The sequence below is a fragment of the Microvirga sp. BSC39 genome, from assembly GCF_000739015.1.
Lineage (GTDB): Bacteria > Pseudomonadota > Alphaproteobacteria > Rhizobiales > Beijerinckiaceae > Microvirga.
On record NZ_JPUG01000076.1, the window covers coordinates 1 to 112575 of the forward strand.

The 112575-nt window shown below is 65.6% G+C and carries 105 protein-coding genes, 1 tRNA gene, 1 other RNA gene and 2 pseudogenes (1 of these 109 only partly in view); 49 read left to right on the plus strand and 60 right to left on the minus strand.

Annotated features, from left to right (window positions below; translation table 11 throughout):
* Positions 1-96, minus strand: a pseudogene (locus MA07_RS29180) (glutathione synthase); the annotation flags it as partial.
* 162 nt (positions 97-258) lie between these two features.
* On the opposite strand from MA07_RS29180, the gene MA07_RS21075 reads away from it, so the two are divergent.
* Positions 259-1140, plus strand: a complete 882-nt coding sequence (locus MA07_RS21075) for a lipid kinase (RefSeq protein WP_036356412.1) — start codon at positions 259-261, stop codon at positions 1138-1140.
* A gap of 74 nt (positions 1141-1214) precedes the next feature.
* Here the strand turns inward: MA07_RS21075 and MA07_RS21080 are convergent, their stop codons facing one another.
* Both MA07_RS21080 and rsmI read right to left on the minus strand, forming a co-directional pair.
* Entirely contained in the window at positions 1215-1592 is a 378-nt protein-coding gene (locus MA07_RS21080; RefSeq protein ID WP_036356415.1) for a YraN family protein, read from the minus strand.
* Positions 1589-2527, minus strand: coding sequence for a 16S rRNA (cytidine(1402)-2'-O)-methyltransferase (gene rsmI / locus MA07_RS21085; protein WP_036356418.1), 939 nt, complete (start codon positions 2525-2527; stop codon positions 1589-1591). Before rsmI ends, MA07_RS21080 begins: the two co-directional genes overlap by 4 nt.
* Before the next feature lie 140 nt (positions 2528-2667).
* Between rsmI and MA07_RS21090 the strand changes: the two genes are divergently transcribed.
* Both MA07_RS21090 and MA07_RS21095 read left to right on the plus strand, forming a co-directional pair.
* On the plus strand, positions 2668-3948 hold the full coding sequence (locus MA07_RS21090; protein WP_036356421.1) for a penicillin-binding protein activator: 1281 nt from the start codon (positions 2668-2670) through the stop codon (positions 3946-3948).
* A 72-nt stretch (positions 3949-4020) separates the two neighbouring features.
* Positions 4021-5310, plus strand: coding sequence for a DUF2254 domain-containing protein (locus MA07_RS21095; RefSeq protein ID WP_081929101.1), 1290 nt, complete (start codon positions 4021-4023; stop codon positions 5308-5310).
* 1 nt (position 5311) lies between these two features.
* On the opposite strand, the gene MA07_RS21100 is transcribed toward MA07_RS21095, so the two are convergent.
* The 4 genes from MA07_RS21100 to MA07_RS21115 all read right to left on the minus strand — a co-directional run bounded on the left by MA07_RS21100 (position 5312) and on the right by MA07_RS21115 (position 8675).
* The gene (locus MA07_RS21100; RefSeq protein WP_036356424.1) at positions 5312-5821 is read right to left on the minus strand and encodes an OsmC family protein; all 510 of its coding nucleotides are present in this window, start codon (positions 5819-5821) and stop codon (positions 5312-5314) included.
* A gap of 19 nt (positions 5822-5840) precedes the next feature.
* A complete protein-coding gene (locus tag MA07_RS21105; RefSeq protein ID WP_036356427.1) occupies positions 5841-6629 on the minus strand; it encodes an ABC transporter ATP-binding protein in 789 nt (262 codons plus the stop codon).
* A gap of 199 nt (positions 6630-6828) precedes the next feature.
* Positions 6829-7581, minus strand: a complete 753-nt coding sequence (locus MA07_RS21110) for an ABC transporter permease (protein WP_244445329.1) — start codon at positions 7579-7581, stop codon at positions 6829-6831.
* Between the two features lie 125 nt (positions 7582-7706).
* A complete protein-coding gene (locus MA07_RS21115) occupies positions 7707-8675 on the minus strand; it encodes an aliphatic sulfonate ABC transporter substrate-binding protein (RefSeq protein ID WP_036356433.1) in 969 nt (322 codons plus the stop codon).
* Between the two features lie 254 nt (positions 8676-8929).
* Here MA07_RS21115 and MA07_RS21120 point away from each other — a divergent pair, with 254 nt between their 5' ends.
* The 3 genes from MA07_RS21120 to MA07_RS21130 all read left to right on the plus strand — a co-directional run bounded on the left by MA07_RS21120 (position 8930) and on the right by MA07_RS21130 (position 13205).
* Positions 8930-11677: a [protein-PII] uridylyltransferase gene (locus tag MA07_RS21120; RefSeq protein ID WP_036356436.1), complete on the plus strand. Its 2748-nt coding sequence runs from the start codon at positions 8930-8932 to the stop codon at positions 11675-11677.
* A 66-nt stretch (positions 11678-11743) separates the two neighbouring features.
* Positions 11744-12364, plus strand: coding sequence for a nucleotide exchange factor GrpE (gene grpE, locus MA07_RS21125; RefSeq protein ID WP_036356437.1), 621 nt, complete (start codon positions 11744-11746; stop codon positions 12362-12364).
* A gap of 205 nt (positions 12365-12569) precedes the next feature.
* Complete coding sequence (locus MA07_RS21130) at positions 12570-13205, plus strand: trimeric intracellular cation channel family protein (protein ID WP_244445325.1); 636 nt, start codon at positions 12570-12572, stop codon at positions 13203-13205.
* Here MA07_RS21130 and MA07_RS21135 read toward each other — a convergent pair.
* The 12 genes from MA07_RS21135 to MA07_RS21190 all read right to left on the minus strand — a co-directional run bounded on the left by MA07_RS21135 (position 13202) and on the right by MA07_RS21190 (position 23324).
* Complete coding sequence (locus tag MA07_RS21135) at positions 13202-14140, minus strand: hypothetical protein (protein WP_036356441.1); 939 nt, start codon at positions 14138-14140, stop codon at positions 13202-13204. The two genes, MA07_RS21130 and MA07_RS21135, sit on opposite strands and share 4 nt — an antisense overlap.
* Before the next feature lie 43 nt (positions 14141-14183).
* Entirely contained in the window at positions 14184-14804 is a 621-nt protein-coding gene (locus MA07_RS21140) for an alpha-ketoglutarate-dependent dioxygenase AlkB (RefSeq protein WP_036356443.1), read from the minus strand.
* 148 nt (positions 14805-14952) lie between these two features.
* Entirely contained in the window at positions 14953-15573 is a 621-nt protein-coding gene (locus MA07_RS21145) for a 2,3-bisphosphoglycerate-dependent phosphoglycerate mutase (RefSeq protein ID WP_036356445.1), read from the minus strand.
* Positions 15574-15612: 39 nt separating this feature from the next.
* Positions 15613-16419 carry a 4-hydroxy-tetrahydrodipicolinate reductase gene (dapB, locus tag MA07_RS21150; protein ID WP_036356966.1) on the minus strand — a complete coding sequence of 269 codons (807 nt, stop codon included), beginning with the start codon at positions 16417-16419 and terminating at the stop codon, positions 15613-15615.
* A 209-nt stretch (positions 16420-16628) separates the two neighbouring features.
* Positions 16629-16931 (minus strand): DUF1330 domain-containing protein, encoded by a 303-nt coding sequence (locus MA07_RS21155; RefSeq protein WP_036356446.1) that lies wholly within the window; start codon positions 16929-16931, stop codon positions 16629-16631.
* 2 nt (positions 16932-16933) lie between these two features.
* A complete protein-coding gene (locus MA07_RS21160) occupies positions 16934-17221 on the minus strand; it encodes a DUF1330 domain-containing protein (RefSeq protein ID WP_036356449.1) in 288 nt (95 codons plus the stop codon).
* An 85-nt stretch (positions 17222-17306) separates the two neighbouring features.
* The gene (gene blaOXA, locus MA07_RS21165) at positions 17307-18101 is read right to left on the minus strand and encodes a class D beta-lactamase (RefSeq protein ID WP_052003405.1); all 795 of its coding nucleotides are present in this window, start codon (positions 18099-18101) and stop codon (positions 17307-17309) included.
* A 10-nt stretch (positions 18102-18111) separates the two neighbouring features.
* The gene (pyrF, locus tag MA07_RS21170) at positions 18112-18834 is read right to left on the minus strand and encodes an orotidine-5'-phosphate decarboxylase (RefSeq protein ID WP_036356451.1); all 723 of its coding nucleotides are present in this window, start codon (positions 18832-18834) and stop codon (positions 18112-18114) included.
* Positions 18835-18842: 8 nt separating this feature from the next.
* On the minus strand, positions 18843-19466 hold the full coding sequence (locus tag MA07_RS21175) for an rRNA adenine N-6-methyltransferase family protein (protein ID WP_036356453.1): 624 nt from the start codon (positions 19464-19466) through the stop codon (positions 18843-18845).
* A 66-nt stretch (positions 19467-19532) separates the two neighbouring features.
* Positions 19533-20681: a molecular chaperone DnaJ gene (dnaJ, locus tag MA07_RS21180; protein WP_036356455.1), complete on the minus strand. Its 1149-nt coding sequence runs from the start codon at positions 20679-20681 to the stop codon at positions 19533-19535.
* A 205-nt stretch (positions 20682-20886) separates the two neighbouring features.
* Positions 20887-22806, minus strand: coding sequence for a molecular chaperone DnaK (gene dnaK / locus MA07_RS21185; RefSeq protein ID WP_036356458.1), 1920 nt, complete (start codon positions 22804-22806; stop codon positions 20887-20889).
* Between the two features lie 266 nt (positions 22807-23072).
* A complete protein-coding gene (locus MA07_RS21190; RefSeq protein ID WP_036356971.1) occupies positions 23073-23324 on the minus strand; it encodes a hypothetical protein in 252 nt (83 codons plus the stop codon).
* Positions 23325-23540: 216 nt separating this feature from the next.
* Here MA07_RS21190 and MA07_RS21195 point away from each other — a divergent pair, with 216 nt between their 5' ends.
* Positions 23541-24278 carry a Crp/Fnr family transcriptional regulator gene (locus MA07_RS21195; protein WP_036356461.1) on the plus strand — a complete coding sequence of 246 codons (738 nt, stop codon included), beginning with the start codon at positions 23541-23543 and terminating at the stop codon, positions 24276-24278.
* Here MA07_RS21195 and MA07_RS21200 read toward each other — a convergent pair.
* The 3 genes from MA07_RS21200 to MA07_RS21210 all read right to left on the minus strand — a co-directional run bounded on the left by MA07_RS21200 (position 24275) and on the right by MA07_RS21210 (position 27291).
* Positions 24275-25138 (minus strand): bifunctional helix-turn-helix domain-containing protein/methylated-DNA--[protein]-cysteine S-methyltransferase, encoded by an 864-nt coding sequence (locus MA07_RS21200; protein ID WP_036356974.1) that lies wholly within the window; start codon positions 25136-25138, stop codon positions 24275-24277. The two genes, MA07_RS21195 and MA07_RS21200, sit on opposite strands and share 4 nt — an antisense overlap.
* Before the next feature lie 216 nt (positions 25139-25354).
* Positions 25355-26239 (minus strand): hypothetical protein, encoded by an 885-nt coding sequence (locus MA07_RS30260; protein ID WP_052003406.1) that lies wholly within the window; start codon positions 26237-26239, stop codon positions 25355-25357.
* A gap of 542 nt (positions 26240-26781) precedes the next feature.
* Positions 26782-27291: a DUF2244 domain-containing protein gene (locus MA07_RS21210; protein ID WP_036356464.1), complete on the minus strand. Its 510-nt coding sequence runs from the start codon at positions 27289-27291 to the stop codon at positions 26782-26784.
* Between the two features lie 20 nt (positions 27292-27311).
* Here MA07_RS21210 and nth point away from each other — a divergent pair, with 20 nt between their 5' ends.
* The gene (gene nth / locus MA07_RS21215; RefSeq protein ID WP_036356466.1) at positions 27312-28055 is read left to right on the plus strand and encodes an endonuclease III; all 744 of its coding nucleotides are present in this window, start codon (positions 27312-27314) and stop codon (positions 28053-28055) included.
* 263 nt (positions 28056-28318) lie between these two features.
* Here the strand turns inward: nth and MA07_RS21220 are convergent, their stop codons facing one another.
* Entirely contained in the window at positions 28319-29116 is a 798-nt protein-coding gene (locus tag MA07_RS21220) for an undecaprenyl-diphosphate phosphatase (RefSeq protein WP_036356469.1), read from the minus strand.
* A gap of 177 nt (positions 29117-29293) precedes the next feature.
* On the opposite strand from MA07_RS21220, the gene MA07_RS21225 reads away from it, so the two are divergent.
* Positions 29294-29986 (plus strand): glutathione S-transferase family protein, encoded by a 693-nt coding sequence (locus MA07_RS21225; RefSeq protein ID WP_036356471.1) that lies wholly within the window; start codon positions 29294-29296, stop codon positions 29984-29986.
* Positions 29884-31128, plus strand: coding sequence for a tRNA epoxyqueuosine(34) reductase QueG (gene queG, locus MA07_RS21230; protein WP_200879416.1), 1245 nt, complete (start codon positions 29884-29886; stop codon positions 31126-31128). Before MA07_RS21225 ends, queG begins: the two co-directional genes overlap by 103 nt.
* Positions 31129-31133: 5 nt before the next feature.
* Here the strand turns inward: queG and MA07_RS21235 are convergent, their stop codons facing one another.
* Together MA07_RS21235 and MA07_RS21240 are read right to left on the minus strand one after the other, a co-directional pair.
* A complete protein-coding gene (locus tag MA07_RS21235) occupies positions 31134-31988 on the minus strand; it encodes a GNAT family N-acyltransferase (RefSeq protein ID WP_244445330.1) in 855 nt (284 codons plus the stop codon).
* A gap of 254 nt (positions 31989-32242) precedes the next feature.
* Positions 32243-33772: pseudogene (locus MA07_RS21240) on the minus strand (YifB family Mg chelatase-like AAA ATPase).
* A 369-nt stretch (positions 33773-34141) separates the two neighbouring features.
* Between MA07_RS21240 and MA07_RS21245 the strand changes: the two are divergent.
* Complete coding sequence (locus MA07_RS21245; protein ID WP_036356476.1) at positions 34142-34594, plus strand: response regulator; 453 nt, start codon at positions 34142-34144, stop codon at positions 34592-34594.
* Positions 34595-34659: 65 nt separating this feature from the next.
* On the opposite strand, the gene mutS is transcribed toward MA07_RS21245, so the two are convergent.
* The gene (mutS, locus tag MA07_RS21250; RefSeq protein ID WP_036356478.1) at positions 34660-37374 is read right to left on the minus strand and encodes a DNA mismatch repair protein MutS; all 2715 of its coding nucleotides are present in this window, start codon (positions 37372-37374) and stop codon (positions 34660-34662) included.
* Positions 37375-37522: 148 nt separating this feature from the next.
* Here mutS and MA07_RS21255 point away from each other — a divergent pair, with 148 nt between their 5' ends.
* The 3 genes from MA07_RS21255 (at position 37523) to hrpB (ending at position 43192) form a co-directional block, all read left to right on the plus strand.
* On the plus strand, positions 37523-39814 hold the full coding sequence (locus MA07_RS21255) for an NADP-dependent malic enzyme (RefSeq protein WP_036356481.1): 2292 nt from the start codon (positions 37523-37525) through the stop codon (positions 39812-39814).
* Between the two features lie 138 nt (positions 39815-39952).
* Positions 39953-40564, plus strand: a complete 612-nt coding sequence (locus tag MA07_RS21260; protein ID WP_036356484.1) for an HAD family phosphatase — start codon at positions 39953-39955, stop codon at positions 40562-40564.
* 162 nt (positions 40565-40726) lie between these two features.
* Complete coding sequence (gene hrpB, locus MA07_RS21265) at positions 40727-43192, plus strand: ATP-dependent helicase HrpB (RefSeq protein WP_036356487.1); 2466 nt, start codon at positions 40727-40729, stop codon at positions 43190-43192.
* A gap of 63 nt (positions 43193-43255) precedes the next feature.
* On the opposite strand, the gene MA07_RS21270 is transcribed toward hrpB, so the two are convergent.
* The 5 genes from MA07_RS21270 to aroA form a co-directional block, all read right to left on the minus strand.
* Positions 43256-43546, minus strand: a complete 291-nt coding sequence (locus MA07_RS21270; RefSeq protein WP_036356490.1) for a hypothetical protein — start codon at positions 43544-43546, stop codon at positions 43256-43258.
* A gap of 150 nt (positions 43547-43696) precedes the next feature.
* Positions 43697-44074, minus strand: coding sequence for a methylglyoxal synthase (locus tag MA07_RS21275; protein WP_036356493.1), 378 nt, complete (start codon positions 44072-44074; stop codon positions 43697-43699).
* 12 nt (positions 44075-44086) lie between these two features.
* On the minus strand, positions 44087-44890 hold the full coding sequence (locus tag MA07_RS21280; RefSeq protein ID WP_036356496.1) for a DUF1194 domain-containing protein: 804 nt from the start codon (positions 44888-44890) through the stop codon (positions 44087-44089).
* A gap of 89 nt (positions 44891-44979) precedes the next feature.
* Positions 44980-45606, minus strand: a complete 627-nt coding sequence (gene cmk, locus MA07_RS21285) for a (d)CMP kinase (RefSeq protein WP_036356499.1) — start codon at positions 45604-45606, stop codon at positions 44980-44982.
* 7 nt (positions 45607-45613) lie between these two features.
* Complete coding sequence (gene aroA, locus MA07_RS21290; protein WP_036356501.1) at positions 45614-46963, minus strand: 3-phosphoshikimate 1-carboxyvinyltransferase; 1350 nt, start codon at positions 46961-46963, stop codon at positions 45614-45616.
* A 181-nt stretch (positions 46964-47144) separates the two neighbouring features.
* Between aroA and MA07_RS21295 the strand changes: the two genes are divergently transcribed.
* From MA07_RS21295 to MA07_RS21305, 3 genes are all read left to right on the plus strand, one after another.
* A complete protein-coding gene (locus MA07_RS21295) occupies positions 47145-47534 on the plus strand; it encodes a TIGR02300 family protein (protein WP_036356504.1) in 390 nt (129 codons plus the stop codon).
* Positions 47535-47615: 81 nt separating this feature from the next.
* Positions 47616-47691 (plus strand) — tRNA-Ala (locus tag MA07_RS21300).
* 154 nt (positions 47692-47845) lie between these two features.
* The gene (locus MA07_RS21305; RefSeq protein WP_036356506.1) at positions 47846-50047 is read left to right on the plus strand and encodes a malate synthase G; all 2202 of its coding nucleotides are present in this window, start codon (positions 47846-47848) and stop codon (positions 50045-50047) included.
* A gap of 29 nt (positions 50048-50076) precedes the next feature.
* Here the strand turns inward: MA07_RS21305 and MA07_RS21310 are convergent, their stop codons facing one another.
* Positions 50077-51102, minus strand: a complete 1026-nt coding sequence (locus MA07_RS21310) for a biotin-dependent carboxyltransferase family protein (protein WP_036356509.1) — start codon at positions 51100-51102, stop codon at positions 50077-50079.
* Positions 51099-51821 (minus strand): 5-oxoprolinase subunit PxpB, encoded by a 723-nt coding sequence (pxpB, locus tag MA07_RS21315; RefSeq protein ID WP_036356513.1) that lies wholly within the window; start codon positions 51819-51821, stop codon positions 51099-51101. The genes MA07_RS21310 and pxpB overlap by 4 nt, the downstream gene beginning before the upstream one ends.
* A 218-nt stretch (positions 51822-52039) precedes the next feature.
* On the opposite strand from pxpB, the gene MA07_RS21320 reads away from it, so the two are divergent.
* Positions 52040-52825 (plus strand): 3-hydroxybutyrate dehydrogenase, encoded by a 786-nt coding sequence (locus tag MA07_RS21320; RefSeq protein WP_036356516.1) that lies wholly within the window; start codon positions 52040-52042, stop codon positions 52823-52825.
* Positions 52826-53098: 273 nt separating this feature from the next.
* On the opposite strand, the gene pip is transcribed toward MA07_RS21320, so the two are convergent.
* Positions 53099-54043: a prolyl aminopeptidase gene (gene pip, locus MA07_RS21325; protein WP_036356520.1), complete on the minus strand. Its 945-nt coding sequence runs from the start codon at positions 54041-54043 to the stop codon at positions 53099-53101.
* A 170-nt stretch (positions 54044-54213) separates the two neighbouring features.
* Between pip and MA07_RS21330 the strand changes: the two genes are divergently transcribed.
* The 4 genes from MA07_RS21330 to MA07_RS21345 all read left to right on the plus strand — a co-directional run bounded on the left by MA07_RS21330 (position 54214) and on the right by MA07_RS21345 (position 58148).
* On the plus strand, positions 54214-55287 hold the full coding sequence (locus MA07_RS21330) for an extracellular solute-binding protein (RefSeq protein WP_036356523.1): 1074 nt from the start codon (positions 54214-54216) through the stop codon (positions 55285-55287).
* A 68-nt stretch (positions 55288-55355) separates the two neighbouring features.
* The gene (locus MA07_RS21335) at positions 55356-56438 is read left to right on the plus strand and encodes an ABC transporter ATP-binding protein (RefSeq protein WP_036356526.1); all 1083 of its coding nucleotides are present in this window, start codon (positions 55356-55358) and stop codon (positions 56436-56438) included.
* Positions 56435-57304 carry an ABC transporter permease gene (locus MA07_RS21340; RefSeq protein ID WP_036356529.1) on the plus strand — a complete coding sequence of 290 codons (870 nt, stop codon included), beginning with the start codon at positions 56435-56437 and terminating at the stop codon, positions 57302-57304. The genes MA07_RS21335 and MA07_RS21340 overlap by 4 nt, the downstream gene beginning before the upstream one ends.
* 4 nt (positions 57305-57308) lie before the next feature.
* Positions 57309-58148 (plus strand): ABC transporter permease, encoded by an 840-nt coding sequence (locus MA07_RS21345; RefSeq protein ID WP_036356531.1) that lies wholly within the window; start codon positions 57309-57311, stop codon positions 58146-58148.
* Between the two features lie 277 nt (positions 58149-58425).
* On the opposite strand, the gene MA07_RS21350 is transcribed toward MA07_RS21345, so the two are convergent.
* The 6 genes from MA07_RS21350 to MA07_RS21375 are packed head-to-tail and all read right to left on the minus strand — an operon-like array spanning position 58426 to position 64745.
* The gene (locus tag MA07_RS21350; protein ID WP_036356534.1) at positions 58426-59493 is read right to left on the minus strand and encodes a dipeptidase; all 1068 of its coding nucleotides are present in this window, start codon (positions 59491-59493) and stop codon (positions 58426-58428) included.
* Between the two features lie 37 nt (positions 59494-59530).
* Positions 59531-60310: an ABC transporter ATP-binding protein gene (locus MA07_RS21355; RefSeq protein ID WP_081929105.1), complete on the minus strand. Its 780-nt coding sequence runs from the start codon at positions 60308-60310 to the stop codon at positions 59531-59533.
* 2 nt (positions 60311-60312) lie between these two features.
* Complete coding sequence (locus tag MA07_RS21360; RefSeq protein WP_036356540.1) at positions 60313-61149, minus strand: ABC transporter ATP-binding protein; 837 nt, start codon at positions 61147-61149, stop codon at positions 60313-60315.
* The gene (locus tag MA07_RS21365; RefSeq protein WP_081929106.1) at positions 61146-62084 is read right to left on the minus strand and encodes an ABC transporter permease; all 939 of its coding nucleotides are present in this window, start codon (positions 62082-62084) and stop codon (positions 61146-61148) included. The genes MA07_RS21360 and MA07_RS21365 overlap by 4 nt, the downstream gene beginning before the upstream one ends.
* Positions 62084-63127, minus strand: a complete 1044-nt coding sequence (locus MA07_RS21370) for an ABC transporter permease (protein WP_081929107.1) — start codon at positions 63125-63127, stop codon at positions 62084-62086. Before MA07_RS21370 ends, MA07_RS21365 begins: the two co-directional genes overlap by 1 nt.
* A gap of 22 nt (positions 63128-63149) precedes the next feature.
* Positions 63150-64745 carry an ABC transporter substrate-binding protein gene (locus MA07_RS21375; protein ID WP_036356546.1) on the minus strand — a complete coding sequence of 532 codons (1596 nt, stop codon included), beginning with the start codon at positions 64743-64745 and terminating at the stop codon, positions 63150-63152.
* Between the two features lie 241 nt (positions 64746-64986).
* Between MA07_RS21375 and argH the strand changes: the two genes are divergently transcribed.
* From argH to MA07_RS21390, 3 genes are all read left to right on the plus strand, one after another.
* Positions 64987-66351, plus strand: coding sequence for an argininosuccinate lyase (gene argH, locus MA07_RS21380; protein ID WP_152568979.1), 1365 nt, complete (start codon positions 64987-64989; stop codon positions 66349-66351).
* A gap of 174 nt (positions 66352-66525) precedes the next feature.
* The gene (locus MA07_RS21385) at positions 66526-66960 is read left to right on the plus strand and encodes an Hsp20 family protein (RefSeq protein ID WP_036356552.1); all 435 of its coding nucleotides are present in this window, start codon (positions 66526-66528) and stop codon (positions 66958-66960) included.
* A 24-nt stretch (positions 66961-66984) separates the two neighbouring features.
* The gene (locus MA07_RS21390; protein ID WP_036356555.1) at positions 66985-67251 is read left to right on the plus strand and encodes a DUF1150 domain-containing protein; all 267 of its coding nucleotides are present in this window, start codon (positions 66985-66987) and stop codon (positions 67249-67251) included.
* A 19-nt stretch (positions 67252-67270) separates the two neighbouring features.
* Here MA07_RS21390 and MA07_RS21395 read toward each other — a convergent pair whose 3' ends face one another.
* Positions 67271-68026 (minus strand): alpha/beta hydrolase, encoded by a 756-nt coding sequence (locus MA07_RS21395; RefSeq protein ID WP_036356558.1) that lies wholly within the window; start codon positions 68024-68026, stop codon positions 67271-67273.
* 112 nt (positions 68027-68138) lie between these two features.
* Here MA07_RS21395 and MA07_RS21400 point away from each other — a divergent pair, with 112 nt between their 5' ends.
* The 6 genes from MA07_RS21400 (at position 68139) to pheT (ending at position 74532) form a co-directional block, all read left to right on the plus strand.
* Positions 68139-69353, plus strand: a complete 1215-nt coding sequence (locus MA07_RS21400) for a glycosyltransferase family 4 protein (RefSeq protein ID WP_036356562.1) — start codon at positions 68139-68141, stop codon at positions 69351-69353.
* Positions 69354-69490: 137 nt separating this feature from the next.
* Positions 69491-70012, plus strand: coding sequence for a translation initiation factor IF-3 (gene infC / locus MA07_RS21405; RefSeq protein ID WP_244445326.1), 522 nt, complete (start codon positions 69491-69493; stop codon positions 70010-70012).
* A 198-nt stretch (positions 70013-70210) separates the two neighbouring features.
* Positions 70211-70411: a 50S ribosomal protein L35 gene (gene rpmI, locus MA07_RS21410; RefSeq protein WP_036356568.1), complete on the plus strand. Its 201-nt coding sequence runs from the start codon at positions 70211-70213 to the stop codon at positions 70409-70411.
* 41 nt (positions 70412-70452) lie between these two features.
* Positions 70453-70821 (plus strand): 50S ribosomal protein L20, encoded by a 369-nt coding sequence (rplT, locus tag MA07_RS21415; RefSeq protein ID WP_036356571.1) that lies wholly within the window; start codon positions 70453-70455, stop codon positions 70819-70821.
* Positions 70822-71012: 191 nt separating this feature from the next.
* On the plus strand, positions 71013-72095 hold the full coding sequence (gene pheS, locus MA07_RS21420) for a phenylalanine--tRNA ligase subunit alpha (RefSeq protein WP_036356984.1): 1083 nt from the start codon (positions 71013-71015) through the stop codon (positions 72093-72095).
* A gap of 13 nt (positions 72096-72108) precedes the next feature.
* Entirely contained in the window at positions 72109-74532 is a 2424-nt protein-coding gene (pheT, locus tag MA07_RS21425; RefSeq protein ID WP_036356574.1) for a phenylalanine--tRNA ligase subunit beta, read from the plus strand.
* Between the two features lie 132 nt (positions 74533-74664).
* On the opposite strand, the gene moeB is transcribed toward pheT, so the two are convergent.
* Positions 74665-75444, minus strand: a complete 780-nt coding sequence (gene moeB / locus MA07_RS21430) for a molybdopterin-synthase adenylyltransferase MoeB (protein WP_036356577.1) — start codon at positions 75442-75444, stop codon at positions 74665-74667.
* A gap of 153 nt (positions 75445-75597) precedes the next feature.
* On the opposite strand from moeB, the gene MA07_RS21435 reads away from it, so the two are divergent.
* From MA07_RS21435 to MA07_RS21485, 11 genes are all read left to right on the plus strand, one after another.
* Entirely contained in the window at positions 75598-76602 is a 1005-nt protein-coding gene (locus MA07_RS21435; RefSeq protein WP_036356580.1) for a BMP family ABC transporter substrate-binding protein, read from the plus strand.
* Between the two features lie 128 nt (positions 76603-76730).
* Positions 76731-78254: an ABC transporter ATP-binding protein gene (locus MA07_RS21440; RefSeq protein WP_036356583.1), complete on the plus strand. Its 1524-nt coding sequence runs from the start codon at positions 76731-76733 to the stop codon at positions 78252-78254.
* Positions 78254-78682 carry a VOC family protein gene (locus MA07_RS21445; RefSeq protein WP_036356586.1) on the plus strand — a complete coding sequence of 143 codons (429 nt, stop codon included), beginning with the start codon at positions 78254-78256 and terminating at the stop codon, positions 78680-78682. The genes MA07_RS21440 and MA07_RS21445 overlap by 1 nt, the downstream gene beginning before the upstream one ends.
* A gap of 3 nt (positions 78683-78685) precedes the next feature.
* Positions 78686-79789 (plus strand): ABC transporter permease, encoded by a 1104-nt coding sequence (locus MA07_RS21450; protein WP_036356588.1) that lies wholly within the window; start codon positions 78686-78688, stop codon positions 79787-79789.
* Positions 79790-79792: 3 nt separating this feature from the next.
* The gene (locus MA07_RS21455; RefSeq protein ID WP_036356591.1) at positions 79793-80698 is read left to right on the plus strand and encodes an ABC transporter permease; all 906 of its coding nucleotides are present in this window, start codon (positions 79793-79795) and stop codon (positions 80696-80698) included.
* Positions 80699-80700: 2 nt separating this feature from the next.
* Positions 80701-81105 (plus strand): cytidine deaminase, encoded by a 405-nt coding sequence (gene cdd, locus MA07_RS21460; RefSeq protein ID WP_036356594.1) that lies wholly within the window; start codon positions 80701-80703, stop codon positions 81103-81105.
* Positions 81106-81150: 45 nt separating this feature from the next.
* Positions 81151-81972 (plus strand): purine-nucleoside phosphorylase, encoded by an 822-nt coding sequence (locus MA07_RS21465; protein ID WP_280114253.1) that lies wholly within the window; start codon positions 81151-81153, stop codon positions 81970-81972.
* On the plus strand, positions 81965-82726 hold the full coding sequence (deoC, locus tag MA07_RS21470; protein WP_036356597.1) for a deoxyribose-phosphate aldolase: 762 nt from the start codon (positions 81965-81967) through the stop codon (positions 82724-82726). Before MA07_RS21465 ends, deoC begins: the two co-directional genes overlap by 8 nt.
* A 1-nt stretch (position 82727) precedes the next feature.
* Positions 82728-84050: a thymidine phosphorylase gene (gene deoA, locus MA07_RS21475; RefSeq protein WP_036356601.1), complete on the plus strand. Its 1323-nt coding sequence runs from the start codon at positions 82728-82730 to the stop codon at positions 84048-84050.
* Positions 84047-84988: a glyoxylate/hydroxypyruvate reductase A gene (locus MA07_RS21480; protein ID WP_036356604.1), complete on the plus strand. Its 942-nt coding sequence runs from the start codon at positions 84047-84049 to the stop codon at positions 84986-84988. Before deoA ends, MA07_RS21480 begins: the two co-directional genes overlap by 4 nt.
* 27 nt (positions 84989-85015) lie before the next feature.
* Entirely contained in the window at positions 85016-85432 is a 417-nt protein-coding gene (locus MA07_RS21485) for a GFA family protein (protein WP_036356990.1), read from the plus strand.
* Positions 85433-85450: 18 nt separating this feature from the next.
* Here MA07_RS21485 and MA07_RS21490 read toward each other — a convergent pair whose 3' ends face one another.
* From MA07_RS21490 to MA07_RS21560, 15 genes are all read right to left on the minus strand, one after another.
* The gene (locus tag MA07_RS21490; RefSeq protein WP_036356607.1) at positions 85451-86299 is read right to left on the minus strand and encodes an NlpC/P60 family protein; all 849 of its coding nucleotides are present in this window, start codon (positions 86297-86299) and stop codon (positions 85451-85453) included.
* A gap of 63 nt (positions 86300-86362) precedes the next feature.
* Complete coding sequence (locus MA07_RS21495; RefSeq protein ID WP_036356610.1) at positions 86363-87745, minus strand: leucyl aminopeptidase family protein; 1383 nt, start codon at positions 87743-87745, stop codon at positions 86363-86365.
* Positions 87746-88040: 295 nt separating this feature from the next.
* Positions 88041-88943: a 2-dehydro-3-deoxygalactonokinase gene (locus tag MA07_RS21500; RefSeq protein ID WP_052003409.1), complete on the minus strand. Its 903-nt coding sequence runs from the start codon at positions 88941-88943 to the stop codon at positions 88041-88043.
* A 46-nt stretch (positions 88944-88989) separates the two neighbouring features.
* Positions 88990-89619, minus strand: a complete 630-nt coding sequence (gene upp / locus MA07_RS21505; protein WP_036356995.1) for a uracil phosphoribosyltransferase — start codon at positions 89617-89619, stop codon at positions 88990-88992.
* Between the two features lie 36 nt (positions 89620-89655).
* Positions 89656-90909, minus strand: a complete 1254-nt coding sequence (locus MA07_RS21510; protein ID WP_081929109.1) for a URC4/urg3 family protein — start codon at positions 90907-90909, stop codon at positions 89656-89658.
* 144 nt (positions 90910-91053) lie between these two features.
* A complete protein-coding gene (locus tag MA07_RS21515) occupies positions 91054-92316 on the minus strand; it encodes a GTP cyclohydrolase II (RefSeq protein ID WP_036356612.1) in 1263 nt (420 codons plus the stop codon).
* Between the two features lie 254 nt (positions 92317-92570).
* Entirely contained in the window at positions 92571-93791 is a 1221-nt protein-coding gene (locus MA07_RS21520; RefSeq protein WP_036356616.1) for a phosphopentomutase, read from the minus strand.
* Positions 93792-93832: 41 nt separating this feature from the next.
* Positions 93833-94843, minus strand: coding sequence for a cation diffusion facilitator family transporter (locus tag MA07_RS21525; protein WP_081929110.1), 1011 nt, complete (start codon positions 94841-94843; stop codon positions 93833-93835).
* A 17-nt stretch (positions 94844-94860) separates the two neighbouring features.
* On the minus strand, positions 94861-96489 hold the full coding sequence (locus MA07_RS21530) for an ABC transporter ATP-binding protein (protein ID WP_036356620.1): 1629 nt from the start codon (positions 96487-96489) through the stop codon (positions 94861-94863).
* Positions 96486-97649 carry an ABC transporter permease gene (locus tag MA07_RS21535; RefSeq protein ID WP_036356623.1) on the minus strand — a complete coding sequence of 388 codons (1164 nt, stop codon included), beginning with the start codon at positions 97647-97649 and terminating at the stop codon, positions 96486-96488. The genes MA07_RS21530 and MA07_RS21535 overlap by 4 nt, the downstream gene beginning before the upstream one ends.
* Position 97650: 1 nt before the next feature.
* Positions 97651-98766: a microcin C ABC transporter permease YejB gene (locus tag MA07_RS21540; protein ID WP_036356626.1), complete on the minus strand. Its 1116-nt coding sequence runs from the start codon at positions 98764-98766 to the stop codon at positions 97651-97653.
* A complete protein-coding gene (locus MA07_RS21545) occupies positions 98766-99134 on the minus strand; it encodes a DUF4260 domain-containing protein (protein ID WP_036356628.1) in 369 nt (122 codons plus the stop codon). The genes MA07_RS21540 and MA07_RS21545 overlap by 1 nt, the downstream gene beginning before the upstream one ends.
* 39 nt (positions 99135-99173) lie before the next feature.
* Positions 99174-101039: an extracellular solute-binding protein gene (locus MA07_RS21550; RefSeq protein WP_036356629.1), complete on the minus strand. Its 1866-nt coding sequence runs from the start codon at positions 101037-101039 to the stop codon at positions 99174-99176.
* Positions 101036-102880 (minus strand): extracellular solute-binding protein, encoded by a 1845-nt coding sequence (locus tag MA07_RS21555; protein ID WP_036356631.1) that lies wholly within the window; start codon positions 102878-102880, stop codon positions 101036-101038. Before MA07_RS21555 ends, MA07_RS21550 begins: the two co-directional genes overlap by 4 nt.
* 154 nt (positions 102881-103034) lie before the next feature.
* Positions 103035-103718 carry a cytochrome c family protein gene (locus MA07_RS21560; protein WP_036356634.1) on the minus strand — a complete coding sequence of 228 codons (684 nt, stop codon included), beginning with the start codon at positions 103716-103718 and terminating at the stop codon, positions 103035-103037.
* A 270-nt stretch (positions 103719-103988) separates the two neighbouring features.
* Here MA07_RS21560 and MA07_RS21565 point away from each other — a divergent pair, with 270 nt between their 5' ends.
* From MA07_RS21565 to MA07_RS21575, 3 genes are read left to right on the plus strand one after another with little or no spacing between them, the layout of a single operon-like run.
* Positions 103989-104732 carry a 3-deoxy-manno-octulosonate cytidylyltransferase gene (locus MA07_RS21565; RefSeq protein WP_036356639.1) on the plus strand — a complete coding sequence of 248 codons (744 nt, stop codon included), beginning with the start codon at positions 103989-103991 and terminating at the stop codon, positions 104730-104732.
* On the plus strand, positions 104729-105583 hold the full coding sequence (locus tag MA07_RS21570) for a prephenate dehydratase (RefSeq protein WP_036356642.1): 855 nt from the start codon (positions 104729-104731) through the stop codon (positions 105581-105583). The genes MA07_RS21565 and MA07_RS21570 overlap by 4 nt, the downstream gene beginning before the upstream one ends.
* Positions 105580-106113 (plus strand): GNAT family N-acetyltransferase, encoded by a 534-nt coding sequence (locus MA07_RS21575; protein ID WP_052003410.1) that lies wholly within the window; start codon positions 105580-105582, stop codon positions 106111-106113. The genes MA07_RS21570 and MA07_RS21575 overlap by 4 nt, the downstream gene beginning before the upstream one ends.
* A gap of 410 nt (positions 106114-106523) precedes the next feature.
* On the opposite strand, the gene nudC is transcribed toward MA07_RS21575, so the two are convergent.
* A complete protein-coding gene (gene nudC, locus MA07_RS21580) occupies positions 106524-107426 on the minus strand; it encodes an NAD(+) diphosphatase (RefSeq protein ID WP_036356646.1) in 903 nt (300 codons plus the stop codon).
* Between the two features lie 14 nt (positions 107427-107440).
* Positions 107441-107851 carry an HIT family protein gene (locus MA07_RS21585; protein WP_036356649.1) on the minus strand — a complete coding sequence of 137 codons (411 nt, stop codon included), beginning with the start codon at positions 107849-107851 and terminating at the stop codon, positions 107441-107443.
* Between the two features lie 142 nt (positions 107852-107993).
* Between MA07_RS21585 and ffs the strand changes: the two genes are divergently transcribed.
* The 4 genes from ffs to recR all read left to right on the plus strand — a co-directional run bounded on the left by ffs (position 107994) and on the right by recR (position 110962).
* Positions 107994-108092, plus strand: an RNA gene (gene ffs / locus MA07_RS29205) — signal recognition particle sRNA small type.
* Positions 108093-108119: 27 nt separating this feature from the next.
* Entirely contained in the window at positions 108120-109946 is a 1827-nt protein-coding gene (locus tag MA07_RS21590) for a DNA polymerase III subunit gamma/tau (RefSeq protein ID WP_036356653.1), read from the plus strand.
* A 15-nt stretch (positions 109947-109961) separates the two neighbouring features.
* Positions 109962-110282, plus strand: coding sequence for a YbaB/EbfC family nucleoid-associated protein (locus MA07_RS21595; protein ID WP_036356656.1), 321 nt, complete (start codon positions 109962-109964; stop codon positions 110280-110282).
* Between the two features lie 74 nt (positions 110283-110356).
* Complete coding sequence (gene recR, locus MA07_RS21600) at positions 110357-110962, plus strand: recombination mediator RecR (protein WP_036356660.1); 606 nt, start codon at positions 110357-110359, stop codon at positions 110960-110962.
* Positions 110963-111077: 115 nt separating this feature from the next.
* Here the strand turns inward: recR and MA07_RS21605 are convergent, their stop codons facing one another.
* Positions 111078-112575 carry the 3' portion of a histidine kinase dimerization/phosphoacceptor domain -containing protein gene (locus tag MA07_RS21605; protein ID WP_036356662.1) on the minus strand. Its footprint extends 89 nt past the window's final position, so 1498 of the gene's 1587 nt are visible here — the last part of the coding sequence; its start codon lies off the right edge, out of view; the stop codon is at positions 111078-111080.

Sequence of the window (112575 nt, forward strand, 5' to 3'; positions counted from 1 at the left end):
CCGTCGCTGGGCCTCGAGCAGCAGCGCGAAGCCGGTATCGCCCGCAATCTTGAGGCTGCGGATGTGATCCATCTGGAACGCGACGGTGAGGGTCATGAGTCGGGCCTCCTGGGAAGCAGGGTTATTGGCGCTAAAATGCGGGATGGCAACTCTTCATGGCGGCTATCGTGAACGAAAACAGGGAAGGCGGGTTATCCAACGGCCCCGCTTGACGAGTGCCCCTTGCAGATCTCCTCAAGCTTTTCCATGTGAGAGTCCATGCCCCGCCGTGCCCTTCTGATCGTCAATGCCAAGAGCCGCAGCGGTGCCGCCCAGCGTGACATGGCCGTCGAGCGCCTGAAGGACCATGGAATCGAGCCGGTTCACGTGGATTGCGGCCGCCGGGAGGACCTGTCGCCCCTCATCGTCAAGCATGCGAAAGATGTGGATTGCGCCGTGGTCGGCGGGGGAGACGGGACGCTGAATGCGGCAGCCTTCGGGGTGATCGAGGCCGGGCTGCCGCTCGGTATCCTGCCGCTCGGCACGGCCAACGACCTCGCGCGCACCCTTGAGGTTCCCTTCGACCTCGATGGCGCCGCCCGGGTCATCGCCGAAGGTCACACCCGCAGGATCGATCTCGGCATCGTCAACGGCGAGCCCTTTTTCAATGTGGCGAGCGTCGGGCTCTCGGCGGAACTGGCTCAGAAGCTGACGCGGGACATCAAGCGCCGCTGGGGACGTCTGGGTTACGCCATGGTGGCCCTGAACGTACTGATGCACGCGAAACCCTTCCGGGCGACCATCTACAGTGAGAACGAGGCGGCGCGCGTGCGCACGCTCCAGGTCGCAGTGGGCAACGGCCGCTTCTATGGCGGCGGCAACGCGGTCGAGCAGGATGCCGCCATCGACGACCATCACCTCGACCTCTACAGCCTGGAACTGAGGCAGGCCTGGAAGCTCGCCCTCATGGCCCGCTCGTTCCGGCACGGCCGGCAGGGCGCGTGGAACGAGGTGCGGGCGGTGCGCGCCAAGGAGTTCGATGTTCGAACCCGCAAGCCCAAGCCCGTCAATGCGGATGGCGAGATCGTCACCCACACGCCTGCGCATTTTTCGATCCGCCCCTCGGCCGTGACGGTGTTTGCACCGAAGAAGGCCAAGTAGGCTTTCACTTCGCCTCCGCTGTCATTTCGGGCTCTGCCGCGCAGCTCCGGAATGACAGCAGCAATGTTGCTGCTTCAGCCCATCTCCAACTCGAACGCGCTCACGATATGCTCCGGCCACTTTTTCGGAGCGATGAACACCGCATCCGCGCGCCATGCCTTATCCGCCGCCCAATCGTTCCGTGAAAGCCATGTCCGCACCGCGCGGGAGAAGCGCTGACGTTTACGCGCCGTGATGGCCGAGAGCGCGTCATCCATGAGCGCGCGCGCCTTCACCTCGACGAACGCGATGGTGTCGCCGCGCATTACGATCAGGTCGATCTCGCCGCCTGATGCGGCATAGCGGCGGGCGAGAGGGCGGTAGCCCTTTGAGATCAGGAACAGCAGCGCGATCCATTCCGCGCGGTGCCCGCGCAGAAAGGTCGCTTCGCGGCGGTCGAGGGCGCTCTTCATTCGCCCTTCTTGGCGAGCACCAGGGCGCGGGCATAGACCTCGCGCTTGGGCATATCGAGATCCGCCGCCACGATGGCTGCCGCGTCCTTGATCGAGTGGTTCTTCAGCGCCGCTTCGAGCTTGCCGTCGAGGGCTGCATCGGCTTCCGCCGCATGCATCTCCTTTGTCGCTTCGCCGATCAGCACCACGATCTCGCCCTTGGGCGGGCCTTCCTCGGCGAATTGCCGGGCAAGTTCGGGGAGCGTGCCGCGCCGGATCGTCTCGAACATTTTCGTCAGTTCGCGCGCCACGACAGCTTGCCGCTCGCCCAGCACATCGGCGGCGTCCGCCAGCATTTCGGGCAGGCGGTGCGGCCCCTCGAAGAGCATGAGCGTGCCGGGAATGGTGCCGATCTCGGCGAGCCTCGCACGCCGTGCGCCGCTTTTCGACGGCAGGAAGCCTTCGAAGAAGAACCGATCCGTCGGCAGGCCCGAAGCCACGAGCGCGGTGAGCACGGCGGAAGGGCCGGGAATCGGCGTGACCGGAAGCCCTTCCTCGATGGCCCCCTGGACGAGCTTGTAGCCGGGATCCGACACCAGCGGCGTGCCGGCATCGGAAACCAGCGCCAGGGCCTGTCCCTCGCGGATGCGGTGGACCATGCGCTCGCGCACGGCCTCGTTGGAATGCTCGTGATAGGCCACCAGCGGGGTGGTGATGCCGTAATGGGCCAGGAGCGTCTTCGTCACCCGGGTGTCCTCGGCCAGGACCGCATCCGCGGCCGCCAGCACGCTGAGCGCCCGGAAGGATACGTCCTGCAGGTTGCCGATGGGGGTCGCGACCACATAGAGGCCTGGCGAGAGGGGCTTGGCCTCGGCGGCAAGGCCGAAGGCGGTGAAGGTGGCGATCCGCTCGTTGGGCTCGCGCCGCCTTGTTCGATTATCGATTCTCTGAGTCATGAGGTCGGCACTCTTGCATGAAGCGGCGCCTTCGCGAAAGCAGGCGCGTAGGGCTTTCGAGCGTCCTGTGAGAAACAATGTTTACTTTTCTCTGCCACGCTTAACTTCAAGAACAGAAGCTGTTTCCAAAGGGGGTGGAGATGGCGCGTGTATCGCACGATTGGGCTCGAGGGTTTCCGGGCCATGCAGCCTGGGCTCTTGTCGTGGCCGGTTCGCTGGCTTTGTCCGGTTGCGTCGGATCGGAAACGCTTTTGCCGCCGCGTAAGGTAAGCCAGGCTCAGCCCGTTCCCGTCGAGCCGTCCTATGCGCCCGGGCGGACGCCGCCCGCGTTTCCCATGCAGGCGACTGGGCAGCCCGGCGGCTCCACCACCATCGGCACCGGTCCCGTCAAGGTTGCCGTGATCCTGCCCATGAGCGCTCCCGGCCAGGGAGGGAACGTGGCGCAGAGCATGCGCAACGCCGCCGAGATGGCGGTGAGCGAATTCCAGGGCCAGGACATCACGCTTCTCGTGAAGGACGATAACGGCACGCCCGAGGGCGCACGGGCCGTTGCCCAGCAGGCCCTCGCGGAAGGGGCCGAGCTCATCATCGGTCCGGTCTTTTCCGGCTCCGTCCAGGCCGCCGCCCAGGTAGCGCGCGAGCGGGGCAAACCCGTCATCGGCTTCTCGTCGGATGCGAGCGTCGCCACCCGCGGCGTCTATCTCCTGAGCTTCCTGGTGCAGGAGGAGGTCGACCGCATCGTTGCCTTCGCGGCCAGCCAGGGCCGCCGCTCGATTGCGGCCCTGATCCCGGAAACGCAATATGGCCGCGTGGCCGAGGCGCGGTTGCAGCAGGCGGCCGCCCGGCAGGGTCTTCGCATCGCCGCGCTCGAATACTACCCGCCAGGGCAGCCGCAGGTGGGCGTGCAGCGCCTGTCCCGCGTGATCGGCGGAGCCGCCCCGCAGGCCGATGCCCTGTTCATTCCCGACAACGGCGACGGCTTGCCGGCGGTCGCCCAGGCGCTGCAGATGGCAGGCTTCGATCCCACGCGGGTCAAGCCGCTCGGCACCGGCGTGTGGAACGAGCCGCGCCTCTTTGCACTGCCGGCCCTGCAGGGCGGCTGGTTCGCGGCGCCCGACAACCGCGGCTTCGAGGCCTTCGCCGAACGTTACCGCGCGCGCTTCAACGCTGACCCGATCCGGTTGGCGACGCTCTCCTACGACGCCGTGACCCTTGCGGCGGCTCTTGCGCGCATGCAGGGCGTGCAGGGTTTCAGCGACGCGATGCTGACCAATCCGGCGGGCTTTGCGGGCGCCGACGGTGTGTTCCGCTTCAATCCCGACGGCACCAACGCCCGTGCGCTCACCGTGCAGGAAATCCGCAATGGCGCTGCGGTTGCGATCAGCGGCGCACCCAGAACCCTGGTCGCTTCGGGAACCTAACGCTCCCTCGGGGTGTCATTCCGGTAGGAACTGGCCCGCTGCGTTGCTGGGCCAGGGAGGACCGCTCGCGAGATGGCCCATTGGAAGCTTCTCCTCAGGCGCTTGGTTCGCCAGATCTGGTTCAGGATCACGCTGTTCTGCCTGGGCGGCTTTGCGGCAGCCTTCGCGGCGCTGCTGCTGCAGCCCTATATCCCCGAGGATATCGCCCTCAGCGTCGGGGCCGATTCCGTCGGCAACATTCTCGGCATCCTGGCCGCCAGCATGCTGACGGTGACGACCTTTTCCCTGACCACGATGGTTTCCGCCTTCGCATCGGCCAGCTCAAACCTGACGCCGCGGGCTACGCAGCTCCTCATGGAGGACACGACGGCGCAGAATGCCCTCGCGACATTCCTGGGCGCCTTCCTCTACAGCATCGTCGGCATCGTCGCCCTCTCGACGGGAACCTATGGCTCCACCGGACGCCTGGTCCTGCTCGCCGTCACCATCCTGGTGATCGTCTTCATCGTGGTGACGCTGCTGCGCTGGATCAGCCGGCTGACCAAGCTCGGCACCGTGCGGGAGACCATCGAGCAGCTCGAAGAGGCTACGTCCTCGGCTCTCAGTCGATGGTGCAGGCATCCGCATCTTCGCGCCGCGCCGCGCCTGGACTGGATCCGCATGGCGCGGGCCGTCTATCCCGCCGAGATCGGCTACGTTCAGAACATCGACGTGGAGAAGCTGGCCTCCATCGTCGAGAGCAGGGACGTGCTGATCGACGTGGATGTTCTGCCCGGCGCCTTCGTCGAGCCGACGCGCCCTATCGCCTATGTGGACGAGGAGATGTCGGACGAGGACGTCGACAGGGTGCGCCGTGCCTTTCTCATCGGCGGACGGCGCACTTACGAGCAGGATCCCCGCTTTGGCCTCATCGCCCTCGGCGAGGTGGCCTCGCGAGCACTGTCGCCGGCCATCAACGATCCTGGGACCGCCATCGACGTGATCAATGCCGGCGTTCGCATCCTGGCCCTCTATGGCGGCAGGAACAGTGAGGAGGAGGATGTCGCCTTCCCCAAGGTGCGGATGCCGGCCCTGTCCACCGCGGACATGATGGAGGATTTCTTCGTGCCCATCGCGCGGGACGGCGCCGGTCTGGTCGAGGTGGGGATCAAGCTGCAGAAAGCGCTCCAGTCCCTGTCGAGACTGTCGCCTGAGGTGTTCGGCAGGCTAGCCGAAGAGTATTCCGAGGATGCCCTGAGGCGAGCCGCGAAAAGCCTCGACGAAGACCGTGATCTCGAACGTGTCCGCCGCCACGCTCTGACCCATCCGCCGGAGCAGGTCGTCCCGAAGAGCGTGGCGTATCCCGGCTCGCAGGCCCGATAGATCAGCGGCGCGTCAGCGTCGCGCTCAGCTCGGGCTTGTTGTTGAGGGTCTGGAAGACGACGCAGTAGCGCTCGGTGAGCTTGAGCAATTGGTCGATCTTTTCCTGCGGGGCATCCGTGTCGACCTCGAAGGAGAGGCGGATGTTCTTAAAGCCCACGGGCGCGCCCTTGTCGACGCCCAGCGTGCCGCGGAAATCCAGATCGCCTTCCGCCTTCACGGCGCCGTGGCGCAGGTCGATTTCGAGCGCGGTGGCGACTGCCTTCAGCGTCACGCCCGCGCAGGCCACGAGCGCCTCGAGCAGCATGTCGCCGGAGCACAGCTCCGCCCCGGAACCGCCGGTGGCCGGGTGCAGGCCTGCGACGGCCAGCGCGCGACCGGTCTCGACCTTGCAGGCGATGTGCTGGTCGTCCAGCGTGCCTTGCGCCTTCAGGGTGATGACGGCGGCGTTCGGATCGCTGCGGTACTGATCCTTCAGCGGCGCCTGGAGAGCGCGAAGGGCGGTGGCGTCCATGATGGTGTCCTTAGGTGTGTTACCACCACAGCGCGGCGGCCTGACGGTCGCGTTCGCGCTGGGGCTGCTGTTGCGGAGCTTTGAGGGAATGGTCGAGGGCCGTCAAGACGCGGCGCACGGAGGTCTCGAAGGGAAGGCCCGTCCTGTCGCGCGGACGCGCAAGCGTGAGCGGCAATTCGTCGAAGATGCGGCCGGGCTTGGGCTGCATGACCACGGCGCGGTCGGCAAGCGTCACCGCCTCCTGCACATCGTGCGTGACGAGCACCACGGTCGGGCGCGTCTCTTCCCACAATCCAAGAAGATGCTCGTGCAGGCTAGCCCGCGTGAAAGCATCGAGGGCCGAGAACGGCTCGTCGAGGAGCAGCACCTTCGGGTTTGTGACGAAGGCGCGTGCAATCGACACGCGCTGCTGCTGGCCGCCCGAAAGATCGCGCGGCCATCGCTTGGCGTGCTCGACGAGACCGATCTTTTCGAGCGCATGCATCACACGCGCCTGTCGTTCAGCGGCGCTTAACCCAGCGAGGCCGAAAGCGATGTTGTCGAAGACCGACAGCCACGGCAGCAGGCGCGGTTCCTGGAACACGATGCCCACCGCCGGATGCGGCCCGTGGAGCACTTCGCCATCGAGGCGGATCCGGCCTGCGCTTTCACGGTCTAGTCCGGCGATGAGGCGCAGCAACGTGGTCTTGCCGCAGCCCGAGCCGCCGATCAGCGCCACGATCTCGCCCTCGTGCACGGTGAGATTGATGTCGGAGAGCGCGCGGGTGCCGTCGGCGTAGGTCTTGGAAAGGTGTTCGAAGCTCAGCATGAAACGCTCCTCCCACCTTTATCGATACCCTCACTGTCATTCCGGGGCGGCCGTAGGCCGAGCCCGGAATCCATAACCGCTGACGGCGCAGGATAAGGAAGAGCGCGCGCCGCAATGCTTCTTCCAGAAGCGTCGTGTTTATGGATTCCGGGCTCCGCTGCGCGGCCCCGGAATGACAGTGGGGAGCAGGTGAGTATCATCACAACCTCTCCCGCACGGTGTCCTGCCAGCGCACGAGCGGCTTGGCGGCGGCGAGCAGCAGACTGTCGGCAAGCTTGCCGAGCAACGCGAAGGCAATGATGGCCGCAAGGATCTGGTCGGGCTTGCCCATCTGCTGTCCGTCGACGAGCAGATAGCCGAGGCCTTCCGATGCGCCCATGAATTCGGCCGCGACCACGAACATGAAGCCGAGTCCGAGGCCTGAGCGCAGCGCGATCACGGCTTCGGGCAGAACGGCCGGGAGCAGGATGCGACGGGCGAGCTGGACGCGCGAGAGGCGGAACACGTGGCCCACTTCCACGAGCTTGCGGTCGACTGAGAGGATCGCGCCGGCAATGCCGAGATACACGGGAAAGAACACGCCCACCGCGATGAGCGCCACTTTCGATGCTTCGAAGATGCCGAGCCACAGAATGAACAGCGGCACCCAGGCGATTGAGGGGATCGCGCGCAGGGCCTGCAGGGTCGGGTCGAGCAATTGCCGGAGGGTCTGGCTGGAGCCTGAGAGCGCACCGAGCACGATGCCGGACAACGCGCCGATGAGAAAGCCGACGAGAACGCGCCACAGCGTCATCCAGGCATGCGTCCACAACTCGCCGGTTTCGGCGAGAGCGGAAAGCGTCGCGACGATGCGGCTCGGCGGCGGCACGAGGCGGCCCTCGGCGAGGCCGAAGGTGACGGCCCCTTCCCAGAGAAGCGCGATGGCGACAGGCAGAAAAAAGCCGAGAAGGATGCGCCAGTCGAAGGCGCGTCGCTTCTCGGTGGAGGTTGGGGCCGCGAGAGCGGCGGCACCCTCATGGGAGGACCAGGCGTTGCTTGCAGCGTTGCCTGTCACGGCGCTCTCCCGTGATGAACTCATCAGCGCGACGCAGTGGCGAAGCGGCGGTCGATCAGCGAGTCGACGGCGGCGCGCACATTGGTCTCAGGGGTGATGACGCCGGCCTGCTGCAGAGCGAGACCTGCGGCCAGGATGGTGTCGACCTGAGGCTGACCGATGGAGGAGTGCGTAAGCTCCGTGCGCTCGAGCTGGCGCTCGATCACCGGCTCAGGAAGCTTCGTGTAGGCGATCAGGGACTTCTTCAGCTCGTCCTTGTTGGCGAGCGCATATTTGCGTGCCTCCTCATAGGCCTTGAGCACGCGCTCCACGAGGGCCGGGTTTTCCTTGGCAAAAGCTTCCGAGACGTTGAGCACGCCCCAGGTGTTGGCGCCGGCGTTGCGGTAGAACAGCTGTGCGCCGCTCTCCGCCTCGGCAGCCGCCATCAGCGGGTCGAGGCCGGCCCAGGCATCCACGTCGCCGCGCTCAAGCGCCGTGCGACCATCCGGATGCTGGAGCAGGACGAGCTTCACGTCCTTCTCGGTGAGCTTGGCCTCCTGCAGGGCGCGCACCAGGAAGATGTGCGGATCGGTGCCGCGGGTCACGGCCACGCGCTTGCCCTTCAGGTCCTCGACCTTGGTGATGCCGGTGTCCTTGCGGGTGACGAGCGCCGTCCATTCAGGGCGGGAATAGACATAGATCGACTTGATCGGGTTGCCGTTGATCTTGCCGATCAGGGCGGCGGCGCCGGCCGTGGAGCCGAAATCGATCGAGCCGGCATTGAGGAATTCGAGCGCCTTGTTGGAGCCGAGCGACTGCACCCAGCGCACCTTGATGCCGTCTTTCTCCAGCTCCTTCTCGAGGAAACCCTTGTCCTTGAGAACGAGGCTCACCGGGTTGTACGTGGCGAAATCGAGCCTGATCTCTTTCGGTTGCGCAATGGCACCGTTGGCGAGCAATGTCAGGGTCGTGGCGACAGAGGCGGCGAGGAGAAGGCGGCGGGTCAGGCTCATCGTGTTGGTCCCATGTTGGGCGCATGGGAGCTTCGTTCGAAGGCGCCCGGCGCTTTAGCTGCACTTGTTTCGCGCCCGCAAGCTGCATGCTTCAAATCGGCGCGTGTCCTTTATATAGGACTGGTCGTTTTTTATGTCAAACGTGATTTCTTATAAAGAACATCTTATCCGCTTTTCCGGATAAGGCGAGTCCACCCTTGGGCGGAGGTCTTTTCTGGTGGAAAGCCAACAGGCAGCTCGTATACGGTTGCTCCATGCCATCCCTGAAGCCCCAAACCATCCTGCAAAGCCTTGGCAGCCAGCCCATCCGGGATGCCGCAGGCTTACGCGCCGGGCTCGTTCCCCTGCTCAAGACCTTCCTCGATGAGGGGAGGGCTGAGGCCGAGGCAAAGCTCCTGGAGAGCCAGGACGGTCTGGCCTGCGCCCGCTATCTCTGCGAGCGGATGGACGAGCTGGTGCGCGTCGTGCACGACGCGGTCGTCCAGCATCTCTACCCCAGCGCCAATCCGTCTGCTGGAGAGCGCGTCGCCGTGGCGGCAACCGGCGGCTACGGGCGCGGCACCCTGGCGCCCGGCTCCGACGTCGATCTCCTGTTCCTGCTGCCCTACAAGCAGACCGCCTGGAGCGAGAGCGTGGTCGAGGCCATGCTCTATGTGCTGTGGGACCTGAAGCTGAAGGTGGGGCACGCGACCCGCTCGGTGGAGGAATGCCTGCGCGAAGCGGGCGCCGACATGACGATCCGCACGTCGCTTCTCGAAACACGCTTCCTGTTCGGCGACAGGGAGCTCTTCGACGATCTGACCAAACGCTTCGACAAGGAAATCATCGCCACGTCTGCTCCGGCTTTCGTGGATGCCAAGCTGAAGGAACGGGATGCCCGCGTGGCCAAGGCCGGCGCCTCCCGCTACCTCGTCGAGCCCAACGTGAAGGACGGCAAGGGCGGCTTGCGCGATCTCAACACGCTCTTCTGGATCGCCAAATACGTCTACCGGGTGAAGGAGCCCGAGGAGCTGGTCACGGCGGGCCTCTTCACGAGGGACGAGTTCAACCTGTTCGCGCGCTGCGAGGAGTTTCTCTGGCGCGTGCGCTGTCACATGCATTTCGCCACCGGCCGCGCCGAGGAGCGCCTGACCTTCGACCTGCAGCGCACCATCGCCGAGCGCATCGGCTATGCGCCCCGGGGCGGATTGTCGGCAGTCGAGCGGTTCATGAAGGCCTACTTCCTGATCGCCAAGGATGTGGGCGATCTGACGGCCATCGTCTGCGCCGAGCTTGAATCACGCCAGACCAAGCCGCGTCCCATGCTCGACCGTGTTCTCGGCCGCTTCCGCCGGCGGGGCGGTGCGCTCGTGGGGGACGATTTCACCATCGACAACAACCGTCTCAACGTCGCCTGCGAGGAGGCGTTCGAGCGCGATCCCGTCAACCTGATCCGCCTGTTCTGGCTCGCCGACCGGCACAACCTGGCGATTCATCCCGATGCCAAGCGTCTGGCGACACGCTCGCTCAAGCTCATCGGTCCGAGCCTGCGCAACGACCCGGAAGCCAACCGGCTGTTTCTCGAGATCATCACGTCCAAGAATGCCCCGGAGGTGGTGCTGCGTCAGATGAACGAGGCCGGTGTGCTCGGCCGCCTCGTTCCGGATTTCGGCCGCATCGTCGCGATGATGCAGTTCAACATGTATCATCACTATACGGTGGACGAGCACCTCGTGCGCGCGGTCGGCGTGCTCACCGAGATCGAGGCCGGTCACCTCGGCAGCGAGCATCCCCTCGCCAACCGGATCTTTTCCACCATCCGCAACCGCCGTGCGCTCTACGTGGCCGTGTTCCTGCACGACATCGCCAAGGGCCGGCCGGAGGATCACTCCACTGCCGGTGCCGCCATCGCCCGCAAGCTCGGGCCCCGCTTCGGCCTCACCGATGCCGAGACCGACACGGTCGCTTGGCTGATCGAGCATCACCTGCTCATGTCGAACACGGCGCAGAGCCGCGACCTCTCCGATCCCGCCACCATCAAGAGCTTCGCCGAGGTGGTGCAGACCATGGAACGCCTGAAGCTCCTGCTCGTGCTCACCATCGCGGACATCAAGGCCGTCGGGCCCGGCACCTGGACCGGATGGAAGGGCCAGCTCCTGCGCAACCTCTATCACGAGACGGAGGTGATCCTCGGCGGCGGGGCCACGGATCTCGCCCGCTCCGAGCGCGTGCGCCTTGCGCAGGAGCAGCTGCGCGCCGAGCTGCCCGATTGGTCGGACGAGGAGTTCGAGGCCTATGCCCCCCGGCATACGCCGGGCTATTGGATGAAGACCGACGAGACCCGGCGGGCGAAGCAGGCTCGTCTCCTGCGGGAGTCGGAGAAGGATGGCCGGACCGTCACCACGGCATACGAGACGGACCAGTTCCAGGGCGTGACCGAACTCACCATCCTGTCCCCGGACCATCCGCGCCTGCTCGCGATCATCACGGGAGCCTGCGCGGCGTCCGGCGGCAACATCGTCGATGCGCAGATCTTCACCACCACGGACGGCCTTGCGCTCGACACCATCGTGCTCTCCCGCGCCTTCGACCGGGACGAGGACGAGCTGCGCCGGGCCGAGCGGGTGGCCAAGGCCATCGAGCGGGCCCTGAAAGGCGAGGTCAGGATCGCCGATCTCGTGGACAACAAGCGTCCGACCAAACCTGCCTCGCGGGCCTTCCACGTGCCGCCCGAGGTGAGCATCGACAATTCCCTGTCGAACCGCCAGACGGTGATCGAGGTCTCCGGCCTCGACCGGCCGGGCCTGCTCTACGACCTCACCACCGCTTTGGGGAAACTCAACCTCAACATCGCCTCGGCCCATATCGTGACCTTCGGCGAGAAGGCCGTGGACGTGTTCTACGTGACGGACCTGACCGGCACGAAGATCACTCATGCGGGCCGCCAGGCCACCATCCGCCGGGCGCTTCTGGACGTGTTCAAGGCGGAGGAAACCGCCGCCCTCCAGCGGCGCAGCGCTTGATTTGTGGCATCAGGGACCTGATATGTGCCCCGAACCCATTCCTCTCCCACCTTCAGTTGATCGACCATGAATCCGAACGACACGGAAAACCAGAACGCGGCCCCGCAGGCCGAGCCCGCCAACGATGCTGCCCCCGAGGCCGCTTCCGCGCCCGAGGCCGACCCGATCGCCGTTCTCGAAGCCGAGAAGGCGGATCTCAAGGACAAGCTCCTGCGCCTGATGGCCGACATGGAGAACCTGCGCCGCCGCACCGAGCGCGAGATTGCGGACGCCCGCACCTATGCGGTGGCGAACTTCGCCCGCGACATGCTCAACGTGGCCGACAACATCCGCCGCGCCATCGAGAGCGTGCCCGAGGAGGCGAGCAGGACCGCCGAGGGCGCCTTCAAGGGCCTCATCGACGGCATCGACCTCACCGAGCGCGACCTGTTGAAGAACCTGGAGCGCCACGGGGTGAAGAGGCTCGACCCGCAGGGGCAGAAGTTCGACCCGAACCTGCACCAGGCCATGTTCGAGATCCCCAACGCGGAGGTGCCGAACGGCACGGTCCTGCAGGTGGTCCAGTCCGGCTATGTGATCGGCGAGCGCGTCCTGCGCCCGGCCCTCGTCGGTGTCTCCAAGGGCGGCCCGAAGCCCGCCGCCAACGGCGCCGGCGGCGAGACGGCGGACAATTCGTCGGCTTCGTAAGATCTGAGGCTCCACATTTTTCCCTCCCCCTTGTGGGGAGGGTCAGGGTGGGGGTGTGAGCGCCAAGAATTCAGAACGTGGCGCTCACACCCCCACCTCCAACTCCTCCCCACAAGGGGGAGGAGAGCCGGTTGCGTCTCGCGGATCTGCATGATCAATACGAAAAGAGCTCAATGATGGCTCTTGCGAACAGATCTGGCGTTCAGTGAACTTCCTCCAATCCATCCCCTTCGAGACCATCGGCGTCGCCGTCTTCGCCCTGTCGGGCGCGCTGATGGCGGCCCGCAAGGGCATGGACCCGTTCGGCTTTGCGCTTCTGGCGACCCTCACGGGCGTCGGCGGCGGCACCGTGCGGGACCTGCTCATCGGCATCCGGCCGGTCTTCTGGGTGGGTGACCCCGTCGATGTCCTCGTCTGCCTCATCGTGGCCGAGCTGGTCTTCGCCCTCGGCCCCAAGCGCGTGACATGGATCGAAGGCGGGCGGCAGGGGCGCCTGCTGCTCTGGGCGGACGCCCTGGGCTTGGCTCTCTTTGCCGTCTCGGGAACCGCAAAGGCGCTCGGCGCCGGCGTGCCGGCCCTATCGGCGGTGGCGCTCGGAACCGTCACGGCCACCTTCGGGGGGATCATCCGGGACATCTTCGCGGGAACGACGCCCCTGGTGCTGCGCAAGGAGATCTACGTCACGGCGGCGGCTTTGGGTGCCTCCGTCATGGTGGCCCTGCAGGCTCTCGGCCTCGATCCGTTCTTCAGCGCCGCGATAGGCTTTGCCGCGGCCTTCACCTTGAGGGCGCTCGCCCTCCTGCACGGCTGGTCCCTGCCGGCCTTTCCAAAGCGCGACTAGGGACTCATCTCCACGCCGTCGATCACTGCCCGGAAGCGCCGCAGGTTGTCGTCCCGCTGCTCCGCTCGGGTCAGGCCGACCATGCGCACGTAGCGGCCGGGCTCGAAGCGGATGGTCTGCATCACGACGATCGGCTGGCCCGATTCCGCCTCCACGGCTCTTGCGACGATCTCGTGCCAGTCCTGGCCCTTGAAGCGGAAGGATTCCGAGCGCTCGATCCTGACATCCTTGAGGATCTGGTTGGAATGGAGCGCCGCGCGGGCGAACTGGTTGCGCTGATCGCCGGCGGGCGGCGCGGCGCCCAGGGACGAGGCCATGATCAGGAGCGGCTGCTCCACCGCCTTGATCGTGTCCTTGGGCCCATCCGTGAACAGGACCGAGTTGCCGGAGATCGCCCGCACGGGACGGAAGCCTGCCAGGTCGCCGAGCCGGAAGGGCAGGGCTGAGACCTGCTCCTCGATGGCAATCGGCCCGCGCAGGGCAACGCTCTTCAAGGCATCACGGATCTGAGCCTCGCTGTAGCCGTCCGCGCCGCCGCGCACCTGCGCGATGATGAGGCCGGTCACGTCCTGGCCCTTGACGGCCATGACCCATTTGCGTCCCTCCACGGGGCCCTCCATGGTGCCGCCGATCAGCACCCCGGCCTTGTCGCCGAGCTTCAGGGTCTCCCGGGAGGTCTCGTTCAATCCCTGGCGCTTCAGGGCATCCTTGGTGAAGCCCTTGACCAGCTGCTCATAGGCCTGCGCCGGCATCTCCACGAGGTTGATGGCGGCGGCCTTCTCCTCGTTCTCGAAGCCGCTGAAGCGCCGCGACACGGTCATGTCCTGCGGCGGCACGATGCCGATCCGTGAGGCGGGCGGGAACACGGGCTCGGCCGCCAAGGCGGCCTGAAGCGACAGGGCGAAGCCCAGAATGGCGGCTGCAAAAGCTTTCATGGATGCCCCTCCAGGATCGTTGCAGGTTGATGTCTCGGCAAAGCTAGAGCGCCTTTTCCACCTTGCGCAAGGTGAGATTGAGCCGTCCGCCCTGCGGCAGCAGGTCCGAGCTGCCGGGCGTCAGCCGGTCGACGCCATGATAGATCAGCCGCGCCGGCCCGCCGAACACGATCGCGTCACCGGAGCGGAGCTTGATCGATTTCGTCGGATCCTTCCGCTCCAGCCCTCCATAGCGGAACAGCGCCGTGTCGCCCAGGGACAGGGAGACGACTGGCGCGTCGAACTCCTCCTCGTCCTTGTCCTGGTGCATCCCCATGCGGGCGCTCTGTTCGTAGAAGTTGATCAGGCAGGCATCGGGCGGATGCGGATAGCCGCTCAATTCCTGCCAAGCCCGTAGCACCTGTTCCGGCATCGCCGGCCACGCCTCGCCTGTCTCGGGGTGCGTGGGCTGATAGCGATAGCCCTGCACGTCCGACACCCAGCCCAGCCGCCCGCAATTGGTCATGCGCACGGAGAACGGTTTTCCCGTGCGCGGCATGCGCGGCGTGAAGAGTGGCGCGGCCTTCGTGATCCCGCGCAGGGACTGGAGCAGCTGCTCCTGCGCCGAGCGGTCGAGATAGTCGGGGTAGTAGGTGAGGCCGGGGCTAAGGGTGATGGCGGACATTGCTAGTATCTTGGCACGCTCCTCTCTCAGCCGTCATCCCCGGACTTGTTCCGGGGATCCACGTCTTCGGAGCCGCACCGGTGCAAAGACATGGATGGCCGGGACAAGCCCGGCCATGACGTGAGAGGGTGCGATAACCGTGCGGACCTTACCCCTCCAGCACTTTCTTGCTGGCGACGGTCGTGTCCTCGTTGAGCTTGTAGACCAGCGGAATGCCCGTTGCGAGCTCGAGGCCCGGGATGGTCTCCGAGGTGAGGCCGTCGAGCACCATCACGAGGGCGCGCAGGGAGTTGCCGTGAGCGGCCACGAGCACGCGCTCGCCGCGCATGACGCGGGGCAGGATCTCGCGGATGTAGTAGGGCAGCACGCGGGCCACCGTGTCCTTCAGGCTCTCGCCGCCGGGGGGCGGCACGTCGTAGGAGCGGCGCCAGAGATGGACCTGCTCCTCGCCCCAGCGGGCGCGGGCGTCGTCCTTGTTGAGGCCGGCGAGATCGCCGTAATCGCGCTCGTTCAGGGCCTGGTCGGCGATGGTCCTGAGATCGGGCTGGCCGATCTCTTCCAGGATGAGCTTGCAGGTGCGCTGCGCGCGGGAAAGATCGGACGTGAAGGCCACGTCGAACTGGACGCCCATCTCCTTGAGCCGCTGACCGGCGGTGCGGGCTTCCTGGACCCCGAGATCGGTCAGGCCCGGATCCTTCCAGCCGGTGAACAGGTTCTTGAGGTTCCATTCGCTCTGGCCGTGGCGGGCCAGCACAAGAAGGCGATCCATATCGTCGTGTCTCCGATGTCGATGAGATGTAAGAGAGTTTTAGAGCCGATCGAGGCCAAGAACATGGTCCATGGTGTAATAGCCCGGCTTCTTGTCGAAGCCCCACAGGGCGGCCCTCACGGCGCCGCGGGCGAAGAGGCCCCGGTCCTCGGCCCGGTGCGACAACTCCAGGCGCTCGCCACTGCCTGCAAAGATCACCGAATGCTCGCCGACCACAGTGCCGCCGCGAAGCGTCGCAAAGCCGATATCGCCGGGATTGCGCGCGCCGGTATGCCCGTCGCGGCTGCGCACGGAGCGATCCTTCAGCGAGATCTTGCGGCCTTCCGCGGCAGCTTCGCCGAGAAGGAGCGCGGTGCCCGAGGGCGCGTCGACCTTCATGCGGTGGTGCATTTCCAGCACCTCGATGTCGAAATCCTCGCCAAGCGTCGCGGCGACCTTGCGCACGAGGCCCGCGAGCAGGTTGACGCCGAGCGACATGTTGCCGGACTGGACGATGCGCGCATGGCGCGCGGCTGCCTCAAGCTTGGTGAAATCGGCTTCTGCCAAGCCGGTTGTGCCGATCACATGCACGATGCGCGCCTGGGCCGCGAGTGCTGCGAAGGCCACCGTTCCGGCGGGCGCCGTGAAGTCGAGCACGCCGTCGGCCTGGGCAAAGACCGGCAGGGGATCGTCGGTCACGGTAACGCCGAGTTGCCCGACGCCGGCGAGAAGCCCTGCATCCTGCCCGAGAGCGGGCGAGCCCTCCCGCTCGATGGCACCGACGAGCGCGCAGCCTTCCGCCTCAGCCACGGCCTTGATGAGCATGCGCCCCATGCGTCCTGCGGCACCCACCACGACAAGTCGCATCTCGCTCATGGCCGTTCTCCTGTTAGGTCGGGCTCGGATATAGCGGCTCAGGGGACGGCTGAGAAGCGCGTCCTTCCCCTCCCCCCTTTGCGGGGGAGGGTGCCCTGCGAAGCAGGGTGGGAGAGGGGCTGTGCTCGACCGGACTTCCCCTCTCCCGGCTCACTCCGTTCGCCACCCTCTCCCACAGAGGGGAGAGGGCAGGGAATTCCTCACCCCGGCTGCGGACCCTCGTAGCCTTCGATGATGATGATGTCGGCGACCGCGTGGCCGTCGCGCTCGGCCTTGGCGGCTTGGTACTCGGGCGAGTCCCAGCACTCCAGGGCCGCCTCGTAGGTCGGGAACTCGATCACCACGTTGCGGGCGCGGGCTTCGCCTTCGCCGATCCGGTACGCGCCGCCGCGCACCAGGAAGCGGGCGCCGTATTTGGCGAACGGCACCGCATTGGCCTTCACGTAGTTCTGGTAGGCGTCGGGGTTCGTGACGTCGACGCGGCCGATCCAATAGCCCTTCATTTTCAAGCTCCTTCCACGAGCACGAATTCGGCCACGCAGGCGCCGTCGCGCTTGGCCTTCGCAGCCTGGTATTCGGGAGAGTTGTAATAGGTTCTGGCCTGCTCGACCGAGTCGAACTCGATCACCACATTGCGGGGGCGCGCCTCGCCCTCGAGCGCCTCATAGGCGCCGCCGCGCACCAGGGGACGGCCGCCATACTGACGGATCGCTTCCGTGGCGCCCTTGGCATATTCCGCATAGGCCTCGGGGTTGGTGACGGTCACGCGGGCAATGACATAGCCTTTGGGCATCGGGCGCTCCTTTTGATTTGAGGTGACGCAGCGAACGCCAGGGCGGCCGCAGCGTCAAGCCGCCGTCGCGGGTTTTCCGAGCGCATCAATCGGCGATCAGAGCGGGCAGGTCCGCCAGTAGGCTGTCGCGGGCGCGGAAGCTCGCCACGGATGTTTCCTTGCGCTCGTCGCGGATCAGGCGCGCGAACAGGATCCTGCGCTCGCCCTTCTGCGCCCATCCAACGAACCAGCCGAACTGACGCTCGCGGTTGGGGCTGCCGTCTCGCGACGGCTGAAAGCCCGAGCCCGTCTTGGCGTGGGCCGTCCATCCGTCGGGCAGCGGGAACGTCGGCATGACCGCAAGCGTCATGTCATGGGCCTTGGCGGAGACCGGCAGTTCGCCCTTGAGGAGCCTGCGGAGAAAACCGATCTGCTCGACGGGCGAGATCTGCAGCGATGAGCTGAGCCAGGCGTGGGTGAGCCCATTGGCCTTGCCCTTGTCGCCGCCGATGTCGCGATTGCCGTATTGAAACGCATCGACATAACGCCGGAAGCGCTCCATGCCCATCTCGCGGGTCAGAACATGCGAATACCAGACGACGGAGTCGCGCAGCCACGGACGCGGCGTGATGGTCTTCCGCCACGCCTCGTTCCAGGCCTTGTATTCGGGCTTATAGGGCCAGGCGGGCTCGTCCTCGTCCTTGAGGATGCCGGCATCGTAGCCCATCACGCTCAATGGGACCTTGAAGGTGGAGGCCGGGCTGTTGCGGCGCTCGCAATCACCCTCGCGCTTCAGCACGCGGCCGGTGTCGAGTTCGGTGACGAGGGTGCAGGTATCGGCCCGGGCTGCCCCGGCGAGCGCGAGCAGGCAGGAGCACGCAAGAAGCAGGCGAGTAAGCATCGTGTGTGTCTCAGGCGCCGGCGATGTCGCGCACGATGGCTTGTGCTGCCGCGCGCGGATCGGCGGCCTTTACGATGGGACGGGCGACCACGAGGTGGTTGGCCCCGAGCCTGATGCCCTCCGCTGGCGTGACGATGCGCTTCTGGTCGCCCGCGTCCGCGCCGGCCGGGCGGATGCCGGGGGTGACGATGAGACGGTTGCGGCCGACGATGGCGCGCACGCGCTGCGCTTCCGTGGCGGCGCAGACGATGCCGTCGATGCCGGCATCGCGGGCCTGCTCCGCGCGACGCGCCACGAGGTCCGCCGCCGGGACGGGCGCATAGCCCGCCTCCACGAGGTCGTCGTCGTCGTACGAGGTGAGCACGGTGACCGCGAGGATCTTCAGGTCCGTGCCGGCTTTGCCAGCCACGGCCGCGCGCACGGTCTGCGGATAGGCGTGGACGGTCAGGAACGTGGCGCCGAGGCGCGCTACCGAGCGCACGCCTTCCTCCACCGTGTTGCCGATGTCGTGGAGCTTGAGGTCGAGGAAGACCTTCTTGCCCTGGCCGATCAGATCGCGGGCGAACTCGAACCCGCCCGCATAGGCGAGCTGGTAGCCGATCTTGTAGAAGGTGCCGGCATCGCCGATGCGCTCCACGAGCGCGCGCGCCTCCTCGACGGACGGAACGTCGAGACCGATGATGAGCCTGTCGCGGATGTCGCCTTCGGAAACGGGATTGGTCGGAAGGGACATCGCGGCGCTCATGGGTTCATGACCTTGTTGTAGACCCAGACGCGGGCCGGGGGCAGGTTGCGCCAGATCCGGTTGGAGGCGCGGGCGCTGTAGCTGTCCGAGCGCGCCGGGATCGGCGGCACCACCGCGTAGGTGAACTGGATGAAGGGCGCGCCCGGATGCATCATCTCCTGGGCGGTCTCCAGAAGCTCCAGGCGCTGATCCATGGGCTTGGTGAAGAGCGGCAGGCTCGACACGGTGGCGGCCCCGGGCTCTGCCAGGATGCCCGAGAGCGTCTCCTTCAGGTCGTAGGCATCGCCCTGGATGATCGTCGCCTTGGGAAAGCGGCGCTTCAGCAGCTGGCAGAATTCGGGGTTGTACTCGATGAGGACCAGCCGGTCCTGGGCCACGCCGCGGCGGATCAGGGCATCGGTCACCGGGCCGGTGCCGGGGCCGAGCTCGATCACCGGGCCGGGAATGCGCGGGTCCACGTAGGACGCCATGGTCCTGGCCAGGACCTTGCCGGACGGGGTGACCGCGCCGACGGTGAGCGGTCGTTCGAGCCAGGAACGCAGGAAGCGCGCCTCATCCTGGAAGCGATCTTTCTTGAGAGGGATTTTCCGGGCCGTTGGCCGTTGGAACGACTGAACCACTAAGCTGACCCCTCGATCTTGCAGATCACGTTCGCTCTTTAGAATCCAAAGAAAACGACCGTCAAGTTAAGTTGATCCGCCCAGGCCGTCGAGAAACTCGCGGAAACGCGAGAAAAATCCCGAGCTCTCCGGGTGATTTTCCTTGGAGCACTCCTGGTCGAACTCCATCAGGAGCTCGCGCTGGCGCTTGGTGAGCTTCTGCGGGGTTTCCACAACAACCTGAATGTAGAGGTCGCCCACGTCGCGCGAGCGCAGCACCGGCATGCCCTTGCCGCGCAGGCGGAACTGCTTGCCGGTCTGGGTGCCCTCGGGCACCTTCACGAGGGCCTCGGAGCCGCCGAGCGTCGGCACATTGAACTCGCCGCCGATCGCCGCCGTCACCATGGAGATGGGGACGCGGCAGAACAGGTCCGCGCCGTCCCTCTGGAAGAACGGATGCGGCTTGATCGACAGGAAGATGTAGAGGTCGCCCGCAGGCCCGCCGCGCAGGCCGGCCTCGCCTTCGCCCGCAAGGCGGATGCGCGTGCCGTCCTCGACGCCCGCCGGGATGTTGACCGAGAGCGTGCGCTCGCGGGTGACGCGTCCGGCGCCGCCGCAGGAGGTGCAGGGGTCGTCGATGACCTCGCCGCGCCCATGGCAGTTGGGGCAGGTGCGCTCGATGGAGAAGAAACCTTGCGTGGCCCGCACGCGACCGGCGCCGCCGCAGGTGGGGCAGGCCTTGGGCTTCGAGCCCGGCTTCGCCCCGGAGCCTGTGCAGGCCTCGCAGGTGACGGAGGTCGGGATCCTGAGTTCGGCGTTCTTGCCGTGGAAGGCCTCGTCGAGGCTGATCTCGAGGTTGTAGCGCATGTCGGCGCCGCGCTCGCGCCCGCCTGCGCTACGGCCGCCGCGGCCCCGCGCGCCGCCGGCATCGCCGAAGAAGTTCTCGAAGATGTCCGACATGAAGTCGGAGAAATCGCCGTTGAAGCCCGGACCGCCGGCTCCGCCGCCATTGGCGAAGGCCGCATGGCCGTAGCGGTCGTAGGCGGCGCGCTTCTGGCCGTCCGAGAGGGTCTGGTAGGCCTCGTTGATTTCCTTGAACTTGACCTCGGCCTCGTGGTCGCCCGGGTTGCGGTCCGGGTGATACTGCATCGCGAGTTTCCGGAAGGCGGATTTCATCTCCGCCTCGGTCGCAGTCTTCGCAACGCCGAGAACCTCGTAGTAATCGCGCTTGGACATGTCAGGCGCCCCTCGGAGCGGCCGGCCGCTCCGTCTTGTTCATCGTCCGCATTGCATGCGCTGCACAGGGAAGGACTCCTAAAGTCCTTGCCGGAGCATCGCGAAAAGCGGTCGGTTGATCGGTCATGGGTGTTTCAAGCTTGTTTCACGAAAACGGCACCCGGTCATGAAACCGGGTGCCGAATTCTCTAAAGAGCGCTCATCTTCAGGCGCGCTTTTTCTTGTCGCCTTCGTCGACTTCCTGGAAGTCGGCGTCGATGACGTCGTCCTTCTGGGCCGTCTCGCCTTCCGGCTGCTCGCCGCCCTCGCCGGGCGCGCCTTGAGCCGCCGCGTACATGGCTTCGCCGAGCTTCATGGAGGCCTGCATCAGGTCCGTGGTGCGGGCCTTGATGACCTCGGAATCCTCACCGGCCAGCGCCTGACGCAGCGCGTCGATGGCGGTGGTGATGCCCTGCTTGTCGGCTTCGGACACCTTGTCGCCGTACTCGGTGAGCGACTTCTCGGTGGCGTGGATCAGGCTCTCGCCCTGGTTCTTGGCCTCGACGAGCTCGCGACGCTTCTTGTCTTCCTCGGCGTGAGCCTCGGCGTCCTTCACCATCTTCTCGATGTCGGCGTCGGACAGACCACCCGATGCCTGGATGCGGATCTGGTGCTCCTTGCCGGTCGCCTTGTCCTTCGCCGTGACGTTCACGATGCCGTTCGCGTCGATGTCGAAGGTCACCTCGATCTGCGGCACGCCGCGCGGTGCGGGGGGAATGCCCACGAGGTCGAACTGGCCGAGCAGCTTGTTGTCCGCCGCCATCTCGCGCTCGCCCTGGAAGACCCGGATCGTCACCGCGTTCTGGTTGTCTTCCGCGGTGGAGAACACCTGGCTCTTCTTCGTCGGGATCGTCGTGTTGCGGTCGATCAGGCGGGTGAACACGCCGCCGAGCGTCTCGATGCCCAGCGACAGCGGGGTCACGTCGAGAAGCAGAACGTCCTTCACGTCGCCCTGGAGCACGCCGGCCTGGATCGCAGCGCCGATGGCCACGACCTCATCCGGGTTGACGCCCTTGTGGGGCTCCTTGCCGAAGAACTGCTTCACCACTTCCTGGATCTTGGGCATGCGGGTCATGCCGCCGACCAGAACCACCTCGTCGATGTCGCCCGGCGAGATGCCGGCATCCTTGAGGGCCTTGCGGCAGGGCTCGATGGTCTTCTGCACGAGGTCGTCCACGAGCTGCTCGAACTTGGCGCGCGAGAGCTTGAGGGCCAGGTGCTTCGGACCGGAGGCATCCGCCGTGATGTAGGGCAGGTTGATCTCGGTCTGGGAGGCCGAGGACAGCTCGATCTTGGCCTTCTCGGCCGCTTCCTTCAGGCGCTGAAGGGCGAGCTTGTCCTTGGTCAGGTCGATGCCCTGTTCCTTCTTGAACTCCGCCGCCAGGTACTCGACGAGGCGCATGTCGAAGTCCTCGCCGCCGAGGAAGGTGTCGCCGTTTGTGGACTTCACCTCGAACACGCCGTCGCCGATCTCGAGCACGGACACGTCGAAGGTGCCGCCGCCGAGGTCATAGACCGCGATCATGCCGGACTGCTTCTTGTCCAGGCCATAGGCCAGGGCAGCCGCCGTCGGCTCGTTGATGATGCGCAGGACTTCCAAACCGGCGATCTTGCCGGCGTCCTTGGTGGCCTGACGCTGGGCGTCGTTGAAATAGGCCGGAACCGTGATGACCGCCTGCGTCACCGGCTGCCCGAGATAGGACTCGGCCGTCTCCTTCATCTTCTGAAGGGTGAAGGCGGAAATCTGCGAGGGCGACATCTGCTTGCCGTCGGCCTCGACCCAGGCGTCGTTGTTGCCGCCCTTCACGATGGGATAGGGGACGAGGCCCATGTCCTTCTTGGTCATGGGGTCGTCGAAGGTGCGGCCGATCAGGCGCTTGATGGCGAAGAACGTGCGCGACGGGTTCGTGACCCCCTGGCGCTTGGCCGGCTGGCCGACGAGGCGCTCGCCTTCGTCCGTGAACGCCACGATGGACGGCGTCGTCCGGGCGCCTTCCGCGTTTTCGATGACTTTGGGCGTCGAGCCTTCCATGACTGCGACGCAGGAATTGGTGGTGCCGAGGTCGATACCAATGACCTTACCCATGGCGGGATCCCTCACTTTCAAGCAGACCGCCGAGCCCTCAAAGCAGCTCGGCCCATGGCTTACATGTTGCTGACAAATCGCCGGGGCCGCCTCAAACCGAGCCGTGCCCCGTGCTGGCCACGATATAAGAAGGGGTTTTCAGGGCTGCAAGACGATCATGGGCGCTAGTTTGCGCCAATTCGTCGGAGCCGGACGCTGTTGCATTCCTGCAATACGGGGCGGGGCGCCGGGGTTGCCGGACCTGGGGCAGGTTCTTGGAAGCGGGTTCAGGCGGGGCGGTTTTCGGGAGCCATTTCGACGATCAGGGTGAGCGCTGCCCTCAGGACCACCTGCCCGCCCTCATCCCGGACGCTGACGATGAAGGTCTTCTGGTCCCCGTCAGGGAGGGCATCGCGCGCCAGGTCGGGCAGGGCCTTCTGGGCCTCGATCCTGGCCATTCCGACGTTCTGCAGCTCGATTCCTTCGGTATCGGAGATGAGACGGCTGCCATCGTATGTATCGAAAAAGTAGCGCGCCAACGGCATTCCCTCACGGCCTGGTGTCTGACAACTCAAGGAACCGGTGGTTTGTTCGGAATTCCATCGCGGGGCGTAAAAAGCCTGGAATTCCAAGCAGCTGAAGGGCTCTTGACCAGAGGCTGGTCAAGCGGGAGGCTCGGGCCTACCATGCCCGACGCATAGCCGGTGTGGCTGTGGCTGTTGCGGGACGCCGTTCCCGCGAGAAGGAGCCCGACCATGATGGCCCGTTCCCCGAATGGCCTGATGATCCGCAAGCTGGAGAGCATCTTCGCGCTGACAGACGAGGAGAGGCAGGCCCTCGACAGCCTCCCGGTTCAGGTCACGGTCTTCAAGCCCGATCGGGACATCGTGCGCATCGGGGACCGCCCATCCCAGTCCTGTCTGATCCTGGAAGGCTTCACCTGCGTCTACAAGCTCACCGCCGAGGGCAAGCGCCAGATCGTGGCCTTCCACGTGCCCGGGGACATCCCCGACCTGCAGAGCCTCCACCTGAAGGTCATGGACAACAGCGTCGCCACGGTGAGCCCTTGTACGCTGGGCTTCATCCCGCACGAGGCCCTGCACGACCTCTGCAACCGCTATCCGCGGATCACCGCCGCCCTGTGGCGCGAGACCCTCGTCGACGGCTCGATCTTCCGGGAGTGGATGACCGGCATCGGGCGCCGCGAGGCCTACAACCGGATGGCCCATCTTCTGTGCGAGCTGTTCGTCCGCCTCAAGGCCGTGGGCCTGGTGGAGGACGAGACCTTCGATCTGCCCATCACCCAGACAGAGCTCGCGGACGCCATCGGGGCCAGCACGGTCCACGTCAACCGGGTCCTGCAGGAGCTGCGGGCCGACGGGCTCATCCGCAGCCGGGGAACGCAGGTGAGCATCCTGGACTGGGAGAGATTGAAGGCAGCGGGGGATTTCGACCCGCTTTACCTGCACCTGCGGCAGGACGGAAACGCCTAAGCTTCGCCTCCGCTCAGGCTCCGCCCGGCCTCCCAGCCCAGGATCGCCTGCTTTCGGGTGAGCCCCCAATGGTAGCCGGTGAGCGCGCCGGAGCGGCCGAGCACCCGGTGGCAGGGCACCACGAAGGAGACCGGGTTCTTGCCCACCGCCGCGCCCACGGCCCGGCAGGCGGCGGGCTTGCCGATGTGGCGGGCGATGTCGGAATAGGTGGTGGCCCGGTCGCGGGGAATCCGCAGCAGGGTCTGCCAGACCCGGACCTCGAAATCCGTGCCGATGAGCACCACCCGGAGCGGCTGCTCCGCCTGCCACTGCGACGGGCTGAAGATGCGTTTCGCCACCGGCGCCGTGGCGGCCGGGTCCTCCACGTATTCGGCCTTCGGCCAGCGGCGGGTCATGTCGGCGAGCGCCGCCCGGCGGTCTCCGTCATCCACGAAGCCGAGCCCTGCGAGCCCCCGGTCGGTCACGACCAGCAGCGCCTCGCCGAAGGGCGAGGGGTGGAAGCCGAAGCGCATGGTGAGCCCTGCACCGCCCGCCTTGTAGTCGCCCGGCGTCATGGCCTCGTGGGTGACGAACAGGTCGTGCAGCCGGGCCGGCCCCGAGAGGCCGAGCTCATAGGTGGCGTCGAGCACGCTGGCGGAATCCGCCAGCAGCGCCTTGGCGTTGTCGAGCGTGATCGCCTGGAGAAAGGCCTTAGGCGACAGGCCGGCCCAGCGCCGGAACAGGTGATGCACATGAGTGGTGGACAGGCCCACATGGTCGGCGATCGCTTCCAAGGACGGCTGCTCGCGCCAGCGCTCGGAGATATACGCGATGATCCGGCGCACGCGCTCGTAATCGGAATGGGGCTCGTCCGGCACCATGAGGTCGGCCGGTTCGATGGTGATGTCGCGCAAGGTATCGAGCATGGGGATGATCCTTCATTGCCGACCATCCTAGCCATTGAGCGGGCACGCGACACCCGATTTCTGTTGCGCATCCCAAGGCACTGCCCAGCGTTAGGGAGCGTGTTCCATCGAAGCCCATGGAAAAACCCTGCCTCGAAGGGCAGGGTTCTCACGCAGGAAGGGCCAGGCCTGTCAGAGCAGGAAGTCTGACCCGTAGAGCTTGACGACGGAACTGTTCACCTGAACGCTGAAGTCGGCCTTGCCGTCGCCGTCGACGTCGCCGCTGACCTTGAACCCCTTCGAGGTCCTGTCCCATTCCAGCTCGCTGGCCTTGCCGGTGAGTTCGGCCACGAATTTGAAGCGCTGGTTGCCAGCGGCCTTCGTATTCGCGTCGATGGCGGAGAAATCGATCTTGTCGCCCCGCAGGAAGTCGGTGATCACGTCGCAGGCGGCAGCGGTCGCGCCGCTATCGCCCTTGGACTTGAAGATGAATTTGTCGAAGCCGTTGCCGCCGCGAAGGATGTCCCTGCCGGACCCGCCGTAGAGATCGTCCCTGCCGGCACCGCCCCGAAGATCGTCCTTGCCGCTTCCGCCGAGCAAGTCGTCGTTGCCGCCCTCGCCGCAGAGAAGATCGTCATTCGCCCCGCCGGAGAGCGAATCGTCTCCTGTGCCGCCGTAGATGTCATCGTCTCCGATGCCGCCCCTGACGTCGTCATCGTCGTCGCCGCACAGGATGTCGTCGTCATCCTCGTCCTCATCATCCTCATCCTCGTCGTCCTCATCCTCGTCGTCTTCGAGGTCTGCGGCCTTGAGAAGGCGAGCCGCTGGGGTCGACAGGCCCGTGATGGCGACGAGGGAGGTTTCACCATCCATCAGGGTGATATCGCTGACGGTTCCGGTGCCCGGCAGGACAGTGCTTCCCGAGAGGCCAGTGCCCTTCAGCGTCAGCGTATAGCCGGCATAGGATCCCGATGTGAACTTGACCGTCCAGGTGGTGGCGGTTGCCGTAACGTCCGGTGTGGCATCCTCGAAAAGATCGTCGAACAGGTCCAGGTCGATGAAGGACTTCTTGCTCATCAGGTTTTGCCCCTAGCTAAGTTAAGCTTGGCATTCATAGCATGCTCAGCCTGACAATAAGCAGATAGGCCATGAATACTTTAGGCTACGTTTCGGAAGCATGAAGGCGGCACAAGCCTTCCTGAACGAATTCCGGGGCTGTGACGTGGATGGAGGAGTGCCCCTCTCCCGACCCTCGCTGACGCGAGGGCCCCCCTCTTGCGCAGAGGGGAGAGGGAAGACAGGCGTATGTTCTCATTTTGTTCTTGATTTTGGTCCTAAGCTGGGCTATAGCTATGGACATCCTCGCCCGACGAGGGGCGCGCTCGCGAGGCGTCGCAGATGCGGGGTGAGGAGCGGTCCCGCCGCAGGTCTCGCAAACCTGTGATCGCGGGTGGCCGATCCTGGCTTGATCCAGGTCCGCTGAAACAAACCGCGCGTGACGAGCAGCTTGGCTCTCACCTTCCACACCATAGCATCGAGCCGGGCTGCACGACACGCCACCCTCGACTGACCTTCAGGCTCGCAGCTCACGCTGCGGGCCACACCGTGCTGGTTCTTTCTCAATAGCCCCGCTTCACATCCGCGAGGGCGCGGCCCAAGGCTTCGGCCAGGGTTTCGCGTTCCGCCGGGGAGAGATCGCGGGCGATCACCACGTGGTCGTTGCGGGAGGAAAGCGCCAATTGCTGCATGCCGTATTCGTCGTCGATCTTCCGGTCGAGGCGGGTCCAGAGCGGGTTGAACTGCCAGTCCTTCACCTCGCCTCTCGGGTCCACCTTGCGGAACAGGAGGCGGATCGGGGTCAGCTCGAGCAGCTCGAAGGCGTCGCCCTGCCGGTAGCTGACCCGGAAGGCGATGTAGAGGCCCAGAAAATCGAGGCCGAAGAACCCGGCCACCGGCCAGAAGCCCATCACCACAAAGGGGATGCTCGCCACCAGGGAGGTGAGGCAGACCAGCACCATGACGATCCTGAACCCCTGCGGGCTCAGCGACCGGTGCGGACGGATGACGGCCGAAAACACCGGCTGCTCGAACCGGTCCGCGCCATCAAATGTCGCCTTGCTGCCTGCCATAGCCTGGATATAACGCAGAGATGTCCGATCTGAAGCAGCCATCCCGTCGCATTTCGAAGCCCAAACAGAAGGCCGCCGTGCCGGCGAAAGCCGTCGGCAAGGCCGTGCGCTCCCGCGTGCCGAAGCCTGTCGACCGGGCCACGATGGTCGAGATCTTCCGCCGCTGGCACGCGGCCAATCCGGAGCCCAAGGGCGAGCTCGACTACACCAACCCCTATACGCTGCTGGTCGCCGTGACGCTCTCGGCGCAGGCCACGGACGTGGGCGTCAACAAGGCGACCCGCGCGCTGTTTCCCGTGGCCGACACGCCGCAGAGGATGCTCGAGCTCGGCGAGGAAGGCTTGCGCCAGCACATCAAGACGCTGAACTTCTTCAACACCAAGGCGAAGAACGTCATCGCCATGGCCCGGCGCCTCGTGGAGGAGTTCGGCGGCGAGGTCCCCCGTTCCGTCGAGATCCTCGAGACCCTGCCGGGCGTCGGGCGCAAGACCGCAAGCGTCGTGGTCAACATCGCGTTCGGGGATCCGCGGGTGGCGGTCGACACCCACATCTTCCGCGTCACCAACCGCCTGCCGCTCGCGATCACCAAGACGCCGCTGGACACGCAGGTGGCCCTCGAAAAGCTGATCCCGGACGAATACCGGCTCCACGCCCACCACTGGCTCATCCTGCACGGCCGCTACATCTGCAAGGCGCGCAAGCCCGAATGCTGGCGCTGCCCGGTCAACGACCTGTGCCGCTATCCGGACAAGACGATTCCCTAAATCGGAACACCCGTGGGCCTGAGGCAGCGGGGCTGGGTCGGAACACAGGCGATGCCGGGCGTCGAGCAGGCCAGCCCTTCCGGAACACGCCGGCAGACAACGCAACTGTCGGTCCATTCAGCGCAGGATGGCCCTGGAGCCGAGCCCTGACTCGGAGCTTGAGACACCGCAGTTGCACTTGCAATGATCGCAGATGCTGCAACCAGCAACGCGACCGCAATGGAGAGAGTGACGGCCAGAGCCTCGTCGCGCGACAGCACGGATCAGCCGTAGACCATGAGGCCTGCAAGACCCGCGGCTCCGACGAGGATGCGCCAATAGGCGAAGGGCGTGAAGCCGTGGCGCGACACATAGTCGAGCAGCATCTTCACCACGACGAGTGCGGCCACGAAGGCGGAAATGAATCCTGCCACGATGATCGCGGCGTCGTTGGCGGAGAGGATCTTGTAGTTCTTCAACAGGTCGTAGGTGAAAGCGCCCGCCATGGTGGGCATCGCCAGGAAGAACGAAAATTCAGCGGCGGCGCGCTTCGAGGCGCCCATCAGCATGGCGCCCACGATGGTGGCGCCTGAGCGAGACACGCCCGGGACCATGGCCACGCATTGGATGAGGCCGATCTTGAAGTACATCGACAGGGGGAACTGGGTTGCGTCCGTCTTCGTCGCCTCCAGGGGCATCCGGTCGATGGCCAGCAGCACGAAGCCGCCGACGATGAGCGTCACGCACACGATCCACGGGTCGAAGAGCACTTCCTTGATGAAGCCGTGCAGCACCGCGCCGATCAGGGCCGCGGGCAGGAAGGCCACCAGCATGCCGATGACGAAGTGGCGCGCCATGGGATCGTGCGGCAGGGCCTTGGCGATCGACCAGAGCTTGTTGAAGTAGACCGACAGGATCGCCAGGATCGCGCCGAGCTGGATCAGCACCTCGAAGGTCTTGCCCGTCGATTCGAACCCCAGGAAGTGGCCGACGAGGAGCAGGTGGCCGGTGGAGGAGACGGGGAGAAACTCCGTCAGCCCTTCGATGAGGCCGAGAAAGAGCGCCTCGATGATTTGCGACATCGTTGAAAATCCTGAGAACGGCGCCAGATGCGGGAGCGCCTCGACCTCTGTCAAGAAAGGTTTGCGCTGCAGGCGCGGCCCTTCTGCGTCAGAGACATGAGATTCACCAATATTCCTTACCAACCCTTAACGAAGCACGGCCTTATTCTTGCCGCCTGTTTCGCGTCAGCATCATTCATGGCCACCCTGCATTCTTATCCCTTTTGCCCGCAGTCGCGGTTCGCGCGGCTCATCGTTGCGGAACTCGGCCTTGAACCGGATGTGGTCGAGGAGAAGCCGTGGGATCGGCGCATCCCGTATCTCGAGATCAATCCGGCCGGCAATCTGCCGCTTCTGGTCGATGACAACGGCCTCGCGGTGCCCGGGCCGGTGGGCATAGCGGAATATCTGGACGAGACCAGGGGGGACGAGCTTCGCGATCGCCGGTTCCTGCCTGGCGACCTCGCCGGGCGGGTCGAGGTGCGCCGCCTGCTCGACTGGTTCCTGATCAAGTTCCACGGCGAGGTGTCGGACTACCTTGCCACAGAAAAGATCTATAAGCGGTTCATGCCGGGCGAACTCGGGGGCGGTCCGCCGGACATGGGTGCGATTCGCGCGGCCCAGACCAATGTGCGATACCATCTCAAATATATCGGTTTTCTGATTTCCCAGCGGAATTGGCTCGCCGGCGACCAGATGACCTATGCGGATCTGGCGGCGGCGGCCCATCTGTCGGTGGTGGATTATCTCGGCGACGTGCCATGGAACGAGGACGAGACAGCGAAGCTTTGGTACGCCAGGATCAAGTCCCGGCCGTCCTTTCGCGCGCTCCTGGCGGACCGGGTGCCGGGCATGGCGCCGGCGGACCACTACGACAACCTGGACTTCTAGACGGCGAGGGGCTGAAGCGCGCCTTCGTCGAGCGTGCCAGGGCGCTCGGCTTCGATACCGTCCGCATTGCCCGGCCGGATTCGATCCCGCTCGCGCCGGAGCGTCTTCAGGCCTGGCTCGCGGCCGGGCATCACGGCTCCATGGACTGGATGGCGGACACGGCAGAGCGCCGCGCCGACCCACGCACCCTCTGGCCCGAGGTGCGCAGCGTCATCCTGCTCGGGCTGAACTACGGCCCGGCTGACGATCCTCTCGCGGAGCTGGCGCACAAGGATCGCGGCTACATCTCGGTCTATGCCCGCAACCGCGACTACCATGACGTGATCAAGGGCAAGCTGAAGGAGGCGGCGGGCTTCCTGGCCTCGAAAGCTTCGTCCGACGTGAAGGTGTTCGTCGATACGGCGCCGGTGATGGAAAAGCCGCTGGCCGAAGCGGCGGGCCTCGGCTTCCAGGGCAAGCACACCGTGATCGTATCGCGCGAGTTCGGCAACTGGCTGTTCTTAGGCGCCATCTTCACCACGGCGGAATTGCCTGCCGACGCGCCGGAGCGCAACCATTGCGGCTCCTGCCGCCGCTGCCTCGACGTCTGCCCGACGGGCGCCTTTCCGGCGCCCTACCAGCTCGATGCGCGCCGCTGCATCTCGTATCTCACCATCGAGCATAAGGGGCATATCCCCGAGGAGCTGCGCTCCGGCATCGGCAACCGCATCTTCGGCTGCGACGATTGCCTGGCGGTGTGCCCCTGGAACAAGTTCGCGCAGGCCGGCCGCGAGGCGCGGCTCGTGCAGCGCGACGATCTTGCTCTCCTGCCGCTGGCGGATCTCGCCCGCCTCGACGATCCTTCGTTCCGCACCCGCTTCGCCGGTACGCCGATCAAGCGCACGGGCCGCGACCGGTTCATCCGCAACGTGCTGATCGCCATCGGCAACGCAGGCGATGCGGGTCTCGCCGAAGAGGCCGAGCGGCTGCTGGACGACGCCTCGCCGCTGGTGCGCGCCATGGCGATCTGGGCGCTCGGGCGCTTGCTGCCGCCCGAGGCGCTGGCGCGGCATGCCGCAGAGCGGCTGGGGCAGGAGAGCGATCAGGACGTGCGCGAGGAATGGCGCAGGGCGATGGCGCCAGACGCCGAGACCCTGGCCTAACCCGCTCACGCCGCGTGGCGGTTCGCCGTCGGGCCGAAGTGGTCGATGTAGCGCGGGTTGATGGCCGAGACGGGCAGGACGACGAGCACGTCCGTAGTGCCGAACTGCCGGTCGATCACCGCGCCCGTCCCGAAGGTGGCGCCGACGCGCAGATAGCCCTTGATCAGGGGCGGCAGGGCATGAAGGGCAGCCTTCGGATCGATGGCGTCCTTGGGCAGGATGTCCATGGGGGTGAAGCGTTCCGGCAGAGCGCGGGCCTGCCACTCGACCGGTGCGGCGGCATAGTGGTGCAGGAAGCTCAAAGGAAGCGCCAGCGCCCGTGGGTCGGTGCCCTCCAGGCTGGCGCAGCCCATCATCACATCGATTCGATAATGGAGCACATAAGCCCAGATCCCGTGCCACAGCAGTTCGACCGTGCGCTTGGTGCGATAGGGCTTGAGCACGCAGGAGCGGCCGAGCTCCAGGAAGCGCAAGCCGGGATGAGCCTTCAGGAGCGGCGCGATGTCATATTCGCCCCGCGTGTAGAACCCGCCGTGGCTCGCCGCGATGTCCTGGCGAAGCAGGCGGTAGGTGCCCACCACCTTCGGCTTGGCCGGGCGGAAGGGCTTGGGCCTCACATCGTGATCGAGCACGAGGATGTGGTCGCAGATCCGATCGTACTCGTCCACGTCCCGGCGGGAGATCAGGGCTGCGCCGCTGGGGGAGGCCGACATCTCCTCGTAGAACACCTTGAAGCGCAGGCGCTGGGCCCGTCGGATGTCCTTGGCGGTGGTCGCCAGGCGAACCTCGAGGGAGCCGATCCGACCGAGAACCGGATCGAGGCTGCCATAGTCGCGGACGATCCTGTCGCCTCCGGGCATGAACTTGAACCCGTGAGGACGCGGATCGATGGGAGCCAGGCCGGCCGCGGCATGGTTCGAAAGATAGTCGCTCATCGCTGCCTCACAGAATCGTCTAACCGGCGCCGGATCGTGGCTGACGCCGCTCCGCTTCCGCTATGACATAAAGCCGGTACCAAACTGTTTTGTGACAGAAAACAATTGTGTGCCGGTGGAAAATATCGGGACCGATTCAGGGATTCACAAGCTGGCGGGAAGGGATCCTTGTCCTTCCATCACGCAGCGGCCGGGCGCCGGTCCGTGTGGGCCCGGTAGGAAAGGGCCTCGGCCACATGGATGCGCCGGACGCGCTCCTCCCCGTCGAGGTCGGCCAGGGTGCGGCCCACCTTCAGCACCCGGTGGAAGCCGCAGGCGGAGAGGCGCATCGCGTTGGCCGCATCGCGGATCAGGGACAGGCCCTCCGGATCGGGCTGCGCCACGTCCTCCAGCAGCGCCGGCGGGCAGGCGGCATTGGTGGTCACGCCATCGAGCTTCAGGGCCGCATAGCGTTTGGCCTGCCGCTCGCGAGCATGGGCCACCCGGGCCGCCACCTCGGCAGAGCCTTCAGTGGGGGACGGCAGGATCAGGTCGGCGGCGGTGACGGCCGGCACGTCGATGGACAGATCGATACGGTCGAGGAGCGGGCCGGAGAGCCGCGCCTGGTACTGCGCGATGCAGCGCTCGTTCGGCTGGCGGCGGCAGACATAGCCGGGCTCCGTGGCCTGCCCGCAGCGGCAGGGATTCATGGCGGCGACGAGCTGGAAGCGCGCGGGATATGTGACCCGGTGATTGGCGCGGGCGATCAGGATCTCGCCTGCCTCGATCGGCTGCCTCAAGGAGTCGAGCACCTGAGGCTGGAATTCCGGCAGCTCATCGAGAAAGAGCACCCCGTGATGGGCAAGCGAAGCCTCGCCGGGGGGGGGCGTTGAGGCCGCCGCCCACCAGCGCCGCCATGGAGGCCGAATGGTGCGGGGCCCGGAATGGGCGGCGGTTCGACAGGGCGCCCTCGGCCAGCAGTCCCGCCACCGACTGGATCATCGACACCTCCAGGAGTTCCCGCGGGGAGAGCGGCGGCAGGATGGAGGGCAGGCGCTGGGCCAGCATGGACTTGCCGGCGCCGGGCGGCCCGTTCATCAGGAGATTGTGCGCCCCGGTCGCCGCGATCTCGAGGGTCCGTTTGGCGCTTTCCTGGCCCTTGATGTCCCTGAGATCGGGCAGCATGCCGGAGGTGGGCATGATGGCGGGCTCGGGACGTGCCAGCACCTGGGTGCCCTTGAAGTGGTTGGCGAGCTGGATCAGGGAACGCGGCGCCAGGATTTCGATGTCGCTGCCGGCCCAGGCGGCCTCCGAGCCGCAGGCCGCTGGGCAGATCAGTCCATGCCCACGTTCATGGGCCGCCATGGCGGCGGGGAGCGCTCCCGCGACAGTGGTGATCGTGCCGTCGAGCGCCAGTTCGCCCAGAACCGTGAAGCCGCCCAGGGCATCCGCCGGAATGGCCCCATGACCGCAAGGGCGATGGGCAGGTCGTAATGGCTGCCTTCCTTCGGCAGGTCGGCCGGGGCGAGGTTGACCGTGATGCGCTTGGCCGGGAGCGCGAGGCCCGAGGCGATCAGGGCCGAGCGGACCCGCTCGCGGGACTCCGCCACAGCCTTGTCCGGCAGGCCGACGATGGTGAAGGCGACCGCACCGGGGGAAATCTGAACCTGGACATCGACCGTCCGCGCCTCGATTCCCTCGAACGCAACAGTGGAAACGCGCGTCACCATCCGGCTTCGACCTCCCGCAGACCCCGATGTTAGCGTGGAGTTCTGAAACGCGATAGTGTTGCCATGCTCTTGGGGGTGGACTCGATTTTCTTGCGGAACCCTGCTCCTGGATGAGCGTTGAACCCAACTGTACAGGGAAGGCCGAAGGGCGACTAAGTCTCCAAAACGCCTGTTCGGGAGGGGCCATTGCTGACACGGATCGACTCCATTCCGCTGAAGCCGCAAGGCGCACCCTGCCCATGAAACATTGATGCTTCTCGGAAGTCACCATGCTGATCTGTCGAACAAGAGGGCAGTTGACCTGGCGCAATCGAAAGCCAGGTACACGCGCAGAGTTTGGACTGTCCGCCGTCGCGGAGGAGATTCGGGTTGAGTAGCGATAAGCCTTTGCGCATCCTCGTCGTCGAGGATGAAATCCTGATCGCGCTCGAACTCGAAAGCCTGCTCCAGGATCTGGGGCATGACGTCGTGGGCATCGCAGCCTCGTCCAAGGACGCCCTTTCCCTCGGCCGGGATCTCAAGCCCGATATCGCCTTTGTCGACATTCATCTGTCGGATGGCCCGACGGGCGTTGACGTAGCGCGCCATCTCAGCAGCGAGCATGAGGTCACGGTGCTGTTCATGACCGCCAATGCCAAGCGTATCCCTGAGGATTTCGCAGGCGCCTGGGGCGTCATCGCCAAGCCTTATACAGAGCGCGGCGTGCGGGAGGCTCTCGCCTATGTGATGGCCGGCCAACCGCGCGAGGCTCAGGAGGCGCGAACGGTCACCTTCGTCCCTTTCGGCCCAGCGGCCCGCCAGCGTAGCTCCCAAATGTCCTGACGGCCCTTGCGGCCGAAGCATCGGATCCAGAAGTGGCCTCCACTTCTGGGATTCAATTCGATGCCCTAATTCTGTGACTTGAGCCGGTAGAGCGCATCGAGCGCCTCCCGAGGGGTCATCTGATCGGGATCGAGAGCAGCAAGCGCGGCCCGCAGGGCATCCTGTTTTGGTGCCGGTGGGGGCTCGTTGCGGACGGGCACGGCGAAGAGCGGCAGGTCGTCGAGCAACGCGCGCTTCGGAGCCTCGCGGTCGGATCTCTCCAGTTCGCTCAGGATCGTCCTCGCCCGCTCGACGACCGGTGACGGCAGGCCCGCGAGACGCGCCACCTGCAACCCGTAGGAGCGGTCGGCGGCGCCGGGGACGACCTCGTGCAGGAACACCACCTCGCCGTTCCATTCCGTGACCTTCAGGGTCGCGTTCGAGATGCGCGCCATGCGCTCGGCCAGCGCCGTCAGTTCGTGGAAATGGGTGGCAAACAGCGCCCGGCAGCGGTTGGTCTCGTGCAGATGCTCGATGGCCGCCCAGGCGATGGACAAACCGTCGAACGTGGCGGTGCCGCGGCCGATCTCGTCGAGGATCACGAGGGATCGGGCGGTGGCCTGATTGAGGATGGCAGCGGTTTCCACCATCTCGACCATGAAGGTCGAGCGGCCCCGCGCCAGATCGTCGGCAGCGCCCACCCGGGAGAAGAGCCGGTCGACGATGCCGATATGGGCTTCCCTCGCCGGAACGTAGGAGCCCATCTGGGCCAGCACGACGATGAGCGCGTTCTGGCGCAGATAGGTGGACTTGCCGCCCATGTTCGGGCCGGTGATGAGCAGGATGTGCCCTGCATCCTTGCCGGACAGGTCCGAGTCGTTGGCGATGAACGGAACGCCCTCACGCTTAAGCGCGGCCTCGACCACGGGATGGCGGCCGCCCTTGATCGTGAAGGCGAGGCCGGTGTCGACCACAGGGCGGGTCCAGTCGAGGCGCATGGCGAGATCGGCGAGCGCCGCCGTGACGTCGATGACGGCCATCGCTTCCGCAGCCGTCGCGATATCCGCCGTGAGATCGAGCAGCGCCTGCACCATCTCGTCGAACAGCGCGAGTTCGATCTTCAGTCCCCGGTCGGCAGCAGAAGCGATCTTCGACTCGAGTTCGCCCAGTTCCATGGTCGAGAAGCGCATGGCGCCTGCCATGGTCTGGCGATGGACGAAGGTGTCCTTCCAGGGCTCCTTGAGCAGGTCCTCGCCCACATTCTGCGGCACTTCCACGAAGTAGCCGATCATGTGGTTGTGCTTGACGCGGAGCGTCCGGCAGCCGGTCTCGGTGGCGTAGCGCGCCTGGAGGGCCGCGATGAAACGGCGGGAATCCTGCTGCAGTTCGCGCAGCTCGTCGAGGTTCGGGTCGAAACCGGCGCGAATGAAGCCGCCATCGCGCTTGAGCAGAGGCAGTTCGTCGGCAAGAGCGGCGCTCAATCGGTCCGCTACATCTGTGCGCAGGCCTTGGAGCACCTGGGCGGATTCCGAGAGCTCCCTCGGCAGATTGGGCGCAATCGCCAGCTCAAGCCCAAGCTCCCGCGCCGCGAACAGGCCATCACGTACGCAGGCCAAGTCTCGCGGCCCGCCGCGTCCCAGGCTGAGGCGCGAGAGGGCGCGGGCGATGTCTGGCGAGCGTTTGAGGGTGCGCCGCAGCCGGTCGCGCAGGTCGCCGTTCTCGACGAGGGCCGTGACCGAATCCTGCCGGTCGCGGATCAGGCCCGGATGGGTGAGGGGGCCGGCGAGCCGCTCGGCCAGCAGCCGCGCGCCGCCCGGCGTCACCGTGCAGTCGATGGTGGCCAGCAGGCTGCCCGCCCGCTCGCCCGACAGGGTGCGGGTCAGTTCCAGGTTGGCGCGGGTCGCCGCATCGATAGCGAGCGCCGCGCCGGAGGTGTCGCGGGAGGGCGGGTTGAGAACCGGGCGGCTGTCGATCTGCGTCTTCTCGACATAGAACAGCGCGCTGCCCGCCGCCGTGATCTCGGCCGGGCTGAAGGCCCCGAAAGCATCGAGCGTCGCGACCCCGAAATAGCTTTTCAGCCGCCGCTCGGCCGAGGCCGGATCGAGGCCCTCGCGGGACAGGGGCGTGATGGAGGCGCGGGTCTCCTGCCAGAAGCCCTTCAGCTCCGGATCGTCGTGGATCACGTCGGGCACCAGGATCTCGCGGGGCTCGAAGCGGGCGATCTCGGCCGAGAGGCCCGTGCCGTCGGTCTCACTTAAGACGAAATGGCCTGTGGATATGTCGAGGGCGGCCAAGCCGTAGCACCATTGCGTGTCGGAGGCCCGGCGCCGAGCGATGGCCAGCAGGTAATTGGCCCGGCCGGGCTCCAGCAGGCGCTCCTCGGTGATCGTGCCGGGGGTGACGAGGCGCACCACGTCGCGGCGCACCACCGACTTGGAGCCCCGTTTCTTCGCCTCGGCCGGATCCTCGGTCTGCTCGCAGACGGCCACCCGGTGACCCAGGCCGATGAGGCGCTGGAGATAGTCGTCGGCTCGCTCGACGGGCACGCCGCACATGGGGATGTCCTGCCCCTGGTGCTTGCCGCGCTTGGTAAGCACGATGCCGAGCGCTTGGCTGGCGATCTCGGCGTCCTCGAAGAACAGCTCGTAGAAATCCCCCATCCGGTAGAACAGCAGGCTGTCCGGGTTGGCGGCCTTGATCTCGATATACTGCGCCATCATGGGTGTGACGCGGCTGTCCTGCGCGGGCGCGGCACTCGATGAGACGGTCTCGGAGGCTTTATAGGCGGCTTGGGACGACATCCGTCCTGTGTAGCAAAGCTCAAGCCCCAGTTCATCCGTGTCATGGGGTCCGAAGGGCGCATGTGGACAAGTCTTGAGGAAGGCGCATCCTATGTCTTAAGGTCGCATCCCCCTTAGGAAACGCCCTGCTCACAAGAATCGGACCCTCATGACCGACGATCAGCGCCCGACCCGCCGCAAACGCCCCACCTTCACGGACCAGGAGGCGCTGCAATTCCACGCCCAAGGACGCCCCGGCAAGCTCGAGGTCGTCCCGACCAAGCCCATGGCGACCCAGCGCGACCTGTCGCTGGCTTACTCGCCGGGCGTCGCGGTGCCGGTGCTGGCCATTGCCGAGAACCCGTCGCTCGCCTTCGACTACACCACCCGGTCCAACATGGTGGCGGTGATCTCGAATGGCACGGCGATCCTCGGCCTCGGCAATCTCGGGGCGCTCGCCTCGAAGCCGGTGATGGAGGGCAAGTCGGTGCTCTTCAAGCGCTTCGCGGACGTGGATTCCATTGACCTCGAGGTCGATACGGAGGATGCGGACAACTTCATCAATTGCGTGCGCTATCTCGGCCCCTCTTTCGGCGGCATCAATCTCGAGGACATCAAGGCGCCGGAATGCTTCATCATCGAGGAGCGCCTGCGGGAGCTCATGGACATTCCCGTGTTCCATGACGACCAGCACGGCACGGCGATCATTGCAGCCGCAGGCCTCATCAACGCCCTGCATCTCACCGGCCGCGACATGGCGGAGACCAAACTGGTGGTGAACGGCGCGGGTGCTGCCGGCATTGCCTGCACGGAACTCCTGAAAGCCATGGGCTTCGCGCCCAACAACGTCATCCTCTGCGACACCAAGGGGGTGATCTACAAGGGCCGCACCGAGGGCATGAACCAGTGGAAATCGGGCCATGCGGCGGAGACCGACGCGCGCACGCTCGCCGATGCGCTCAACGGCGCCGATGCGGTGTTCGGGTTGTCGGCCAAGGGCGCATTCACCGACGACATGATCCGCTCCATGGCGCCGAACCCGATCATCTTCGCCATGGCGAATCCCGATCCCGAAATCACGCCGGAAGAAGTGGCGCGCATCCGCGACGACGTGATCATCGCCACGGGCCGGTCGGACTACCCGAACCAGGTCAACAACGTTCTCGGATTTCCCTACATCTTCCGCGGCGCCCTCGACGTGCAGGCGACCACCATCAACATGGAAATGAAGATCGCCGCCGCCCAGGCGCTGGCGGAACTCGCCCGCGAGGACGTGCCGGACGAGGTGGCGGCGGCCTACCAGGGAACGCGCCCACGCTTCGGACGCGACTACATCATCCCGGTTCCGTTCGACCCGCGCCTGATCCACACGATCCCGATGGCGGTGGCCAAGGCCGCCATGGATACCGGCGTGGCCCATCGTCCCATCGTCGACATGCGCGCCTACAAGGCGCTGCTTTCCGCCCGGCGCGATCCAGTGGCCGGCACGCTCAACCGCATCTTCGAGCGCGTGCGCAAGTTCCCCAAGCGTGTGGTCTTCGCCGAGGGCGAGGAGGAGCAGGTCATCCGCGCGGCCCTGTCCTTCGTCAACCAGGGGCTCGGCAAAGCCATCCTGGTCGGGCGTGAGGATCGCATCCACGAAACGGCGGTGCAGGCCGGCATCGATCTCGAAGGCCGCGACGGCATCGAGATCCACAATGCGCGTCTGTCGAACCGCAATGCCACCTATGCGCAGTTTCTCTACGAGCGCCTGCAGCGCAAGGGCTATCTGTTCCGCGACTGCCAGCGCATGATCAACCAGGACCGCAACCACTTCGCCGCCTCCATGGTAGCTTTGGGCGATGCGGACGCCATGGTGACGGGCGCGACGCGCAACTACTCCACGGCACTCGCCGACGTGCGGCACGTGGTCGATGCCAAGCCCGGCCATCGGGTCATCGGCGTTTCGCTCTGCCTTGCGCGGGGCCGCACTGTTCTGGTGGCCGATACGGCCATTCACGAGATGCCGAACGCTCAGGAACTGGCCGAGATCGCGATCGAGTCCGCGGGCGTCGCCCGTCGCCTTGGCTACGAGCCGCGGGTTGCGCTCCTGTCCTTCTCGACCTTCGGCCACCCAAAGGCGGAGCGTGCCGAGAAGATCCAGGAGGCCGTGAAGATCCTGGACGGAATGCGGGTCGATTTCGAATATGACGGCGAGATGGCGGCCGATGTGGCCCTCAACCGGGACGTCATGGCGCAGTACCCGTTCAGCCGCCTGACCGATACCGCGAACGTGCTCATCATGCCGGCGTTCCACTCGGCCTCCATCTCCACCAAGATGCTGCAGGAACTCGGCGGCGCGATGGTGCTGGGCCCGCTCGTGGTCGGCCTCGACAAGCCGGTGCAGATCGTCTCGCTCGGCGCCACCGACAACGACATCGTCAACATGGCGGCACTCGCGGCCTACAATATCGGCGGCTAGCGCTGGGCGCCTCCCTCAGGGCCGGTGCCTTGAGGGAGGCCGTCCCGCCAAATCTGAGCCCCCTTGCTCCTGAGAGTAGCGCCGGAGCTTTCCGCAGGCTAAACGCCTGGGCGGAAACGTGAAGGAAGACGCCCTACCATGAGCAAGCCGACCACAATCGTGTTCGACATCGGCAATGTGCTGCTGCGCTGGAACCCGCGCAATCTCTACCGCACCCTTTTCGAGGATGCGGCGGAGATGGAGTGGTTTCTTGAGAATGTCTGCACCCATGACTGGAACGTGGAGCAGGACCGGGGGCGCGACTGGGACGAGGCGGTGGCCCTTCTCGTCAAGGATCATCCCAAGCACGAGCCGCACATCCGCGCGTTCCACGAGCGCTGGAGCGAGACCGTCTCCGGCGTGTTCGAGGACCATGTGGCCCTGCTGCTCCGCCTGCGCGAGGCGGGCGTGCCGAACTACTGCATCACGAACTTTTCCGGCCCCAAGTTCATCCTGGCGAAGGAGCGCTTTCCGTTCCTCGCGGGCTTCGACGGCATCATCGTCTCCGGCGACGAGCGCCTGCTGAAGCCCGATCCCGCCATCTATCACCTCCTGCTCGACCGCTACGGGCTCAAAGCAGAGGATTGCGTGTTCATCGACGATTCCAAGCCTAATGTGGTAGCGGCCCGCGACGTGGGCATGCACGCGATCCACTGCGTCGAGTCTATCGATCTGGCTGCCGAGCTGCGGGCCTACGGTTTCCCTGTCTGACCTTGCCGCTGTCATCCCCGGCGGCCGTGAGGCAGGGAAGGGGATCCACGATCAGGCTCCACGCCATGGATTCCCTTCCCCTCCGCTGCGCTCCGGCCGGGCATGACAGCGGAGGTGACCAAGCACCCTTGCTCTCTCCTGCAGCTTGAGCCATCACGCGGCATGCGCGCTTTCGACACCTCCCTGCCCATCGATGCGGTCCTCGGCGACCTGACCGCGAGCCTGCGCGCGCGGCCAAACGTGGTGCTCGTGGCGCCGCCGGGCGCCGGCAAGACCACGCGCGTGCCACTGGTGCTGCTCGACGAGCCCTGGGTGAACGGGGGCAATATCATCGTGTTGGAGCCGCGCCGCCTTGCTGCCCGCGCGGCCGCCGCCCGCATGGCGCAGACATTGGGCGAGGCGGTGGGCGAGACGGTGGGCCTGCGGGTGCGCCTCGGCTCCAAGGTGAGCCGCAGGACGCGCATCGAGGTGGTGACCGAGGGCGTCTTCGCCCGCATGATCCTCGACGATCCTTCCCTGGAGGGTGTCGCGGCCGTGCTCTTCGACGAGTTCCACGAGCGCTCCCTCGATGCGGATCTCGGTCTCGCGCTGGCGCTCGATGCGCAAGGCGGCCTGCGGGAGGACCTTCGTCTCCTGGTCATGTCGGCAACGCTCGACGGTGCGCGGGTGGCGAAGCTGTTGAGCGAAGCGCCCGTTGTGGAATCGGAAGGCCGCGCCTATCCGGTCGAGACCCGCTATCTCGGTCGCGATCCCAACCGCCGCATCGAGGAGCAGGTGGGGGATGCGGTCACCCGCGCCCTTCGCGCCGAGGGCGGCTCCGTCCTGGTCTTCCTGCCGGGGCAGGGAGAAATCCGCCGGGTCGAGACGCTTTTGCGCGAGCGCGTCAACGATCCCGCCGTCGATATCGCTCCGCTCTACGGCGCCCTGGAACGGGGCGAGCAGGATCTGGCGGTAAGCCCCGCCAAGCCCGGACGACGCAAGGTGGTGCTCGCCACCTCCATCGCCGAGACATCGCTCACCATCGAAGGCGTGCGCGTCGTGATCGATTCAGGGCTCGCCCGTATACCGGTTTATGAGCCGAATATCGGATTGACGCGTCTGGAGACGGTGCGCGTCTCGCGGGCTGCCGCCGACCAGCGGAGGGGCCGCGCGGGCCGCACGGAACCCGGCGTGTGCTACCGTCTGTGGGAGGAGGCTGCGACCGGAGCGCTGGAGCCCTTCGGGCGACCGGAGATTCTCTCCGCCGATTTGGCGCCGCTGCTCCTCGATTGCGCCGCCTGGGGCGTTGCCGATCCAACGACGCTCGCCTTCCTCGATCCGCCGCCCGCACCGGCTTTGAAAGAGGCGAGAACGCTGCTGCAGCAGCTCGGCGCTCTCGATGGCGAGGGGCGCATCACGGAGGTCGGGCGCCGCCTGCGCGACCTGCCGCTGCCGCCGCGATTGGCCCGCATGGTGTTGATCGCCGGCGAGAGCGGCCAAGCGCGTGATGCGGCCGATGTGGCGGCCGTTCTCGTCGAGCGTGGCCTCGGCGGCGATGCGGCGGATCTCTCGGATCGCGTCGAGCGCTTCCGCCGCGACCGCTCCAAGCGGGCGGAGGACATGCGGCGCATGGCGGAGGGCTGGGCGAGGGGCAGCAACGGCACATCGAGGGGAGAGCCGCGATCCATCGGCGCGCTGCTGACGCTCGCTTATCCCGACCGCCTCGCCAAGGCGCGGGGCAAGCCGGGCGAGTATCTCATGGCCAATGGGCGCGGCGCATCGCTTGAAGCCCATGAGCGGCTCGCCAAGGAGCCCTATCTCGCCGTGGCCGAAATCGCCGGCGGCGCGGCCTCGGCGCGCATTCTTGCTGCCGCTGCCATCTCGCCTGAAGAGATCGAGGTTCATTTCAGCCATGCCATCGAGCAGCGCGACGAGGTCGCCTTCGACAGGCAGGCGCGGGCTCTTCGGGCGCGGGGCGTCCGGCGTCTGGGTGCTCTGCTGCTGAACGAACGGCCGCTGAAGGTCCCGCAAACGGAGGAGGCGGCGCGTGCGCTCGCCGAAGGCCTCGTGTCGCTGGGGCTCGATGCTTTGCCCTGGTCTAAGGCCCTGGCGCAGTGGCGTGAGCGCGTGATGTTTCTTCGCAAAGCCGAGGGCGAGGAATGGCCGGATCTGTCCGATGAGGCGCTGACGCGTACCGCGGACGAGTGGCTGGCGCCGCACTTGGTCGGCAAAAGCAGCCTCGGCGAGATCGGCGCCGATCTGCTGAGCGAAGCCCTGCGTGGCTTGCTGCCGTGGAACCTGCAGCGTCGTCTCGACACAGAGGCGCCGACTCATATCGAGGTGCCGACCGGATCACAGATCCCGGTCGATTACGGTGCTGAAGAGGGGCCGGTCCTCGCAGTGCGGGTGCAGGAACTGTTCGGGCTCGACAAGCACCCCACCATCGCGGCCGGGCGCGTGCCGCTCATCCTGCACCTGCTCTCGCCGGCGCAGCGCCCGATCCAGATCACCCGCGATCTGCCGGGCTTCTGGCGCGGCTCCTGGGCGGCGGTGCGGGCCGACATGCGCGGGCAGTACCCGAAGCATCCCTGGCCGGAGGATCCCCTGACCGCGCCGCCGACGCGGCGTGCGAAGCCACGGGGCACATGACCCCGATGCTGCTTTCTTCACCCCCGTGTGGTGCGATCCGAAAGGTCCGGCTCCGCCCTCCATTCAGAGCCAAAGGACAAGGAGAACCAGGATCGCCACGAGCGTGCTGAGCACAGCGAGCCAGATCCGGGTTGTTCGTCCATGTTCGCGGATCTCGTCCCTGAGGTTCAGCTCGAGCTCCTCGAGGCGCCGGTAGAGGTTCTCCTGCCGCTGATCGAACAGCAGCCGAGTCTTCTCGTGCGCGTCCCGCGTTCCCTCGATCAGGATCTCCCAATACTCGCGGCGCTCTTTCTCGTTCGCCTCCCGGCGGGCTTGCGACTGCCGCTTGCGCTCTTCTGCTGAAGGTTGGGCCATCTCATCATTTCCAATGAATCAAGGAATATCCATTCGATGCTTCTGCCATAAGTAGTGCATCGTCTGGCGCGGACCTCCGATTTCTCACAATGCCGTCGTCTCCTCGCGGATGTGGATGTCATCGGCGCGGCGCACGAAGCCGCACCGGGATCAATCTCTGAACGACTCGATCAGACGTCCCGCCGTGGCGCGGTTCAGGGCCATCGGAATGTCGTACACAAGGGCAAGGCGCATCAGCGCCTTCACGTCCACGTCATGCGGGTGCGGCGAGAGCGGATCGACGAAGAAGAACAGGGCGTCGATCCTGCCTTCCGCGATCATCGCGCCGATTTGCTGGTCGCCGCCGAGCGGGCCGCTCTTCAGCCGCGTGACCGACAGCGAAGGGCATCGCTCCATCACCCGGGCACCCGTGGTGCCGGTGGAAAAAAGCGCAAAGGGGCGGAGATCGTTCTCGTACAGGGCCACGAATGCGGCCATGTCATCCTTCTTGGCGTCGTGGGCCACGAGCGCCAGCGTCAGTTGAGTCATGGGAGAGACAGCTCAATTGCTCCAGCGGTCACGCCACTGCATCTCGCCGGCCATGCAGTTGGTGCGCTGAGGGGACTGGATGCGGCTGATCAGGGGCTGTCCGGGCATCAAATTGGCAATCTCAAGCAGGATTTTGGTTTTGATCGCCTCGATGAACTGGTCGCGCTCCCGCACCGGAACGGTGAACGCACCCTGGCCGCCGATCACGCAGTCCTTGTAATAGACGTCGAGGTCCGGGATGTCGAGGTAGCCGGGCTGGCGCAGCATGATCGGCAGCCCGTTGATGGTGATGCCCTTGGCCAAAGCCGCGTCACGGGCCTCCAGCACGACCCGGCCCTGGTTGTTGGGACCGTCGCCCGACACATCGATTACGCGCCGCGTGGCGTTCAGGCCGCTCTCCTCCAGAAGCTTCACGCTGAAATCGATGGCACTGGAGATCGAGGTCCGCTGCGCCCGCCGCAGGGGCGTGGAGGCGATCTTGTCGGCAAAGGCCATCAGGCTCTCGGAATTGTCGAGCACCGTCCAGGGAATGATCACCTTCTGATCCGGCGATCCCGCCCATTCCATGTAGGTGACCGCGATCCGGCCCAGCATTCCGCCGCGGATCGCGTCATGAACCAGCTTGGAGCGGAAGGCTTGGGCGAAGCCTTCCCGCTGCAGGGCCTGCTCGTCCGTGTCCATGGAAAACGAGATGTCCACCGCGACTACGAGGGCGAGATCAACCTCGGTGTCGGTCTGGGCCTGAACAGGGAGGGCGAGCAGCCCCCAGAGGCAGACAAATGCTGCGGCAAGGCGGGTGAAGCCGGAACAAACCATCGGAATCTCCTGTGCGGGAGCCGGATTGGTCAGAAAAGTGTGCCAGCTTCTGGAAGTAAGGCAAGGCTGCTCCTGGACCAGAGGGGAGCTTAAGAATGCTTGCCTTCCACGATTGCGAGGGCTGCCTGGAAGGCAGCGTCGGGGTCGAGATGGGTTGTGTCGAGGGTCACTGCATCGGCGGCGGCTTTGAGCGGGGCCGTGCTGCGGTTCATGTCGCGCTCGTCCCGGCGGCGGATGTCCGCCAGGATCGTCTTGTACTCGGCCTGCTCGCCGCGCCGCAGGAGTTCGAGATGCCGGCGCCGCGCCCGCTCCTCGGGGGCGGCGGTGATGAAGAGCTTCACGTCCGCATCCGGGCAGACCACGGTGCCGATGTCGCGCCCGTCGAGCACCGCGCCCGGTTTCTGCTCGCCGAACTGGCGCTGGAAGGCCAGCAGGGCATCGCGCACCGGCTGATAGGCCGAGACCACCGAGGCAGCCTCTCCCATGGCGGCTCCCCGGAGACGGGAATCGTCGTCCAGGTGTGAGACGTCCAGGTTCTGCGCCACTGCCGTGGCGGCGTCCTGGTCGGTAAGGGGAACGTCCCTGTCCATGAGCACGCGGGCCACCGCCCGGTAGAGCAGGCCGGTGTCGAGATGGGCGAAGCCGTAATGCTCCGCGAGGCGCTTGCCCAGGGTGCCCTTGCCGGAAGCCGCAGGGCCGTCGATGGCGATGATCATGGGCGGGTCAATCCTGGATCGTGGCGCCGAGCTCCCGCATGAGCGGGATGAAGGAGGGGAAGCTAGTCACGATCATGGCACCGTCATCGACCGTCATCGGCTCGGTCGTCGCCAGGCCCATGACCAGGAACGACATGGCGATGCGATGGTCGAGATGGGTGGCCACCGGCTTGCCGCCGCCCCGGACCTTGCCGCCGGAGCCATGAACGATCAGGTCGTCACCCTCGATCTCGTACTTGACGCCGGCCTCCGCAAGGCCGGCCGCCACGGCCGCCAGGCGGTCGGATTCCTTGACCCGCAGCTCATGAAGCCCCTGCATCCGGGTTGTGCCTTCCGCGAATGAGGCCGCGACCGCCAGGATCGGGTACTCGTCGATCATCGCCGGGGCCCGGGCATGGGGGACTGTGACGCCGGTGAGTCTGCTGTGCTGGACGCGAAGATCAGCCACTGTCTCGCCGCCCTCGTTGCGCTCGTTCAGGCGCTCGATGGAAGCGCCCATCTCGATCAGCGTCGTGATGAGGCCGGTGCGGAGCGGATTCATCATCACGCCCTCGATCAGCACGTCCGAACCGGGGGTGATCAGGGCTGCCACCAGGGGGAAGGCGGCCGAGGAGGGGTCGGTCGGCACGACGATGTCGGTGCCGCGCAGCTCCGGCTGGCCCTGCAGGGTGATGGCGCGGCCGTCGGCTCCGTGAGAGGCAACCTCCACGCTCGCCCCGAAATGGCGCAGCATCCGCTCCGTATGGTCGCGGGTGGCCTCGCGCTCGATGACGGTGGTCTTGCCCGGCGAGTTGAGGCCGGCGAGCAGGATGGCCGACTTGATCTGGGCCGAGGCGGCGGGCGTCTCGTAGGTGATGGGAAGCGTCTCGCGGGGGCCGCGCAGGGTCAGGGGCACCCGCCCGCCCTCGGCCTCGCTCACCACGGTCACGCCCATCTGGACGAGCGGATCGAGGATGCGGCGCATGGGGCGCTTCCTCAGCGAAGCGTCGCCGTCGAAGGTGGAGGTGATGGTGTGGCTGCCGGCCACGCCCATCATGAGGCGCGAGCCGGTGCCCGCATTGCCGAAATCGAGCACATCCTTGGGTTCCGTCAACCCGCCGATGCCGACGCCGACGATGCGCCATCGGCCCGGAGCCTCGCGGGTGATGGTGGCGCCGAGTGCCCGGCAGGCCTCGGCCGTGCGCAGCACGTCGTCGCCTTCCAAGAGGCCTTCGACCCGGGTTTCGCCGATGGAGAGGAGCCCGAAGATCATGGAGCGGTGGGAGATCGACTTGTCGCCGGGAACGCGGATGCGCCCTTTCAGGGGCGTTCCGGACCTGCTGGCGACCGGGGACGGCGTTCCGTGCGCGTGCGACATTGTGTTTGAGTCCCTCAGAGCCTTCTCGTCAGGGCGGGCTCCTAACACGGGGTTTTCCCGCCGTCACGCGCAAGCTGGGTCAGGCCCGGCCCTTGCCTCTGCAATTTCCTATTTGACAAGCCACCCCCTGCCGACTAACGGAGCCTTCCCAACCATTCACACTTATCCAAGGCAATCACCCGTGGCCAAACCGGAACTCGGCTTGAAGCGCCAGTGCATGAGCTGCGGCGCGAAATTCTACGATCTCAACAAGGACCCGGCCGTCTGCCCGAAATGCGGCACCGTGTTCCAGGCAACCGCCATGACGACCCGCGTGGCTGCTCCCGTGGCGGCCCGTGCCGCCGCCGTGGCCGATGACGACGAGACCGAGCTCGAGGCGGCCGGTCCGGAGATGGTCTCCCTCGATGAGGTCGAGGCTGACGAGAACGAGAAGGACATCCCGGTCGATGACGACATCGAGGTGGCCGACGATGTCGCCGATGACGATACCTTCCTCGAGGACGAGGAAGAGGGCGACGACGACGTGTCCGACCTGATCGACAGCGATCTGGAAGACGACGAAGAGGCTTGAACCTCGCAAAAGAGGCGACTATAGAGACGCCTCTGATTTGAGAAGAGTTCGCCGCGGTGTCCCATACATCGCGGCTCGGATGGGGCCATAGCTCAGCTGGGAGAGCGCTTGCATGGCATGCAAGAGGTCGGCGGTTCGATCCCGCCTGGCTCCACCAAATCTTTCCGAAAAGCCGCCCGAAGGGGCGGCTTTTTTGTTGGCTGCGTGCTCCCATCCGCCCTTCGTCTCATGGAAAGGGCGCTCATCTTCATTTTTAGTCTCCCTGCCTTAAGCTAAGGGCAGGATCTTCACATCCACCGAAAGCGGGAACGATGACGCGCGTCCAGACGAACGGCCTCCAGGTTGCACCGGTTCTTCACGAGTTCATCGAGCGGGAGGCGCTGGCCTATACCGGCGTCTCGCCGGATGCCTTCTGGAAGGGGCTTGCCGGCCTCGTGAGGGAATTCGCCCCGCGCGACCGCGAACTGCTCGCCGTTCGCGACAGGCTCCAGGCGCAGATCGACGAGTACCACCGCGCCCGAAAAGGCCAGCCTTTCGATCAGGCCGACTATGAGCGATTCCTGCGCGACATCGGATATGTGCTGCCGGAGCCCGAGGATTTCGCGGTCAGGACGCAGAACGTGGACGACGAGATCGCCCGCATCGCCGGGCCTCAGCTCGTGGTGCCGGTGTCCAATGCCCGCTATGCGCTGAACGCCGCGAATGCCCGCTGGGGCAGCCTCTACGACGCCCTCTACGGCACCGATGCCATTCCGGAGGACGAGGGTGCGACCCGCTCCGGCGGCTACAACAAGGCGCGCGGCACCAAGGTCGTGGCCCGCGCCCGCGAGGTTCTCGACCGGGCGGCGCCCCTGGCAGGTGGCAGCCACAGGGATGCGGCTTCCTACACGATCCAGGGCACGGCCCTCATCGTCACGCTTCAGGACGGCACCGAGACGGGGCTTTCCGATCCGGCCCAGTTCGTCGGCTATCAGGGTGAGGCGGCAAGCCCCTCATCGGTGCTGCTGCGTCACAACAACCTGCATCTCGACATCCGCATCGACCGCTCGCATCTCATCGGCGCCGAGGATCCCGCGGGCGTCGCCGACGTGGTGATGGAATCGGCCGTCTCCACCATCATGGACCTGGAAGATTCGGTGGCGGCGGTCGATGCCGACGACAAGGTCGAGGTCTACCGTACCTGGCTCGGGCTGATGAAGGGCGATCTGGTCGAGAGCTTCGAGAAGGGCGGGCGCACCGTCGAGCGCCGCCTCAATCCGGACCGGGTCTACACGGCCGTGAGCGGCGGTGAATTGCGCCTTCATGGACGCAGCCTGATGCTGGTGCGCAATGTGGGCCACCACATGTTCACCGATGCGGTGCTCGACGAGAATGGCGAGGAGATCCCGGAAACCATCCTCGACGCGGCCATCACGTCGCTCATCGCCATCCACGATCTGAAAGGTGCAGGCTCCCTGCGCAACAGCCGCGCGGGCTCGGTCTACATCGTGAAGCCCAAGATGCACGGGCCTGACGAGGTGGCGTTCGCCAACGACCTCTTCGCTGCCGTCGAGGACATGCTGAGTCTTCCCCGCAATACCCTCAAGATGGGCATCATGGACGAGGAGCGGCGCACCACCGTCAACCTCAAGGCCTGCATCCATGCGGCCGCCGAGCGCATCGTGTTCATCAACACGGGTTTCCTCGACCGCACGGGCGACGAGATCCACACGTCCATGGAAGCCGGCCCCATGATCCGCAAGAACGACATGAAGTCGACCGCGTGGATCAAGGCCTACGAGGACAACAACGTGGATGTAGGCATGCTCTGCGGCCTGCCCGGCAAGGCGCAGATCGGCAAGGGCATGTGGGCGGCGCCCGATAAGATGGCCGATATGCTCTCACAGAAGATCGGTCACCCGCAGGCTGGCGCCACCACCGCCTGGGTGCCGTCGCCCACCGCCGCGACGCTGCATGCGCTGCACTATCATCAGGTGAGCGTGCCGGCTCGCCAGGAGGAGCTGAAGAAGCGCTCGCGCGCAAAACTTTCCGATATCCTGACCATTCCGGTGTCCCAGTCCAACTGGGCGCCGGATGCGGTCCAGCAGGAACTCGACAACAACTGCCAGGGCATTCTCGGCTACGTGGTGCGATGGATCGACCAGGGCGTCGGCTGCTCGAAGGTGCCGGACATCCATGATGTAGGCCTGATGGAAGATCGCGCCACCTTGCGCATCTCCAGCCAGCACCTCGCCAACTGGCTGCGCCATGGCATCGTCAGCGAGGATCAGGTGATGCAGACCCTGCGCCGCATGGCCGAGGTAGTGGACCGGCAGAATGCCGGCGATCCGCTCTACCGGCCGATGGCGCCGAACTTCGATGGGCCTGCCTTCCGGGCTGCCTGTGACCTCGTCTTTAAAGGCGCGGAGCAGCCCAACGGCTACACGGAATACGTGCTGCACGAACGCCGCCGCGAGGCAAAGGCCGCAGGGGCGCCGGACCGCATCGACGAAAGCGGCGTCAGAACGCAATAAAAGGAAAGGGCGCCGATGCGGCGCCCTTTTCATTCGTGGCTTGCGGGAGAAAGCGCGTCGACCGTGCCGCCGATCAGATTGCGGCTGAGCAGATGCTCCGTGGTCAGGTCGAAGCGAACGGGGGTGAGTTGTGATGAAAGCGAGGCAATCCAATCCCTCAGCTGCCGCGCCGCCGCCACGGCCTCGTCCCGCTCCACGGCCCTGAAGCGCACCTTTGTGCCTGACCGCATCTGCGCGAAGCGGGCAAGATCGGCGCTGATCACGGTGGCGATCTTCGGATAGCCGCCCGCCGTCTGCCGGTCGCGCATGAGCACGATGGGCTGGCCGCTGCCCGGCACCTGGATATGGCCGTCCACGATCCCGTCCGACACGATGTTGAAGCCCTTGGCGTGCTCGAGCTTGGGCCCGGTGAGCTGAAAGCCCATCCGATCGGCCTGGGGGCTGATGGTGAACTCACTTTCCAAGAACAAACGAATGCTGTCCGGCGTGAAGTAATCGTCCTGCGGCCCGAGCATGACGCGTAGAGGGCCGGTCTCCTCGATGAGGTCGACGGTCAGCTGCATGGGCTCGCCCGCTTGGACCTCCGGCCGGCATGGCAGGTGGCTTCCGGCCTGGAGCGGCGCCCCTTTCAGGCCGCCGAGGCGGGAGCGCAGATGAAACGAGAGGCTGCCCAGCTGCGGCTCGACCGCAAGGCCTCCGGCCACCGCCAGATACGCGAAGGTGCCAGTGCGCGGGTGCCCCACCTCAAGGGTCTGACCCTCCCTCAGCATGAAGGATGTCAGGGGAGGTAGGGGCGTGCCGTCGATGCTGGCGGACGCGCCCGCACCGGCGACGGCGAGGCGCAGGTCGCCGCCCTCGGCCGTGAAGGCGCCGCCGAGATTGACGAACTCGATTGTCCCCATGTCGGGAGAATTCCCCACAAGGACATTCGCCATCGCCAGAGCGCGGCGGTCCATGGCGCCGGAGGGCGAGACGCCGAAGCCCTGATAGCCGAAGCGGCCGCGATCCTGCAAGGCGGTCATCGGGCCGCAGGATTTCACCACGAGATCGATCATGGGCGAACCTCCTCGGCCACCGGCTCGCCGGCCTGAACGGCCTTCTCCATCGCCTCCCAGCGCGAGGCATCGACGGGTTCGAACACGATCTCGTCGCCGGCCGCGAACAGGAAGACCGGGTTCCGTTCCGGAGCGTAGGGGCGCACAGGCGTCAGGCCGAGATTGTGCCACCCGCTCGGCATATCCATGGGGGCGATGCCCGCCTGCTCGCCGCCGATCATGATCGTGCCGGCCGGGATCTTGGCCCGGGGATGAACCCGCCGGGACGTGGCGATCCGCTTGTCGAGGCCGCCGAGATAGGTGAAGCCCGGCAGGAAGCCGATCATGTAGATGCGATAGACGGCCGACGAATGGATGTCGATCACCTGGGCAGGCGTCAGGCCATGGATCTCGGCCACTTCCTCCAGGTCGCTCCCGTATTCGCCGCCGTAAACCACCGGCACGCGCCAACGGCGGCCGACCGCGTGGCGCGGCACGAGATCCTTGGTCTCCTCATCGAGGAGCCTGACCAGGGCGTCGTAGTCGATCACTGCCGGATCGAACTGGATGGTCAGGGAGCGATAGGTCGGCACGGTCTCGATCAGCCCGGTGGGGGCACGGGCGCGGACGATCTCGTCGAGGGCCAGGACCATGGCGTTGAGGCCTGAATCGATCGTGCTTCCGAACTCCACGGTGAGGGCGCTGTCGCCGCAGGGAAGAATCTTTGGTGTCGGCACCATGCCCCCATTCGGTTTGACGAAACGGCATCCGATCCATCTCATATCGGCGCCTGCCAGACAACGGCGGGGAAGGGGAAAGGGACATGCGCCCGGCACATGGGCGCCGAACGGGGCATCACCCTCCCATGCTCCTTTTTGCTAGGCTCACCCCCGCCTCGTCCTTTGTGCTATTCCACCTGCCATCTGATGCCTGAGCCCAGGCCCATGCGGAGAAGACCATGACCTTGACATCGAAGACAGCCGTCGTCACCGGCTCGACCAGCGGCATCGGCCTGGCCATTGCCCGCGCGCTCGCCAAGGAAGGTGCGAACATCGTCCTCAACGGACTGGGCGACGAGGCCGAGATCGAAAAGACCCGCGCCGGCATCGAGAGCGAGTTCGGCGTGAAGGCGGTCTATTCACCGGCTAACATGCTCAAAGCCGACGAGATCGAGGAGATGGTACGGCTCGGCGAGCGCACCTTCGGCAGCGTCGACATCCTGGTCAACAATGCGGGCATCCAGTTCGTCTCGCCGGTGGAGGATTTCCCGGTCGAGAAGTGGGACCAGATCATCGCGATCAATCTCACATCGGCCTTCCACGCCATCCGCGCCGCCGTGCCCGGCATGAAGGCGCGCGGGTGGGGCCGCATCATCAACACGGCCTCGGCCCATTCCCTCGTGGCCTCGCCCTTCAAGTCCGCCTATGTGGCGGCCAAGCACGGCATCGCGGGCCTCACCAAGACGGTGGCGCTGGAAGTGGCGACGCAGGGCATCACCGTGAACTGCATCAGCCCCGGCTACGTCTGGACACCGCTGGTCGAGCGGCAGATCCCCGACACCATGAAGGCGCGGGGTCTCACCAAGGAGCAGGTGATCAACGACGTGCTTCTGGAAGCCCAGCCCACCAAGCAGTTCGTGACCGTCGATCAGGTGGCGGGGCTTGCCGTGTTCCTGTGCTCCGATGCGGCCAGCCAGATGTCCGGCGCCAACCTGTCGATGGATGGCGGCTGGACGGCGAAGTAAGTTTTTCTGATCGTCATCCCGGACGGCGGAGCCGATCCGGGATCGTGCGCAGGATCAAGCGCTGGAACCTCGACACTGTCATCCCCGCGCAGGCGGGGATCCATAAACACGACGCCTCATGAGAGGGCGAACAGCGTCGTGCCTCATTCTACACGGTCGGCGGTTATGGATCCCGGGCTCCGCTGCGCGGCCCCGGGATGACAGGGCTGGACTGGTTTGCGCGATCCCGGATCTTCGCTGCGCTCCGTCCGGGATGACGGTTGTCCGCTAGCCTTACCTTCTCGCGAACGCGTCCGTCGCTTCGATGAGATGATGCGTGATGCCGGGCTCGCTCACCGCGTGACCGGCATCCGGCACCATGATGAACTGCGCCTCGGGCCAGGCCTTGTGCAGGTCCCATGCTGTCTTGGGTGGCGTGGCGATGTCGTAACGGCCCTGGATGATCACGCCTGGGATGCCTTTCAGGCGATGGGCATTCCGGATGAGCTGCCCCTCCTCGAACCAGCCCTCGTTGACGAAGTAGTGGTTCTCGATCCGGGCGAACGCGATGGCATAGTGCTCGTCGCCGAACTGGTCGCTGTATTCCTGATTGTGCAGCAACGTGATCGTCTCGCCCTCCCACAGGCTCCAGGCGCGTGCAGCTTTCGCCTGGACGGCCGGATCGGGATCAATCAGGCGCTTGCGGTAGGCTGCCATGAGGTCGCCGCGCTCTGCTTCAGGAATCGGGGCGAGGAAGCCTTCCCATTTGTCGGGGAAGAGCCACGAGGCGCCCTCCTGGTAATACCAGAGCAGCTCCGAACGGCGCAGGGTGAAGATCCCGCGCAGCACGAGCTCGGTGACCCGCTCAGGATGCGTTTCGGCATAAGCGAGCGCGAGCGTCGAACCCCAGGAGCCGCCGAACACCATCCACTTGTCCACACCGATCATCGCGCGCAGGCGCTCGATGTCGGCCACGAGATGCCAGGTGGTGTTGGCCTCCAGGCTGGCATAGGGCGTCGAGCGTCCGCACCCGCGCTGATCGAAGAGCAGGATGCGGTACTTGTCCGGATCGAAGAGCCTGCGCTGGGTCGGCGTGCAACCGCCGCCGGGGCCCCCATGCAGGAAAACCACGGGTTTGCCTTCCGGATTCCCGCACAATTCCCAATAGACCTGATGGCCGTCGCCCACATCGAGCATGCCGGTCTCGTAGGGTTCTATTTCGGGGTAGAAGGTGCGCATGGCTTAAGGGCTCCTGCAGAGAGAACACATCCATAGCCGGGGGAGCGGCCCCTGTCAGCATGGCGGATCGTTCCTGAGCCGGCTTCATACCCCTAGCGCGTCGTGCAACTGTCATATAGTTTTGCAACTGGGGAACATGGGTAAAAGCCCAACCACACTGGAGGACGAGGATGTTGACGAAACGCACCAGCCTGAAGCTGGCAATTGCTCTTGCGGCTCTCATGGTCGTCGGATCGGCACAAGCCGCCGAGAAGCTGCGGCTCCTGACCTGGTCGGGCTATGCGCCGGCCGATGTCGTGGCGCAGTTCACGAAGGAGACGGGCATCGAGGTCGAGGTGACGACCTCGAACAACGAGGAGATGATCTCCAAGCTGCGCGCCACGCAAGGGGCAGGCTTCGATCTCGCCCAGCCGAGCCAGGACCGCATCGCCGGCCCGCAGGCGGAGTTCGGCATCTACAAGCCGCTCGACATGTCGAAGGTCAAGTCTGACCAGTTCATCGGCTCGATGCTGGAAGCGACCAAGAAGAACACCACGGTCGACGGCAAGGTCTACGGCGTCCCCCACATCTGGGGCACGGACGGTCTCGTGGTGAACACCAAGGCAGCACCCAAGGTCGCCGACTACAACGATCTCTGCGATCCCGCTCTCGCCGGCAAGACCAGCTTCCGCGCCAAGCGCCCGGCGCTGATCGCCTTCGCCTTCGCCAACGGCATGGATCCCTTCGCGGCCTATGGCGACGCGAAGGCTTATGCTGCCCTGATGGACAAGGTCGGGGCCAAGCTCGCCGAGTGCAAGAAGAACGTGAAGTTCTTCTGGGAAGGGTCCGATCAGCTCCTCAATGCCGTGCGCTCCGGCGAGATCGTTGCCGCCATGGCCTGGGATACGGGCGGATGGAAGCTCAACGCCGACAACCCGGACATGAAGTTCGTTGCACCGAAGTCCGGCGCGCTGGGCTGGGTCGACACCTTTGCGATCCCCGCCAAGGGCCGCAATGACGATGCCGCCTACAAGTGGATCAACTTCAACATGCGCCCGGAAATCGCCGCGAAGGTTGCGGCCGCTGCCGGCAACTTCACGGCCTCGAACGGCGCCGACAAGCTCATGGAAGGCAAGCTGAAGGATCAGTTCGCCGAGAGCTTCCCGAAGGCCGCCATTGACAACATCCGGTGGTATCCGGCCGTGCCGGCCGGCCTCGAGGAGATCGAAGGCAAGGTTCTCGACCGCCTGAAGGCCGGTTCGTAAAACCTCATCGTGATGGTTCGTCGTCCCCCAGCTCACGCTGGGGGACGACTCTTTGTATCGGCAGCGTCATGGCCTCTTCCACCGATCTCGACATCGTCAACGTCACCAAGCGCTTCGGCTCGCATGCCGCTGTCGATGACGTGAGTTTCAGCGTCGCCCCCGGCGAGTTCTTCTCGATCCTCGGACCCTCCGGCTGCGGCAAGACCACCCTGATGCGCATGATCGCCGGATTCGAGCATCCGACGAGCGGAGACATCCGCATACGCGGAAAATCGATGATCGGCGTTCCGGCCAACAAGCGCCCGGTCAACATGGTGTTCCAGAGCCTCGCTCTCTTCCCCATGATGACCGTCGGCGAGAATGTCGCCTATGGGCTCACCTGCCGGGGCGTCTCCCGAGCGGAAGCCGAGGAGCGCGCAGGCCGCATGCTGGAGCGCGTCGGCCTCAAAGGGTTCGGCGAACGCCGCGTGACGGCCCTGTCCGGCGGTCAGCGGCAGCGCGTGGCGATTGCCCGCTGCCTCGTGCTGGAGCCGACCCTCGTGCTCCTCGACGAACCCCTCGGCGCTCTCGATCTCAAGCTGCGCGAGCACATGAAGATCGAACTCAAGCAGCTGCAGGGCACCTTCAACACCACCTTTGCCTACATCACGCACGATCAGTCCGAAGCGCTCGTCATGTCGGACCGCATCGCTGTGATGAACCAGGGGAAGTTCGAGCAGGTGGGGAGCCCGCGTGAGCTCTACCACAATCCCGCGACGCCCTTCGTCGCGAGCTTCGTCGGCGAGACGAACCGCCTGCAGGGCGAGGCGGCAGCCGCTTCCAACGGCGCAATCGCGGTGCGGCTGCCCTCTGGTGCGATTGTGCAGGGGCAGGGGAGCGGGGCCGCGCAGGCTCTCGCCTTCGTGCGCCCCGAGGCCGTGGCGCTCGCGCAGGACCCCGCGTCCCTGGGCAACCTCCCCAATCGCTTCGAGGGGCGCGTGTCGGCGGTGCTCTTCGACGGTGCCGCGTCGAGCCTGCTGATCGACACCACAGGTTTCGAGCAGCCGGTGCGCGCCGTGCTGCCGCAGGCGGGGCCGCTCGTCGGCATCCAGGTCGGAGCGCCTGTCCACGTGGGCTGGACGGCGGATGCCATGAAGGTCTTCGCCGCATGATCGCGAAGCAGGCCTCACGCCTCACGCTCTTCCTTCTGCTCGCTCCCGCCATCCTGTGGCTCGGGCTTCTCATCGTGCTGCCGCATGTGGAGATCCTCGTCCTCTCCTTCAGCGAGCGGGTCGCGCCGCGGGTCTATGCCTTTGGGTTCGGCAACTATCTCGAGTTCTTCACCGAGCCGCTCTATTGGCGCACCTTCGCGCGCACGGCGTTCATGTCGATCCTGGTGACGGCGCTCACACTGGTGCTCGCCTTTCCCATCGCGCTCTACATCGCCCGCGTGGCGCAAGGCCGCCTCAAGGCCATGCTGCTGCTGCTGTGCCTCTTGCCGTTCTGGGTTTCGGAGCTGGTGCGCACGTTGGGCTGGATGATCCTGCTGCGCGAGACGGGCGTGATCTCCTACGCGCTGCGTTCCATCGGTCTTGCAGGTCAGCCGGTGGAGCTACTCTACAACGACGGCGCGGTCATTCTCGGCCTCGTCTATGGCGGCCTGCTGTTCATGATCGTGCCGCTTGCCAATGCGCTGGAGAGCCTGGAGCCTGCGGTCGTGGAGGCCGGCTACGATCTCGGCGGCAGCCGCTGGACCGTGCTGCGCCGCATCGTCATTCCCCATGCCATGCCGGGCATCGTGGCGGGCTGCATCATCGTGTTCATGCTCACCGTCGGCAACTTCGCCACGCCGGTGCTGCTCGGGGGCAAGAACGGGCTGTGGTTCACCGAGCAGATCTATGCGCAGTTCATCACGCGCTTCAACTGGCCACAGGGTGCCGCCTTCGGCATGCTGCTCCTGCTGCTCTCCTCGGCCATCGTGTGGCTGGGCCTGCGCCTCACCGGCCAGAGCCTCGGCACCACCCTGAAGCAGGCATGACGCCATGAACCGCCCATCCATCACATGGAAGCTCTACATCGCGGCGTTCTACCTGTTCCTGTTCGCGCCGCTGCTCGTCGTGGCGATCTTCGCCTTCAACGCGAGCCTGTTCCCGTCCCCGCCGTGGCGCGGCTTCACCCTGGAGTGGTTCACCGGATCCGGTACTGTCGTCGGCAAGCCGGGCGTGCTGGCGGACCCGATCTGGCTGGAGAGCATCGGCAACAGCTTCAAGGTCGCCATCCCTGTGGCGCTGCTCGCCGTGCTTCTCGGCACGGTGAATGCCTGGGTGCTGGAGCGGGCCGAGTTTCGCGGCAAGACCTTCGTGGCCATGATGATGCTCTGGCCGCTCGTCATTCCTGGCGTGGTGCTCGGCATCTCGATCCTGGCCTTCTTTTCGCGGGTGACGAACGGGCTCGAGGACTGGCTTCAGACCGATCTCGATTTTCTGCGTCCCGGCCTGCCGCTGGTGGTGCTGGGCCAGCTCTCCTTCATCCTCACCATCGCGACGCTCATCATCGCCGCGCGCCTGCGCAAGTTCGACCGCTCGCTGGAGGAAGCCGCCTTCGATCTCGGCGCCAGCCGCGCAAGAGTCCTGAGAACGGTGACACTGCCTTTCTTAAGTCCCGCGCTCATCGGCGCAGGCCTCGTGGCGCTGCTGATGTCGTTTGAGAACTTCAACACCACACTGATGCTGGTGGGCTCCGAGGCGCCGCTGCCAATTGCCATGTACGGCCAGATGCGCGAGGGCGCATCGCCTGCGATCAACGCGGTCAGCCTGCTGCTCATGCTCGGCGTCGGCGGCATCGCGAGCGTGTTCGCGCTCACCTCGAAGGCGGAGCGGTAGGTTCCTTACTTCGTCGTCCCGGACGCAGCGCAGATCCGGGACTGGGCAAACCAGCCTACACTGTCATCCCGGGGCGGCGCAGCAGAGCCCGGGATCCATAACCGCTAACGAGGCAGAACGAGCCGTCACGCTGCCCGCCTTTTCTAAAGCGCCGTGTTTATGGATTCCCGCCTGCGCGGGGATGACGGCGGGGAGGTTTAGGTGCCTTATTCTGAAAGCGATCCCGGATCGGCTTCGCCGTCCGGGATGACCATCCAACGACCATGACCTATCCGCCTCACTCTCCCCAGGTGCGCTCCAGAACGTTCACCCAGTTCTCGTAGCAGACCTTGCGCAGGGTGGCCTCGTCGTAGCCGTGGCGGCGCATGGCGTCGACGAGGCGGGGCAGGCCGCGCACATCGCCGATCTCGGCGGGAATCGTCGCGCCGTCGAAGTCAGAGCCCAGGCCCACGCCGTCCACACCCACCTTCTCGATCAGGTGGTCCATGTGGCGGATCATCTCCTCCAGGGGCGTGTCGTCGTTGCGCATGCCGTCCGGGCGGATGAAGGAAGTGGCGAAGTTGACGCCCACCATGCCGCGGCTCTCGCGGATCGCGCCGAGCTGCTTGTCCGTGAGGTTGCGTGAATGCTTGCAGATTTCCCAGGCATTGGAGTGGGTCGCGACGAGCGGTGCGTCGGAGAGACGGGCCACGTCCCAGAAGCCCTTCTCGTTCAGGTGCGAGAGGTCGATCATGATCTTGAGGCGATTGCAGGCGCGCACCAGCTCGATGCCGCGATCGGTGAGGCCCGGGCCGGTATCCGGCGTCGAGGGATAGCGGAACGGCACGCCGTGGCCGAAGATGTTCGGGCGGCTCCAGACCGGACCGATGGAGCGCAGGCCGCTCTCGTAGAGAACGTCGAGCATGTAGAGATCGGGGTCGATGCCCTCGGCACCCTCGATGTGCAGGATCGCCGCGAGCTTGCCGGTATCGATGCAGTGGCGGATGTCGGCCGCATTGCGGCAGATCTTCACCTCGCCCTTCGAGGCGCGCTCGATGCGCATGAGCAACGCAGCCATGTGCACCGTCACCTGCTGGCTCGTAGGGAGCGGGAGCGGCGAAGAGAGGGGCACATCGTACTGCGCCTGGGCCATCAGCTCATCCACGTCGACGCCCACGCTCTCGGACGGCACATAGACGGCGAAGAACCCGCCGACGAAGCCCCCCTGCCTCATGCGCGGCCAGTCGAGGTGGCCGATATTGTCGCCTTCCAGGAAAGCCTGCTCGGGCTGAATCTTGCCGCGCATCAGGCGCAGCAGCACGTCGTTGTGACCATCGAAGACAGGCATCGGAGTGGAGCGGGACATCGTTTCACATCAAAATGAGTGGCGGAAAAACGGTATTTTAAGCGGCAGGAGCCTGGGCCGGTTGCGGGGCAACCCGCGTGAAGCCCTGGCTCGCCTGGATCAGGGACTGCGTATAATCGTTCGAGGCTGCACCCGAGCGCAGGGCAGCGGCTGTCGTCTCCTCGACGGCTTCGCCATGCTGCATGACGAGCAGGCGTTCGCACAAGTGGGCCACGACGGCGAGATCGTGGCTGACCAGGATGTAGGTCAACCCCAAGCGCCGGCGCAGGTCGTCGAGCAGATTCAGGATTTCGGCCTGCACCGAGGCATCGAGCGCCGAGGTCGGCTCGTCGAGCAGCAGCACCTTGGGGCGCAGGATCAGCGCCCGGGCAATGGCGATGCGCTGGCGCTGGCCCCCCGAGAGCTGATGCGGATAGCGGAAGCGGAAGGAGGGGCCGAGGCCCACTTCCTTCAGGGCCTGGAGGATGCGCGCCTCCGCATCCTTCTCGCCATGGATCGCGAGCGGCTCGGAGAGCGTGCGGTCAACCGTGTGGCGCGGGTGCAGCGAGGCATAAGGGTCCTGAAACACCATCTGGACCGTGCGGTAGAAGGCCTTGCCCCGCGGCGTGGTGACAGCATTGCCATCGACGCTCACGCGACCGCTGGTGATCGGCGCGAGGCCGCATATGGCGCGCAGCACCGTCGACTTGCCGGAGCCGGATTCACCGACGAGGCCGTAGGCCGCACCCTGCTCCACGTGGAAGCTTACGTTCTTGACGGCCTCGACCCGAAGACGGCCCGTGCCGAATACGACGTTGAGGTTTTGAATATCGAGCATCGTTAGAGCGCCCATGCGGGATCGCGGTTCAGGGTCGGCAGCGGACGGACGTCGTTCGCCAATGTCGGCAGGCAGCGCATCAAACCTTGCGTGTAGGGGTGCTGCGCTTCGCGAAGGTTCTTCGCCTCCAACTCCTCGACCACCCGCCCCGCATACATCACCAGCACCCGGTCGCAGAAGGAGGAGACGAGCTTGAGATCATGCGAGATGAAGATCAGGCCCATGCCCCGCTCCGAGACGAGCTCGTCGAGAATGCGCAGCACCTCCATGGATACCGTCACGTCGAGCGCCGAGGTCGGCTCGTCGGCGATGAGCAGGTCCGGATCGGTGACGAGCATCATGGCGATCATAGCGCGCTGCCCCATGCCGCCGGAGACCTCATGCGGGTAGAGCGAAAACACGCGGCCGGGATCGCGCATCTTCACGGCTTCCAGCATGGCGAGCGCCCTGTCGCGCGCCTCCGCCTTGCGGGCTCTGGCATGAGCCCGATAAGCCTCGATGATCTGATCGCCGATGGTCATGACCGGGTTCAGCGAGTATTTCGGATCCTGCATGACCATGCTGATCCGCCCGCCGCGCAAGGTGCGCAGTGTCTTCTTCGAGGCGGTCTGCAAGTCGATCCCGTCGAAGGCAAGGCGCTTGGCCGTCACTTCGCCGGGGGGAGGGGTGAGGCCGAGAATGGCGCGCCCGGTCTGCGACTTGCCGGAGCCCGACTCGCCCACGATGCCGAGGCGTTCACGGCCGAGCTGAAAGGACACGCCACGCACGGCTTCCACAGTGCCGGTGCGCAGATGAAAGCGCACGCGCAGGTCTTCAACGTCGAGAAGCGGCTTCGTCATTTGGCGGCCTTCGGGTCGAGAACATCGCGCAGGCCGTCGCCCAGCAGATTGAAGCCGAGGCTCACCACGAAGATCGCGATGCCCGGCATGGCGGCGACCCACCATTGATCGATGAGGTAGTTGCGGCCCGTGGCCACCATGGCGCCCCATTCCGGCATCGGTGGCTGTGCGCCGAGGCCAAGGAAGCCGAGGCCGGCCGCGGTCAGGATGATGCCGGCCATGTCGAGCGTCACGCGCACGATGAGCGAGGAGAGGCAGAGCGGCACCACATGGCCTAAGATGATGCGCGGCGTCGAGGCGCCCTGGAGTTTCACCGCCGCGATGAAATCGCTGTTGCGGATCATCAGGGTCTCGGCGCGGGCGATGCGGGCGTAAGGTGGCCAGGAGGTGATCGCGATAGCGATGATGGCGTTCTCGATGCCTGGCCCTAAGGCTGCCACGAAGGCGAGCGCCAGGATGAGGCGTGGGAAGGCCAGGAAGATGTCGGTGATGCGCATCAGCACCGTGTCGACCCAGCCGCCGAGATAGCCGGAGACGGTGCCCACAAGAAGGCCGATCGGCATTGCGATCAGGGCCACCAGGACGACCACGAAAAGCGTGATGCGTGAGCCGTGAATCACACGGGAGAAGATGTCCCGCGCCTGATCGTCCGTGCCGAACCAATAGGCCTCGCTCGGCGGCAGGAGGCGCTGCGTGCGAAGGTCTCCGCCGGCGACCGGCGAGTAGGGCGCAATGACATCGGCGAAGATCGCCACGAGGATCAGCAGAAGGACGATGCCGAGGCCGATGACGGCGAGCGGATTGCGGGAGAAGGCACGCCAGCCGAGATAGAAGCGGCCGAGCCGTGCCTGCCAGCGGGAATGCGGCTCCGGGGAGAGCAGCCAGGCACGCATGCCTGAAGGCTGGGAGGCCAGTGGAAGAGGGGCGCCGGTCATCAGCGGGTCCTCGGATCGAGCAAGCGGTAGAGCAGATCTGACACGAGATTGAGCAGCACGAAGGCGGTTCCGATCACGAGGGTTCCGCCGAGCACCGCATTCATGTCCGCGTTCTGCAGGGAATTGGTGATGTACTGGCCCAGTCCCGGCCACGCGAAGATCGTCTCGGTCAGCACGGAGCCTTCGAGCAGATTGGCATAGGACAGGGCGATCACGGTGATCAGGGGAACGGCCGCGTTGCGCAGGGCGTGGCGCCAGATCACGCGCATCTCCGATAGACCTTTCACCCGCGCCGCGATCACGTATTCCTGCGCCAGTTCGTTGAGCATGAAGGAGCGGGTCATGCGGCTGATATAGGCGAGCGAAAAATAGCCGAGCAGGCAGGCGGGCAGAATAATGTGCGAGACCGCATCCCAGAAGGCATCCCACTGGCCCTGCATGGCGGTGTCCAGCAGCACGATGTTGGTGACCGGCGTGTAGAGGTAGGAATAGGTCACGTCGATGCGGCCTGGTCCTGCCACCCAGCCGAGCTTGGCATAGAAGACCAGCAGGCCCATGAGGCCGAGCCAGAAGATCGGAATGGAATAGCCGGCGAGGCCGAGCACGCGCACGAACTGGTCGATGAAGCTGCCGCGCTTGACGGCGGCCAGGATGCCGAGCGGGATGCCGATGATCACGCCGATGAGGGTGCCGAGGGTGGCAAGCTCCAGGGTGGCCGGAAACGTATTGGCGATATCCGTCAGCACCGGATTGGTAGTGAGAACCGAATTGCCGAAATCGCCCGTAACGGCCTTCTTCAGGTAGATCCAGAACTGCTGGATGAGAGGCAGATCGAGGCCGAGTTCCTGGCGGACGCGCTCGTAAACCTGCGCGGGAGCCCGGTCGCCCACGATGGCGATCACGGGATCGATGGGAACGACGCGGCCGATGAAGAATGTGACGGCGGCAAGGCCGAGGAGGGTCGTCATCAGAACGATGACGAACTGGGCGATGTTCTTAAGGGAGGAGCGGAGGGCACTTGCGTGCCCTCCGCCCCGATTCATGACTGCTGAAACCATCGAAGCGTCAGTTCTTCTTCGCTTGGGACACGTCGTTGTCGCTGAAGGACGGACCGAGGACGAAGTTGTCCACGTTCTTGCGCACGGCGGCCACTTCCGTCTGCTGCAGGAAGATCACGAACGGGCCGTCGTCGAGAACCGACTTCTGCAACTCCTTGTACATCTGAGCGCGCTTCTCGCCATCACGCTCCATCACGGCGGCGCGGGTCTTGGCGGTCAGCGGTCCCGGATCCCAGGCATTGCGCCAGGCCAGCGGCTTCGCCTTAGCTTGGTCCGAGTTGTCGTCGTTCGCCGCGAAGGTGTCGGCGTTGGAGTTCGGATCCTGATAGTCCGAGCCCCAGTTGCCGATATAGATGTCGTGCTGGCGGGCGCGATACTTGGTCAGAGCCTGCTTGGAGTCCATCGGCAGGATTTCCAGCTTGATGCCGGCCTGCGCGAAGGTCTGCTGCATCGCCTGGGCGACGCCGGTGATCTCGGCGGTGGAGCGGGTGTCCATCGTCACCGAGAAGCCGTCCTTCAGCCCGGCCTTGGCCAGAAGCTCCTTCGCCTTGGCGACGTCGAGCTTGTAGGGGTTGGAGGTCTCGGCGCCGAGATAGCCCTTGGGCAGGAAGTTCTGGTGAACGTCGCCCTTGTACTTCATGATCGTGTCGGCGATCGCCTGATAGTCGACAAGGTACTTCAGGGCCTGACGAACCTCGGGCTTGGCCAAGTTCGGGTTCTTCTGGTTCAGGCCGAGATAATAGACCGTGCCCTTGGGAGCGCTCTGAATCTTGATGTCCGGGTTCTTGGACACCGCGGTGACCTCTTCCGGGTTCAGGTTGCGGGCCACGTCGATGTCGCCCTTCTCGAGGAGGAGGCGCTGGCTTGCGGTCTCCTTGATATGGCGGAAGATCACGCGGGCGAGGGGAGTCGGCTTCTCGTAGTTCGGGTTGCGCTCGAGGACGAGGACCTCGTTGGCCTTCCAGTCGCGCATGATGTACGGGCCGGAGCCGGCATATTTGGTCTTCAGCCAGTTATAGCCCCAGTCGCCGTCCTTCTCGTTCTGGACGAGCACCTTCTTCTCGACGATGGAGGCAACCGAGTTGCCGAGGCAGTAGAGGACCAGGGTCGGCGCGTAGGCCTTGTCGACCTCCACGGTGAGTTCCAGCGGTCCGGTCTGCTTGATCTTGTCCTTCACGTTGTCCTTCGTCAGGCCGAACTGGCCCAGGATGAAGGCGGGCGACTTGTCGAGGGACACGGCGCGGTGAAGCGAGTAGACCACGTCCTCGGCCGTGATGTTGCTGCCCGAGGCGAATTTCTTGTTGGGCTTCAGCTTGAACGTGAAGGTCTTTCCGTCCGGAGAGACGGTCCAGGACTCGGCAACCTGTCCGGTGATCTTGGACACATCCTTGATGTCGTAGGAGACCAGGCGCTCATAGGTGTTGCCCATGATCTCAGACGCGCTGAACTCGAACACCTCGGCGGGATCCAGCGAGATGATGTCGTCGCTCTGCCAGGCCTGGACCAGGGTGTCGGCCGGCGTAGCTGCCTTTACGGCAGTGAAAGATGTCGCCATCACGGTGACCATGGCGGCGGATAGGATAAATTTCGGAAGACTTTTCATAGGCTAGTTCCCTCGCAGCGCTGGGTGCGCTTCTTGTGCGCCCGTATGAATGCAAATCACACAGGTTCTGTCGAGTCTACTCACTGGTTACCAACTGGTAAACATCGTGCAGCCTGCCCAAAGGTCGGGCAGGGCTGCTTCGGGTTGGCTTGAAGGGGAAAACTGTGGCAAAGGCTCCCCGACATTTTTTGATCGGATGAAGCCCGTGTCTGAAGAAGCCAAAAAACCCGGTGCCAACACCATGTGGGGCGGGCGGTTCTCGTCCTCGCCCAGCGCGCTCATGGAAGCCATCAACGCCTCCATCGACTTCGACAAGCGACTGGCCTCCCAGGACATCCAGGGCTCCATCGCCCACAGCACCATGCTGGCCAAGCAGGGGATCATCGCCGAGAGCGACCGGGACGCCATCCATCAGGGGCTCCAGCGGGTGCTCGGCGAGATCGAGTCCGGCTCCTTCACCTTCTCCACGGCGCTCGAAGACATCCACATGAACGTGGAGAGCCGCCTGCGGGAGATCGTCGGCGATCCGGCGGCCCGGCTGCATACGGCCCGCAGCCGCAACGACCAAGTGGCCACCGACGCCCGGCTCTGGGTGCGCGAGGCCCATGACCGGACGGACGAGCAGCTCACCAGCCTGATCAAGGCCCTCCTCGACAAGGCCGAGGCTCATGCCGCTACCGTGATGCCGGGCTTCACCCATCTCCAGAGCGCCCAGCCGGTGACCTTCGGGCACCACCTGATGGCCTATGTGGAGATGTTCGGCCGCGACCGCAGCCGCTTCCGGGACTCCCGCAAGCGCCTGAACGAGTCCCCCCTTGGGGCCGGCGCGCTCGCCGGCACGTCCTTCCCCATCGACCGGCACATGACCGCCAAGGCCATGGGCTTCGACGGGCCGACTCGCAATTCGCTGGACACCGTCTCGGACCGGGACAGCCTGCTCGAGTTCATGGCCGCCGCCTCCATCTGCGCCGTGCACCTGTCACGTCTGGCGGAAGAGATCATCATCTGGATGTCGGCGCCGTTCAGCTTCGTGCGCCTGCCGGACCGCTGGACCACCGGATCCAGCATGATGCCGCAGAAGCGCAACCCGGATGCCGCCGAACTGGTGCGCGGCAAGACTGGGCGCGTCATCGGCTCCCTCGTGTCCCTGCTCACCGTGATGAAGGGCCTGCCGCTCGCCTATTCCAAGGACATGCAGGAGGACAAGGAGCAGGTCTTCGACGCCGCCGACACCATCGAGCTCGTGCTCGCCGCCACGACCGGCATGATCCGGGATCTGGAGCCGGTGCCGGAGCGCATGGCGGCAGTGGCCGGAGCCGGGTTCTCGACGGCGACGGACCTGGCCGACTGGCTCGTGCGCAGCCTCAACATTCCCTTCCGCGACGCCCACCACATTACCGGGCGCATCGTGTCCGAGGCGGAGACACGGGGCTGCACCCTGGAGGAGCTGCCGCTCGAGGCCATGCAGGCGGTCGAGCCCAAGATCCACCAGGGGATCTACGACGTGCTCGGCGTCGAGAACTCCGTCCGTTCCCGGACGAGCTTCGGCGGCACGTCTCCGGTGCGGGTGGCCGAGCAGGTCGCTTGGTGGCGCGAGCGGGTCTAGCCCGAAACGCGGCGTTTACCGTGGCGCCAACCCCTGCCGGGGTGACCTAGCCGGGGTCTTGATCGGGTGAAGCGGCGTATCCATATTGCTGACAGCGGCCCGGTTCCGGGCCACTTGAGTGCCGCATCAGCGGGCTCAAAACCACCGAAGTGCCTCCAACCTTGGGCTTCGAACATGTCGCGTCAGTCGCCCTTCGGGCACCCGTTTCTGTTAGGCTTCGACGAGATCGAGCAGGCGCTCGATCGGGTCGCCAAGGCGGCAGGGGACGGTTATCCGCCCTACAACATCGAGCGCCTGGCGCGCACGGAAAGCGCCCCCGAGCGCCTCCGCATCACCCTGGCCGTTGCCGGTTTCACCCGGGATCAGCTGGAGGTGACCCTAGAGGAGAGCCAGCTTGTCATCCGGGGACGCCAGTCCGAGGACAAGACAAGGCACTTCCTTCATCGCGGCATCGCCGCCCGTCAGTTTCAGCGCACCTTCCTCCTCGTCGACGGCATGGAGGTGATGGGCGCGGACCTGTCCAACGGGCTGTTGTCGATCGACCTCGTCCGCCCCGAACCGGAGCGGATCGTCCGCAAGATCGACATCAGCGCTCCGGACAAAGTGTGACGGCATCCGCAAAAGGAGATGTCCATGAACTTCGAGATCAAGAACCATCACGAGCCGGTCCTCAATGTGTCCGAGCTCGCCTCCCTGGGCCTCGGCGAAATGGCCTATGTGAAGCCGATCGAGTCCGACGAGGTCGCCCGGCTGTTTCCCCAGGCTCCCAAGCTCCAGCCCGGCATGCGGCTGTTCGCGCTGCTGTCCGCCAGCGGCGAGCCCATCCTGCTGACCGACAACCACGACGCTGCGGTTGCCAATGCCTGGGCGCATGACCTGACGATGGTGAGCCTGCACTAGGCTCACCGTCTTTCTCATCTCAAGCGATAGCCGCTACCGCTGCGATCAGCCGCTCGATGTCCTCCGGCCGTGACAGCCGGTGGTCCCCGTCCTTGATCAGCGTCAGCGACACGCTGTCTCCCGGCAGGTGCTCCACCAGCTCGAGCGCATGGCTCCAGGGCACGTCGGGATCCCCCATTCCCTGCAGGATATGGACCGGGCAGCCGGTCTGGATCGGTCGGTCGAGGATCAGGTGACGACGGCCGTCCTCGATCAGCTTCCAGGTGATCGGGTAGGGATCGTCGGAATAGGCCGAAGGTCGGTGGTAGACCCCCGTCTCCTGGACGCTGCGCCTCAGATCCTCGGGGAAGCGACTCCACATCAGACGCTCGGTCATGTCCACGGCAGGCGCGATAAGCACCATGCCCGCGGGGGCGAGGTCCGGTTGCTTCTCCATGAGGTGGCGTGCCGCCAGAAGGCTGATCCAGCCGCCCATGGACGACCCGACGAGGATGGGCCGTTCCCGCACGTGACGCTCGATGACGGCGAGCGCATCCTCCAGCCAGCGGGAGATCGTGCCCTCCTCAAAGGCGCCGCCCGACTCGCCATGGCCGCTGTAATCGAAACGCACGAAGGCTCGGCCGTTCCGTTCGGCCCATTCGTCCAGGGCGGTCGCCTTGGCGGCCCGCATGTCCGACTTGAAGCCCCCGAGCCAGACCACGGGCGGGCCTTTGCCCTCCCGGGCGAGAACGGCGATGGAGCGGGCATCCTGGCCGACCGTGACGCTTTGCGGCATGGTTAACTCATCCTCAACTGCTTTGAAGCAAGCCTCATAAACGATTCTTTCGGACGATTCTTTTGAGAAGGCTCTGACTTCCGTGAGTTTTTCATCGCGACCCGGCGGAGGGATGGCATTTCCGTCCTCTCACGTGCACCCGCTGGCGGGCCGGACCATTCTTCAGATCGTCCCCGAACTCGAGGCGGGAGGGGCGGAGCGCACCACTGTCGACATCGCCGAGGGGCTGGTCCATGCCGGTGCGCGGGCGCTCGTTGCGACCGAAGGCGGCCGGCTGGTAGGCGAGCTCCAGACCAAGGGCGGCATCTGGATTCCCTTTCCGGCCGCGACGAAGAACCCGTTCTCCATGCTCCTCAACGTGCGCAGGCTCGCGCGGATCTGCCATGACGAGCGGGTCTCCCTGGTGCATGCCCGCTCGCGGGCCCCGGCCTGGGTGGGTCTCGGCGCGGCGCGCTCCCTCAACATCCCATTCGTGACCACCTATCACGGCAGCTATTCCGGCCGCTCGTCGGTGAAGGTCCTCTACAACTCGGTGATGGCCCGCGGCGATACGGTCATCGCTAATTCCCTCTATACGGGCGAACTGATCCGGTCGGTCTACCCGCAGGCGGGCGAGCGCATCCGGGTGCTTCATCGGGGCACGGACTTCTCGGTGTTCTCGCCGCACGCCGTGGCGCCGGAGCGGGTCGAGGCCCTGCGCAAGGCCTGGGAGGTGGCGCCCCACGAGCGGGTGGTGCTGCTCGCCGCCCGGTTGACCGGCTGGAAGGGCCAGAAGGTGCTGATCGAGGCGGCCGCCCGGCTGCGCGATGCGGGCCTCGCCGACGTCGCCTACATCCTCGCCGGCGACCCGCAGGGGCGGGATTCCTACGTGAAGGATCTCGACAACCTGATCGAGGCGAGGAAGCTGAAGGGCATCGTGCGCCGGGTCGGCCATTGCACCGACATGCCGGCGGCCTTCCTGGCGGCCTCCGTCGTGACCGTTCCTTCCACCGAGCCCGAGGCCTTCGGCCGGTCGGCCGTGGAGGCTCAGGCCATGGGCACGCCCGTGGTCGTCTCCGATCTCGGGGCGGTGCCCGAGACGGTGCTGTCCCCGCCGGCCGTGCCGCCGCACGAGCGGACGGGCTGGCGCATCCCGGCCGGAGATCCGGACGCGCTGGCCGAGGCTGTCGGCGCCGCCCTTGGGCTTGGAGCCAGCGCGAGAATCGCCTTGTCCGCCAGGGCTCGGGCCCATGTGGAGCGCCATTTCTCGCTCGAGCACATGGTTGCCGGCACGCTGGACGTCTATTCCGCCCTCCTGGAGGGCCGATTTACCCATAGAACAAGTTGACTTCCCGCGCATTTGCGCGAAATGTCGAATCATTCGTGGCAAGGCTGAGCATGCACAGCAGGGGTCCCCTGGGATCTCCGATCCTCAGCTTAAGCCCTTAACAGGAGATACGAGCCATTCGCAGACCAATGAGAGCCATGCCGGTGCCGCAGAAGGACGGACCGCGCGCCAACCGAGACATTCGCGGTGTTCGCGAAGTGCAGCTGATCGACGATACAGGGCAGAACCGGGGCGTCATGCCCTTCTTCGACGCCCTGAAGGTTGCCGAAGAGGCAGGCCTTGATCTCGTGGAGATCTCGCCGAACGCCACCCCTCCCGTCTGCAAGATCCTCGACTACGGCAAATTCCGCTTCCTGGAGCAGAAGAAGGCCGCCGAGGCGCGCAAGAAGCAGAAGACGGTCGAGGTCAAGGAAATCAAGCTGCGTCCCGGCATCGATGACCACGATTACGGGGTCAAGATGAAGGCGATGAAGGGCTTCTTCGAGGAAGGCAACAAGGTGAAGATCACCCTGCGCTTCCGCGGTCGCGAAATGGCGCACCAGTCCCTCGGCCTGAAGGTCCTGGACCGGGTCAAGGCCGATGTGGGCGATATCGCCAAGGTCGAGATGGAGCCGAACTTCGAGGGCCGTCAGGTCGTCATGGTCCTGGCGCCTCGCTAAGCGCTTTTCAGAGATGAAATTCGTGGCCGTCGGGGCACCGGCGGCCATTGCCTTTTGAGCGGCCTTCTGTCATAAGGCCGCCTTCATCGAACCGCCCGGCTGTTAGGGCTGCCGTGGCGGTTTGTTTTGCTCAATGCAGCAATGAAAAGGCCGAAGGGCGGCTCTGCCGCCTCCGAGGCCTGTCCAAAGGAGAGCCAAATGCCCAAGCTGAAGACGAAGTCTGGCGCGAAAAAGCGCTTCAAGATCACTGGCACCGGCAAGGTCGTTTACGCCCAGGCCGGCAAGCGTCACGGGATGATCAAGCGGTCGAACAAGCAGATCCGCAACCTGCGCGGCACCACGACCATGTTCGAGGGCGATGCCTACAACGTGAAGAAGTACTTCCTGCCCAACGGCTGAGACGGTTCTTCCCACATCCCGGATTTTGAAGGAGTTTTTCCATGGCCCGCGTCAAACGTGGCGTAACATCTCACGCCAAGCACAAGAAGGTTTTCAAGGCAGCCAAGGGTTTCTACGGCCGCCGCAAGAATACGATCCGCATTGCCAAGCAGGCGGTCGAGAAGAGCATGCAGTATGCGACGCGCGACCGTCGCAACAAGAAGCGCACCTTCCGCGCTCTCTGGATTCAGCGCCTGAACGCTGCCGTCCGCATGCACGACATGACCTATTCCCGATTTATCGACGGTCTCGGCAAGGCTGGGATCGAGGTCGATCGCAAGGTCCTGTCCGAGCTGGCCATCCACGAGCCGGCGGCTTTCGCCGCTTACGTGGAAGCCGCCAAGGCCGCCCTGCCGCAGCAGGCCGCCTAATCGGATAGACTAGCTTTCGGTGCGGCTGGCTCGTTCAGCCGCACCGCCTTCTCCCCCTTCTCCGAGACCACCCGCGCTGACGGCCGCTGCGCTGTCGGTTGCTCTTTCGCGGCTCGGACGACTTGACGGTTCCCGCGCCGCGCCTCACTCAGGGCGCCTCTCATGTGGCGCTTGCATCTGGCCAGGGACCGATGACCGATCTCAACCATCTCGAAAATGACCTGCTTTCCCAGGTCGAAGCCGCCGGCGACGAAGCGGCTCTCGAATCCGTGCGCGTCTTCGCGCTCGGCAAGAAGGGCTCCGTCTCCGAACTCCTGAAGACCCTCGGGGCCATGAGCCCGGAGGAGCGGAAAGAACGCGGCCCGCTCATCAATGGCCTGCGCGATAAGGTGCAGGGCGCGATTGCAGCCAGGAAAGAGACGCTCGGGGAGGCGGCTCTCGAAGCCCGCCTTTCTGCCGAGCGCATCGACGTGACGCTGCCGGTCCCGGAGGCGCCTGAATCCCGCGGCCGCATCCACCCTATCAGCCAGGTGATCGAGGAGTTGACGGCGATCTTCGCCGATATGGGCTTCTCCGTGGCCGAGGGGCCGGATATCGAGACCGACTATCTCAACTTCACGGCACTGAACTTCCCCGAGGGCCATCCGGCCCGCGAGATGCACGACACGTTCTTCCTCGCCCCTGACGAGAAGGGTGAGCGCAAGGTGCTGCGCACCCACACCTCGCCGGTGCAGATCCGCACGATGACCTCTAAGGCGCCGCCGATCCGGGTAATCATTCCGGGCCGGACCTATCGGCACGATTCCGACCAGACCCACACGCCGATGTTCCACCAGGTGGAAGGCCTCGTCATCGACAAGCAGGCCAACATCGCGCACCTGAAGTGGATCCTGGAGGAGTTCTGCAAGGCCTTCTTCGAGGTCGATCAGGTGAAGATGCGGTTCCGCCCGTCCTTCTTCCCCTTCACGGAACCGTCCGCAGAGGTCGACATCCAGTGCTCGCGCAAGGGTGGCGAGATCCGCTTCGGCGAAGGCACCGACTGGCTCGAGATTCTCGGCTGCGGCATGGTCCATCCGAACGTGCTGCGCAATTGCGGGCTCGATCCCGACGAGTACCAGGGCTTCGCCTGGGGCATGGGCATCGACCGCATCGCCATGCTGAAGTACGGCATGCCGGATCTGCGCCCCTTCTTCGAGGCCGATGTGCGCTGGCTGAACCATTACGGCTTCCGCCCGCTCGACATCCCGAGCCTCGTCAGCGGTTTGACTTCGTAAAAGGAGAGCCATCATGAAATTCACTCTCTCCTGGCTCAAGGATCACCTCGAGACCTCGGCCTCCTTCGACGAGATCGTCGAGACGCTCACCCGCATCGGCCTTGAGGTCGAGGGCGTGGAGGACAAGGCGAAGGCGCTGGCGCCTTACAAGGTCGCCTATGTGATCTCCGCCGTGCAGCACCCCAATGCCGATCGCCTGCGCGTGTGCATGGTCGATACGGGCGAGGGGGACCCGATCCAAGTGGTCTGCGGAGCGCCCAACGCCCGCACCGGCATGAAGAGCGTGTTCGCGCCGCCCGGCACCTACATCCCGGGCAAGAACATCACGCTCGGCGTCGGCACCATCCGGGGCGTCGAGAGCAAGGGCATGCTGTGCTCGGGCTCTGAGCTCGAGATCTCCGACGATCACGACGGCATCATCGACCTGCCCGAGGATGCGCCATTGGGCCAGCCCTATGCGGCCTATGCCGGTCTCGACGATCCGGTGATCGAGATCAACCTGACGCCGAACCGCCCGGACTGCACGTCGATCCACGGCATCGCCCGCGATCTCGCGGCCGCCGGCCTCGGCACCCTCAAGGGCGATGCCGTTGCGCCCGTGCCGGGCAAGGGTGCATGCCCGGTCTCGGTGACGCTCGACTTCTCCGGCGAGGACGCGAAGCTCTGCCCGGCCTTCGCGCTGCGCCTCGTGCGCAGCGTGAAGAACGGCCCGTCGCCGGAATGGATGCAGCGCCGCCTGCTCGCCATCGGCCTTCGTCCGATCAACGCGCTGGTGGATATCACCAACTACATCACCTTCGATCGGGGCCGTCCGCTCCACGTGTTCGACCTCAAGAAGGTGAAGGGCAACCTCACCGTGCGCCGAGCGAAGGAGGGCGAGGAGGTGCTGGCCCTCGACGGGCGCACCTACAAGCTCGATTCCGGCAACGTGGTGATCGCCGACGAGAGCGGCGTGGAGTCCATAGCCGGCATCATGGGCGGCGAGCATTCCGGCTCGGATGAGGCCACCACGGACGTGCTGATCGAATCCGCCCTGTGGGATCCGCTGAACATCGCGCAGACAGGCCGCAAGCTCGGGATCATCACCGATGCGCGCTACCGCTTCGAGCGCGGGGTCGACCCGGCCTTCACGGTGCCGGGTCTCGATCTCGCCACGCAGCTGGTGATCGACCTGTGCGGCGGCGAGGCGAGCGAGGCCGTTGTTGCGGGCCAAGTGCCTAAGGCGACGCGCGTGATCGACTTCCCCTATTCGGAGGTTCCGCGCCTGTCCGGTCTCGACGTGCAGCCCTCCGAGTCCGAGCAGATCCTGAAGAAGCTCGGCTTCCAGGTGCAGGGCTCGGGCGAGCGTGTGAGCGTCACGGCTCCGTCCTGGCGCCCGGACATCGAGGGCAAGGCGGATCTCGTCGAGGAGGTCATCCGCATCGCCGGCGTCGACCGCATCGAGCCCAAGCCCTTGCCCCGCCTCGAAGACGTGGTGGCCAAGCCCATTCTGACCCTGATCCAGAAGCGCACGCGGCTGGCCCGCCGTTCGCTCGCGGTGCGCGGTCTGGTGGAAGCCGTCACCTGGTCGTTCATCGCCAGGAGCGAGGCGGAGCTGTTCGGCGGCGGCGATGCGCGGCTTGCGCTCGCCAACCCGATCGCGGCCGAACTCTCCGACATGCGCCCGAGCCTGCTGCCCGGTCTACTGAAGGCGGCGCAGCGCAACGCGGATCGCGGCTTCGGTGACGTGGCCCTGTTCGAGGTCGGCCAGACCTTCGCGTCCGACCAGCCGGAAGGGCAGTCGATCAAGGCAGCGGCCGTCCGCCGGGGCACGGCGCGCGCCGAGGGCGTGGGCCGTCACTGGGACGGCGGCGCGCAAAGCGTCGATGCTTACGACGCCAAGGCCGACGTGCTGGCGCTGCTGGCCGCGCTCGGCATCCCGTCCGGCGGTCTCCAGATCGTGGCCGGCGGCCCGGCCTGGTTCCATCCGGGCCGTTCGGGCACCCTGCAGTTCGGGCCGAAGAACGTGGTCGGCGCCTTCGGCGAGGTTCACCCGAAGGTGTTGAAAGCTCTCGACCTGAAGGGGCCGCTGGTGGCTTTCGAGCTGAATCTCGACGCGCTGCCGCCGCCCAAAGCGAAGCCGACCAAGATGAAGCCGAAGCTGAACTTGCCCGACTTCCAGCCGCTCACCCGCGACTTCGCCTTCGTGGTCGGCCGCGACGTGGCGGCCGGCGACATCGTGAAGGCGGCGCAAGGGGCCGAGCGCCAGCTCATCGTGGGCGTCGACGTGTTCGACATCTACGAGGGCACCGGCATCGACCCGGACAAGAAGTCCGTCGCCATCGCCGTCACTCTCCAGCCCACGGAGAAGACGCTCACCGACGTGGAGATCGAGGCGGTGTCCGCCAAGATCGTCGGCGAGGTGTCGAAGAAGACCGGCGCAGTGCTGCGCTCTTAATCAGCCCTCTCCCCTTTAGCGGGAGAGGGTGGCCCTCGCGTGAGCGAGGGTCGGGAGAGGGGCTGTGCTCGTCCGGACTTCCCCTCTCCCGGCTCACTCCGTTCGCCACCCTCTCCCGCGCAGGGGAGAGAGTTAAGACGCTTCTGTGCCGCTCAACGGGTTCCCCTCGTCCCACCCATAGCGCACCGTATCGAACCGCATCGAGCGGGCATCGACCATGAGCAGCCGCCCGACGAGGCTCTCGCCGAAGCCGACGATCTCCCGGATCACCTCCATGGCCATCAGGCTGCCCATGACACCGGCGAGCGCCCCGAGCACGCCGGCCTCGGCGCAGGTCGGTATTGCACCGGGCGGAGGCGGGGAGGGGAAGAGGCAGCGATAGGTGGGGTTCGGCCGCCCGTCCGGGTTGGTTTCATGCGCTCGGATCGCCGTGAGCGAGGCGTCGAACTGTCCCAAAGCCGCCGTCACCAGGGGCTTCTTCTCGAAGAAGCAGGCATCGGACACCGCATAGCGGGTGTCGAAATTGTCGGAGCCGTCGGCAACGATGTCGTAGCGGCCGACCAGTTCCCGCACGTTCTCGGGCGTCAGACGAATGGCATGGGTCTCGACCGCCACATGCGGATTGAGCCGCCTGACCGCATCTACAGCGCTCTCCACCTTGGGGCGGCCTATATCAGGCGTCCCGTGGATCACCTGCCGCTGCAGGTTCGAGAGGCTTACCGTGTCGTCGTCCACGATGCCGATGGCGCCGATCCCGGCGGCCGCGAGGTACTGGATCAGGGGCGCGCCCAGGCCGCCGGCGCCGATCACGAGGACGCGAGCGCTTTTAAGCTTCTGCTGCCCCGGCCCGCCCACGTCCCTCAGGACGAGGTGGCGGGCATAGCGGTCGATTTCGTCTGGACTCAGTGACATGGCGTGACCTTACGGGAACGGGGCAGGCTATCAACCTTTCCGTGAAGGAAATAACATGCCGCCTTGACAGAGGCCTTGGCGTTGTGACCCTTGCCGTGCCATCGTCATGGGGCAACCGGCTAAAAAGCCGGCGTCTAACAGGGAACAAAGCCGATGACAGTAACCAAGTTCGGCCTCGCGCTCGCGGGCCTCGCCTTTTCCGCTTCCTTCGCCTTCGCCCAGGCTCCGGCCTTCAAGCCCGCGATCGTCTACGATCTCGGCGGCAAGTTCGACAAGTCCTTCAACGAGGGCGTCCATACGGGCGCCGAGAAGTACAAGAAGGACACGGGCACCGACTACCGCGATTTCGAGCCGCAGAACGACGCCCAGCGCGAGCAGGCCCTGCGCCGCTTCGCCCGCGACGGCTTCTCGCCGATCCTGGCCGTGGGCTTCTCCCAGGAGACCGCGCTGAAGAAGGTCGCCGAGGAGTTCCCGAAGACCCAGTTCGCCATCATCGACGCCGTGGTCGAGAAGCCGAACGTGCAGTCCGTCGTGTTCAAGGAGCATGAGGGCTCGTTCCTGGTCGGCCTCCTGGCGGCTCAGGCCTCGAAGACCAACAAGGTCGGCTTCGTGGGCGGCATGGACATCCCGCTCATCCGCAAGTTTGCCTGCGGTTATGTCCAGGGCGTGAAGCACGCCAAGAAGGACGCCGAGGTGTTCCAGAACATGACCGGCACCACGGGCGCGGCCTGGAACGATCCGGTGAAGGGCGGCGAGCTCGCCAAGGGCCAGATCGATCGCGGCGCCGACGTGATCTATCACGCGGCCGGCGGCACGGGCGTGGGCGTCATGCGCGCTGCGGCCGACGCTGGCAAGCTCGGCATCGGCGTCGATTCCAACCAGAACGGCATGCATCCGGGCAAGATCCTGACCTCCATGGTCAAGCGCGTGGATGTGGCGACCTACAACGCCTTCGATCAGGCCAAGAAGGGCACCTTCAAGGCCGGCGTCTCGGTGCTCGGCCTCAAGGAAGACGGCGTGGCCTGGGCCCTCGACGAGCACAACAAGTCGCTCATCACCGCCGAGATGAAGGCCGCCGCCGACAAGGCCGCCGCCGACATCAAGTCCGGCGCCATCAAGGTCCACGACTACATGTCGGACTCCAAGTGCCCGATGTAATCTGACGCATCGATCCGGCCGCAGGCATTCTCGAAGAGGGCCTGCGGCCGTTTCCGTTTTTAGGTTCGCGCGTTTTCCGATAAGATCCCGGTCGCTTTTTCCTTTGCCGGACAACCACCTTGAGGCCGATGTCCCCCGCCATTGAACTCATTGCCATCAACAAGAGCTTCGGCGCCGTTCACGCCAACAGGGACGTGAACCTCTCCGTCGCGCGCGGCACCATTCACGGCATCGTCGGCGAGAACGGTGCGGGCAAGTCGACCCTCATGTCGATCCTCTACGGCTTCTATGAGGCCGATTCCGGCGAGATCCGGGTCAACGGCAAACCCATTGCCATCCGCTCTCCCGACGACGCCATTCAGGCCGGCATCGGCATGGTGCACCAGCACTTCATGCTGGTAGAGCCCCTGAGCGTGGTCGAGAACGTGATGCTCGGGGCCGAAGGCGGCGCCATGCTGCGGGTGGGCGAGGCCAAGGTGCGCGCGGAGCTGGCGCGGCTGGCAAAGGATTACGGCCTCGAGATCGATGTGGATGCCACCGTGGGCGATCTCTCCGTCGGCCTGCAGCAGCGCGTCGAGATCCTGAAAGCCCTCTATCGCGGCGCGGACATTCTCATTCTCGACGAGCCCACCGCCGTTCTCACACCGCCGGAGGCCGATGCGCTGTTCGGTCTGCTGCGCTCGCTGAAGGAGCAGGGCAAGACCGTCATTCTCATCACCCACAAGCTGCGCGAGATCATGGCGATCACGGATCGCGTCTCGGTCATGCGCCGTGGCGAGATGGTGGCCACCGTTGAGACTGCCAATACCTCGCCGCCGGAACTCGCCGAGCTGATGGTGGGCCGGCGGGTGCTCCTGCGTGTCGAGAAGGCGGAAAAGACGCCCGGCGCGCCATTGCTCGAGGTCGATAACCTGTCCGTCGTCGATGGTCGCGGCGTGCTGCGCGTGGCCTCTGCCTCCTTCACCATTCGCGCGGGCGAGATCGTCGGCATCGCGGGCGTGGCCGGCAACGGACAGAGCGAATTGCTCGAAGCGATTGCCGGCATGCGCCAGCCGGTGCTGGGCTCGATCCGCCTTGAAGGGAAGGCGATCCATTCGAGCGAGCACAATCCGCACCGCATGCGCCAGCTCGGCCTGCTGCACGTGCCGGAGGATCGTCTGCGTACGGGTCTCGTGCCTGCATTTCCGGCCTTCGAGAGCGCCATTCTCGGCTTCAGCCACGAGCCGCATCTCGGCCGCGGTCCCATCCTCGATCACGACCGTCTCGTTGCGGATCTCGCGCAGAAGATGGAGCAGTACGATGTGCGCCCGCCCGCGCCGCGGCTGAAATCGTCCAAGTTCTCCGGCGGCAATCAGCAGAAAATCGTCCTGGCGCGCGAAATCGAGCGCAACCCGAAGGTGCTCCTCGTGGGACAGCCGACCCGCGGCGTCGATATCGGGGCCATCGAGTTCATCCATCGCCGCCTGATCGCCCTGCGCGATGCGGGCGTTGCGATCCTCCTGGTCTCGGTGGAACTCGACGAGATCATGAACCTCTCCGACCGCATCCTCACCATGTGCGGCGGCAAGATCACCGGTGAGCGCAAGGCCTCCCAGACCAACGAGCAGGAACTCGGCCTGCTCATGGCCGGCGTCGTGGACGAGGCCGCGTGATGCAGCCGCGATTGACACTAGTGACCCTTGGCGTGGCCGATCTCCCGAAATCCCGCGCCTTCTACGAGGCCTGGGGCTGGAAGGCGTCCTCCGCCAGCCAGCCCAGCGTCGCGTTCTATCAGGCAAACGGTCTGGCGCTTGCTCTCTTCGGTCGCGCCGATCTCGCCAAGGATGCCGGAGTCGAGGACAAGCCCACCGGATTTGCGGCCATCACGCTCGCCTACAATGCCCGCTCCAAAGAGGAGGCTGACGAGGTGTATGCTCTGGCCGTGAAGGCGGGCGCGCAACCGGTCAAGCCGCTGCAGGATGTTTTCTGGGGCGGCTATTCGGGCTATTTCGCCGATCCTGACGGACATCTCTGGGAAGTCGCCTGGAATCCATCCTTTCCTCTCGATGAGCAGGGCCACATGTTCCTGCCGGATGCTTAAGACGTGAGTGCTCCTCTCGACCTGCCCAGATGGGCAGATACGGTTCTCGTGCCCGCCATCTCCGTGGTGGCGGCGTTTCTTGTCGCCGGCCTCGTGGTACTTGCCATCGGCGAGAATCCGCTGACCGCCACGCGCTGGCTGCTCCAGGGCAGCCTCGGCACCGGGGAGGGGCTCGGCTTCACCCTGTTCTACATGACCGACTTCATCTTCGTCGGATTGGCCGTTGCCGTCGCTTATCATGCCGGCCTGTTCAACATCGGCGGCGAGGGACAGGCGACGCTTGCGGGCCTCGGCATTGCGCTGGTGCTCAACAACCTCACCTTCCTGCCGGGCTTCCTGCTCATCCCGCTCGGCATCCTGGGGGCTGCGGCCTTCGGCGCCCTGTGGGCAGCCATTCCGGGTTATCTGCAGGCAAAGCGCGGCAGCCACATCGTGATTACGACGATCATGTTCAACTGGCTCGCCAGCGTGCTGATCGTCTACCTGCTCGTGAACGTGCTGCGCGAACCGCAATCCATGAACCCGGAAACGCGCGCCTTCCCGGAGCAGTCGTACATCCCGTTCATGCACGACGTCTTTGCCGCCGTGGGCATCGAGATTCCGAACTCGCAGCTGAATCTCACGCTGGTGCTGGCGCTGGCTGCTGCCTATTTCGTCTGGCTCCTCATCTACCGCTCGCGCCTCGGCTATGCGATCCGCGTCGTCGGGTCGAACCCGAGTGCTGCGGTCTACGCCGGTATCTCGCCCGCGCGGATCATCATCATCGCCATGGTAATCTCCGGCGCGTTGGCGGGCGGTCTCGCCGTTAACGAACTCATGGGCTACCAGCACCGCCTCCTGCTCGAGTTCACCTCGGGCTACGGCTTCGTGGGGATCGCGGTGGCGCTCATGGGCCGCGCGCATCCGGTCGGCATCATCCTAGCCTCGCTCCTGTTCGGCATCCTCTATCAAGGCGGCGCGGAACTCGCCTTCGAGCAGCCGGCCATCACCCGCGACATGGTGGTGGTGATCGGCGGCATCATCATCCTGTTCGCGGGTGCGCTGGACGGGTTGTTCCGGCGTCTGGTGGCGCATCTGTTCGCACGTCAGAAACTGGCGAGGGCTTGAGCCATGGATCTCGGCATTCTCGTCACCATCTTCGACTCGGCCCTGCGGCTCTCGATCCCGCTTCTCGCCGCCTGCCTTGCGGGCCTCTGGTCCGAGCGCTCGGGCGTGGTGGATATCGGCCTTGAGGGCAAGATGCTGGTGGCGGCTTTTGCCGGCGCTGCCGGCGCCTATGCGTTCGGCTCCGCCTGGGCCGGCCTCCTCATCGGCATCGCGGCCTCCGTGGCCATCGGGCTCGTTCACGGCTTCGCCTCCATCAGCCAGCGCGGCAACCAGATCGTCTCCGGTGTTGCCATCAACATGCTGGCCGCGGGTCTCACCGCCATCGTGGGCAATGCCTGGTACGGGCAGGGTGGGCGCACGCCGCCGCTGGAGGGCGATCAGCGCTTCGGCAGCGTGCTCTTTGGTCATTCGGCGCTTGTTTACATCGTCCTGCTCGCAGTGCCGATCACATGGTTCGTTCTCGGACGCACGCGCTTCGGGCTTCGACTTCGAGCCGTCGGCGAGAATCCGGCTGCGGTCGACACCGCCGGCATCTCGGTGACGAAGCTGCGTTACACCGCCGTCATCATCGCGGGCGTGCTGTGCGGATTTGCAGGTGCCTACCTGTCGGTCGGACAGGCGGCAGGCTTCCTGCCCAACATGACGGCGGGGCGCGGCTTCATCGCGCTCGCCGCTCTCATCTTCGCCAAGTGGCGCGCGTGGCCCGCGCTCGGCGCCTGCTTCCTCTTCGGCCTGCTCGATGCCAGCGCCAACCAACTGCAGGGCCTCTCACTGCCCGGCATCGGCGAGGTGCCCGTGCAGGCCATCCAGGCGATGCCCTATCTCATGACGGTCATCCTGCTCGCCGGCGTGATCGGCAAGGCGATTCCGCCGCGCGCGTCCGGCGTGCCTTATGTGAAGGAGCGCTGAGCATGGCATCGCTGGATACCCTGTTCGAGGCAGCCAAGGCGATCCAAGCCAAGGCCTATGCGCCGTATTCGCGGTTCAAGGTCGGCGCCGCTATTCTGACCGTAGACGGCCAGGTCTTTACCGGCTGCAACGTGGAGAACGCGGCCTATCCGGTGGGCTCCTGTGCGGAGGCTGGTGCCATTTCAGCCATGATCGCCGGCGATGGAAACCGCATCGCGCAGATCGTCGTGATGGGCGAGGGCGAGAACCTCGTCACACCCTGCGGCGGCTGCCGCCAGCGCATCCGCGAGTTCGCCGGGCCCGACACGCCGATCCACATCGCGGGACCGGAAGGCATCCGGAAGAGCTTCACCCTCGACGAGCTGTTGCCCTTCTCCTTCGGCCCCGACAATTTGACGGATCGGTAAAGCGTTTTGCTTTGATGAAAGGAAGGCCTGCACGTCAGGCCTGAGATGACCATGCAGCAGATGATTCAAGAGGCGGCCGCCTTCGTGCGCAGCCGCGGCTTCGACGGCCACTTCGATGCAGCCTTCGTGCTCGGCACGGGACTGGGAACGCTGGTCGACGAGGTGAGCGATCCGGTAAGCCTCCCTTACGCGGAGATCCCGCATTTCCCGAGAAGCGGCGTCTCCGGCCATGCGGGCAAGCTTGTCGCCGGTACGCTCGAAGGGAAGCGCGTTCTGCTGTTCCAGGGCCGTGCGCACTATTACGAGACGGGCGATGCTGGCGCGATGCGCGTGCCTGTCGCCTTCGTGAAGGAGCTTGGCATCTCGACGCTGGTCGCCACCAATGCGGCGGGCTCGGTGCGGGCCGATATCCGACCCGGCAGCCTCGTGGCCATCAGCGATCACCTCAACCTCTCGGGCGCCAATCCGCTGCTGCGCGATCATACGGAAGGCCGCTTCGTCTCGCTCACGGGCGCTTACGACGAGGGCTTGCGCCAGACGCTGCAGCGCGCCGCGCAGAAGACCGGCATCGCGCTGCCCGAGGGCGTCTATGCCTGGCTGTCGGGGCCGAGCTTCGAGACGCCGGCCGAGATCAAGATGGTGCAGATCCTCGGCAGCGATCTCGTGGGTATGTCCACGGTGCCTGAGGTCATCCTCGCCCGCTATTACGGCCTGAGGGTCGCGGCCATTTCCGTCGTCACCAATCTGGCTGCCGGTATCGAGGGTGCGTCGCCCTCGCACCAGGAGACCAAGGACACGGCGGCGGAAGCCTCCGAGAAATTCAAGCGTCTCGTCCGGTCCTTCATCGCGGAGCTGCCCCATGCCTGATGCGGATATTGCAGTGCGCGCCCTGCGCAGTCTCGATCTCACCGACCTGACGGAGACCTGCACGGATCAGGCCATCGATGCCCTGTGCAAGAAGGCCCTCGATCCGCGCGGACCCGTGGCGGCCGTGTGCGTGTGGCCGCAATTCGTGAAGCGGTCCCGGGAAAGCCTCAAAGGCTCGTCCGTGCGCATCGCAACCGTGGTGAACTTTCCCGCCGGCGGCGAGGATGTGAGCCGCGTTGCGGACGACACGCAGGAGGCGCTCTCCGACGGCGCAAATGAAATCGATCTCGTGATCCCCTATGATGCCGTGCGACGCGGCGATCTCGCGGCTGCTGTCGAGATGGTGGAGGCCGTGCGCGAACTCGTCGACGGCGATCGCCTGCTGAAGGTGATCCTGGAGACGGGCGAGCTGAAGGATCCCAAGCTCATCGAGACCGCGAGCCGCATCGCCATCGACGCGGGTGCGGACTTCATCAAGACCTCCACGGGCAAGACGCCGGTCTCCGCCACGCCGGAAGCCGCCGAGATCATGCTCAACGCCATCAAGGCCTCGGGTAAGCCTGTCGGCCTGAAGCCTTCCGGCGGCATCCGTACAGTCGATGATGCGAAGATCTATCTCGATCTCGCCGACCGCATCATGGGACCCGGCTGGGCCACGCCGCGGACCTTCCGCATCGGCGCGAGCAGCGTCTACGATGCATTGATCGCCGCCATCGAAGGACGGGCCGGCACGGCCGCCACCGGAGCCTACTAGCATGAGCCTTCTTCCGCAGGAAATCATCCGCCGCAAACGCGATGGCGGCACGCTCGAGGCGGAGCACATCGAGCAGTTCATCGAAGGCATGACCGCAGGCCGCGTGACCGAGGGCCAGGCGGCGTCCTTCGCCATGGCGATCTTCTTCCGCGGCCTCTCCGTGCCTGAGCGCGTGGCGTTGACACGCGCCATGATGAACTCGGGAACCGTGCTGACCTGGGATCTGCCGGGTCCAGTGCTCGACAAGCATTCCACCGGCGGCGTCGGCGACACGGTGAGCCTTGCCTTGGGGCCTGCGGTCGCCGCCTGCGGCGGCTATGTGCCGATGATCTCAGGTCGCGGCCTCGGCCACACGGGTGGCACGCTGGACAAGTTCGATTCCATTCCGGGCTATGTCACGCAGCCCGATCTCGACACGTTCCGCAGTGTCACGCGGGACGTAGGCTGCGCCATCATCGGCCAGACGGCCGATCTCGCACCGGCCGACAAGCGCCTCTACGCCATCCGCGACGTGACGGCGACGGTGGAATCCATTGATCTCATCACCGCCTCCATCCTGTCGAAGAAACTCTCCGCCGGTCTCCAGGGTCTCGTGATGGACGTGAAGTTCGGCTCCGGCGCCTTCATGGACAATGCCGAGGATGCGCGAAAGCTGGCCCAGAGCCTCGTGCTCGTCGCCAACGGCGCAGGCCTGCCCACGAGCGCGCTGCTGACCGACATGAACGAGCCGCTCGCATCCGCCGCCGGCAACGCAGTCGAGATGGCTTACGCGGTCGATTACCTGACAGGGCGTCGCCGCGAGACGCGCTTCCACGAGGTGACCGTGGAGCTCTCCGCCGAGATGCTCGTGCTCGGCAAGCTTGCTGCCACCATCGAGGATGCTCGTGCAAAGATCGAGCATGCGATTGCATCGGGCAAAGCGGCAGAGGTTTTCCAGCGCATGGTGTCCGCTCTCGGTGGTCCCGCCGACTTCCTCGACAATCACGAGAAGCATCTGCAGGCCGCTCCCGTGATCCGCCCCATTCACGCGGAAGGCTCCGGCATCGTGCAGCGCATCGCCACGCGCGACGTGGGCGTGGCGGTCGTGGCGCTCGGCGGCGGCCGCACGCGTCCGCAGGACCCCATCGATCACGCTGTCGGTCTCACGGATCTCGCAGCCATCGGTGAGACGGTCAATGCCTCGCGTCCGCTCGCCATCGTGCACGCGCGCAGCGAAGACGCGGCCGAAGCGGCGGCGCGCGCCGTGCGTGCTGCTTATGCGATTGGCGACGCCCAGGCCGCTCCGGGTCCCAGCATTCTCGAGCGGATCGGAGCAAAGGCATGAGCCTTCTCGTCGCCGTCACCTGGCAGACACAGCCCTGGGTCGAGCGCTTCAAGCGCCTCCTGCCCGATCGCGACGTCGTCGTGCTCGGTGAGGATTTCGACAGGAGCGCCATCCGCTACGTGGCCACCTGGGGGCCGAAGCCTGGGAGCCTGTCGGGCCTGCCCAACCTCGAGGCGATCTTCTCGCTCGGCGCCGGCGTCGACCACCTGATGAGCTATCCCGATCTGCCGGATGTGCCCATCGTGCGCGTGGCGCAGGACGATCTCACCCACCGCATGAGCGAGTACATGGTGCTGCACTGCCTCATGTACCTGCGCGATCAGCGCCGTTTCGATGAGGACCAGAAGGCGAAACGCTGGAAGCCTGACCGTGCGCCGCCGATTGCCGGCGATGTGCGCGTCGGCATCATGGGCTTCGGCGTGCTGGGGCAGGACTCCGCCCGCAAGCTGAAGATGATGGGCTTCGATGTGGCCGGCTGGAGCCGCACAACGAAGGATGTGGAAGGCTTCCAGGTCTATGCCGGCGAGGAGGGGCTCACGCCGTTCCTCAACCGCACGGATATCCTCATCGCCCTCATGCCGCTCACGCCGGAAACGGAAGGCGTGCTCAACCGCTCCCTGTTCGAGAAGCTCGCCCGCGACGGCAGGCTCGGCGGACCGATCCTCATCAATGCAGGACGCGGCAAGCTGCAGGTGGAAGCGGATATCCTGGCCTGCCTTGACGACGGCACCCTGAGGGCTGCGACTCTCGACGTGTTCGAGACCGAGCCCCTGCCGGAAGACTCGCCACTGTGGACCCACCCGCACGTCACGGTCACGCCGCACAACTCGGCGACCAGCGAGCCGGAGGCGACAGCGCGGTACATTGCGCAGCAGATCCGCCGCCATGAGGCTGGTGAAGCGTTTGAGGCCGTGGTGGATCGAGTGCGGGGGTACTGAGACGCGATCTTACGGGAGGAGCTTTTGGTGCTGAAAGGCTCATGCGCCTGCGGGCAGGTCCGCTACGAGATCAAAGGTCAGCTCTCCGGTCCTATCACGTACTGCCATTGCTGGCGGTGCCGGAAGCATTCAGGATCGAGCTTCCGCACAACCGCGGGCCTGGATGCCGCTGCGCTCACCTTTGTCGCCGGTGAGGATCTGCTGCGCAGTTGGCAATCGAGCCCTGGTGTTCAGCGCTTCTTCGCCGGCTGCTGCGGTTCACCCATCGACAAGCGCGACGAGACGGATCCGGACAGGCTCGGGTTTCGGCTGGGCACGCTCGATTCCGATCCATCCATGAAGGCCGGCATGCACTACCATGTCGGCTCCAAGGCCCCATGGGTGGAGATCACCGATGGGTTGCCTCAGGAGCCTGACGGCATACCCTTTGGCCAGCGCGATTGATGGCGCGCGGCTGTCCGATTACAGCCGCTTGATCGCACTGATCGGCCCGTAGCTCGTGCGGCGAATGCGCTCTTCGGCCACTGCGATCGGCTCGATCATCACCGTCATGCTGTGGCCGGTGGCGTGGATGAAGTTCGTCTCGTCCATCATCAGGCCCACATGGCCCTTCCAGAACACGAGATCGCCGCGCTTGAGCCCGCTCAGGTCCGGCTTCACCTCGACAGGCGTCCCGAGGTCGCGCTCCTGCATGTCGCTGTCGCGCGGGGCCTTGATGCCGGCGGCCGTCAGCACGCTCTGGGCGAGGCCCGAGCAGTCGATGCCGAGGCTCGTCTTGCCGCCCCACAGATAGGGCGTGTGCAGGAAGCGCTCGGCTACAGCGACGTAATCCGTCTCGAATGCATCGAGGCCGCTCAGATGCGCGGCGAAGACCCAGCCGCCGGTGGCAAGCTTCGCATAGTCACCTTCGGTTTGCGTCACCGCGACCTTCGAATTCAGGGTGAGGTAGCTCTGGTAGGGCAGCTTCAGGTTCGGTCCCGGATAGATGAAGGTGCGGATGGCCCGTACCTTGTGGGTCGGCTCCGCTCCGGCCCCGCCGAGAGCCTCGCCAGGCAGGTAGCCCACATAGCCGTCGTCGTGCAGTTGCACCCAGGCCCAGCCCTCGTGCTCGTCATAGACGGTCACGCTCTCCCCGAAGATCGCTTGTGTATCGACCGGCGCCTCGCGAGAAGGGTGGCGGTGCAGAGCAGAAAAGGTGGTGATGAGGCGCTTCACCGTGCCGGTGGTGAAGCGCTCGGCCTCGACTTGCCCGCGCAGGCGCTCATCGGCGAGATCCGTGCGGACGGGCGTGATGCGGCGGTCGAAACTCATCGGGGCAGCTCCTTACTCTGTAACCCAGTTTCCTAGTCGCTTCGGCGCCGAAACGCCAGTGGCTCAAGCACCATAACGCTCCTTGAGGAGAGCATACATGAGGCGTGCCGCCTGGACCTCGCCGCCCTCGGGACGTCCCGGCCTGGTGGCGTTGTTCCAGGCGAAGATGTCGAAATGCACATGCGCCTTCGCGGCCTCCACGAAGCGGCGCAGGAACAGGGCCGCGGTGATCGAGCCGCCCATGGGGCCGCCGGTGTTGTTCATGTCGGCGAACTTGGAATCGAGCTGGGCTTGGTAGGGATACCAGAGCGGCAGGCGCCAGACGGGGTCGTTCTCCGCTGCACCGTGGCGGGCGATATCGGCGGCCAACGCATCGTCGTCGGTGTAGAAGGGCGGCAGTTCGGGGCCGAGCGCCACGCGGGCCGCGCCCGTGAGCGTAGCGAAATCGACGATGAGATCGGGGCTCTCCTCGTCGGCGAGCGCGAGAGCGTCGGCCAGGATGAGGCGGCCTTCCGCATCCGTGTTGCCGATCTCGACCGAGATGCCCTTGCGGCTCGGCAGGATGTCGCCGGGGCGGAAGGCGTTGCTCGAAATCGCGTTCTCGACAGCGGGGATCAGCACGCGCAGGCGCACGGGGAGCTTGGCGCCCATGATCATGTCGGCCAGCGCCAGCGTGGCCGCCGAGCCGCCCATGTCCTTGCGCATGAGCAGCATGGAGGAGGCAGGCTTGATGTCGAGGCCGCCGGTGTCGAAGGCAACGCCCTTGCCGATCAGTGTGATGCGCGGCGCATCGGCCTTGCCCCAGGTGAAGTCGATGAGGCGCGGCGGCGTGATGGACGCGCGGCCGACCGCATGGATCATCGGAAAGTTCTGCTTCAGCAGGTCGTCGCCGACGATGCTGGTGAAGGAAGCGCCATGCCGGTCCGCCAGTTGGCGCGCGGCCGCCTCGATGCCGTCGGGCCCGAGGTCGTTGGTGGGTGTGTTGACGAGATCGCGGCTTGCAACAACGGCATCCGCGATGCGCGACACATCCTCCGAATCGACGCCGTTCGGCACGACGAGGCGAACGGCCTTCTCGCTGCGCTTGCGGTAGCGGCCAAAGCTGTAGGTGCCGAGCAGCCAGGCAAGGGTGGCGAGCGTCGGGTTAGGGGCTTCGGTCTCGAAGCGATAAACGCCTTCTGGAAGCAGCGTCGAGAGCTTGCCGGGGAGGAATGGATCGCTCTGCTTGGCGTCCGTCCCGTTGATGCCGAAAGCGACGCCAAAAAGCTCACCACTGGCATCCGGCAGGAGGCAATGGCTTGCCGCCTTGCCTGCGAATCCTTGAGCCTTCGCGAAGCCCTGCGCCATGGGCGGCAAGCTTCCGGCGATCTCAGGCCAAGTCTGTTCCGTCACGAGCCAGATGGGCTTCGAGGCTTCATTCGCGGCGGCAAGGAGGGGATGAGGCATGAGTTTTGACCTTGTTCAAGGACGAGGGTTCGGGTGAGTCTTAAGGGCGAACGGAGTGCGTGTCATCCCGGACGGAGCGTCAGTGGAGATCCGGGACCGCTAACAGAATGAAACGCGGGTAGCTCGACGCTGTCATCCCCGCGCAGGCGGGGATCCATAACCGCTGACGGTTTTTCCATTCTGCATTGTCAGTGTTTATGGGTTTCGGGCTCCGCTTACGCGGCCCCGGAATGACAGTGCTGGACTGGATTGAACGATCCCGGATCGGCTTCGCCGCTCGGGATGACGGCAAGAGCTAACTCAGCGCGTGCTGGCGCGCGATCCGCGCCAATCCTGCGATCAGCGCCTGCTGCGTATCCTTGATCTCCGCCTCGATGCCGTGGCGCTTGAGCGCGTGGACGTAGAGCTCCGCGCGCTCCGGTGCAGCCAGGATCGTCACGGAGGCAGGGCGGCCGAACTGGGCCAGCGCGCCGTTGATCTCGTCGCCCGTGAGCAGGCCCGACAGGTAGGGCGCGAGCAGGCTGCTGTGCATGCGGTTGGACACGACCGACGCGCGGGCGCTGAAGAGAAGATGCAGCAGGCCGACTCGGGCCTCGCCGGCATTGCGCTCGGCGGCCTCGATCCCGAGATCAAACCCTTTGGGATCCTCAGGCTGCGTCGCCGGGCGGCCGATCATGGAGTGCTCCCGCAGCAGCGCGTACATCTCGCCGGTCATATAGGTGGCGAAGCGCTCGATGCGCCCATTGCGCATCAGGATCCATTTGGGATGCGTGCCGGCCGAGCAGATCAGCCCATTGTCGATGCCGGCGCCCAGAACCAGCGTCTCCTCGCCGCGCATCACGTCGGCGGCTCCGGGAGCGGGCTCGCAGAACAGGCCCGGAATGATATGGCCCTTGCGGCCGTTCCCCAGGTCCACCGGCACGAGCGCCTGGGCGATTTCCGCCGGACCGGCGGGGCAGGTGGCATAGGGCGCCTCGACCCAGCCCTCGCGGCTGCCCACCATGCCCACCAGCAGCACCGGTGCGTCGGGCTCAGCCTGCAGCCAGGGTCCGCACTGACGCAGGAAAACGTCCCGGTGCTGGCCCTTTTGCAGGGCCGAGACGCCCTCGTCCGACGAGACCTGATCGAGAACCGTCTCGTTCTCGATCAGATAGCCGCGAAAGCGGGTCGTTCCCCAGTCGGCGACGATGAAGCGCAAGGCCGATAACCCCGTTTTGACAGATGAGGGATAAGTCGCGCGGGCTTTAGCGCGTTCCGTACATGCGGTCGCCGGCATCGCCCAGACCCGGCACGATATAGCCGTGGTCGTTCAGGCGCTCGTCGATGGCGGCCGTCCAGATATGCACGTCCGGGTGCGCGCTGCGCAGCCGCTCGATGCCCTCGGGGGCGGCCAGCAGGCAGACGAAGCGCAGGTCCTTGGCGCCGCGCTCCTTCAGGCGCTCGATGGCGGCCACGGCCGAGTTGGCGGTGGCGAGCATCGGATCGAGCACCAGCACCATGCGGTCGGCAAGGTCGGAGGGAGCTTTGAAGTAGTATTCCACCGCCTGCAACGATTCAGGATCGCGGTAGAGCCCGATATGGGCCACGCGGGCGGCCGGCACGAGGGTGAGCATGCCGTCGAGGAAGCCGACACCGGCGCGCAGGATGGGAGCCAGCACCAGCTTCTTGCCGGCGATCTGCGCGCCTTCCATGGTGGTCATCGGCGTCTCGATCTGGATGCGCTCGATCGGCAGGTCGCGGGTGACCTCGTAGCAAAGCAGCATGCCGATCTCGTTGAGGAGCTGGCGGAAGCCCTTCGTCGAGCGCTCCTTGTCCCGCATCAGGGTCAGCTTGTGCTGAACCAGCGGATGATCGACCACGGTGACGCCCTGCATGTTTCTTCCCTCTTTGATCGTCGTATGCTGATTCATCTAAAACACTGTTCCGTCGCTGATCACGCTGAGAGGAGGCGAGCCGTCGCCGCGCTTCTCCTTCGCCAAGCGCCGCCCCGTGGCCCAGGTGCCGCCTTCGAGCGCCTTGGCCAGGGGAAAGTCCGCCGCCGCGAATCCTAGCTTCGCGCGGATCGGTTCGGCAATGCGGTCGAGAAGGGCGACCGTCAAGGCCCGCCATTCCACCACGAGCTGCGAATCCACCGCATGGGCGCGGCTCGCGTCCGAGGGATCCTTCAGGGCGATCACGCCGCTGTCGAGGAACAGTCCGCCGTTGCGGTATTCGGGCAGGCCTGTGAGCCCGTCGATTTCGACCACGGTAAAGCCCGCCCATTCGAGCGGCTCGATCAGCGAATAGGAGAGCCACTGCGACAGCTTGTGAAACGGGATGAGCCCCTTGGTGGCATCCTGCGCCTCGACCAGCGGATGACGCCACGTGTCGCCGAGATCGACTCCCCCGAGGGTGATGCGGCCGGGCCAGATCGGGCCGAGATGGGCGAGCAGCGCTTCAAGGATCGCCGTTGCCTTGATGCGCTCGCCCTCGGCCGTCGCGGCGATCACGTCGAAGAGGCCGCCGGGGCGGGAATCGTCCACCTGTCCGAAGATGTCCGGGTTCGTTGCGACCACGCGGCCGAGGCGGTTGAGGAGCGCGGCGCGGCCTTCGAGACCCACCAGCGGGTTGTCGGCCGAGACCTGGAAGCCTTCGGCCAGATCCTCGGGCGTCAGCGTCATCAGCACATCCGCATCGACGCGGAACGGGTCCTCCGGCCGGCTGGAAAAGGCACCGCTCACGAACATGTCGAAGCTCGCCACCGCAAGCCCCTCGGAACGGATATAGGTCTCGCCCGTGCGGCCTTCCTCGTAGCGCCATTGCGCGCCGGCGCCTGCATCGAGCAGCACGGACACGATGGCGAGGTCGAAGGCCGAGCGGGCCATGTCGGCGGCTGTTTCCCACGCTGCGCCGTGCATCACCGCGCCCCAGCGCTCGTGTCCTCCGGCGGCGAAGTGGCGCCAGCGGGCGTGGAACGGGATGTCGAGGGACGGATAGGCCTGGCGGATGGTCGTCACGACCTCGTCCGCGCAGGCGTCGAGCCGCGCGAGATCGACGGTGAAGTGCTGGAGACGGCCTTCGAGACCCGCCTGCAGGAGCTGGTGAGACCGCTCCCGTACCGCCGCGGCGGAGAGAAGGCTGCGGGCGGCTTTGGCGTCGGGCGACAGGTCAGGCTGGTCGGTCACTCAGGGCTCCGATGATCTCCGGCAGAGGATGCGATAGCACAGACTTGAGGCAACACATCATCTGCCGACAGGGCGGCTTGGGATAAGGTTAAAAACGAAGCGGGCACCGGCGGCAAGCCGGCACCCGCTTCATGATTCATCGCTTCAGAACCGCTCCAGATCGCGGCCCTTCACCTGATCCAGCGCCGACGCGTCCGGCGCTCCCTCGGGGGTGTAGTAGCCGGCGGCCTTCTTGGCTTCGATCTCGACCTGAGCATCCGGCGGCACCAGTTCGGCCGGAATCGGCACGCGCTCCACAACCTCGATGCCGGAGCCGGTGATGGCATCGTACTTCATATTCGACATGGACATGAGCCGGTCGATCCGCTGGATGCCGAGCCAGTGCAGCACGTCGGGCATGAGCTGCTGGAAGCGCGCATCCTGCACGCCGGCCACGCATTCGGTGCGCTCGAAATACGTGGAGGCCTGGTCGCCGCCCTCCTGCCGCTTGCGCGCATTGTAGACGAGGAACTTGGTGACCTCGCCGAGCGCGCGGCCTTCCTTGCGGTTATAGGCGATCACGCCGACGCCGCCGCTTTGAGCCTCGCGCACGCATTCCTCGATGCCGTGCACGAGATAAGGCCGGCAGGTGCAGATGTCGGAGCCGAACACGTCGGAGCCGTTGCACTCGTCGTGCACGCGGCAGGCGATGCGGGTCTTCGGGTCGCTCAGGCGCGAGACGTCGCCCACCACATAGACCGTAATGTTGCCGATGGGCGGCAGGAACACGCTCATGTCTGGACGCGTGACGAGCTCCGGGAACATGCCGCCGGTCTGCTCGAACAGGGTGCGGCGCAACTCGCCCTCGGAGCAACCGAAGCGCTCGGCGATGCCGGGCAGGTACCACACCGGATCGACTGCGATTTTGGTGACCGAGATGTCGCCGGATTCATGCAGGAAGCCGCCATCGGCCTTGAGGCGGCTTGCCCCCATGGCCGAGAGGATCTCCGGCATGTTGAGACGGGCCTTCGTTACCGCGATGCTCGGGCGGATGTCGACGCCGCCGGCGATGTCGTTCTGGAAGACCTGGCCGACCATGTGCCCCCAGGGATCGAGGGACACGATCTTGCCCGGGTCGAACCATTGCGGATGCGGGCCGATCTCCGCGGTCGGATGGGTGTTGTGAAGGTCGGGCCGCGACAGGGGGTTCATCGCCCGGGCCGAGATGGCAAGCGCCCGATAGAGGGAATAGGAGCCGCCATGGGCGCCGATCACGTTGCGGTCGGCGGGATTGGTGACGCTGCCGATGATCGGCCCGCGCTCCTTCGGATCCTTGGCTCCCCACTTGACTGGATGCTTGATGGTGCCGGCGTTCGGCTCGGGATGGGAGGTGAGCCGGATATGCGTCGAGCGGTTGGGCGAGCTCATGAACAATCTTCCACGCGAGAACGGGAAGACTCCCTCGACCGATCGCCGGAGAGCCTCCATACGATCTATGGGAGACTGATCTAAAGTTGCGGGGTCGTCAATGGGGCCGGGAGACGCCGGACAATGGCGCGGGGAAGGGCCAAGGTAGTCATCCCAGACGGAGCGGCAGCGCAGATCCGGGATCGCTTTCAGGGTAGGGCGCTATTCTCGTCCTGCGATCCCGGGTCGGCTTCGCCGTCCGGGATGACGTGCCTCTAAAGCCAGGGCGTACCCTTGCCCGGGTTCCGGACGCCCACATGCGCCAGCACGCTGGCCCCGATATCGGCAAAGCTCTCCCGCCGTCCGATGGTGCCAAGCTTCACCCCGGAGCCGAAGCACAGGATCGGCACATGCTCGCGGGTATGATCAGTCCCTGGCCAGGAGGGATCGTTGCCATGGTCGGCCGTGATGATGACGAGATCGCCCGGCTGGAGGGCTGCCTCGATTTCCGGGATGCGCCGGTCGAAGGTCTCGAGCGCTGCCGCATAGCCGGGGATGTCGCGGCGGTGGCCGAACTCGCTGTCGAAATCGACGAGGTTCGCGAACACGAAGCCGCCGTCCGGCAGATCGCCCATGGCCGCGATGGCAGCCGACAGGCAGGCGTCGTTGCCGTTGGGCTTGATCTCCCGGCCCGTTGCGCGATGGGCGAAGATGTCGCCGATCTTGCCGACGGTGACGACGGAGCGGCCTGCCTTGTCGAGCGTGTCGAGGATGGTGTCGGACGGCGGCGGAGTGGCGAAATCCTTACGGTTGCCGGTGCGCTTGAAGCCGGCTTCGGGCGAGCCCACGAAGGGCCGGGCGATCACGCGGCCGATCTTGTACTCGTCGCAGAGCTCGCGCCCGATGCGGCACAGCTCGTAGAGCCGCTCCAGCCCGAAGCTTTCCTCGTGGGCGGCGATCTGCAGAACGCTGTCGACGGAGGTGTAGACGATGGGCTTGCCGGTGCGCATGTGTTCCGCGCCGAACTCATCGATGATGGTGGTGCCGGAGGCGTGCTTGTCGCCCAGAATGCCGGGCAGGTTGCCGCGCTCGACGAGCGCCGTGGTCAGCGCTTCGGGAAAGGTCGGGATCGTGCTGGGGAAATAGCCCCAGTCGAAGGTCACGGGCACGCCCGCGATCTCCCAGTGGCCAGACGGCGTATCCTTGCCCTTGGAGGTCTCCACGCCATACCCCCAGGCGCCGTTCAGCGGCCCCTGCGGTGCAAGGCCCGGCGGCATGCGCCCCGTCGAGGCCTCAGCGGCGAGCCCGAGACCCAGCGCCGTCATATGCGGCAGATGGAGCGGCCCCTGACGGAGTCCTGCCTGATCGCCACACCCCTCGGCGCAAGCCTCCGCGATGTGCCCGACCGTGTCGGCGCCAGCATCGCCATAGGCTTCGGCATCCTCGGCTCCGCCGATACCGACGGAGTCGAGCACGATGAGAAGAGCGCGGGGCATTGGTTCCAGTTCCTCAAACCACGGGAATCACGACTGATACGTCATTGCGGCGAAAGATGCGATGCCTCCCCGTGAGGGTGGTGCCCCCCATGGATGTGCCCCTCGTGAGAGTGCTCGTGCTGCTCCAGGGGGCATTCCGGCCCGTGGCCGTCGGCCTCGGGCCTGTGAATTTCGATCTGCAGAGTCGCGTGCTCGATGCCGAAACGGTCCTTCAGGTCCTGTTGCACCTGCGCCAGAAAACGGTCGCCCGGGTGCCCATCCGGCATGACGAGATGGGCCGTAAGAGCAGCCTCGGTCGTGCTCACGGCCCACACATGCAGGTGGTGAACGCGGGCGACGCCTGGCATCCGTTCGAGAGCCCTCCTGACATCGGGAACCGCGATGCCGCGCGGCACGCCGTGAAGGGACAGGGTCAGGGACTGCTTCAGCAGGCTCCAGGTGCCCCAGACGATCACGGCGGCGATGACGAGGCTGAGAACCGGATCAATCCAGTCCGCGCCCGTCCAGAGGATTGCAAGGCCGCCAAGGACGACACCCAGCGACACGGCCGCATCGGCCACCATGTGCAGGAAGGCGCCGCGGATATTGAGGTCGCTGTGACCGTGCATGAACAGGAAAGCCGTGAAGCCGTTCACGATGATCCCGATGCCGGCCACGATTATCACGGTGACGGCAGCCACAGGCGCGGGCTCGATCAGGCGCTCGATGGATTCCCACACGATGCCGCCGACGGCGACGAGCAGAAGCAGCGCGTTGAAGAGCGCCGCCAGGATGGAGCTGGAGCGCAGGCCGTAGGTGAAACGCTCCGTCGGGCTGCGTCTCGCGAGCAACGCCGCGCCCCAGGCGATGGAAAGGCCGAGCACATCGCTCAGGTTATGGCCGGCATCCGAGAGCAGGGCCATGGAATCGGCCCAGAAGCCGTATCCGGCCTCGATGACGACGAAGCCGAGATTCAGCGCGATGCCGATGGCGAAAGCGCGTCCGTGACCCGCCTGGGGAGCGTGGGAATGCCCGTGATGCGAATGGCGGGCCGGGTGATGCTGCACAGGCATGTTTGACCGGTAGCGTCCTATTCGCGGACTGCGTTCGAGGCCGCCGTTTCGAGATTGAAGGCCGCGGCGAAGAGCGCTTTCGTATAGTCGGTGCGCGGTGCCGCGAAGATGCTCTCGGCCGATCCTTCCTCAACGATCTGGCCGTTCTGCATCACCACCACGTGGTTTGCGAGCGCCCGCACGACCTTCAGGTCGTGGCTGATGAACATGTAGGCGAGATTGCGCCGCTTCTGCAAATCGCGCAGGAGCTCCACGATCTGGGCCTGCACGGACATGTCGAGGGCCGAGGTCGGCTCGTCGAGCATGATGAACTGGGGCTCCAGGGCCATGGCGCGGGCAATCGCGATGCGCTGGCGCTGGCCGCCGGAGAACTCGTGCGGGTAGCGGTCCATGGTGGACGGGTCGAGGCCCACGTCGTCCAGAGCCTTGGCCACGATGTTGCGGCGCTCCCCGTATGAGAGGCCCTTGTTCTGGACGAGAAGCCCTTCCTCGACGATCTCGGCGATCGACATGCGCGGCGACAGGGAGCCGTAAGGATCCTGGAACACCACCTGAAGGTTCTTGCGCATCGGGCGGATGTCCTTGGCGCGCATGCCGTCGATGCGGTTGCCGAGGAACACGATGGGTCCCTCCGACTGCACGAGGCGCAGGATGGCGAGGCCCAGCGTGGTCTTGCCGGAGCCGGACTCGCCGACGACGCCCACGGTCTCGCCCCGGCGCACCCGCACGGACACGCCGTCCACCGCCTTCACATGGCTGACTGTGCGCTGAAAGAAGCCGCGCTTGATCGGAAACCAGACCTTGATCGGTCCGGCCTCGACGATGACCGGCGCATCGTGCGAAACAGGATTGGCGCGGCCCTTGGGCTCTGCCGCCAGCAGCCGCTGCGTATAGGGATGCTGCGGATTGCCGAAGACCTCTGCGACTGTTCCGTGCTCGACGATCTTGCCCTTGAACATCACGCAGACGCGGTCGGCGATCTTGCGCACGATGCCGAGGTCGTGGGTGATGAACAGCATCGACATGCCGAGCCTGCTCTTCAGCTCGGCGAGCAGCTTGAGGATCTGCGCCTGCACGGTCACGTCGAGGGCGGTCGTCGGCTCGTCGGCGATGAAGAGATCGGGCTCGTTGGCGAGCGCCATGGCGATCATCACGCGCTGGCGCTGGCCGCCGGAGAGCTGGTGCGGATAGGCGCCGAGCCTCGACTCCGCATCGCGGATGCCGACGAGTTCGAGAAGCTCGAGCGTGCGGGCGCGCGCCTCGCGGTCGTTGAGGCCGCGGTGCAGCTTCAGGATCTCGCCGATCTGCCGCTCAATGGTGTGGAGCGGGTTGAGCGACGTCATCGGCTCCTGGAACACCATGGTGATGTCGTTGCCGCGGACTTTCCGCATCTCGTTCTCGTCCGCCGGGATCATGTCCTTGCCCTTGAACAGGATGCGGCCGGAGGGGTGATGCGCGGAGGGGTATTGCAGAAGCTTGAGCACCGAGAGCGCTGTCACGGACTTGCCGGACCCGGATTCACCCACCAGCGCCACCGTCTCGCCCGGCATGACATCGAACGACACGCGGTCGACCGCCAGCATGTCCTGCTCGCCTTGGCGAAACGCGACGGAGAGATCCTGAACCGAGAGGAGGGGTTCTGTCATCGGAACGTCTTCCGCGGGTCGAAGGCGTCGCGCACCGCTTCGCCGACGAAGATGAGAAGGCTGAGCATGATGGCGATCACGAAGAAGCCGGCGAGACCGAGCCAGGGTGCCTGAAGGTTCGCCTTGCCCTGCGCGAGCAGCTCGCCCAGCGACGGCGAGCCCGGCGGCAGGCCGAAGCCGAGGAAGTCGAGGGAGGTCAGGGTCGTGATCGAGCCGTTGATGATGAACGGCATGAAGGTGAGCGTCGCCACCATGGCGTTCGGCAGCAGGTGCTTGAACATGATGGTGCCGTTGGAGAGGCCCAGGGCACGGGCCGCGCGCACGTATTCGAAGTTGCGCGCCCGCAGGAACTCGGCGCGTACCACGCCCACCAGCGACACCCACGAGAACAGCAGCAGGATGCCCAGCAGCACGAAGAAGCTCGGCGTGATCACGGCCGAGATGATGATGAGCAGGTAGAGGGATGGAATCGCCGTCCAGACCTCGATGAAGCGCTGGAACAGCAGGTCCGTCCAGCCGCCGTAATAGCCCTGCACGGCCCCGGCCAGAACGCCGACGATGGACGAGATCCCGGCGAGCGTCAGGCCGAACAGCACGGAGATGCGGAAGCCGTAGATGAGGCGCGCGACCACGTCGCGGCCCTGGTCGTCCGTGCCGAGCCAGTTCCACTCGATGTCTCGGCACGCCGTGCCGCCGTTGCGCTCCGCAATCGGCCGGCACTGATCGTCGGTGAGCATCCAGGTCGGCGGCGCGGGAGCCGGAACGGGAAGGTCGAGGTTGTGCGTGTTGTAGGAGAAGCGGACGGGCGCCCAGAGCAGCCATCCGTTGTCCTGGATTTCCTTGGCGATGACGGGATCGCGATAATCCGTGACCGCCAGGAAGCCGCCGAACTTCTCCTCCGGATAGTTCACGAAGGCCGGGTAGAGCAGCTCGCCCTTGTAGGAAGCGAGGATCGGCTTGTCGTTGGCGATGAGCTCCGCGAAGAGGCTGAGGACGAACAGGATCATGAAGATCCAGAACGACCAGTAGCCGCGCCGGTTCGCCTTGAAGTTCTCGAGCCGACGCCGGTTGAGCGGCGACAGCTTGATGAAGCCCTGGCGCGGTAGCGGCGGCGCGACGGGCGAAGACGCCGGGGAGACGACGGGCACGTTCTCGTTCATCTCACGCCTCTCTGGTCTCGAAGTCGATCCGCGGATCGATCCAGGTGTAGGTGAGGTCGGACACGAGGTTCACCGCCAAGCCGACGAGCGAGAAGATGTAGAGGTTGGCGAACACTACCGGATAGTCGCGGTTGACGATGGACTCGAAGGAGAGGAGCCCCAGCCCGTCGAGGGAGAAGATCGTCTCGATGAGGAGGGCGCCGGCGAAGAACGCCCCGATGAAGGCGCCGGGGAAGCCCGCGATCACGATGAGCATCGCATTGCGGAAGACGTGGCCGTAGAGAACCTGCCGCTCGGAGAGACCCTTCATGCGGGCGGTGAGCACGTATTGCTTGCGGATCTCGTCGAGGAACGAGTTCTTCGTGAGCAGGGTCGAGGTGGCAAAGGCCCCGAGCGCCATGGCGGTGATGGGCAGAACGAGGTGCCAGAAGTAATCCGCGATCTGCCAGTACCACGGCATGAAGGCCCAGTTCTCGGAGGTGAGGCCGCGCAAGGGGAAAAACTGCCAGAACGACCCGCCGGCAAAGAGCACGATCAGCAGGATCGCAAAGAGGAAGCCCGGGATCGCATAGCCGATGATGACGACGGCCGAGGTCCAGATGTCGAAGGTGGAGCCGTCCCGCACCGCCTTCTTGATCCCGAGCGGGATGGAGATGGCGTAGGAGAGCAGCGTCATCCAGAGGCCGAGGCTGATCGAGACAGGCAGCTTCTCCTTGATGAGCTCCAGCACCGAGATATCGCGGAAGTAGCTCTTGCCGAAATCGAAGCGCGCATAATCCCAGATCATCTTCAGGAAGCGCTCATGGGCCGGCTTGTCGAAGCCGAACTGCGCCTCGAGCTGCTTGATGAACTGCGGATCGAGCCCCTGCGCGCCGCGATAGCGCGACGAGGAGGCATCCCCCGCGGCTCCGCCTCCGGGAGCTTGACCTCCGCCCGCCATGTCGCCCCCGCCGCCGGAGATGCGCGAGGTCGCGCTCGAATCCTGGCCTTGAAGCTGGGCGATGATGCGCTCCACAGGGCCGCCGGGGGCGAACTGCACGAGCACGAAGGAGATGAGCATGATCCCCAGGATGGTGGGGATCATGAGGAGAACGCGACGCGCAATATAGGCCAGCATCAAGCGCCTGCTGCTTGCCGGCCGATGCGGCCAAGATGGGTGTCGTTGAAGCCGGACGAGTATTTCAAGCCATATCCCAACATGCGGTCGAACCCGATATGCGCGGCCCAGATGGCCGCGATCCCGAGCAGCATAGAGTGATCGAGGAAAAGACCAAGCCCTGCGAGGAGCGCAGGCCCCAGGGTGGAGTGCAGGGCATTGTACGCCACCGCTCCAAGCCGGGGACCGGCAAGGTAGCCCGCAAAGCTCAGGTCGGGCGTCAGGAAGAGAACGGCATAGAGCCACCAGGAGGTGCCGGTATAGGCATAGGCCCATGTGGCCAGGATGAAGAGGGCGAGGCCCTCGAGGCGCAGAAGCAGGCGGGGCATATCCGCCTCATGTCGCGTCGTTGCAGCTGTGTCCAAGCCTTACCCTCGCCCGATCCGTCTCGCCTTCTCAGCATCGTACCACCAGGTTCCCGGTGCCCCTGAGGCAAAGCGCGGCTTCGTTTCGGGACGCGAGAACTGGTCCCAATAGGCAAGCCAGTCGCTGGCCTTGAACCACATGGGAATCCAATAATGGCCTGAACGGAGAACCCGGTCCAGGGCGCGGCAGGCGATGTTGAGCTCCTGGCGCGACTTTGCCTTGCCGATGGTCTCGATCAGCGCATCGACGGCCGGGTGCTCGATCCCGGCCAGGTTCTGCGCACCGGGCGTGCGGGCGGCTTGTGAGCCGTAGACGGTCCGCAGGCTGTCACCGGGCGTCGTGGAGCCGACGAGGGCCCGACTCGTCATGTCGAAATCGTAATCGTTCAGCCGCTGCTGATATTGTGCGGCATCGACGATGCGCGAACGGGCATCGATGCCGAGACGCTTCAGGTTGTTCTGGAAAGGCTGGGTGTGCGGCTGAAGAAACGGCGAGGAATCGAGGAACTCGATGGTGAGGGGCTGTCCGCTCGGCAGCTTGAGAACGCCGCCCTCGCGCTTGCACCCGGCCTGCCGCAGAAGTTCGTCCGCCCGGCGCAGCAGCTGCCGGTCCTGCCCCGAGCCGTCGGAGACGGGCGGCAGGGGAGGCTCGCCGAACACGGAGGCCGGCAGCTTGTCCCGGAAGGGCTCCAGCAGCGCCAGCTCCTCCTGCGACGGCTGCCCGACGGCCTTCATGTCGGAATTCTCGAAGAACGAGGTCGTGCGGCGATAGGAGCCGAACATGATGTTCGTGTTGGTCCACTCGAAATCGAAGGCGAGGCCGATCGCCTCGCGGATGCGCGGTTCCTTGAACATCTCCCGGCGGGTGTTGAAGTACCAGCCCTGGATCGGCGCCGGCAGGGTGTTCGGCACTTCCTCCTTCTTGACGCGGCCTTCGCGGACGGCGGGAAAGTCGTAGCCCGTCGCCCAGGTCCGTGACGTCGCCTCCTCGTGGAAGTTGAGCGTCCCGTTCTTGAAGGCTTCGAATGCCACGGTGCGGTCACGGAAATACTCGTAGCGAATGCGGTCGAAATTGTTCTGACCCACATTCACGGGCAAGTCCTTGGCCCAGTAGTCCGGCACGCGATCGAACTCGATGAAGCGCCCGACCTCGAAACGGCCGACCTTGTAGGGTCCTGAGCCGAGCGGCGCTTCCAACGTCGAGGCCTCGAAATCCTTGCCCTGCCAGTAGCGCTCGGAGAGGATCGGCATTCCGGCGACGACGAGATGCAGGTCGCGGCTGCGCTGCGGCGTGAACTGGACGCGCAGAACCTCGTCGGACTCCGCTTCCGCCGAGGCCAGCTGCGTCAGGATCTGGGTGAAAATCGGATGACCTTTGGTCTTCAAGATGTTTAACGAGAAAGCCGCATCCTTCGCGGTCAGCCTCGATCCGTCAGGAAAGCGCGCTTCCGGCCGCAACGTGAAGCGATAGGTGAGCTTGTCATCGGAGATGCGCACGCTCTTCGCCACGAGGCCGTAGAGCGCATCCGGCTCGTCGCCGGACCCTGCCATCAGGGTATCGAAGGTTCCGGCCATCCCGGCTGCGCCGTCGCCCTTCAGCACGAAGACGTTGAGCGTGTTGAACGTGTCGAAGTTCTGGTTGCCCAGCGTCTGCTTGATCTGGATCGCCAGCGTGCCGCCTTTCGGAGCCGCCGGGTTCACATAGTCGAAATGCTTGAAGTCGGGCGGGTATTTCAGCTCGCCGAAACTGGAGAGGCCATGGGTTTCGGTCCCGCTGCCCTCCTGCGCCCAGCCCGCGCGAGGAAGGAGCGAGAGAGCAGCGCTCGCCGCTCCCGTCTGAAGAACCCTGCGGCGGCTGAAATCTCTCATCGCGGCGCTCCCGTCTTGGCGGCCTTGGCTTCATCGTACCACCAGATCGTCGGGAAGGCGGCTCCGCCATAACGCGGCATGTTCTCGGGACGGCTGTAGCGGTTCCAGCGGGCGGTGCGCTGCTTGAGCGACGTCCATTGCGGAACCACGTAGTCGTGCGCCAGCAGCACGCGGTCGAGCGCCTTCGTGGCGGCGACCAGCTCGTCCCGGTCCTTGGCGAAGATCACGCGATCGATGAGTGCGTCGACCGCTGGGTTTGCGATGCCGGCGAGGTTCTGCGAGCCTTCGCGTTTCGCAGCCTGTGAGCCCCAGAATTCACGCTGCTCATTGCCGGGCGACGACGACTGAGGCCAGAGGCCGGTGGTGATGTCGAAGTCGAAAGAGCGGGTCCGGTTGGTCTCCTGAACATCGTCTACGATACGCACCGTTGCGGCGATCCCGAGGCGTTTGAGAGACTCCGAATAAGGCAGGAAGATGCGCTCGTCGTTGGGCGAGCTGCCGAGCAGCTCCGCATTCAGGACTTCGCCCTTGGCGTTGACACGGCGACCGTTCTTGATGTCCCAGCCCGCTTCCTTCAGCAGGCGGTCGGCCTCGCGCAGGTTGTTGCGAATGGCCTCGGGGGAGTCATTGATCGGGTTCTTGTACGGCGTCGTGAAGACGGAGGGCGGAACCTTGTCGCGCACGGTCTCCAGGATCTCCAGCTCCTTGCCCTCGGGCAGCCCCGATGACGCGAGATCCAACCCGTAGAAGTAGCTCGAAGGCCGCTCGTAGAGACCGTAGAAGATCGTCTTGTTCATCTCCTCGAAGGGGAAGGCGAGGTTGAAGGCTCGGCGGACGCGCTGGTCCTTGAACTGGTCCCGCCTGAGATTGAGCACGAAGGCCTGCATCCTGCCGCTCGCACGGATCGGGAATTCCTCAAGAACGACACGTCCTTCCTGGCGCGCTGGAAAGTCATAGCCGACGGCCCAGTTGCGGGCGCTGTTCTCATAGCGGAAGTCGATGCGGTCGCCCTTGAAGGCTTCGAGCAGCACCGTCGCGTCGCGGTAATATTCGAAGCGGATCTCGTCGAAGTTGTTCTGGCCCACATTCACGTTGAGGCTCTCGCCCCAGTAATCCTTCACCCGCTCGTAGGATGCGGTGCGGCCCGCCTCGAAGCTCTTGAGGCGGTAGGGGCCCGAGCCCAGCGGCGGCTCCAGAGTTGTCTGCGTGATGTCGCGCTTGCGCCCGTCCGGCGTTGTGCCTTCCCACCAGTGCTTGGGCAGGACGAGCAGCTGCCCCATGATCTGCGGCAGCTCGCGGTTGCCCTTCTCGTCGAAGGTGAACTTCACCTCCCGGTCGCCCAGCTTCTCGGCCTTCGTCACGTTGGCATAGTAGAAGGCGTAAGTGGGGCTGTTCGCCTTCAGCGCCTCGAAGGAGAAGATCACGTCATCGGCCGTCACCGGCTGTCCATCGTGCCAGCGCGCCTCGGGGCGTAGCCGGAAGGTGACGGAGGAATAATCCTCAGGGTAGGAAAAGGCCTCTGCCAGGAGACCATAGGACGAGTTCGGATCGTCCAGGGCAGGGGTGGTCAAGGCCTCGTAGATGAGGCTGAGGCCTCCCTCGGGAGATCCCTTCACGCCGGCCACCACGATGTTGAAGCTGTCGAAGGTGCCCTGAACCCCTAATCGGACCAGCCCGCCCTTGGGAGCATCCGGATTCACGTAGTCGAAATGCTTGAAGCCTGCGGGGTACTTCGGCTCGTCCAGCAGGACCGATCCGTGCCGCCATGGAGCTTCCTGGGCTGCGAGGGGGCTGAGGGCAAGGCACGCGGTCAGGAAGCTTGGCACAAGGATACGGATCACACGGCGTCTCCTGAATGGTGAGGCGTCTGTTTCTAGCTACATTTTTGGGCGCAGCAGGGCGAGCGCAAGGGACAACGCACGAAAGGCGAGGTGGCTTGAAAAGAAAAAGCCGGGCGTTTCGGCCCGGCTCTCCTGAATGTGAAAGTGATGCGCTTTACTGGGCCGCGGGAGCGGCAGGAGCAGCGGGCGCTCCTCCGGCGGGAGCTGCTGCAGGAGCCACAGCGGGCGCTGCCCCACCAGCAGGAGCGGCGGGAGCTCCACCGGCCGCCGGCGCCGCTGCAGGCGCCGCAGCCGCGGCGGATGCCTCGGGGAACGGAGGAGCGCTGGGGGAGACCGACTTCAGATAAGCGATGAGGTCTGCCCGCTCCTTGGCCTGGGCGATGCCGGCGAAGGCCATGATGGTGCCGGGAACGGCCTGCTTGGGGTTCTGGATGAAGGCGTTGAGGATCTCGTAATTCCAGTCGCCGCCCTTGCCCTTCAGCGCCGCCGAGTAGTTGAAGCCCGCGTGAGACGCGAGAGCACGTCCGACGACCCCGTGCAGGTTCGGGCCGACCTTGTTGGCGCCGCCCTCCTCGAAGGTGTGGCAGGAGGCGCACTTCTTGGCCGCGGCCTGACCCTTGGCCACGTCGGCGCTGGCGAGAAGAACCGGAAGCGGCTCGGCCGGAGCGGCGGCACCGCCTGCGCTCGCGGCAGCGCCTTCTTCCGGCGCCGGAAGGTCGTAACCTGGAACGGCGGGCTTATGGGGAGAAAACAGGCCGCCGGCGATGACATTGACGCCGACCACGAAGAGAAGCGAGGCGAAAACGGCGCCCGCGATCTTATTGGTCTCGATATTCATGAGTGAGGCTCTCCTCGCCTTCGTAAAAGCGGCGAAACCAGCGCAGCAGAAAGGATCCGCAGGCGGGTGCCCGCGTCGGGGCGTTGCTTAGCCGTTGTCATGGGGGTTTGACAATGGGGTTTGCGGAGGTTTTCGCCGTTCTCGTGGTCGCAGTTTGATGTTGCAACGCATTCGGGCGCCCCAAGGTCCCCGTATAGAGTGCCGCACGCATGACAAACAGAACCCGCCTTGCTAAGGACGCTCAAGCCCTTAGCCCTTGAAGATCGCCCCATGTCCGACCCTCTCGTCCTCATCCCGGCCCGTCTGGCCGCAACGCGCCTGCCCAACAAGCCGCTCGCCGACATCACCGGCGAGCCCATGATCGTTCATGTGTGGCGCCGGGCGATGGAGGCCGGGATCGGGCCGGTGGCGGTGGCCACCGACGCACCCGAGATCGCCGAGGCCGTGGCACGGGCGGGCGGTCAGGCGGTCATGACACGGGCGGACCATGCCTCCGGCTCCGACCGCATCTTCGAGGCTATGGAAAAGCTCGACCCGGAGGGGCGGCACGACGTGGTAGTGAACGTCCAGGGTGACCTGCCGACGGTCGATCCCCGGGCTATCGCGGCCTCGATCACTCCGCTCTCCGATGCGGAAGTGGATCTGGCGACCCTCGTGGCCGTCATCCGGCGCGAGGAGGAGGAGACCAATCCCAACGTGGTGAAGATGGTGGGAAGCCAGCTCTCCCAGGGGCGGTTCCGCGCACTCTACTTCACCCGAGCGACCGCACCTTACGGGGACGGGCCGCTCTATCATCACATCGGCCTCTACGCTTATCGGCGCAGAGCGCTGCAGCGGTTCGTCGGCCTACAGCCGTCACCCCTCGAATTGCGCGAGAAGCTGGAGCAGTTGCGCGCGCTGGAAGCCGGCATGCGCATCGATGCCGTTGTCGTCGACGATGTGCCGCTGGGTGTCGATACCCCTCACGATCTGGAAAGGGCGCGCGACATGATCGCAGCTCGGAGGACAGCATGAGCAAGTTGATTTCGTTCCAGGGCGAGCTGGGCGCCAATTCCCACACTGCCTGCGCGCAAGCCCGTCCCGACTGGGAGGCGCTGCCATGCCCGACCTTCGAGGACGCTTTCGCTGCCGTGAACGAGGGGCCGGCGAGCCTCGCCATGATCCCGATCGAGAACTCGATCGCCGGTCGCGTGGCCGACATCCACCATCTGCTGCCGACCTCGGGGCTGCACATCGTCGGCGAGCATTTCCTGCCGATCCATTTTCATCTGATGGCCATCCCTGAGGCCAATCTCGGCACCGTCAAGGATGTCTACAGCCACGTCCATGCCCTGGGCCAGTGCCGCAAGATCATTCGCAAGCTGGGCTTGAAAGCCCATGTGGCCGGCGACACCGCAGGTTCGGCGCGCGAGGTGGCGGAATGGAAGGACCCGACCCGGGCGTCGCTGTCGCCCCGCATGGCGGCCGACATCTACGGCCTGAAGATCCTGGCCGAGAACGTCGAGGACGAGGCGCACAACACCACCCGGTTCGTCATCCTGTCCAAGACGCCGCAATGGGCTCCCGCCAACAACGGCCCCACGGTCACGTCCTTCGTGTTCCGCGTCCGTAACCTGCCGGCAGCCCTCTACAAGGCGCTCGGCGGATTTGCCACCAACGGCATCAACATGTCGAAGCTGGAGAGCTATATGCTCGAAGGCGAGTTCCTGGCGACGCAGTTCTACGCCGAGGTTGACGGCCACCCGGAGGATGCGAACCTCAAGCGGGCGCTCGAGGAGCTGGAGTTCTTCTCCCGCGAGCTGCGCATCCTCGGCGTCTACCCGGCCGATCCGTTCCGAGAGAAGATCAGGGAAGCGGCGGAGTGACGATCCGCATCCGCGACGCCGCTGAGGCCGATGTGGAGGGCATCGCCAGGGTCCACGTTCAGGGCTGGCGCGAGACCTACAAGGACTTCCTCTCACCCGAGGCCCTGGCGGGTCTCTCCGTCGAGGAGCGGGTGCAGCTATGGCAGAGGGCCCTGGCCGAGCCGGAGCCCAGGGCCAAGCTTCTCGTGGCTGAAGCCGATGGCGGCGAGATCGTCGGCTTCATCCGAGGCGGGCCGATCCGCGGCAAGGGTGCCGAGCTGCTCGCGACCGAGGCCGAAATCTTCGCCATCTACCTGCTCGACAGGGTGAAGCGGCAGGGCATCGGCCGCAGGCTCATGGCCGGTGTGTTCGATCATCTCTCCGCTCATGGCCTTCGTTCGGTCGGCCTGTGGGTCCTGAGAGACAACCTGTCCGCCCGCCGCTTCTACGAAACCCTGGGCGGCACGGCGGGGCCCGAGCAGTCCTTCGACCTGCGCGGTCAGATGGTCACCGAGGTCGCCTACCGGTTCGATTTGACCCTGCAGGGATGAGCCCGCTCCACCAGCTTGTCACCCCGGCGGCCGCGAGGCCGGGAAGGGGACCACTGGCACGTGCTGTCGCCATGGATTCCCTTCCCCTCCGCTGCGCTCCGGCCGGGAATGACACCCGCTATGCACCCCTACAACCTCATCCTCACCGCCGTCATCCCGGACGGCGGAGCCGATCCGGGATCGTCCTCAAAATAGAACGCTGTCATCCCGGGGCGGCGCAGCCGAGCCCGGGATCCATAACCGCTGACGAGGCAGGATGAAGCGTAACGCTGCCCGCCTTCCCTAGAACGTCGTGTTTATGGATCCCCGTCTGCGCGGGGATGACACCGGCGAGGTTCCGGCGCTCCAGCCTGAAAACGATCCCGGATCGGCTCCGCCGTCCGGGATGACGCTCTCGAACGAGGAGCCCTCTACTCCTTCACCCATTCCCGGATGAGGTGGTTCGCGATGGCGATCGGGGCCGGCGCCAGGAATTCCTCGTGGCTGCCCTCCAGCATGCGCCGGACGTCGTCCTTGGTGAACCAGCGGGCGTCCTCCAGCTCCTCGCCGTCGAAGGCGATGTCGTCCGTGAGCGCTTCCCCGATGCAGCCGATCATGACGTTCGACGGGAAGGGCCAGGGCTGGGAGGCGCGGTAGCGCACCGCGCCCACCCGGATGCCGGCCTCCTCGAAGGTTTCCCGGCGCACCGCGTCCTCGATGGTCTCGCCCGGCTCCAGGAAGCCCGCCAGGCAGGAATACATCTTCTCCGGAAAGCGCGGCTGGCGGCCCATCAGGCACCGGTCGCCGCGGGTCACCAGCATGATCACCACCGGATCGGTGCGGGGAAAATGCTGGGCGCTGCAATTGGCGCAGTCGCGGCGAAAGCCTGCCTGGGCTGCTTGCGTCGGGGTGCCGCAATTGGCGCAGAAGCGGTGACGCCGGTGCCAGTCGAGCAGGGACTTCGCCATGGCGAGCATCCCGAGCTCTTCTTCCGGCACCAGACCGCGCACCGCGATGGATCGCAGGTCGACGGCAGTGAGGACCGGATCGTCCTGGAACAGCTCCGCCGCCTCGGGCGCCGCCAGGGTCGCCACCACCGGACGGTCGTTCAGGGTGCCGAGGAAAATCTGCTCCTGATGGTCCGGAAGGCGCCCCAGGATCGTGGCCGGCAGGAGGCTCGTTCCCGGCTCTCCGGTCTGCAGGATGGGGAGGTCCCCGGCTAGGACGACCATGGCGGTCCAGGGATTGGCCACGGCGTTGGCGATCGCTTCCGGGTCCCGCTCCGCGCTGTGGCGGACGAGCGGGTTCGTGATGTAGGCGATGGGTCGGGTCATGAATCGATCCTGGGTCAGGCCGCCGCGAAAAGAGTGGCGGCGCGCTCGATCAGGGCAGAGGCCGCATGAGGAGGGTAGGGGGTCCGGGTGCCGTGGCCCCAGACGGGACCGGGCCAGGCCGGATCGGAGCGGAAGCGCCCGATCACATGAACATGGAGCTGCGAGACGATGTTGCCGAGCGCGCCCACATTCACCTTGTCGGGTTTCGAGAGCTCCAGCATCACCCCCGTGGCGATGCGGATCTCCTGCATCAGCTGGGTGGATTGCTCCTCGGACAGGTCCGTCAGTTCGCTTAACCCCTCGATGCGGGGCACCAGGACGAACCAGGGAAAGCGTGCGTCGTTCAGCAGCAGAACCGAGGAGAGGGCGAGGTCGCCGACCGGGATCGTGTCGGCTTCGAGCCGGGAATCGAGCTGGAATGTCATGAGGCTATGTAACCGAGCCCGCGGCATCCTGTCAGCCAGTGTTCCTCAGTGTCCTGCCCGGTCGCCAGTGGAGAGCGGGGATGACCGGACAGGTGGCTCGTTTCCAACTTGCGTTTCGGGTTCGATGCCCTCATATAGCCGGTGGGAGGTTGGCGAGGGACGTCTCACTCGCCAACCGGGTCAGGTCCGGAAGGAAGCAGCCCTAACGAGACCGAACGGGTCTTCGTCCAGCCTCCCACCTAAAAGTTTCTCCAAAGCCTTGCAGTCGATGGACGATCCCACAGCCGGCACGCCCCTGAACGACGAGCCGGCCCTGCCGGGCTTTCCCGCCGCGCCCGCGCCTGCTCAAGCAGCCCCGGCCTCGCCCTACCGCGTTCTTGCCCGCAAATATCGCCCGCGCACCTTCGACGACCTGATCGGCCAGGAGGCCATGGTCCGCACCCTCTCGAACGCCTTCGAGACGGGCCGCATTCCCCAGGCCTGGATGCTCACGGGCGTTCGTGGCGTCGGCAAGACCACCACGGCCCGCATCCTGGCCCGCGGCCTGAACTACCAGCGGTCCGACGGCTCCGGCGCTCCCACCATTCACATGCCGGAACTCGGCGTCCATTGCGAAGCCATCATGGAATCGCGGCACGTGGACGTGCTGGAGATGGACGCGGCGTCGCACACCGGCATCGACGACGTGCGCCAGATCATCGACGGCATCCGCTATTCGCCCGTCTCGGCCCGCTACAAGGTCTATATCATCGACGAGGTCCACATGCTGTCGGAGAAGGCGTTCAACGCCTTCCTGAAGACGCTTGAGGAGCCGCCGCCGCACGCGAAGTTCATCTTCGCCACCACGGAAATCCGTAAAGTGCCTGTCACGATCCTGTCCCGCTGCCAGCGCTTCGACCTGCGCCGCATCGAGGCCGACAAGCTCGTGGGTCATCTCGGCCGCATCTGCGACGCCGAGGGCGTGAAGGCCGACCAGGAGGCGCTCGCAGCCATCGCCCGTGCGGCGGAAGGCTCGGCGCGCGATTCCCTGTCGCTGATGGATCAGGCCATCGCCCATGGGGCCGGCGTGGTCACGCCCGACACCGTGCGCGACATGCTGGGGCTCGCCGACCGCAGCCAGGTCATCGATCTCTTCGAGGCCGTGATGCGCGGCGACGTGCCGGCGGCCTTCGCAGGCTTGCGCTCGCAATACGATGCCGGTGCGGACCCGGCCGTGATCCTGTCCGATCTCGCGGCCTTCTCGCACATCGTCACCCGCCTCAAGCTGATCGCGGAAGCCGCCAAGGATCCCGCCCTTTCCGAGATCGAGCGCACCCGCGGCATGGACTATGCCGGGAAGCTCTCGGTCAGGACCCTGTCCCGCGCCTGGCAGATCCTGCTCAAGGGCATCCTCGAGGTTCAGGCATCCAACCGCCCGATTGCCGCAGCCGAAATGGTGCTCGTGCGCCTGGCCTATGCGGCCGATCTGCCGACGCCCGATGAGGCCCTGCGCGCCCTGAAGGATGGCGCTCCGCTGCCCGCAGGCGGTCCGGCTCCCGCGCCGTCGCGGCCGTCCGGCCCCGCCACCTCCGGCACCATGGCGCTCGCGACCTCGCAAGCCCAGCCGCAGCCGCGCCCTCAAGTCCCGCAGGCAGAGCCGACCATGCGCCTGCGCCGATTCGAGGACGTAGTGGCGCTCGCCGGCGAGAAGCGCGAGATTGTGCTCAAGGCGGCGCTGGAGCGCGACGTGCGCCTCGTGCGCTTCGAGGAAGGCCGCATCGAGCTCAGCCTCACCGAGACCGGTAGCCGCACCATCGCCAACGATCTCACCCGCGCTCTCCAGCAATGGACCGGTGAGCGCTGGATGGTGGCGCTCTCCTCCGAGGAAGGCGCCCCGACCCTGCACGAAAAGGCGGTCGCGGCCGAACGCGAGCGCAAGGAGGGGGCGGCCAACCATCCTCTCGTTCAGGCCGTGCTCTCCAAGTTCCCCGGCGCGCAGATCGTGAACGTCATCGAGCGGTCCGAGAAAGCAGGCGAGGACGCGGAAACCGAGATCCTCGGCGAAGAGGATGCGGCGGCGGCCCACGAGACGGAAGAAGACGACGATCTGTTTTAAAACAAGGATGCGGTCATGAAGGACATCATGGGACTGATGAAGCAGGCTCAGGCGATGCAGCAGAAGCTGCAGGACGCCCAGGCCGAGCTCGACACTCTCGAAGTCGACGGCACGGCCGGCGGCGGCGTCGTGACCGTGAAGGTGACCGGCAAGGGCAATCTCAAGTCGATCAACATCGATCCCTCGCTCATGAACCCGGACGAGAAGGAGATTCTGGAGGACCTCGTCGTGGCCGCCATGAACGACGCGCGCGGCAAGGCGGAACGCGCCGCGCAGGAGCGCATGGAAAGCATCACCAAGGGCCTGCCTCTGCCCCCTGGCTTGAAGCTGTTCTGAGCGGAGCATCGCGCGAAGAAGTGGATACCGGTTCTTCGCATCGGGCGATGCGACATTAGCAAAAGAGAACCTGAATGGCCCAACACGTTGCCGGTCCTGAGATCGAGCGCCTGATCCAGTTGCTTGCCCGTCTGCCGGGGTTAGGTCCCCGCTCGGCGCGGCGCGCGGCGCTCCATCTCATCAAGAAGCGCGAGACGCTGCTCAACCCGTTGAGCGATGCCATGCGCATCGCCAACGAACGCATCGTCGTGTGCTCGTCCTGCGGCAATGTCGATACGTCGGAGCCCTGCACCATCTGCCGCGATGCCAAGCGCGATCCTTCGATTCTCGTCGTGGTGGAGGACGTGTCCGATCTCTGGGCGCTGGAGCGCTCGGGTGCCGTCAGCGCCAAGTACCACGTGCTCGGCGGCGTGCTCTCGCCGCTCGATGGCGTGCGTCCCGAGCACCTGAACCTGGAGCGCCTCGTCGCCCGCGTGTCGGAGCCCGGCGTAACGGAAGTGATCCTGGCGCTCAACGCCACGGTCGATGGGCAGACCACGGCCCACTACATCACCGAGCTGCTCGCGCATCTGCCCGTGAAGGTGACGAAGCTTGCCCACGGCGTGCCCGTCGGCGGCGAACTCGATTATCTCGACGAGGGCACCCTGTCGGCGGCGATCCGCCAGCGCACCTCGTTCTAGTAAAAATCCATCCCTTTTCGTCATCCCCGGGCTTGTCCCGGGGATCCACGTCTTCTTCCGGCAGAATCTCTTAAGACGTGGATGGCCGGATCAAGTCCGGCCATGACGGCGGAGTTTATGCCGGAATGTCGAGCCGGAACACCGTGCCGCCCTCGGCCGTGAGACTGAACTGGCCTCCGAGCTGCTGAGCGAAGGATCGGATGAGCTTCATGCCGAGGGACGAGTCGTTTTCGGGTGCGCCCGACACGCCCTTGCCGGTATCGCGCACGATGATTTCGATCCGGCCGTCGATCCGCCGTGCGGAGACGAGAATGCGGCCGCCTTCGCCCGGTCCAAAGGCATGCTTGAACGCATTGGAAATCGCCTCAGTGATGGCAAGCGCCAGGGGAGCGCCCCGGTCGAGGTCGATGACGATCGGTTCGGCCTCGAGGTCGACGATGATCCCACGGGCGACCGCCCCGTAGGTGGCGGACAGCTCGGGAATGAGACGCCCGAGATAGTCCTGGAGATTGATCGTGCCACCCGTATCCTTGCGATAGAGGATGTCATGGATCAGCCCGATGGAACGCAGTCGATCCTGCGTTTCCTGGAACGCCGACTTCACCCCCGGATCCGAGAACCGGCGGGCCTGCATCTGCAGCAGGCTCGATGTGACCTGCAGGTTGTTCTTCACCCGATGGTGGATTTCCTGCAGCAGCATGACCTTGTCGGAAAGCGCCTTGCCGAGGCTCTCGTTCGCCTGCTGCAATTCTTTCTGCGTGTTTTCCGTCTGATGGCTGAGCCGCACCCCGATCCAGGTGAGCCAGCAGAGCGCGATCAGCACGATGGCCGTGATCCCGGCGCTCCAGTAGAAGCCGGTCGTCCAGGCCGCCAAGGCCGTTGCGACCGGAACGCTGGCCGTGACGGTGACAGGCCAGCGGTCCAGCCGGCGAAAGGAGATGATCCTCTCGATGCCGTCGCCCATGTCGTTGGCGCGGTAGGTTCCGCTGCGCTGTCCCTCCATCTCGTTGAAGAGCGCCGTGTGGCTGACGCCCGTGTCCGTCTGGTTCGGGGTGAGCCCCGTGCGGGCAATGACGCGCCCATCTCGCCCCCAGAGACCGAGAATGACGTTGTCGTCCTCGATGTAGGGTCGCGAAATCTCCTGCAGGAAAGCCGGGCGCAGGGCCACCTGCGCGACCCCGTCGAAGTCGCCGTTCAGATCGGGAATGCGTCGGGAATAGGTATAGAGGATTTCCTTGGTGAGCCGACCGACGATGGCGCCGCCGACAAAGCTTTCAGCCCCGGCTCGGTGTGCCTTGAACCAGGACCGGTCCGCAAAGCTCACCGCTTCCCCCAGCTGCGGGATGGATACGCCAACCGCTTTGCCATCATGGTCGATGATCAGGAACAGATCGCTGGCGGAGGATCTCTGCGTCAGCCCGGCAAGGTACTGGCTGGCGTCGGTCGTCTCGCTCAAGGCATCGACCCCGCCTCTCAGGCGCACATAGGCAATGATGTCGTTGAGGATCAGGTCGCTCGTCTCGAGGGTCCGCCGTGCATACTCCTCCATCAGGAGAGCAAGATCCTGCGTGGCGGCCTCGGCGCGGTTCAAGGCGCTGCGGTATTCAAGCCAC

What these genes read in the sequence shown, in the direction of transcription:
- MA07_RS21335 (WP_036356526.1), top strand. Translation starts at nt 55,356, where the DNA reads ATGGCCTCTTCCACCGATCTCGACATCGTCAACGTCACCAAGCGCTTC.
- dapB (WP_036356966.1), bottom strand. Translation starts at nt 16,419, where the DNA reads ATGCGACTTGTCGTGGTGGGTGCCGCAGGACGCATGGGGCGCATGCTC.
- MA07_RS21310 (WP_036356509.1), bottom strand. Translation starts at nt 51,102, where the DNA reads ATGATCGATCTCGTGGTGAAATCCTGCGGCCCGATGACCGCCTTGCAG.
- MA07_RS21275 (WP_036356493.1), bottom strand. Translation starts at nt 44,074, where the DNA reads ATGACTCAACTGACGCTGGCGCTCGTGGCCCACGACGCCAAGAAGGAT.
- pxpB (WP_036356513.1), bottom strand. Translation starts at nt 51,821, where the DNA reads ATGGTGCCGACACCAAAGATTCTTCCCTGCGGCGACAGCGCCCTCACC.
- MA07_RS21260 (WP_036356484.1), top strand. Translation starts at nt 39,953, where the DNA reads ATGAGCAAGCCGACCACAATCGTGTTCGACATCGGCAATGTGCTGCTG.
- dnaK (WP_036356458.1), bottom strand. Translation starts at nt 22,806, where the DNA reads ATGGGTAAGGTCATTGGTATCGACCTCGGCACCACCAATTCCTGCGTC.
- cdd (WP_036356594.1), top strand. Translation starts at nt 80,701, where the DNA reads ATGGCATCGCTGGATACCCTGTTCGAGGCAGCCAAGGCGATCCAAGCC.
- grpE (WP_036356437.1), top strand. Translation starts at nt 11,744, where the DNA reads ATGAATCCGAACGACACGGAAAACCAGAACGCGGCCCCGCAGGCCGAG.
- MA07_RS21365 (WP_081929106.1), bottom strand. Translation starts at nt 62,084, where the DNA reads ATGACCGGCGCCCCTCTTCCACTGGCCTCCCAGCCTTCAGGCATGCGT.
- MA07_RS21465 (WP_280114253.1), top strand. Translation starts at nt 81,151, where the DNA reads ATGACCATGCAGCAGATGATTCAAGAGGCGGCCGCCTTCGTGCGCAGC.
- MA07_RS21075 (WP_036356412.1), top strand. Translation starts at nt 259, where the DNA reads ATGCCCCGCCGTGCCCTTCTGATCGTCAATGCCAAGAGCCGCAGCGGT.
- MA07_RS21305 (WP_036356506.1), top strand. Translation starts at nt 47,846, where the DNA reads ATGACGCGCGTCCAGACGAACGGCCTCCAGGTTGCACCGGTTCTTCAC.
- MA07_RS21140 (WP_036356443.1), bottom strand. Translation starts at nt 14,804, where the DNA reads ATGTCCGCCATCACCCTTAGCCCCGGCCTCACCTACTACCCCGACTAT.
- blaOXA (WP_052003405.1), bottom strand. Translation starts at nt 18,101, where the DNA reads ATGCTTACTCGCCTGCTTCTTGCGTGCTCCTGCCTGCTCGCGCTCGCC.
- MA07_RS21345 (WP_036356531.1), top strand. Translation starts at nt 57,309, where the DNA reads ATGAACCGCCCATCCATCACATGGAAGCTCTACATCGCGGCGTTCTAC.
- aroA (WP_036356501.1), bottom strand. Translation starts at nt 46,963, where the DNA reads ATGTCGCACGCGCACGGAACGCCGTCCCCGGTCGCCAGCAGGTCCGGA.
- MA07_RS21370 (WP_081929107.1), bottom strand. Translation starts at nt 63,127, where the DNA reads ATGAATCGGGGCGGAGGGCACGCAAGTGCCCTCCGCTCCTCCCTTAAG.
- hrpB (WP_036356487.1), top strand. Translation starts at nt 40,727, where the DNA reads ATGCGCGCTTTCGACACCTCCCTGCCCATCGATGCGGTCCTCGGCGAC.
- MA07_RS21090 (WP_036356421.1), top strand. Translation starts at nt 2,668, where the DNA reads ATGGCGCGTGTATCGCACGATTGGGCTCGAGGGTTTCCGGGCCATGCA.
- deoC (WP_036356597.1), top strand. Translation starts at nt 81,965, where the DNA reads ATGCCTGATGCGGATATTGCAGTGCGCGCCCTGCGCAGTCTCGATCTC.
- MA07_RS30260 (WP_052003406.1), bottom strand. Translation starts at nt 26,239, where the DNA reads ATGAGCAAGAAGTCCTTCATCGACCTGGACCTGTTCGACGATCTTTTC.
- MA07_RS21135 (WP_036356441.1), bottom strand. Translation starts at nt 14,140, where the DNA reads ATGAAAGCTTTTGCAGCCGCCATTCTGGGCTTCGCCCTGTCGCTTCAG.
- MA07_RS21280 (WP_036356496.1), bottom strand. Translation starts at nt 44,890, where the DNA reads ATGGTTTGTTCCGGCTTCACCCGCCTTGCCGCAGCATTTGTCTGCCTC.
- pyrF (WP_036356451.1), bottom strand. Translation starts at nt 18,834, where the DNA reads ATGTCCCTTCCGACCAATCCCGTTTCCGAAGGCGACATCCGCGACAGG.
- MA07_RS21145 (WP_036356445.1), bottom strand. Translation starts at nt 15,573, where the DNA reads ATGGATCGCCTTCTTGTGCTGGCCCGCCACGGCCAGAGCGAATGGAAC.
- moeB (WP_036356577.1), bottom strand. Translation starts at nt 75,444, where the DNA reads ATGTCACTGAGTCCAGACGAAATCGACCGCTATGCCCGCCACCTCGTC.
- MA07_RS21585 (WP_036356649.1), bottom strand. Translation starts at nt 107,851, where the DNA reads ATGACATTCCAGCTCGATTCCCGGCTCGAAGCCGACACGATCCCGGTC.
- MA07_RS21390 (WP_036356555.1), top strand. Translation starts at nt 66,985, where the DNA reads ATGAACTTCGAGATCAAGAACCATCACGAGCCGGTCCTCAATGTGTCC.
- nth (WP_036356466.1), top strand. Translation starts at nt 27,312, where the DNA reads ATGTCCGATCTGAAGCAGCCATCCCGTCGCATTTCGAAGCCCAAACAG.
- MA07_RS21495 (WP_036356610.1), bottom strand. Translation starts at nt 87,745, where the DNA reads ATGCCTCATCCCCTCCTTGCCGCCGCGAATGAAGCCTCGAAGCCCATC.
- MA07_RS21525 (WP_081929110.1), bottom strand. Translation starts at nt 94,843, where the DNA reads ATGCCTGTGCAGCATCACCCGGCCCGCCATTCGCATCACGGGCATTCC.
- MA07_RS21095 (WP_081929101.1), top strand. Translation starts at nt 4,021, where the DNA reads ATGGCCCATTGGAAGCTTCTCCTCAGGCGCTTGGTTCGCCAGATCTGG.
- MA07_RS21350 (WP_036356534.1), bottom strand. Translation starts at nt 59,493, where the DNA reads ATGTCCCGCTCCACTCCGATGCCTGTCTTCGATGGTCACAACGACGTG.
- MA07_RS21395 (WP_036356558.1), bottom strand. Translation starts at nt 68,026, where the DNA reads ATGCCGCAAAGCGTCACGGTCGGCCAGGATGCCCGCTCCATCGCCGTT.
- deoA (WP_036356601.1), top strand. Translation starts at nt 82,728, where the DNA reads ATGAGCCTTCTTCCGCAGGAAATCATCCGCCGCAAACGCGATGGCGGC.
- MA07_RS21565 (WP_036356639.1), top strand. Translation starts at nt 103,989, where the DNA reads ATGTCCGACCCTCTCGTCCTCATCCCGGCCCGTCTGGCCGCAACGCGC.
- rsmI (WP_036356418.1), bottom strand. Translation starts at nt 2,527, where the DNA reads ATGACTCAGAGAATCGATAATCGAACAAGGCGGCGCGAGCCCAACGAG.
- MA07_RS21235 (WP_244445330.1), bottom strand. Translation starts at nt 31,988, where the DNA reads ATGCCCGGAGGCGACAGGATCGTCCGCGACTATGGCAGCCTCGATCCG.
- MA07_RS21355 (WP_081929105.1), bottom strand. Translation starts at nt 60,310, where the DNA reads ATGCTCGATATTCAAAACCTCAACGTCGTATTCGGCACGGGCCGTCTT.
- nudC (WP_036356646.1), bottom strand. Translation starts at nt 107,426, where the DNA reads ATGACCCGACCCATCGCCTACATCACGAACCCGCTCGTCCGCCACAGC.
- infC (WP_244445326.1), top strand. Translation starts at nt 69,491, where the DNA reads ATGCCGGTGCCGCAGAAGGACGGACCGCGCGCCAACCGAGACATTCGC.
- MA07_RS21445 (WP_036356586.1), top strand. Translation starts at nt 78,254, where the DNA reads ATGCAGCCGCGATTGACACTAGTGACCCTTGGCGTGGCCGATCTCCCG.
- MA07_RS21520 (WP_036356616.1), bottom strand. Translation starts at nt 93,791, where the DNA reads ATGCCCCGCGCTCTTCTCATCGTGCTCGACTCCGTCGGTATCGGCGGA.
- MA07_RS21550 (WP_036356629.1), bottom strand. Translation starts at nt 101,039, where the DNA reads ATGAGAGATTTCAGCCGCCGCAGGGTTCTTCAGACGGGAGCGGCGAGC.
- MA07_RS21100 (WP_036356424.1), bottom strand. Translation starts at nt 5,821, where the DNA reads ATGGACGCCACCGCCCTTCGCGCTCTCCAGGCGCCGCTGAAGGATCAG.
- rplT (WP_036356571.1), top strand. Translation starts at nt 70,453, where the DNA reads ATGGCCCGCGTCAAACGTGGCGTAACATCTCACGCCAAGCACAAGAAG.
- MA07_RS21105 (WP_036356427.1), bottom strand. Translation starts at nt 6,629, where the DNA reads ATGCTGAGCTTCGAACACCTTTCCAAGACCTACGCCGACGGCACCCGC.
- MA07_RS21255 (WP_036356481.1), top strand. Translation starts at nt 37,523, where the DNA reads ATGACCGACGATCAGCGCCCGACCCGCCGCAAACGCCCCACCTTCACG.
- MA07_RS21160 (WP_036356449.1), bottom strand. Translation starts at nt 17,221, where the DNA reads ATGCCCAAAGGCTATGTCATTGCCCGCGTGACCGTCACCAACCCCGAG.
- MA07_RS21225 (WP_036356471.1), top strand. Translation starts at nt 29,294, where the DNA reads ATGGCCACCCTGCATTCTTATCCCTTTTGCCCGCAGTCGCGGTTCGCG.
- argH (WP_152568979.1), top strand. Translation starts at nt 64,987, where the DNA reads ATGTGGGGCGGGCGGTTCTCGTCCTCGCCCAGCGCGCTCATGGAAGCC.
- MA07_RS21210 (WP_036356464.1), bottom strand. Translation starts at nt 27,291, where the DNA reads ATGGCAGGCAGCAAGGCGACATTTGATGGCGCGGACCGGTTCGAGCAG.
- MA07_RS21220 (WP_036356469.1), bottom strand. Translation starts at nt 29,116, where the DNA reads ATGTCGCAAATCATCGAGGCGCTCTTTCTCGGCCTCATCGAAGGGCTG.
- MA07_RS21490 (WP_036356607.1), bottom strand. Translation starts at nt 86,299, where the DNA reads ATGAGTTTCGACCGCCGCATCACGCCCGTCCGCACGGATCTCGCCGAT.
- cmk (WP_036356499.1), bottom strand. Translation starts at nt 45,606, where the DNA reads ATGATCATCGCCATCGACGGCCCTGCGGCTTCCGGCAAGGGCACCCTG.
- upp (WP_036356995.1), bottom strand. Translation starts at nt 89,619, where the DNA reads ATGCAGGGCGTCACCGTGGTCGATCATCCGCTGGTTCAGCACAAGCTG.
- MA07_RS21330 (WP_036356523.1), top strand. Translation starts at nt 54,214, where the DNA reads ATGTTGACGAAACGCACCAGCCTGAAGCTGGCAATTGCTCTTGCGGCT.
- MA07_RS21270 (WP_036356490.1), bottom strand. Translation starts at nt 43,546, where the DNA reads ATGGCCCAACCTTCAGCAGAAGAGCGCAAGCGGCAGTCGCAAGCCCGC.
- MA07_RS21375 (WP_036356546.1), bottom strand. Translation starts at nt 64,745, where the DNA reads ATGAAAAGTCTTCCGAAATTTATCCTATCCGCCGCCATGGTCACCGTG.
- MA07_RS21200 (WP_036356974.1), bottom strand. Translation starts at nt 25,138, where the DNA reads ATGGTGCCGGACGAGCCCCATTCCGATTACGAGCGCGTGCGCCGGATC.
- MA07_RS21385 (WP_036356552.1), top strand. Translation starts at nt 66,526, where the DNA reads ATGTCGCGTCAGTCGCCCTTCGGGCACCCGTTTCTGTTAGGCTTCGAC.
- MA07_RS21435 (WP_036356580.1), top strand. Translation starts at nt 75,598, where the DNA reads ATGACAGTAACCAAGTTCGGCCTCGCGCTCGCGGGCCTCGCCTTTTCC.
- MA07_RS21440 (WP_036356583.1), top strand. Translation starts at nt 76,731, where the DNA reads ATGTCCCCCGCCATTGAACTCATTGCCATCAACAAGAGCTTCGGCGCC.
- recR (WP_036356660.1), top strand. Translation starts at nt 110,357, where the DNA reads ATGGCCCAACACGTTGCCGGTCCTGAGATCGAGCGCCTGATCCAGTTG.
- MA07_RS21545 (WP_036356628.1), bottom strand. Translation starts at nt 99,134, where the DNA reads ATGCCCCGCCTGCTTCTGCGCCTCGAGGGCCTCGCCCTCTTCATCCTG.
- MA07_RS21595 (WP_036356656.1), top strand. Translation starts at nt 109,962, where the DNA reads ATGAAGGACATCATGGGACTGATGAAGCAGGCTCAGGCGATGCAGCAG.
- rpmI (WP_036356568.1), top strand. Translation starts at nt 70,211, where the DNA reads ATGCCCAAGCTGAAGACGAAGTCTGGCGCGAAAAAGCGCTTCAAGATC.
- MA07_RS21400 (WP_036356562.1), top strand. Translation starts at nt 68,139, where the DNA reads ATGGCATTTCCGTCCTCTCACGTGCACCCGCTGGCGGGCCGGACCATT.
- MA07_RS21570 (WP_036356642.1), top strand. Translation starts at nt 104,729, where the DNA reads ATGAGCAAGTTGATTTCGTTCCAGGGCGAGCTGGGCGCCAATTCCCAC.
- MA07_RS21560 (WP_036356634.1), bottom strand. Translation starts at nt 103,718, where the DNA reads ATGAATATCGAGACCAATAAGATCGCGGGCGCCGTTTTCGCCTCGCTT.
- MA07_RS21155 (WP_036356446.1), bottom strand. Translation starts at nt 16,931, where the DNA reads ATGAAGGGCTATTGGATCGGCCGCGTCGACGTCACGAACCCCGACGCC.
- MA07_RS21340 (WP_036356529.1), top strand. Translation starts at nt 56,435, where the DNA reads ATGATCGCGAAGCAGGCCTCACGCCTCACGCTCTTCCTTCTGCTCGCT.
- mutS (WP_036356478.1), bottom strand. Translation starts at nt 37,374, where the DNA reads ATGTCGTCCCAAGCCGCCTATAAAGCCTCCGAGACCGTCTCATCGAGT.
- pheS (WP_036356984.1), top strand. Translation starts at nt 71,013, where the DNA reads ATGACCGATCTCAACCATCTCGAAAATGACCTGCTTTCCCAGGTCGAA.
- MA07_RS21120 (WP_036356436.1), top strand. Translation starts at nt 8,930, where the DNA reads ATGCCATCCCTGAAGCCCCAAACCATCCTGCAAAGCCTTGGCAGCCAG.
- MA07_RS21540 (WP_036356626.1), bottom strand. Translation starts at nt 98,766, where the DNA reads ATGCTGGCCTATATTGCGCGTCGCGTTCTCCTCATGATCCCCACCATC.
- MA07_RS21530 (WP_036356620.1), bottom strand. Translation starts at nt 96,489, where the DNA reads ATGACAGAACCCCTCCTCTCGGTTCAGGATCTCTCCGTCGCGTTTCGC.
- MA07_RS21480 (WP_036356604.1), top strand. Translation starts at nt 84,047, where the DNA reads ATGAGCCTTCTCGTCGCCGTCACCTGGCAGACACAGCCCTGGGTCGAG.
- pheT (WP_036356574.1), top strand. Translation starts at nt 72,109, where the DNA reads ATGAAATTCACTCTCTCCTGGCTCAAGGATCACCTCGAGACCTCGGCC.
- pip (WP_036356520.1), bottom strand. Translation starts at nt 54,043, where the DNA reads ATGCGCACCTTCTACCCCGAAATAGAACCCTACGAGACCGGCATGCTC.
- MA07_RS21195 (WP_036356461.1), top strand. Translation starts at nt 23,541, where the DNA reads ATGATGGCCCGTTCCCCGAATGGCCTGATGATCCGCAAGCTGGAGAGC.
- MA07_RS21360 (WP_036356540.1), bottom strand. Translation starts at nt 61,149, where the DNA reads ATGACGAAGCCGCTTCTCGACGTTGAAGACCTGCGCGTGCGCTTTCAT.
- MA07_RS21535 (WP_036356623.1), bottom strand. Translation starts at nt 97,649, where the DNA reads ATGAACGAGAACGTGCCCGTCGTCTCCCCGGCGTCTTCGCCCGTCGCG.
- MA07_RS21590 (WP_036356653.1), top strand. Translation starts at nt 108,120, where the DNA reads ATGGACGATCCCACAGCCGGCACGCCCCTGAACGACGAGCCGGCCCTG.
- MA07_RS21515 (WP_036356612.1), bottom strand. Translation starts at nt 92,316, where the DNA reads ATGAGCTCGCCCAACCGCTCGACGCATATCCGGCTCACCTCCCATCCC.
- dnaJ (WP_036356455.1), bottom strand. Translation starts at nt 20,681, where the DNA reads ATGTCCAAGCGCGATTACTACGAGGTTCTCGGCGTTGCGAAGACTGCG.
- MA07_RS21080 (WP_036356415.1), bottom strand. Translation starts at nt 1,592, where the DNA reads ATGAAGAGCGCCCTCGACCGCCGCGAAGCGACCTTTCTGCGCGGGCAC.
- MA07_RS21455 (WP_036356591.1), top strand. Translation starts at nt 79,793, where the DNA reads ATGGATCTCGGCATTCTCGTCACCATCTTCGACTCGGCCCTGCGGCTC.
- MA07_RS21320 (WP_036356516.1), top strand. Translation starts at nt 52,040, where the DNA reads ATGACCTTGACATCGAAGACAGCCGTCGTCACCGGCTCGACCAGCGGC.
- MA07_RS21115 (WP_036356433.1), bottom strand. Translation starts at nt 8,675, where the DNA reads ATGAGCCTGACCCGCCGCCTTCTCCTCGCCGCCTCTGTCGCCACGACC.